Origin of the sequence: Lentzea roselyniae (genome assembly GCF_039537795.1) — a bacterium.
In the GTDB taxonomy this organism is placed as follows: domain Bacteria; phylum Actinomycetota; class Actinomycetes; order Mycobacteriales; family Pseudonocardiaceae; genus Lentzea; species Lentzea atacamensis.
Genome location: NZ_BAABBE010000001.1, coordinates 1 through 113,202, shown reverse-complemented (window position 1 = coordinate 113,202; position 113,202 = coordinate 1). Strand labels below are relative to the sequence as shown.

General features: G+C 67.9%; 111 protein-coding genes, 1 tRNA gene and 3 pseudogenes (1 of these 115 only partly in view). 65 read left to right on the top strand and 50 right to left on the bottom strand.

All coding sequences use genetic code 11. The features are described from left to right. Positions 1-138, bottom strand: partial view of an SDR family NAD(P)-dependent oxidoreductase gene (locus tag ABFX45_RS00575; protein ID WP_346126809.1) — the beginning only. 597 nt of this gene lie to the left of the window's left edge; the window shows 138 of its 735 coding nt (coding positions 1-138); the start codon lies at positions 136-138; its stop codon lies beyond the left edge, outside the window. A gap of 95 nt (positions 139-233) precedes the next feature. Between ABFX45_RS00575 and ABFX45_RS00570 the strand changes: the two genes are divergently transcribed. Further along, entirely contained in the window at positions 234-815 is a 582-nt protein-coding gene (locus tag ABFX45_RS00570; protein WP_346126807.1) for a hypothetical protein, read from the top strand. Here the strand turns inward: ABFX45_RS00570 and ABFX45_RS00565 are convergent. Further along, positions 764-1,393 carry an HAD family hydrolase gene (locus ABFX45_RS00565; protein WP_346126805.1) on the bottom strand — a complete coding sequence of 210 codons (630 nt, stop codon included), beginning with the start codon at positions 1,391-1,393 and terminating at the stop codon, positions 764-766. The genes ABFX45_RS00570 and ABFX45_RS00565 overlap by 52 nt on opposite strands. A gap of 66 nt (positions 1,394-1,459) precedes the next feature. On the opposite strand from ABFX45_RS00565, the gene ABFX45_RS00560 reads away from it, so the two are divergent. From ABFX45_RS00560 to ABFX45_RS00545, 4 genes are all read left to right on the top strand, one after another. Further along, positions 1,460-2,626 carry an MFS transporter gene (locus tag ABFX45_RS00560; RefSeq protein ID WP_346126803.1) on the top strand — a complete coding sequence of 389 codons (1,167 nt, stop codon included), beginning with the start codon at positions 1,460-1,462 and terminating at the stop codon, positions 2,624-2,626. Between the two features lie 64 nt (positions 2,627-2,690). Next, positions 2,691-4,712: a PhoX family protein gene (locus tag ABFX45_RS00555; RefSeq protein ID WP_211337117.1), complete on the top strand. Its 2,022-nt coding sequence runs from the start codon at positions 2,691-2,693 to the stop codon at positions 4,710-4,712. 129 nt (positions 4,713-4,841) lie between these two features. Then, complete coding sequence (locus ABFX45_RS00550; RefSeq protein ID WP_346126801.1) at positions 4,842-6,935, top strand: PhoX family protein; 2,094 nt, start codon at positions 4,842-4,844, stop codon at positions 6,933-6,935. A 124-nt stretch (positions 6,936-7,059) separates the two neighbouring features. After that, positions 7,060-7,599, top strand: a complete 540-nt coding sequence (locus tag ABFX45_RS00545) for a DUF3455 domain-containing protein (RefSeq protein WP_112226458.1) — start codon at positions 7,060-7,062, stop codon at positions 7,597-7,599. Here the strand turns inward: ABFX45_RS00545 and ABFX45_RS00540 are convergent. After that, positions 7,572-8,745: pseudogene (locus ABFX45_RS00540) on the bottom strand (MFS transporter). The gene ABFX45_RS00545 and the pseudogene ABFX45_RS00540 overlap by 28 nt on opposite strands. 14 nt (positions 8,746-8,759) lie before the next feature. Here ABFX45_RS00540 and ABFX45_RS00535 point away from each other — a divergent pair. Beyond that, positions 8,760-9,437 (top strand): SDR family oxidoreductase, encoded by a 678-nt coding sequence (locus tag ABFX45_RS00535; protein WP_346126798.1) that lies wholly within the window; start codon positions 8,760-8,762, stop codon positions 9,435-9,437. Here the strand turns inward: ABFX45_RS00535 and ABFX45_RS00530 are convergent, their stop codons facing one another. From ABFX45_RS00530 to ABFX45_RS00510, 5 genes are all read right to left on the bottom strand, one after another. Next, positions 9,438-10,742 carry an amidohydrolase family protein gene (locus tag ABFX45_RS00530; protein WP_346126796.1) on the bottom strand — a complete coding sequence of 435 codons (1,305 nt, stop codon included), beginning with the start codon at positions 10,740-10,742 and terminating at the stop codon, positions 9,438-9,440. A gap of 430 nt (positions 10,743-11,172) precedes the next feature. Then, positions 11,173-12,333: a sensor histidine kinase gene (locus ABFX45_RS00525; protein ID WP_346126794.1), complete on the bottom strand. Its 1,161-nt coding sequence runs from the start codon at positions 12,331-12,333 to the stop codon at positions 11,173-11,175. A 298-nt stretch (positions 12,334-12,631) separates the two neighbouring features. Further along, positions 12,632-13,738: a nitric oxide synthase oxygenase gene (locus tag ABFX45_RS00520; RefSeq protein ID WP_267900041.1), complete on the bottom strand. Its 1,107-nt coding sequence runs from the start codon at positions 13,736-13,738 to the stop codon at positions 12,632-12,634. Positions 13,739-13,870: 132 nt separating this feature from the next. Continuing rightward, the gene (trmB, locus tag ABFX45_RS00515; protein WP_215732301.1) at positions 13,871-14,515 is read right to left on the bottom strand and encodes a tRNA (guanosine(46)-N7)-methyltransferase TrmB; all 645 of its coding nucleotides are present in this window, start codon (positions 14,513-14,515) and stop codon (positions 13,871-13,873) included. A 152-nt stretch (positions 14,516-14,667) separates the two neighbouring features. Further along, on the bottom strand, positions 14,668-15,177 hold the full coding sequence (locus ABFX45_RS00510; protein ID WP_211337116.1) for a hypothetical protein: 510 nt from the start codon (positions 15,175-15,177) through the stop codon (positions 14,668-14,670). A gap of 155 nt (positions 15,178-15,332) precedes the next feature. Between ABFX45_RS00510 and mycP the strand changes: the two genes are divergently transcribed. After that, complete coding sequence (gene mycP, locus ABFX45_RS00505) at positions 15,333-16,478, top strand: type VII secretion-associated serine protease mycosin (protein WP_233442015.1); 1,146 nt, start codon at positions 15,333-15,335, stop codon at positions 16,476-16,478. Here mycP and ABFX45_RS00500 read toward each other — a convergent pair. The 3 genes from ABFX45_RS00500 to ABFX45_RS00490 form a co-directional block, all read right to left on the bottom strand. Continuing rightward, positions 16,444-17,346, bottom strand: a complete 903-nt coding sequence (locus ABFX45_RS00500; RefSeq protein WP_112226463.1) for an ABC transporter ATP-binding protein — start codon at positions 17,344-17,346, stop codon at positions 16,444-16,446. The genes mycP and ABFX45_RS00500 overlap by 35 nt on opposite strands. Before the next feature lie 91 nt (positions 17,347-17,437). Further along, entirely contained in the window at positions 17,438-18,193 is a 756-nt protein-coding gene (locus ABFX45_RS00495; RefSeq protein ID WP_109629837.1) for a hypothetical protein, read from the bottom strand. A 5-nt stretch (positions 18,194-18,198) separates the two neighbouring features. Beyond that, positions 18,199-19,110: an ABC transporter ATP-binding protein gene (locus tag ABFX45_RS00490; RefSeq protein ID WP_109629833.1), complete on the bottom strand. Its 912-nt coding sequence runs from the start codon at positions 19,108-19,110 to the stop codon at positions 18,199-18,201. A gap of 132 nt (positions 19,111-19,242) precedes the next feature. Between ABFX45_RS00490 and ABFX45_RS00485 the strand changes: the two genes are divergently transcribed. Next, the gene (locus ABFX45_RS00485; RefSeq protein ID WP_109629830.1) at positions 19,243-19,677 is read left to right on the top strand and encodes a PPOX class F420-dependent oxidoreductase; all 435 of its coding nucleotides are present in this window, start codon (positions 19,243-19,245) and stop codon (positions 19,675-19,677) included. A gap of 91 nt (positions 19,678-19,768) precedes the next feature. Here the strand turns inward: ABFX45_RS00485 and ABFX45_RS00480 are convergent, their stop codons facing one another. Further along, positions 19,769-20,557 carry an HAD family hydrolase gene (locus tag ABFX45_RS00480; RefSeq protein ID WP_346126788.1) on the bottom strand — a complete coding sequence of 263 codons (789 nt, stop codon included), beginning with the start codon at positions 20,555-20,557 and terminating at the stop codon, positions 19,769-19,771. Positions 20,558-20,605: 48 nt separating this feature from the next. On the opposite strand from ABFX45_RS00480, the gene ABFX45_RS00475 reads away from it, so the two are divergent. Genes ABFX45_RS00475 through ABFX45_RS00465 form a run of 3 tightly spaced genes read left to right on the top strand, consistent with a single transcriptional unit; the run spans position 20,606 to position 22,516 of the window. Next, positions 20,606-21,133 carry a TetR/AcrR family transcriptional regulator gene (locus tag ABFX45_RS00475; protein ID WP_109629823.1) on the top strand — a complete coding sequence of 176 codons (528 nt, stop codon included), beginning with the start codon at positions 20,606-20,608 and terminating at the stop codon, positions 21,131-21,133. Next, on the top strand, positions 21,133-21,612 hold the full coding sequence (locus ABFX45_RS00470; RefSeq protein ID WP_346126786.1) for a pyridoxamine 5'-phosphate oxidase family protein: 480 nt from the start codon (positions 21,133-21,135) through the stop codon (positions 21,610-21,612). Before ABFX45_RS00475 ends, ABFX45_RS00470 begins: the two co-directional genes overlap by 1 nt. Continuing rightward, a complete protein-coding gene (locus tag ABFX45_RS00465) occupies positions 21,596-22,516 on the top strand; it encodes an SDR family oxidoreductase (protein ID WP_233442016.1) in 921 nt (306 codons plus the stop codon). The genes ABFX45_RS00470 and ABFX45_RS00465 overlap by 17 nt, the downstream gene beginning before the upstream one ends. On the opposite strand, the gene ABFX45_RS00460 is transcribed toward ABFX45_RS00465, so the two are convergent. Both ABFX45_RS00460 and ABFX45_RS00455 read right to left on the bottom strand, forming a co-directional pair. Beyond that, positions 22,513-23,169 (bottom strand): response regulator, encoded by a 657-nt coding sequence (locus ABFX45_RS00460; RefSeq protein ID WP_109629817.1) that lies wholly within the window; start codon positions 23,167-23,169, stop codon positions 22,513-22,515. The genes ABFX45_RS00465 and ABFX45_RS00460 overlap by 4 nt on opposite strands. Positions 23,170-23,178: 9 nt before the next feature. Further along, positions 23,179-24,357, bottom strand: a complete 1,179-nt coding sequence (locus ABFX45_RS00455) for a sensor histidine kinase (RefSeq protein ID WP_325051012.1) — start codon at positions 24,355-24,357, stop codon at positions 23,179-23,181. A 115-nt stretch (positions 24,358-24,472) separates the two neighbouring features. Here ABFX45_RS00455 and ABFX45_RS00450 point away from each other — a divergent pair, with 115 nt between their 5' ends. Together ABFX45_RS00450 and ABFX45_RS00445 are read left to right on the top strand one after the other, a co-directional pair. Further along, positions 24,473-25,147, top strand: coding sequence for a hypothetical protein (locus tag ABFX45_RS00450; protein ID WP_346126782.1), 675 nt, complete (start codon positions 24,473-24,475; stop codon positions 25,145-25,147). After that, positions 25,144-25,512 carry a GntR family transcriptional regulator gene (locus tag ABFX45_RS00445; RefSeq protein WP_346126780.1) on the top strand — a complete coding sequence of 123 codons (369 nt, stop codon included), beginning with the start codon at positions 25,144-25,146 and terminating at the stop codon, positions 25,510-25,512. The genes ABFX45_RS00450 and ABFX45_RS00445 overlap by 4 nt, the downstream gene beginning before the upstream one ends. On the opposite strand, the gene ABFX45_RS00440 is transcribed toward ABFX45_RS00445, so the two are convergent. After that, positions 25,497-25,931 (bottom strand): hypothetical protein, encoded by a 435-nt coding sequence (locus ABFX45_RS00440; protein ID WP_109629808.1) that lies wholly within the window; start codon positions 25,929-25,931, stop codon positions 25,497-25,499. The two genes, ABFX45_RS00445 and ABFX45_RS00440, sit on opposite strands and share 16 nt — an antisense overlap. A 54-nt stretch (positions 25,932-25,985) precedes the next feature. Here ABFX45_RS00440 and ABFX45_RS00435 point away from each other — a divergent pair, with 54 nt between their 5' ends. The 7 genes from ABFX45_RS00435 (at position 25,986) to ABFX45_RS00405 (ending at position 33,622) form a co-directional block, all read left to right on the top strand. Further along, entirely contained in the window at positions 25,986-27,488 is a 1,503-nt protein-coding gene (locus tag ABFX45_RS00435) for a dynamin family protein (RefSeq protein ID WP_346127313.1), read from the top strand. After that, the gene (gene grpE, locus ABFX45_RS00430; RefSeq protein WP_109629805.1) at positions 27,485-27,850 is read left to right on the top strand and encodes a nucleotide exchange factor GrpE; all 366 of its coding nucleotides are present in this window, start codon (positions 27,485-27,487) and stop codon (positions 27,848-27,850) included. The genes ABFX45_RS00435 and grpE (ABFX45_RS00430) overlap by 4 nt, the downstream gene beginning before the upstream one ends. Further along, positions 27,847-29,667 (top strand): dynamin family protein, encoded by a 1,821-nt coding sequence (locus ABFX45_RS00425; RefSeq protein ID WP_346126777.1) that lies wholly within the window; start codon positions 27,847-27,849, stop codon positions 29,665-29,667. The genes grpE (ABFX45_RS00430) and ABFX45_RS00425 overlap by 4 nt, the downstream gene beginning before the upstream one ends. 464 nt (positions 29,668-30,131) lie before the next feature. Continuing rightward, a complete protein-coding gene (locus tag ABFX45_RS00420) occupies positions 30,132-30,473 on the top strand; it encodes a cupredoxin domain-containing protein (RefSeq protein ID WP_146231364.1) in 342 nt (113 codons plus the stop codon). A gap of 43 nt (positions 30,474-30,516) precedes the next feature. Further along, positions 30,517-31,203 carry a hypothetical protein gene (locus ABFX45_RS00415; RefSeq protein ID WP_109629796.1) on the top strand — a complete coding sequence of 229 codons (687 nt, stop codon included), beginning with the start codon at positions 30,517-30,519 and terminating at the stop codon, positions 31,201-31,203. 305 nt (positions 31,204-31,508) lie between these two features. Next, positions 31,509-33,335, top strand: coding sequence for a phosphoenolpyruvate carboxykinase (GTP) (locus tag ABFX45_RS00410; RefSeq protein ID WP_112226469.1), 1,827 nt, complete (start codon positions 31,509-31,511; stop codon positions 33,333-33,335). Positions 33,336-33,409: 74 nt separating this feature from the next. Beyond that, positions 33,410-33,622: a hypothetical protein gene (locus tag ABFX45_RS00405; protein WP_109629790.1), complete on the top strand. Its 213-nt coding sequence runs from the start codon at positions 33,410-33,412 to the stop codon at positions 33,620-33,622. 283 nt (positions 33,623-33,905) lie between these two features. Here ABFX45_RS00405 and ABFX45_RS00400 read toward each other — a convergent pair whose 3' ends face one another. The 5 genes from ABFX45_RS00400 to ABFX45_RS00380 all read right to left on the bottom strand — a co-directional run bounded on the left by ABFX45_RS00400 (position 33,906) and on the right by ABFX45_RS00380 (position 38,750). Beyond that, positions 33,906-34,748: a septum formation family protein gene (locus tag ABFX45_RS00400; RefSeq protein ID WP_170154697.1), complete on the bottom strand. Its 843-nt coding sequence runs from the start codon at positions 34,746-34,748 to the stop codon at positions 33,906-33,908. After that, positions 34,745-35,986 (bottom strand): pyroglutamyl-peptidase I, encoded by a 1,242-nt coding sequence (locus tag ABFX45_RS00395; RefSeq protein WP_346126773.1) that lies wholly within the window; start codon positions 35,984-35,986, stop codon positions 34,745-34,747. The genes ABFX45_RS00400 and ABFX45_RS00395 overlap by 4 nt, the downstream gene beginning before the upstream one ends. Before the next feature lie 70 nt (positions 35,987-36,056). Next, complete coding sequence (gene mctP / locus ABFX45_RS00390) at positions 36,057-37,691, bottom strand: monocarboxylate uptake permease MctP (RefSeq protein ID WP_109632941.1); 1,635 nt, start codon at positions 37,689-37,691, stop codon at positions 36,057-36,059. Next, positions 37,691-37,957, bottom strand: coding sequence for a DUF3311 domain-containing protein (locus ABFX45_RS00385; RefSeq protein WP_109629787.1), 267 nt, complete (start codon positions 37,955-37,957; stop codon positions 37,691-37,693). Before ABFX45_RS00385 ends, mctP begins: the two co-directional genes overlap by 1 nt. A 106-nt stretch (positions 37,958-38,063) precedes the next feature. Further along, a complete protein-coding gene (locus ABFX45_RS00380; protein WP_211337115.1) occupies positions 38,064-38,750 on the bottom strand; it encodes a GntR family transcriptional regulator in 687 nt (228 codons plus the stop codon). A 95-nt stretch (positions 38,751-38,845) separates the two neighbouring features. Between ABFX45_RS00380 and ABFX45_RS00375 the strand changes: the two genes are divergently transcribed. Then, entirely contained in the window at positions 38,846-39,625 is a 780-nt protein-coding gene (locus ABFX45_RS00375) for a LamB/YcsF family protein (protein WP_109629784.1), read from the top strand. Here ABFX45_RS00375 and ABFX45_RS00370 read toward each other — a convergent pair. The 8 genes from ABFX45_RS00370 to ABFX45_RS00335 form a co-directional block, all read right to left on the bottom strand. Further along, entirely contained in the window at positions 39,622-40,512 is an 891-nt protein-coding gene (locus ABFX45_RS00370) for an ROK family protein (RefSeq protein WP_109629781.1), read from the bottom strand. The two genes, ABFX45_RS00375 and ABFX45_RS00370, sit on opposite strands and share 4 nt — an antisense overlap. An 11-nt stretch (positions 40,513-40,523) precedes the next feature. Then, positions 40,524-42,692 carry an NEW3 domain-containing protein gene (locus tag ABFX45_RS00365; protein WP_109629776.1) on the bottom strand — a complete coding sequence of 723 codons (2,169 nt, stop codon included), beginning with the start codon at positions 42,690-42,692 and terminating at the stop codon, positions 40,524-40,526. A 51-nt stretch (positions 42,693-42,743) separates the two neighbouring features. Continuing rightward, a complete protein-coding gene (locus ABFX45_RS00360) occupies positions 42,744-44,852 on the bottom strand; it encodes a hypothetical protein (protein ID WP_109629773.1) in 2,109 nt (702 codons plus the stop codon). 4 nt (positions 44,853-44,856) lie between these two features. Beyond that, a complete protein-coding gene (locus tag ABFX45_RS00355) occupies positions 44,857-45,624 on the bottom strand; it encodes an amino acid ABC transporter ATP-binding protein (RefSeq protein WP_109629770.1) in 768 nt (255 codons plus the stop codon). Then, positions 45,621-46,418, bottom strand: coding sequence for an amino acid ABC transporter permease (locus ABFX45_RS00350; RefSeq protein ID WP_109629767.1), 798 nt, complete (start codon positions 46,416-46,418; stop codon positions 45,621-45,623). The genes ABFX45_RS00355 and ABFX45_RS00350 overlap by 4 nt, the downstream gene beginning before the upstream one ends. 76 nt (positions 46,419-46,494) lie before the next feature. Continuing rightward, positions 46,495-47,307, bottom strand: coding sequence for a basic amino acid ABC transporter substrate-binding protein (locus ABFX45_RS00345; RefSeq protein ID WP_346126767.1), 813 nt, complete (start codon positions 47,305-47,307; stop codon positions 46,495-46,497). Between the two features lie 241 nt (positions 47,308-47,548). Further along, positions 47,549-50,203 (bottom strand): MGH1-like glycoside hydrolase domain-containing protein, encoded by a 2,655-nt coding sequence (locus ABFX45_RS00340; protein WP_109629759.1) that lies wholly within the window; start codon positions 50,201-50,203, stop codon positions 47,549-47,551. A gap of 301 nt (positions 50,204-50,504) precedes the next feature. Next, positions 50,505-51,923 (bottom strand): M20/M25/M40 family metallo-hydrolase, encoded by a 1,419-nt coding sequence (locus tag ABFX45_RS00335; RefSeq protein WP_346126764.1) that lies wholly within the window; start codon positions 51,921-51,923, stop codon positions 50,505-50,507. A 354-nt stretch (positions 51,924-52,277) separates the two neighbouring features. Between ABFX45_RS00335 and pdhA the strand changes: the two genes are divergently transcribed. The 3 genes from pdhA to ABFX45_RS00320 are packed head-to-tail and all read left to right on the top strand — an operon-like array spanning position 52,278 to position 55,887. After that, complete coding sequence (gene pdhA, locus ABFX45_RS00330; protein WP_109629750.1) at positions 52,278-53,474, top strand: pyruvate dehydrogenase (acetyl-transferring) E1 component subunit alpha; 1,197 nt, start codon at positions 52,278-52,280, stop codon at positions 53,472-53,474. Then, positions 53,474-54,499 (top strand): alpha-ketoacid dehydrogenase subunit beta, encoded by a 1,026-nt coding sequence (locus tag ABFX45_RS00325; RefSeq protein WP_109629747.1) that lies wholly within the window; start codon positions 53,474-53,476, stop codon positions 54,497-54,499. Before pdhA ends, ABFX45_RS00325 begins: the two co-directional genes overlap by 1 nt. A gap of 14 nt (positions 54,500-54,513) precedes the next feature. Further along, on the top strand, positions 54,514-55,887 hold the full coding sequence (locus ABFX45_RS00320; protein ID WP_346126761.1) for a dihydrolipoamide acetyltransferase family protein: 1,374 nt from the start codon (positions 54,514-54,516) through the stop codon (positions 55,885-55,887). 191 nt (positions 55,888-56,078) lie between these two features. Here ABFX45_RS00320 and ABFX45_RS00315 read toward each other — a convergent pair whose 3' ends face one another. Continuing rightward, complete coding sequence (locus ABFX45_RS00315; protein WP_346126759.1) at positions 56,079-56,231, bottom strand: hypothetical protein; 153 nt, start codon at positions 56,229-56,231, stop codon at positions 56,079-56,081. A gap of 175 nt (positions 56,232-56,406) precedes the next feature. Between ABFX45_RS00315 and ABFX45_RS00310 the strand changes: the two genes are divergently transcribed. After that, entirely contained in the window at positions 56,407-57,327 is a 921-nt protein-coding gene (locus ABFX45_RS00310) for a MerR family transcriptional regulator (RefSeq protein ID WP_346126757.1), read from the top strand. Positions 57,328-57,391: 64 nt separating this feature from the next. Then, on the top strand, positions 57,392-57,715 hold the full coding sequence (locus tag ABFX45_RS00305) for a hypothetical protein (protein WP_146231361.1): 324 nt from the start codon (positions 57,392-57,394) through the stop codon (positions 57,713-57,715). Here ABFX45_RS00305 and ABFX45_RS00300 read toward each other — a convergent pair. From ABFX45_RS00300 to ABFX45_RS00290, 3 genes are all read right to left on the bottom strand, one after another. After that, on the bottom strand, positions 57,712-58,215 hold the full coding sequence (locus tag ABFX45_RS00300) for a hypothetical protein (protein ID WP_346126755.1): 504 nt from the start codon (positions 58,213-58,215) through the stop codon (positions 57,712-57,714). The genes ABFX45_RS00305 and ABFX45_RS00300 overlap by 4 nt on opposite strands. A gap of 6 nt (positions 58,216-58,221) precedes the next feature. Continuing rightward, positions 58,222-59,376 (bottom strand): acyltransferase family protein, encoded by a 1,155-nt coding sequence (locus ABFX45_RS00295; RefSeq protein ID WP_346126753.1) that lies wholly within the window; start codon positions 59,374-59,376, stop codon positions 58,222-58,224. Positions 59,377-59,463: 87 nt separating this feature from the next. Further along, entirely contained in the window at positions 59,464-60,171 is a 708-nt protein-coding gene (locus ABFX45_RS00290; protein ID WP_346126751.1) for a thermonuclease family protein, read from the bottom strand. A gap of 135 nt (positions 60,172-60,306) precedes the next feature. Between ABFX45_RS00290 and ABFX45_RS00285 the strand changes: the two genes are divergently transcribed. Beyond that, positions 60,307-60,714, top strand: a complete 408-nt coding sequence (locus ABFX45_RS00285) for a hypothetical protein (protein ID WP_109629728.1) — start codon at positions 60,307-60,309, stop codon at positions 60,712-60,714. A gap of 39 nt (positions 60,715-60,753) precedes the next feature. On the opposite strand, the gene ABFX45_RS00280 is transcribed toward ABFX45_RS00285, so the two are convergent. Beyond that, complete coding sequence (locus ABFX45_RS00280) at positions 60,754-61,968, bottom strand: acyl-CoA dehydrogenase family protein (RefSeq protein WP_109629725.1); 1,215 nt, start codon at positions 61,966-61,968, stop codon at positions 60,754-60,756. A gap of 11 nt (positions 61,969-61,979) precedes the next feature. Beyond that, the gene (locus ABFX45_RS00275; RefSeq protein WP_109629722.1) at positions 61,980-62,609 is read right to left on the bottom strand and encodes an SCP2 sterol-binding domain-containing protein; all 630 of its coding nucleotides are present in this window, start codon (positions 62,607-62,609) and stop codon (positions 61,980-61,982) included. A 101-nt stretch (positions 62,610-62,710) separates the two neighbouring features. On the opposite strand from ABFX45_RS00275, the gene ABFX45_RS00270 reads away from it, so the two are divergent. After that, positions 62,711-63,346: a TetR/AcrR family transcriptional regulator gene (locus ABFX45_RS00270; RefSeq protein ID WP_109632935.1), complete on the top strand. Its 636-nt coding sequence runs from the start codon at positions 62,711-62,713 to the stop codon at positions 63,344-63,346. Here the strand turns inward: ABFX45_RS00270 and ABFX45_RS00265 are convergent. Further along, positions 63,335-64,105, bottom strand: a complete 771-nt coding sequence (locus ABFX45_RS00265) for a MaoC family dehydratase (protein ID WP_109629719.1) — start codon at positions 64,103-64,105, stop codon at positions 63,335-63,337. The genes ABFX45_RS00270 and ABFX45_RS00265 overlap by 12 nt on opposite strands. After that, positions 64,105-65,340: a 3-oxoacyl-ACP reductase gene (locus ABFX45_RS00260; RefSeq protein ID WP_346126747.1), complete on the bottom strand. Its 1,236-nt coding sequence runs from the start codon at positions 65,338-65,340 to the stop codon at positions 64,105-64,107. The genes ABFX45_RS00265 and ABFX45_RS00260 overlap by 1 nt, the downstream gene beginning before the upstream one ends. A 53-nt stretch (positions 65,341-65,393) precedes the next feature. On the opposite strand from ABFX45_RS00260, the gene ABFX45_RS00255 reads away from it, so the two are divergent. Genes ABFX45_RS00255 through ABFX45_RS00245 form a run of 3 tightly spaced genes read left to right on the top strand, consistent with a single transcriptional unit; the run spans position 65,394 to position 67,890 of the window. After that, on the top strand, positions 65,394-66,599 hold the full coding sequence (locus ABFX45_RS00255) for an acetyl-CoA C-acetyltransferase (protein WP_109629715.1): 1,206 nt from the start codon (positions 65,394-65,396) through the stop codon (positions 66,597-66,599). Between the two features lie 30 nt (positions 66,600-66,629). Continuing rightward, a complete protein-coding gene (locus ABFX45_RS00250; protein WP_109629714.1) occupies positions 66,630-67,598 on the top strand; it encodes a serine hydrolase domain-containing protein in 969 nt (322 codons plus the stop codon). Between the two features lie 31 nt (positions 67,599-67,629). Next, positions 67,630-67,890 carry a hypothetical protein gene (locus ABFX45_RS00245; RefSeq protein WP_346126744.1) on the top strand — a complete coding sequence of 87 codons (261 nt, stop codon included), beginning with the start codon at positions 67,630-67,632 and terminating at the stop codon, positions 67,888-67,890. Here ABFX45_RS00245 and ABFX45_RS00240 read toward each other — a convergent pair. After that, positions 67,887-68,492, bottom strand: coding sequence for an SIMPL domain-containing protein (locus ABFX45_RS00240; protein ID WP_346126742.1), 606 nt, complete (start codon positions 68,490-68,492; stop codon positions 67,887-67,889). The two genes, ABFX45_RS00245 and ABFX45_RS00240, sit on opposite strands and share 4 nt — an antisense overlap. A gap of 143 nt (positions 68,493-68,635) precedes the next feature. Here ABFX45_RS00240 and ABFX45_RS00235 point away from each other — a divergent pair, with 143 nt between their 5' ends. From ABFX45_RS00235 to ABFX45_RS00215, 5 genes are all read left to right on the top strand, one after another. Further along, complete coding sequence (locus tag ABFX45_RS00235; RefSeq protein WP_109629709.1) at positions 68,636-69,829, top strand: ATP-binding protein; 1,194 nt, start codon at positions 68,636-68,638, stop codon at positions 69,827-69,829. A gap of 148 nt (positions 69,830-69,977) precedes the next feature. Continuing rightward, positions 69,978-70,124: a hypothetical protein gene (locus ABFX45_RS00230; protein ID WP_167969512.1), complete on the top strand. Its 147-nt coding sequence runs from the start codon at positions 69,978-69,980 to the stop codon at positions 70,122-70,124. 228 nt (positions 70,125-70,352) lie between these two features. Then, the gene (locus tag ABFX45_RS00225; protein ID WP_346126739.1) at positions 70,353-71,204 is read left to right on the top strand and encodes an NAD(P)-dependent oxidoreductase; all 852 of its coding nucleotides are present in this window, start codon (positions 70,353-70,355) and stop codon (positions 71,202-71,204) included. Positions 71,205-71,254: 50 nt separating this feature from the next. Then, on the top strand, positions 71,255-72,622 hold the full coding sequence (locus tag ABFX45_RS00220) for a S28 family serine protease (RefSeq protein WP_346126736.1): 1,368 nt from the start codon (positions 71,255-71,257) through the stop codon (positions 72,620-72,622). Between the two features lie 15 nt (positions 72,623-72,637). Then, positions 72,638-72,982, top strand: a complete 345-nt coding sequence (locus tag ABFX45_RS00215) for a PIN domain-containing protein (protein WP_211337113.1) — start codon at positions 72,638-72,640, stop codon at positions 72,980-72,982. Here ABFX45_RS00215 and ABFX45_RS00210 read toward each other — a convergent pair. Beyond that, entirely contained in the window at positions 72,979-73,752 is a 774-nt protein-coding gene (locus tag ABFX45_RS00210) for an HAD family hydrolase (protein WP_346126733.1), read from the bottom strand. The genes ABFX45_RS00215 and ABFX45_RS00210 overlap by 4 nt on opposite strands. A 397-nt stretch (positions 73,753-74,149) precedes the next feature. On the opposite strand from ABFX45_RS00210, the gene ABFX45_RS00205 reads away from it, so the two are divergent. Together ABFX45_RS00205 and ABFX45_RS00200 are read left to right on the top strand one after the other, a co-directional pair. Further along, positions 74,150-74,482 (top strand): hypothetical protein, encoded by a 333-nt coding sequence (locus ABFX45_RS00205; protein ID WP_346126731.1) that lies wholly within the window; start codon positions 74,150-74,152, stop codon positions 74,480-74,482. Positions 74,483-74,955: 473 nt separating this feature from the next. After that, a complete protein-coding gene (locus ABFX45_RS00200; protein ID WP_346126729.1) occupies positions 74,956-75,624 on the top strand; it encodes a dienelactone hydrolase family protein in 669 nt (222 codons plus the stop codon). On the opposite strand, the gene ABFX45_RS00195 is transcribed toward ABFX45_RS00200, so the two are convergent. After that, the gene (locus tag ABFX45_RS00195; RefSeq protein ID WP_346126727.1) at positions 75,621-76,640 is read right to left on the bottom strand and encodes an NAD(P)-binding domain-containing protein; all 1,020 of its coding nucleotides are present in this window, start codon (positions 76,638-76,640) and stop codon (positions 75,621-75,623) included. The genes ABFX45_RS00200 and ABFX45_RS00195 overlap by 4 nt on opposite strands. A 405-nt stretch (positions 76,641-77,045) precedes the next feature. On the opposite strand from ABFX45_RS00195, the gene ABFX45_RS00190 reads away from it, so the two are divergent. The 6 genes and pseudogenes from ABFX45_RS00190 to ABFX45_RS00165 all read left to right on the top strand — a co-directional run. After that, entirely contained in the window at positions 77,046-77,396 is a 351-nt protein-coding gene (locus ABFX45_RS00190) for an SCO4402 family protein (protein WP_146231359.1), read from the top strand. Continuing rightward, positions 77,396-79,261, top strand: coding sequence for an NHL domain-containing thioredoxin family protein (locus ABFX45_RS00185; protein ID WP_346127310.1), 1,866 nt, complete (start codon positions 77,396-77,398; stop codon positions 79,259-79,261). The genes ABFX45_RS00190 and ABFX45_RS00185 overlap by 1 nt, the downstream gene beginning before the upstream one ends. Positions 79,262-79,297: 36 nt before the next feature. After that, entirely contained in the window at positions 79,298-79,591 is a 294-nt protein-coding gene (locus ABFX45_RS00180) for a GroES family chaperonin (protein WP_109632928.1), read from the top strand. A 287-nt stretch (positions 79,592-79,878) separates the two neighbouring features. Continuing rightward, on the top strand, positions 79,879-81,654 hold the full coding sequence (locus ABFX45_RS00175) for a VanW family protein (protein ID WP_428834063.1): 1,776 nt from the start codon (positions 79,879-79,881) through the stop codon (positions 81,652-81,654). Next, positions 81,632-82,504, top strand: a complete 873-nt coding sequence (locus ABFX45_RS00170) for a DUF1206 domain-containing protein (protein ID WP_346126725.1) — start codon at positions 81,632-81,634, stop codon at positions 82,502-82,504. The genes ABFX45_RS00175 and ABFX45_RS00170 overlap by 23 nt, the downstream gene beginning before the upstream one ends. Before the next feature lie 125 nt (positions 82,505-82,629). Continuing rightward, positions 82,630-83,664, top strand: a pseudogene (locus tag ABFX45_RS00165) (Cmx/CmrA family chloramphenicol efflux MFS transporter); the annotation flags it as partial. A 77-nt stretch (positions 83,665-83,741) separates the two neighbouring features. Here the strand turns inward: ABFX45_RS00165 and ABFX45_RS00160 are convergent. Both ABFX45_RS00160 and ABFX45_RS00155 read right to left on the bottom strand, forming a co-directional pair. After that, entirely contained in the window at positions 83,742-85,577 is a 1,836-nt protein-coding gene (locus ABFX45_RS00160; RefSeq protein ID WP_109629678.1) for an acyl-CoA dehydrogenase, read from the bottom strand. A gap of 151 nt (positions 85,578-85,728) precedes the next feature. Then, positions 85,729-86,763, bottom strand: coding sequence for an FAD-dependent oxidoreductase (locus ABFX45_RS00155; protein WP_346126722.1), 1,035 nt, complete (start codon positions 86,761-86,763; stop codon positions 85,729-85,731). Positions 86,764-86,845: 82 nt separating this feature from the next. Here ABFX45_RS00155 and ABFX45_RS00150 point away from each other — a divergent pair, with 82 nt between their 5' ends. After that, positions 86,846-87,424, top strand: a complete 579-nt coding sequence (locus ABFX45_RS00150) for a TetR/AcrR family transcriptional regulator (protein ID WP_346126720.1) — start codon at positions 86,846-86,848, stop codon at positions 87,422-87,424. On the opposite strand, the gene ABFX45_RS00145 is transcribed toward ABFX45_RS00150, so the two are convergent. Beyond that, positions 87,386-88,024, bottom strand: a complete 639-nt coding sequence (locus ABFX45_RS00145; RefSeq protein WP_109632924.1) for a LuxR C-terminal-related transcriptional regulator — start codon at positions 88,022-88,024, stop codon at positions 87,386-87,388. The genes ABFX45_RS00150 and ABFX45_RS00145 overlap by 39 nt on opposite strands. A gap of 243 nt (positions 88,025-88,267) precedes the next feature. Between ABFX45_RS00145 and ABFX45_RS00140 the strand changes: the two genes are divergently transcribed. Further along, positions 88,268-89,779 carry a sodium:solute symporter family protein gene (locus ABFX45_RS00140; protein WP_109629672.1) on the top strand — a complete coding sequence of 504 codons (1,512 nt, stop codon included), beginning with the start codon at positions 88,268-88,270 and terminating at the stop codon, positions 89,777-89,779. On the opposite strand, the gene ABFX45_RS00135 is transcribed toward ABFX45_RS00140, so the two are convergent. Beyond that, positions 89,769-90,104 carry a hypothetical protein gene (locus tag ABFX45_RS00135; RefSeq protein ID WP_112226500.1) on the bottom strand — a complete coding sequence of 112 codons (336 nt, stop codon included), beginning with the start codon at positions 90,102-90,104 and terminating at the stop codon, positions 89,769-89,771. The genes ABFX45_RS00140 and ABFX45_RS00135 overlap by 11 nt on opposite strands. 119 nt (positions 90,105-90,223) lie before the next feature. Between ABFX45_RS00135 and ABFX45_RS00130 the strand changes: the two genes are divergently transcribed. Then, on the top strand, positions 90,224-90,640 hold the full coding sequence (locus ABFX45_RS00130) for a hypothetical protein (RefSeq protein ID WP_109629665.1): 417 nt from the start codon (positions 90,224-90,226) through the stop codon (positions 90,638-90,640). Between the two features lie 228 nt (positions 90,641-90,868). Here ABFX45_RS00130 and ABFX45_RS00125 read toward each other — a convergent pair whose 3' ends face one another. Both ABFX45_RS00125 and ABFX45_RS00120 read right to left on the bottom strand, forming a co-directional pair. Further along, entirely contained in the window at positions 90,869-91,555 is a 687-nt protein-coding gene (locus ABFX45_RS00125; protein WP_346126716.1) for a very short patch repair endonuclease, read from the bottom strand. An 84-nt stretch (positions 91,556-91,639) separates the two neighbouring features. Next, positions 91,640-92,992, bottom strand: a complete 1,353-nt coding sequence (locus ABFX45_RS00120) for a DNA cytosine methyltransferase (RefSeq protein ID WP_346126714.1) — start codon at positions 92,990-92,992, stop codon at positions 91,640-91,642. A 117-nt stretch (positions 92,993-93,109) separates the two neighbouring features. Between ABFX45_RS00120 and ABFX45_RS00115 the strand changes: the two genes are divergently transcribed. Both ABFX45_RS00115 and ABFX45_RS00110 read left to right on the top strand, forming a co-directional pair. Beyond that, a complete protein-coding gene (locus ABFX45_RS00115; RefSeq protein WP_346126712.1) occupies positions 93,110-93,949 on the top strand; it encodes a GIY-YIG nuclease family protein in 840 nt (279 codons plus the stop codon). 32 nt (positions 93,950-93,981) lie between these two features. After that, the gene (locus ABFX45_RS00110) at positions 93,982-94,638 is read left to right on the top strand and encodes an Eco29kI family restriction endonuclease (protein WP_346126710.1); all 657 of its coding nucleotides are present in this window, start codon (positions 93,982-93,984) and stop codon (positions 94,636-94,638) included. A 199-nt stretch (positions 94,639-94,837) separates the two neighbouring features. Here the strand turns inward: ABFX45_RS00110 and ABFX45_RS00105 are convergent. Then, positions 94,838-94,911 (bottom strand) — tRNA-Gly (locus tag ABFX45_RS00105). A gap of 72 nt (positions 94,912-94,983) precedes the next feature. Here ABFX45_RS00105 and dcd point away from each other — a divergent pair. Further along, on the top strand, positions 94,984-95,565 hold the full coding sequence (gene dcd, locus ABFX45_RS00100) for a dCTP deaminase (protein ID WP_109629662.1): 582 nt from the start codon (positions 94,984-94,986) through the stop codon (positions 95,563-95,565). Here dcd and ABFX45_RS00095 read toward each other — a convergent pair. Continuing rightward, entirely contained in the window at positions 95,562-96,536 is a 975-nt protein-coding gene (locus tag ABFX45_RS00095; protein WP_109632920.1) for a cation diffusion facilitator family transporter, read from the bottom strand. The genes dcd and ABFX45_RS00095 overlap by 4 nt on opposite strands. 627 nt (positions 96,537-97,163) lie before the next feature. Between ABFX45_RS00095 and ABFX45_RS00090 the strand changes: the two genes are divergently transcribed. The 5 genes from ABFX45_RS00090 (at position 97,164) to ABFX45_RS00070 (ending at position 101,817) form a co-directional block, all read left to right on the top strand. Beyond that, a complete protein-coding gene (locus tag ABFX45_RS00090; protein ID WP_346126707.1) occupies positions 97,164-97,925 on the top strand; it encodes an SdrD B-like domain-containing protein in 762 nt (253 codons plus the stop codon). Between the two features lie 73 nt (positions 97,926-97,998). Next, positions 97,999-98,550 (top strand): MarR family winged helix-turn-helix transcriptional regulator, encoded by a 552-nt coding sequence (locus tag ABFX45_RS00085; RefSeq protein ID WP_109629655.1) that lies wholly within the window; start codon positions 97,999-98,001, stop codon positions 98,548-98,550. A 159-nt stretch (positions 98,551-98,709) separates the two neighbouring features. After that, positions 98,710-100,011 (top strand): LPXTG cell wall anchor domain-containing protein, encoded by a 1,302-nt coding sequence (locus ABFX45_RS00080; RefSeq protein WP_346126705.1) that lies wholly within the window; start codon positions 98,710-98,712, stop codon positions 100,009-100,011. Between the two features lie 25 nt (positions 100,012-100,036). Further along, positions 100,037-101,299: an LPXTG cell wall anchor domain-containing protein gene (locus tag ABFX45_RS00075; protein ID WP_346126703.1), complete on the top strand. Its 1,263-nt coding sequence runs from the start codon at positions 100,037-100,039 to the stop codon at positions 101,297-101,299. Positions 101,300-101,436: 137 nt separating this feature from the next. Then, complete coding sequence (locus ABFX45_RS00070; protein ID WP_109629646.1) at positions 101,437-101,817, top strand: phage holin family protein; 381 nt, start codon at positions 101,437-101,439, stop codon at positions 101,815-101,817. A 53-nt stretch (positions 101,818-101,870) separates the two neighbouring features. Here the strand turns inward: ABFX45_RS00070 and ABFX45_RS00065 are convergent, their stop codons facing one another. After that, positions 101,871-104,132 (bottom strand): (Fe-S)-binding protein, encoded by a 2,262-nt coding sequence (locus ABFX45_RS00065; protein WP_109629642.1) that lies wholly within the window; start codon positions 104,130-104,132, stop codon positions 101,871-101,873. A gap of 156 nt (positions 104,133-104,288) precedes the next feature. Between ABFX45_RS00065 and ABFX45_RS00060 the strand changes: the two genes are divergently transcribed. The 9 genes from ABFX45_RS00060 to ABFX45_RS00020 all read left to right on the top strand — a co-directional run bounded on the left by ABFX45_RS00060 (position 104,289) and on the right by ABFX45_RS00020 (position 111,533). Then, a complete protein-coding gene (locus tag ABFX45_RS00060; RefSeq protein ID WP_109629639.1) occupies positions 104,289-104,612 on the top strand; it encodes a DMT family transporter in 324 nt (107 codons plus the stop codon). Next, a complete protein-coding gene (locus tag ABFX45_RS00055; RefSeq protein ID WP_109632919.1) occupies positions 104,609-105,184 on the top strand; it encodes a TetR/AcrR family transcriptional regulator in 576 nt (191 codons plus the stop codon). Before ABFX45_RS00060 ends, ABFX45_RS00055 begins: the two co-directional genes overlap by 4 nt. 4 nt (positions 105,185-105,188) lie before the next feature. After that, complete coding sequence (locus tag ABFX45_RS00050; RefSeq protein ID WP_109629636.1) at positions 105,189-105,743, top strand: hypothetical protein; 555 nt, start codon at positions 105,189-105,191, stop codon at positions 105,741-105,743. Positions 105,744-105,837: 94 nt separating this feature from the next. Further along, on the top strand, positions 105,838-106,725 hold the full coding sequence (locus tag ABFX45_RS00045; protein WP_146231358.1) for a DUF4097 family beta strand repeat-containing protein: 888 nt from the start codon (positions 105,838-105,840) through the stop codon (positions 106,723-106,725). 192 nt (positions 106,726-106,917) lie between these two features. Beyond that, the gene (gene dnaK, locus ABFX45_RS00040; protein ID WP_346126699.1) at positions 106,918-108,780 is read left to right on the top strand and encodes a molecular chaperone DnaK; all 1,863 of its coding nucleotides are present in this window, start codon (positions 106,918-106,920) and stop codon (positions 108,778-108,780) included. Beyond that, positions 108,777-109,415 carry a nucleotide exchange factor GrpE gene (grpE, locus tag ABFX45_RS00035; protein WP_346126697.1) on the top strand — a complete coding sequence of 213 codons (639 nt, stop codon included), beginning with the start codon at positions 108,777-108,779 and terminating at the stop codon, positions 109,413-109,415. The genes dnaK and grpE (ABFX45_RS00035) overlap by 4 nt, the downstream gene beginning before the upstream one ends. Before the next feature lie 20 nt (positions 109,416-109,435). Then, complete coding sequence (dnaJ, locus tag ABFX45_RS00030; protein ID WP_346126695.1) at positions 109,436-110,596, top strand: molecular chaperone DnaJ; 1,161 nt, start codon at positions 109,436-109,438, stop codon at positions 110,594-110,596. A 5-nt stretch (positions 110,597-110,601) separates the two neighbouring features. Then, on the top strand, positions 110,602-111,030 hold the full coding sequence (locus tag ABFX45_RS00025) for a heat shock protein transcriptional repressor HspR (RefSeq protein ID WP_109632918.1): 429 nt from the start codon (positions 110,602-110,604) through the stop codon (positions 111,028-111,030). Next, on the top strand, positions 111,027-111,533 hold the full coding sequence (locus ABFX45_RS00020) for a hypothetical protein (protein ID WP_109629620.1): 507 nt from the start codon (positions 111,027-111,029) through the stop codon (positions 111,531-111,533). The genes ABFX45_RS00025 and ABFX45_RS00020 overlap by 4 nt, the downstream gene beginning before the upstream one ends. 1 nt (position 111,534) lies before the next feature. Here ABFX45_RS00020 and ABFX45_RS00015 read toward each other — a convergent pair whose 3' ends face one another. Then, positions 111,535-112,434, bottom strand: a complete 900-nt coding sequence (locus tag ABFX45_RS00015) for an SDR family oxidoreductase (RefSeq protein WP_346126692.1) — start codon at positions 112,432-112,434, stop codon at positions 111,535-111,537. An 83-nt stretch (positions 112,435-112,517) separates the two neighbouring features. Here ABFX45_RS00015 and ABFX45_RS00010 point away from each other — a divergent pair, with 83 nt between their 5' ends. Further along, entirely contained in the window at positions 112,518-113,087 is a 570-nt protein-coding gene (locus ABFX45_RS00010; protein ID WP_346126690.1) for a TetR/AcrR family transcriptional regulator, read from the top strand. 16 nt (positions 113,088-113,103) lie between these two features. Here the strand turns inward: ABFX45_RS00010 and ABFX45_RS00005 are convergent. Further along, a pseudogene (locus ABFX45_RS00005) lies at positions 113,104-113,202 on the bottom strand (IS982 family transposase); the annotation flags it as partial.

The window sequence follows — 113,202 nt, the reverse complement described above, 5'->3', positions numbered from 1 at the left end:
GACGTTGCCGACGATCCCGTCCTTGCTCTCCTGCAGGTCGAACCCGACGACGGCGAACCCGTCCTCACGCAGCACGTCGGCGATCCGCAGGCCCATGCCCTGCGCCGTGCCGGTGACCACAGCAACTCGTTGCGTCATGAGCGCGAGGCTAGGTAAGTGCCGCTGTTCAGCGACAGACACGTTCGTGTGTTCGGAGTCTCAGCGAAAGGCCTGCTTCCGCTAACTTCAGCGCGGTGCGCACACTGCTCATCGCCCTCCCCGGCCTGCTCCTCGCCGGCATCGGCCTGACCCACCCGCACCACCTCGACGCGACCACCGCCCAGTGGTGGCGCGACATGCACATCATCCTGGCTGTGGTCTTCCCGCTCCTCGGCGCCGCGCAATGGGTTCTGCTCGCGGACACCCCGAAGCTCGTGCGCTACCCGGCCCGCATCGCCGCGTTCGGCTACGTCGTCTTCTACGGCGCACTGGACGCGCTGGCCGGCATCGGTGGCGGCGCGCTGGCCATGGCGAACGGCGGCCGCTCGCCCGCCGACGCCCCGATCTTCAAGATCGGCAACCAGCTCGGAACCGTCGGCGCCTGGTGCTTCTTCGCGGCCAGCGTGGCGATCGCGGTGTGCGCGCTGATCAACAGCAAGGTCAAGGCAATCCCGGGAGCGGTCTTCCTGGTGTTCGGCAGCTACCTGTTCCTCAGCAGCCACATCTACTGGCCGAAGGGCGTTCTCGCCTGCACCTGCCTCGCGATCGGCATGGCCGCGACCAGCTACGTCAGCGCACCCGGCAGGTCGGTGATCGAGGACAGCACCCGCACCTGAGCGAGCACGTCCGCGGCGGGCGGGAAGTGCGGGTTCGGCACGGCCAGCACGGTCATCCCCGCGGCAAGCGCGGCCTTCAACCCGTTCGTCGAGTCCTCGACGGCGTAGCAAGAGGTGGCCGCGAACCCGAGCCGTGACGCTGCCAGCAGGTAGACGTCCGGCGCCGGCTTGCCGGCGGCGCACTCCTCCGACGACACCGCGACGGGCACCGGCAGTCCGGTCACGTCCAGGAACACCTTGATCAGCACGGCGGGTGCTGACGAAGCGATGGCCACGGGGAACCGCGACGCCACCTCCCGGACAGCCTCGACCGCGCCCGGAATCACCGGCAGGTGCGCCGCGTACGCCTTCTCCATCTCGGCGATCACACCGGCGGAAGCCTCCTCGGGCGTCAACGCCACACCAACGGCAGACACCAGGTACGCGCCCCACTCGGGCGTCGACATCCCCTGCATGTCCCGTGTGGCGGTGGGGGTCCAGACGCCGCCGTGGCGCGCCGCGAAGTCCTGGCGCACCTCGTCCCACACCTGCTCGGAGTCGATCAGCACGCCGTCGAGGTCGAAGATCACCGCTTCCACACCGGAACCGTACCTTGTGACCCATAGTACTTCGTCATGCTAACCAAAATCTGTTAGGTTAGCTAAGTGAATTTCCAGGCTCAGCCCAAGCAGGTGTGGATCACGGCGTTCGCCGCGGTCATCGCCTTCATGGGGATCGGGCTCGTGGACCCGATCCTGTTGTCCATCGCGGAGGGTCTGCACGCGACACCCGCGCAGGTCACCCTCCTCTTCTCCTCCTACCTCGGCGTCCAGGTCGTGGCGATGCTCTTCACCGGTGCCGCGACGGCGCGGTTCGGGGCCAAGCGCACGCTCGTCGGCGGGCTCGCGCTGATCGTCATCGCCACGCTGGCGTGCTCGGCGGCGGGGAGCATCGGCCAGCTCGTGGGACTGCGGGCCGTGTGGGGGCTCGGCAACGCCTTCTTCATCGCCACCGCGCTCAGCGTCATCGTCGGCGCGGCGAGTGGTGGGCAGAAGGGCGCGATCCTGCTCTACGAGGCCGCGCTCGGGCTCGGGCTGAGCGTCGGGCCGCTGCTCGGGGCCCTGCTCGGCAGCATCTCGTGGCGCGGTCCGTTCCTCGGCACCGCGATCCTCATGGCCCTCGCACTGATACTTTGCGCAAAGTTCCTGGCCAGGGACTCCCACCAGGGGCGCTCGAAGATCGGCCTGCTCGATCCGCTCAAGGCGCTCAAGCATCCGGTTCTGCTGCGGACGTCGATCGGTGCCGCGCTCTACACGGCCGCGTTCTTCACGGTGCTCGCGTGGTCGCCGTTCGTCCTGCGGTGGGGTGCCGTCGAGATCGGGCTGATCTTCTTCGGCTGGGGTGTGTGCGTCGCCGTCTCCAGCGTCTTCCTCGCGCCTCGGCTCGCGGACCGCGTCGGCGAGAAGAACGCGATCATCGGGTCGGTTCTCGCGTTCGCGCTGCTCATGTTGGTGATGGCGGTGCCGAGCAAGCCGTTGCTGGTGGTCGCGGTGATCGTGAGCGGGCTGGTCAGCGGTCTGCTGAACACGCTGTTCACCGGTGCCGCCATGAGCGTCAGCGACGCGCCCCGGCCCGTCGCGAGCGCGGGCTACAACTTCCTGCGCTGGCTCGGCGGTGCGCTGGCCGCGACGTTCGTGAGCCACTTGGCGCAACCGTTCGTCGTCGCAGCGGCCCTCTGTCTCGTGGCGGCCGGACTGCTGACGCTCAACCGAACGGACACAAGGGACGTTCCGTCAGAGGCTGTCCTGGCAGGTGAACAACTTGTGGGTTAACAAAGCATGAACGGCCGCATACGGTCTGTCGTGGTTCCCGCACCGACCGTAGGAGGCCACCACCATGATCCCTCTGCCGCTCGTCAACCACCGCGTCGGCAGAGCAGCGGTGACATGCGAGTACCGCTGCGGGGACGCGTGCTTCCACGACGTCCCGAACACCTCTGACAACCCCTACTTCGGCGACCTGGTGAGCCGTCGCACCGCGCTCAAAGCCGGTGCTGTGGTCGCCGCCGCCGCGACGGTCGCACTGCCCACGACCGCCGCGGCCGCTGAGCCCGAGGCCAAGGGTCACCGGCCGCCGAAGGGGCTCGACTTCAAGCCCGTCGAGGTCAACACCAAGGACGAGGTCGTCGTCCCCGAGGGGTACGAGCAGGGGATCGTGATCCGCTGGGGTGACCCGCTCTTCCCCGGCGTCCCCGAGTTCGACTTCGACAACCAGACCGCCGCGAAGCAGGCCAAGCAGTTTGGCTTCAACTGCGACTTCGCCGCGATCCTGCCGCTGGACCCGCTGGAACTGACCGGAATCATGGTCACGAACCACGAGTACACCAGCGAGACGTTCATGTTCCGCGGCTACGACCCGAACAACCCCACCGAGGAGCAGGTGAAGATCGGCTGGGCCGCGCACGGCCTGTCGGTGTTCATGATCAAACGCTCGTTGTTCTCCGGCCACTACAAGGCGAAGTTCAGCAAGTACAACCGCCGCATCACCCTGCACACGCCGTTCGAGGTGCGCGGTCCGGCCGCGGGCAGCGACCTGCTGAAGACGTCCGCCGACCCCACGGGCAAGAAGGTCCTCGGCACGATCAACAACTGCGCGGGCGGCGTCACGCCGTGGGGCACGATCCTGTCCGGCGAGGAGAACTTCAACCAGTACTTCGCCAACGCCGCCGGCCGCAACGACCCGAAGCTCACGAGGTACGGCGTCACCGGCAACGCGACCACGCGCAAGTGGGAGCGCTTCGACAAGCGCTGGGACCTCGCCCAGGAACCCAACGAGGTCAACAGGTTCGGCTGGATCATCGAGCTCGACCCCCACGACCCGGACTCCACTCCGATCAAGCACACCGCGCTCGGCCGGTTCAAGCACGAGACCGCCAACGTGCGCGTCGCCGACGACGGCCGGGTGGTCGCGTACTCCGGTGACGACGAGCGGTTCGAGTACATCTACAAGTTCATCTCGAACGGGAAGATGAAGCGCGGCAACAGCAAGGCCGCACGCCGTCACAACATGACGCTGCTCGACGACGGCACGCTCTACGTCGCGCGGTTCAAGGGCGACAGCCCGGCGAGCGAGATCGACGGCACCGGAAAGCTGCCCAGCGACGGGAAGTTCGACGGCACCGGCGAGTGGATCCCGTTGGCAGCGGGCAACAAGTCGTTCGTGCCGGGCATGACCGCGGAAGAGGTGTACGTCTTCACGCGGATCGCGGCCGACAAGGTCGGTGCGACCAAAATGGACCGTCCCGAGGACATCCAGTGCCACCCGCGCACCGGCACGGTCTACTGCGCGCTCAGCAACAACGTCGAGCGCGGCGTCACCCCTGGCAAGGAAGGCCCGACCGAGCCGAACCCGCGGATCAACAACCGCCACGGCCAGGTCCTGGAGCTCACCGAACGACGGGGCGACGCGCTCGCGCTGACGTTCAACTGGGGCCTGTTCATGGTGTGCGGGTTCCCCGACGACCCGAACACCTACTTCGGCGGCTACGACAAGTCGCAGGTCAGCCCGATCTCCAGTCCGGACAACGTGGCGTTCGACCGGTACGGCAACCTGTGGATCTCCACGGACGCCGACGGCAAGCTGGACGGGCTGAACGACGGCCTCTACGGCGTGCCGCTGGAAGGGCCGGAACGCGGTCACCTCAAGCTGTTCCTCACGGTGCCGCGCGGTGGCGAGACCTGCGGTCCCGTGATCGGCGAGCGGGTGATCACCGTGTGCGTCCAGCACCCCGGCGAGGTGGACGGCGCGAGTGCCGACAAGCCCGTCTCCAACTGGCCGGACCGGGGCACCTCCCGACCCCGTCCGTCGGTCGTCGCGGTGTGGCGCAAGGGCCGCCGTCAGCTGGGTGAAATCGGTTGATCACCCTGCGTGCTGTGATCGTTCGGGTGTAGCGGGTGTTCGCCTGCCGTTCATCTCGTGGACGGCGGGCGATCTCGTTCGGCTCTTAGTTTCGGCCAGTTCCCACACTGACCGATCTCGGAGGCCTGCGTGTCCTCACCCACCGATCGGGGCCGCCGCCTGCTGCCCCTGCTCCCGACGAACCACCCGCTCGGGCGTCAGGCAGTCACCTGCCAGTACCGCTGCGGCAATGCCTGCTCGCACGACGCTCCCAACACCTCGGACAACGCGTACTTCGGTGACGTCGTCAAGGAGGTCGTGAGCCGCCGCGGCATGCTGAAGGCCGGTGCGGTCGTCGCCGCCGCCGGCGCCGGTGCGCTCGCCTTCTCCGGAGCGGCCGCCGCTGCCCCGGCGCACGCCGACCTCGACCTCGACCTGGACCTGAAGTTCGGTCACGACCGCGACGGACTCAACTTCGAGCCGGTGCAGCCCAACACCCTCGATGCGCTCGTGGTGCCGAAGGGCTACCAGTCCGACGTCGTGATCCGCTGGGGCGACCCGGTGCTGCCGGACGCGCCCGCGTTCGACTTCGACAAGCAGACCGCTGCCGCCCAGGCGAAGCAGTTCGGCTTCAACAACGACTTCTGCGGCCTCGTGCCACTGCCGGGCTGGGACCGCTGGCTCATGGTGAGCAACCACGAGTACACGTCCGAAGAGTTCATGTTCAGGAACTGGGACGCGAACAACCCGACCGAGGAGCAGGTCAAGATCGCCTGGGCCGCGCACGGCCTGTCGGTCGTGCAGGTCGAGCGCGACCACCGCACCGGCAAGCTCGTGCCGTCCAAGGACCGCCGCAAGTACAACCGCCGCATCACGCTGACCACGAAGTTCGAGATGCGTGGCCCGGCTGCCGGTTCGAAGCACCTCAAGACGTCGGCCGACGCGTCCGGCAAGGTCGTGCTGGGCACGCAGAACAACTGCGCCGGTGGCGTCACGCCGTGGGGCACGATCCTGTCCGGCGAGGAGAACTTCAACCAGTACTTCGCCAACGGCGGCCAGGTCGCCGACGCCACCACGAAGGCGCGCCTCGCCCGCTACGGCATGTCCGGTGGTGCCACCACGCGCAAGTGGGAGCGGTTCGACAAGCGCTTCGACCTCGCGCAGGAGCCCAACGAGGCCAACCGCTTCGGCTGGATCGTCGAGATCGACCCGCTCGACCCGACGTCGACGCCGGTCAAGCACACCGCGCTCGGCCGCTTCAAGCACGAGGGTGCGAACGTCATCGTCGCCCGCGACGGCCGCGTCGTCGCGTACATGGGTGACGACGAGCGCTTCGACTACATGTACAAGTTCGTCACCGACGGCTGCTACCAGAAGGGCGACTCGAAGCGCGCCCGCGAGCACAACAAGCGCCTGCTCGACTCCGGCACGCTCTACGTCGCGAAGTTCACCGGTGACAGCCCGGCCGCCGAGATCGACGGCACCGGCAAGCTGCCGTCCGACGGTGAGTTCGACGGCTCCGGTCAGTGGATTCCGCTGGCGCACAACGACAAGTCGTTCGTCGAGGGCTTCACCGCCGACGAGGTCTACATCTTCACGCGCCTCGCGGCCGACAAGGTCGGTGCCACGAAGATGGACCGCCCCGAGGACGTCGAGCCGAACCCGCGCAACCGCCGGGTCTACGCCGCGCTCACCAACAACACCGACCGCGGCAAGCCCGGCAAGGAAGGCGCCACCGAGGTCGCGCCGCGGCTCGGCAACAAGCACGGTCAGGTGCTCGAGCTCGAGGAGCGCCGTGGTGACAACACGGCGACCACGTTCTCGTGGAAGCTGCTGCTGGTCTGCGGTGACCCCAACGACCCGAGCACGTACTTCGGCGGTTTCGACAAGAAGCAGGTCAGCCCGATCTCCTGCCCGGACAACGTCGCGTTCGACCCGCGCGGCAACCTGTGGATCTCCACCGACGGCAACGCCCTGAAGTCCAACGACGGCCTGTTCGCGGTGCCGGTCGAGGGCAAGCGCCGCGGCCAGGTGAAGCAGTTCCTCACCGTGCCGCTCGGTGCGGAGACGTGCGGCCCGGTCATCACCGACGACTTCGTCCTGGTGTCCGTGCAGCACCCCGGTGAGATCGACGGCGCCTCGGCGAGCAACCCGGCGTCGCACTGGCCGGACGGTGGCACCTCGCAGCCGCGTCCGTCCGTTGCGGTCGTGTGGCGCAAGGACCGTCGCCGCATCTGCGGCTGAGGGTGCTCGCCCGCTCACTCCTCGAAGTCGTTTGAACCGGTGCGGCCGTCGGGCCGTATGCCCTGACGGCTGCACCGCGGACAACGAAGACACGTCGCACTGTCTGTCCACATAGGAGTGAGTCATGAAACGAGCTCGGCTCGTGTTCGTCACAACAGCCCTACTCGGCGTCGTGGCAGGCGGCGCCGCCTCCACCGCCGCGCCGACCCCGGCGGCCATCAACGGACCTGACGCGCAGGTCGCACCCGCCGTGCAAGTTCCCGCAGGCAACAAGCTCGTCGCCAAGTTCTACGCCAAGGGCGTGCAGACCTACACCTGCACGACGGGAGCGTGGAAGCTCCTGGAACCCGCCGCCACCCTGGCGGACCGGCTGGGCAGGGCAGTCGGCCTGCACTCGCGCGGTCCGATCTGGGTGTCCACAACAGACGGAAGCGCCGTAGAGGCCGCCCCGGTCGACGGCGCCAGGAACGAGGTTCCCGGAGCGGTTCCGGAGCTCCTGCTGAAGGCCAAGACGACCAGGGGCGCGGGCGTGTTCGCCGGCGTCAGCTACGTGCAGCGCCTCGCGACCAAGGGCGGCCTCGCGCCGTCGGGTGGTTGCGCTGAAGGTGCCCAGACTTCCGTGCGCTACGAGGCGCTCTACACCTTTTCCGCACCCGCCCGCTGAACCAGCGCCACCACGGCCGCGCTGATCATCGTGACGCCGACGACCCAGAGACCGGTTTTCTGGGTTCCGGTGAGCGTGCAGCCACCCGGTGACGTAGGGCGCGGCGAACCCGCTCACGTTGCCCAGCGAGTTGATCAACGCAATACCGCCCGCAGCAGCCGTACCGCCCAGAAAACTCGTGGGAAGCGCCCAGAACGTGGGCAGGGCGGCACACACACCGATCGCGCAGACCGAGACCGCGACCATCGCCGCGATGGGGTTGTCCAGGTAGAGCGCGACCGGGATGGCCGCTCCACCGAGCAGCATCGGCGCGGCAACGTGCCACTTCCGTTCTCCGGTGCGGTCGCCGTGCCTGGCCCACAGGATCATGGCGACCGCGCCGAGCGCGTACGGAATCGCGTTGATCAGCCCGCGCTCGACGATGCCCGCTCCCGGCGCGAGCCCCTTGATGATCGTCGGCAGGAAGAACCCCAGCGTGTACAACCCGTACACGATCCCGAAGTACACGAAGCTCAACGCCAGGATCCGCGGGTGCGTGAGCGCTTTCCTGAGCGGCCAGTGCTCCTTCTGCGGCTCTTCGATCACCTGTTCCGGCTTGTCCGGCAACCAGAACCACGTCACGAACGCCAGCGCGATCGCGGGCAACCCCTCGATCAGGAACATGGTGCGCCAGTCGGTCCACTGGATCAGCAACCCGCTGAGCGTTGCCCCGAGCGCGGTGGAGATCGGCACCGCGACCATGAACAGCGCGACGATCCGCGCCCGGTCCTTCTCCGGGAACCAGTACGTCAGGTAGAGGATGATGCCGGGAAAGAACCCGGCCTCCGCCACACCCAGCAGGAACCGCAGGACGATCAGCACCGTCCCGTTGGGCACGAACGCCATGGCCGTGGCGACGATCCCCCAGCTGACCATGATCCGCGCGATCCACCTGCGCGCCCCGAACCTGTGCAGTGCCAGGTTGCTCGGCACCTCCAGGATCAGGTACCCGATGAAGAAGACCCCGGAGGCGAACCCGAACACCGTCGCCGAGAGCTTGAGCTCCTCCGACATCCCGTTCGGCCCGGCGAACCCGATGTTGACCCGGTCCAGGTAGTTGATGAAGTACAGCAGGCAGAGATAGGGAAGGATCAACTTCCGCGGCACGTTACGGTTCCCCCATGAGTGATCGTCCGGTCGCCCTCGTCACCGGGGCATCCAGTGGAATCGGCTCGGCCATCGCCCGCAGTCTGGCCCCAACTCACGATCTCCTGCTAGGCGGACGCGACGAAACGTCCCTGTCCCTGCTCAATGCGGAACTTCCCGGCGCGGAGGCCTGGCCCTTCGACCTGACGAACCTCGCCTCGGCGGACACGGCCCACATCGCGCGCCTCGACGTGGTGGTGCACAGCGCCGGCGTGGCCCTGCTCGGCCCGTTGTCCGAGGCCTCTGTGGACGTGTGGCGCCAGACCCTCGAGGTCAACGTCGTGGCGGTCGCCGAGCTGACCCGTCTGCTGCTGCCCCAGCTCCGCGCCGCGTCCGGTCAGGTGGTGCTGATCAACTCAGGTGCCGGCCTGCGCGCCAACCCGGGTTGGGGCGTGTACGCGGCCTCGAAGTTCGCTCTCCGCGCCTACGCCGACGCCCTCCGCGCCGACGAGCCGTCGTTGCGCGTGACCTCGGTGTTTCCCGGACGGACGGACACGCCGATGCAGCGCGAGGTGCGCCGCCAGGAGGGTGGCGAGTACGACGCCACGCAGTACCTCGACCCGGCCTCGGTGGGGCGCGCCGTGGCGTCGGCCGTGCTGGCGACGCCGGACGCGCACATCACCGAGATCGTGGTGCGGCCGCAACCGCGTTGATCAGGTGTTCCGCAGCCGCTGAGCCACCGCGGTCACGCCTGCCTGGGCTTCCTGCCGATCCACCCGGGTGGACTCCCCGCCGGCGACGACGTGCTCGCCGCCCACCCACACGTCGGTGATCCGCCGAGCTCCGGAAGCCCAGACCAGGTTCGCCAGCAGCTGCGAGTCCGGCGCGTCCAACCCGGTGGCGAACGCCGGGTCGTCAGCGTCGACGTGCACGACATCGCCCCAACGCCCAGCTTCCAGCGCCCCGATGTCGTCCCGGCCGAGAGCCGCGGCTCCACCCCGAGTCGCCATCAACAACGCCTGCGCCGCACCGAGCACCGTGGCGTCCATCTTGGAAACGCGAGCGAACAGCCCGGCCAGCCGCGCCTCCTCGAACAGGTCCAGGTCGTCGTTGGACGCCGGCCCGTCCGTTCCCAACCCGACCGGGACTCCGGCAGCCAGCATTTCCGGCACCCGCGCGATCCCGGACGCGAGCTTCGCGTTGGACCCGGGGCAGTGCGCCACACCAACACCGAACGACGCGTACAAAGCAATGTCGTCATCGGACAGATGCACGGAGTGCGCGGACAGAACCCGCCCACCCAGCACGTCCGAAGCCTTCAGCAGGGCGGGCACCGACCCGAACTCCGCCCGCTGCGCCTCGTCCTCGAACGGCGACTCGGCGACGTGCACCATGAGCAGCGCCCCGCGGGCCCGCGCCTCACCGGCGATCGAGGTCAGCTGAGCAGGAGAAAGCGTGTAGGCGGAGTGCGGCCCGTAGGCGAGCTCGACCCGGCCGTCCGCGAACTGCAGCCCGTCCGCGTCGATCCACGCCGAGATCTCGTCGGTCATCGACCGCCACGACATCCCCGGCACGTCGAGGATCGCCGCGCCGAACACCACGCGCGACCCGGCGGCCAGCACGGAAGACACCAGCTCGGGGCCGTGGAAGTACATCTCGGCCGAGGTGGTGACGCCGTGCCGCAACATCTCCACCGCGCCCAGCAGCATGCCCGTGCCGACGTCGACCGCGGTCATCCGTGCCTCGTTGGGCCACATCTGCTCCTGCAGCCACCGCAGCAGCGGCAGGTCCGAACCCAGGCCGCGCAGCACCGTCATCGGGCTGTGCGCGTGGGTGTTCACCAGGCCGGGCAGCAGGATCCCCGACAGCCGCCGGACCTCGCCGTCGAACGCGGGAGCCTCGGCAGCACCACCCACGTAGGTGATTCGACCGTCGACCACGTCCACGACCGCGTCGCGCAACACGGAGCAGGACGAGTCGCAGGGCAGGACCACCGGGGCGTGCAAGCGCATTGACATGCGAAGAATCCTGCCACTGTGACGCCAGTCACAAGCATGCATAGGTCAGGGGCAACTGGGAATCCTGGCTCCGTCGGGTGCGGGCCGACCCCCAGGGTCCGCCCCGACCAGAACTTCTCCCCAACCAGGGGGCCCGTCGAGCACTATCCGGCGGGCCCTTTGTGCATTCGAGGCAACCTGACCGACGGGGACGACGTCACATGATCATGTCGAAGAAGCCGTGCACGTCCAGTGGAGACTTCCGGCGCGCGCAGAAGCCCGCCACCCCCAAACCGCCGACTCGGCGCTGAGTTGGCATGATCACGACTGCACGGGTACGGGCGTGATCATGCGGAGGCATCAGTGGCCGACATCGACCCTCAGAACGACGACCAGTTCAGCGATGTCGAGATGACGCAGGAGTTCGACGTCATCCGCGACGACCGCTGACTTACGCCAGCGGCAGTTCGGCGCGGACCGTCCATCCAGTCGGTTCGCGTCGGCCTGCGGAGAACGTGCCACCCAGCAGTTCGACGCGCTCGCGCATGCCCACGAGCCCGTAACCACCCGAGCCACCAACGGGAACGCCCGACGCGACGCCGTCGTCGGTGATCGACAGTCGCAGCGCGCCCTCGCTCGAGGTCAGTGCGACGTCCACTGAGGACACGGCGGAAGCGTGTTTCTGGGTGTTCGTCAGAGATTCCTGGACCAAGCGCAGCACGGAGCGCGCCAGCTCCTGCGGCACCGCGTCCTGCAGGTCGAACGAAAGCCGCACCGGCAGACCGGATTCCGTTGCCAACGCGCGCACGTCGTCCACCAAGGACGAAGACGCGGCCGGCCCGGACGACTCGCCATCGCGCAACGTCCCGACCAGACGGCGCATCGCGGTCAGCGCCTCGTAGCCGGACGCCTCGATGGTCGGCAGCACCTGCTCGGCGGTCTCGCGACTCAGCTGACCTGCCTGAGCGTGCACGACGATCGCGGTGACGTAGTGCGCGACCACGTCGTGCAGCTCGCGAGCCAACGCCATCCGCTCGGCGTTCTGGGCCGCGGCAACGGAAGCCGCGAGCTGAGACGCACGTTCGTTGTCCCTCGCCCGGAAGTGCAGTCCACTGCCCACCGACAGGATGAGCAGCAGTGTCGCGCCGAACAGGTAGGACGTGGGATCCGGGGCCCAGTCGCGGTACTCGACCGGGGCGACGATCGGCCACCCCAGGACCTCGGTGGTCGCCATCGCGGCCATCACCAGCGCCGTGCCGACCACCGCGCGCCAGCGGGAGTCTTCTCGCACGAGAACCGAGATGGTCGCCATCGCCGCGCCGGTCATCGACACGTTGGCACCGCTGATGAAGAAGTGCGGCTCGATCGCAACGCCGAGAAACCGCAGGGAAAGCGCCACGCAGACGATCGCGAACGCCAGTGCCAGTGCCGCGTCGAACGGACGGCGGGGTGCGAGCACGGCGATCGCGCAGATCACCAGCACGCCGGGCACCTGCCACCAGCCGAGCCCGCTGAGCGCACCGGCTTCCGCGATGACGATGCCCGTGAGCGAGAGCGCCAGCGGCCATTGGCGTTTGGCGAGCAGCCGCCAGTTCAGATCCGTGCTCTCCACCCGGTACACGGTAAAGCCGGAAGACTGATTCCGCGTCCGACCGCAGGCTAACCCGGCATCAGCCAGAAGGCTGAGTGGGCGACCTGCGGAAATACCCTCACGGCGGATGCCGGATCACGTCCTGGTCACGGACTCTGGAGGAGCGAAAGTCGGGGATACGGAGGACGCCATGTTGTCAGTTGTGTTCACTTGGGCCGCCGCTGTGGTCGGCCTGTTGGTCCTTGCGCTGATGGCCCTGTCGGGCGTGATGATCGACTCTCAGAGGTAAGAACCGCAGAGCCAGCGTGTGATGGGGAAGTCAGACGCTGGTCAGGGAATTCTGCTGGCGGAGCAGCTCCGCCAGCCTGCTCGTCGGTTGGGGACGGGTCTCGTCCAACGCGGCCGTGAAGCGCGCCGGAGTACCGGTCCGTGCGCGCGCCGCGGCTGCGGTGTCCAACCGGAATGCCGGACGCGCAGCAGAAGGACGCTGGCGAGAGCGCAGCCACGCAAGGCGGTGCAAGGCTTCCGCGTGGTGGTCCGTGATGGTGACGGACGCCTTGTCGAACGAGTGCAGCACTGCGGCGTTCAGGTGAACGGTCGCGAAATCCCGCCACAACGTGCGTTCGGACGACGTGTCCAGACCCAACGCCTCGGCGACCTCGCGCGCCACACCGTAAGCGCCTTCTTCGGCCAGTGAACGAGTGCCGATCTCGGCGCCCACGAACCAAGAGTTGAACGGCGCCGCCGGATAGTTCACGCCGCCGATCGACAGCCGCATGTTGGAGATGACCGGAACCGCGTGCCAACGCAGGCCCATTTCGCCGAACCACGGCAGAGTCGGGTGCTCCAGCGGAACCTCGTGCACGATCTCGGACGGCAGCGTGAACAGCCGCGGTCCCTCGTGCTGCGTCTCCACCACCAGCGGCAGCAGGTCGAAGCGCGACCGTCGCGCGGGCGGCCGCCATCCCATGCCCTGCATGGTTTCGGTGAACTGGGTGTAGCGACGGTCCCCCATCCCGTCGGCGTACCCGGCGTACCGGATCAGCTGTTCGTTCCAGATCACCGGCCCAGGCGATCCGGGCGCGTCCGGCGCGAAAACCGTTACCAGCGGCCGAATCTCGCCGCCGTTCGTCGCGAGCCGCAGGTGTTCCACGCATTCGCCGGCGACAGCGGCGGCGTTGCGATAGCCGCGCAGATCGCGGACTTTCAGTCGTCGCCACGGAACACCGGAAGTGCACCAACCGGAATCTCGCAACGCGATCCGCGCGCCGTACGCGAGCTCGTTCGTGGTGTGGCGGTAGGTTCCGGTCTCGGCGATCTCCGCGCGCACCTGGGCGATGCGGGCGGACAGCGAGCCAGCGTCGGAGTGCGCCGCGTGGAACATGCGGATGAACTCCTCCGCGACGGGGAGGACGTCGGGGGTCACGGAGCGAGAACCTAAGGCCGGAACAGCCTCACGCGTCACTGCCACTCGGGGCATTTCGGGTGATCAACACCGGCCACTCCAACGAGTGAACGCTAGACCCTGGGTGTTCACCCGATCGGCTTGAGACCTCGATCAGGTGAGGTCGTTCCGCTTGAACATCAGATCGTGGGAAACACGGCCCTCGTTCACAGCACGCTGCTCGAACTTCGTGACGGGCCGCCAGTCCGGCCGAGGCGCCCAGCCGTCGTAAATGTTCGTGAGCAAACGCTCTCCGGAGCACACTTCGAGCATCTGCTCCGCGTAGTGCTCCCAGTCCGTCGCGAGGTGCAGCACGCCGCCCGGCTCCAGCCGTGACGCGAGCAGCGCCACGAACTCCGGCTGCACGAGCCGGCGCTTGTGGTGCTTCTTCTTCGGCCACGGGTCCGGGAAGAAGATCCGCACACCGTGCAACGACGCGGGCGCGACGTGGTCGGTCAGCAGGTCGACGGCGTCACCGCGCAGCACGCGCAGGTTGTCGAGCCCGCCGAGGTGCTCGGCCCGCAGCAGCAACTGGGCCAGGCCTGGCTTGTAGACCTCGACGGCCACGTAGTTCAGCTCGGGCGCGGCGGCCACGAGCTGCGAGGTCGTCTCGCCCATGCCGGAGCCGATCTCCAGCAGCACGGGCGCGGAACGACCGAACCACGACGTGAAGTCCAGCGGGCCCTCGGGCAAGGACTTCACGTCGTTGCCCATCTTCTCCCAGTACGTGTCCCAGGCACGCTCCTGTCCCACGGTCATGCGCTCGCCGCGCTGGACGAAGCTGACGATGGAACGGTGGAACTCAGGCCTGGTCACGACCGGACAGCCTAGTGCCCCGATCGCAATCCCCACCGGCGGCTCGGGCACCCGTCCGAGCGCGCGAGCCGTCGGCGGGGTTAGCGATCGGGGCACTAGGCGATGAGCTCGATGTCCTCGATTTGTGCACGGAGGTCGGCGACCGTGAAGTCGATGGGCTGGGCGTGGCCGCGCCCGCGGTGTGCCGGAACGAGGTCGACGAAGCCCTTGTGACGATCCGTGAACTGCACGGTTGTCGGGGTGGCGGGTCCGTAGACACCGCTCTCGGACGGCACGTACTCCCAGTACCCGACCTCGCCGAGGTCGACCCAGGGGACGAACACCCAGCCAGGACGTGACGAGAGCAACTCGGTCACCGCGTCCTCGACGGCGTGACCTTCGGCACGGGACCGCAGCCGGCCGCGGTCCAAAGCCCGCAACCACCAGGGCGCGGGTGCGTCCTCCACGGCGCGCACGGTGCGGTACATCGCGAGCACTTCGTTCTCGTTCGCGCGGTTCACCCAGGAACGACGCGCTTCTGCAGGGGTGAGGGCGATTTCGGCGGGGTTGGGAGCTTCGAGCGCACTTGCCCACTCGAGGCCGAGCATTGCTTCGACACGGACCACTGGCCACCTCCGCAGCGGGGATAGCCCAATTGAACGCGAATCCAAACGCCGGTGTTGTCCAGAAAGCGGCTTTTCACGGCTTGTTAACAGCGCTCTTACTCAACGTGTGACCCCAGGCACGTTGCGCCTTGGCGTGGAAACACGATGTAGGGGACGTGCCTCTGCTCTCCGCGCTCGCCGTCGCGCTGCCGTTGCTGCTCGCCGCGCAGTCGATCGAGGAGCAGGAGTGGCATCTCGACGCGCTCGACATCTACTCGGCGCAGGAGCAGGCGCGCGGTGACGGCGTGATCGTCGCGGTGATCGACTCCGGAGTGGACGCCAAGCACCCCGACCTCGCCGGACGGGTCTTGCCCGGCACCGGCTTCGGCAGCTCCAAGGGCACCGACGGCACGACCGACACCGACGGTCACGGCACGGGCATGGCCGCGATCATCGCCGCGACCGGCCGCGACGGCGGAGCGCTCGGCATCGCGCCCGGTGCCAAGATCCTCCCGATCGCGAGCGCCGAGAAGGAGCAGTTCACGCTCGACGTCGTCGCGGAGAGCATCAGGTGGGCCGCCGACCACGGCGCCAAGGTCGTCAACCTGTCGCTGGGTTTCTCCAGCTCGATGACGCCGAGCCTGGTCAGGGCCGTGAACTACGCGATCGAGAAGGACGTCGTCCTCGTCGCCGCGACCGGCAACGAGGGCAAGGAGGTCTCCGCGCCCGCCAACATCGGCGGCGTGATCGCGGTCGCGGGCACCAACCGCGAGGGCAAGCCGTGGAAGTCGTCCAACGTCGGTGCGGACACCGTGCTCGCGGCCCCGGCGGAGGGCATCGTCACCGCGGCGCCGACCAGCGTCTACTCCAGCGGGTACGCCGAGATGGACGGCACGAGCGCGGCGTCGGCGATCGTGGCCGGCGTGGCGGCGCTGGTGCGCGCGAAGCACCCGCAGCTGCCGGCCAAGGACGTCGTCAACGTGTTGATCAAGACCGCGAAGGACCTGGCGGAACCCGGCAGGGACGAGGCGACCGGGTTCGGCCTGATCGACCCGATGGGCGCGCTCACCGCGCAGTTGCCGCCGGTGGAACGGAATCCGCTGCTGCCGCCGCCGAAACCGTCGACCGCGCAACCGACTCCGACGCTCGCCGCCCAGCCCTCCGCGCAGCCGGCCGACGAGATCTCCGACCGGCTGCCGTTCATCGCCGCCGTCGCGGGTGGAACCGCGGTGATGACGGCGCTGCTGATCGCCTTGCCCGCCATCAGGTCACGACGACCGGAACCGGTCAGTGCGCGTGATACTCCACCGATTCCTTGGTGAGCTGCATGAAGGCGTCCTCCAGCGAACCGCGCTGAGGGCTGAGCTCGTGCAGCACGATTTGGTTGTCCGCGGCGATCTCACCGATGCGGGCCGCCGGAAGCCCGTGCACCACAAGGGCTCCGTCCACCGCGTCCTCGGTGACCGTCGCGTCGGCCACGAGAATCTCGCGCAGCTTCACGGCGTGGGGTGAGCGCACCCGGACGTGGTCCTGGGTGGCGTCGCTGATGAACTGCTCCGTGGTGGTCTGGGCGATCAGCTGGCCCTTGCCGATCACGATGAGGTCCTGGGCGGTCTGCGCCATCTCCGAGAGCAGGTGGCTCGACACGAACACCGTCCGGCCCTCGTCCGCGAGCCGGTGCATGAACTGCCGGATCCAGAGGATGCCCTCGGGGTCGAGGCCGTTGACCGGCTCGTCGAACAGCAGCACCTCGGGGTCGCCGAGCAGCGCGCCCGCGATGCCGAGCCGCTGGGACATGCCGAGCGAGAACCCGCCCGCCTTCTTGTTCGCGACCTCGGTGAGCCCGACGATCTCCAGCACCTCGTCGACGCGGCTGACCGGGATCTTGTTCGACACCGCCATCCACTTGAGGTGCGAGCGCGCGGAACGGTTCGGGTGCACCCACTTCGCGTCGAGCAGCGCGCCGACCTTGCGCAACGGCTGCTTGAGCTCGGTGTAGTGCTTCCCGTCGATCGTGACGTCCCCGCTGGTGGGGGTGTCGAGGCCGAGGATCATCCGCATGGTCGTGGACTTGCCGGCGCCGTTCGGGCCGAGGAAGCCCGTGACGCGACCCGGCTTGACGATGAACGACAGGTCGTCCACGGCCTTCGTCCGGCCGTAATGCTTGCGCAACCGCACTGCTTCGATCATGGCCTCTCCCGTTCGCTCGAAGAACTGATCGGGACGTGGGTCATCCCCCCGATGGATGACCCACGTCCCGCTCCCCCTTATTCGGAACCGGTCACGCGTCGCGGCGCTTCGCGACGACCAGCGCGACCACCAGCAGAGCGATCGCGATGCCGGCGAAGTAGGCCAGCGATCCCCACTGGCTCAGCTTGAAGTCGATGCCCGCTCCCGGTTGCTCCGCGGGGTTGCCGCCGCCGAGCGCCAGGAAGTTGTTGGCGTTCTGGAACGGCAGCCACGCCTGGATCTTCACGCCGACCTTCGGGATGATCCCGATCAGGCCTTCGAGCAGCATGTTCCACACGAGCAGGATGGCCACGGCACCGGCGGTCTGGCGGACCAGGATGCCCACCGCGATCGCGAGCACCGCGCCGATCCCGTACAGCAGGCCGACACCCGCGATGTGCCGCCACTCGGCGCCCGTGTTGATCGCCAGGTCCGAGGCGGGCGACATCACCTTCGCGAGGCCCCACGACCCGAACGCGATGATCTCGCCGAGGACAGCGGCGATGAACGCGACCACGGCGGTCTTCGCGACCAGCGCGGACGTGCGGCTCGGTACCGCGAGGAACGTGGCGCGGATGGTGTTGAAGCGGTACTCGGTGGTGACCGCGAGCGCCGACATCACCAGCACGACGGCGAGCGCGAGCTGGCTGCTGCCGAACTGGGTCAGGCCGATGGACATCTGGCCGTTCTCGGTCGTGCCCGCGATGATCGCGGTGAGACCGACACCCAGAACCAGGGCGAGTGCCGTGCACCAGTAGGGCGAACGGGTCGAGAAGAGCTTGATTCTCTCAACTGCCAACAGGGTCATCAGACTCACTTCCCGATCTCTGCGTGGTACTCGACAGCATCGCCGGTCAGCTGCATGAACGCCTCTTCGAGCGAGCCGCGCTGCGGGCTCAGTTCGTGCAGAACGACACCGTTGGCTGCGGCGATGTCCCCGATCTGGTCACTCGTAGCACCCGATACGGACAATGCCCCGTCCGCGCCGTCACGAACCGTGAAGCCCTTGTCCACCAGAAGCGGGCCGAGCTTGAAGAGCTGAGGGCTGCGCACCAGCACGGAGTTCCCCGTCGAGCGGTCGACGAACTCGGCGGTGCTGCTCTGCGAGATCAGCTTCCCCCTGCCGATCACCACGAGCTCGCTCGCCGTCAGCGCCATTTCGGACAGCAGGTGGCTCGACACCAGGACCGTGCGGCCCTCGGCGGCGAGGTTCTGCATGAACGTGCGGATCCAGAGGATGCCCTCGGGGTCCAGGCCGTTGACGGGCTCGTCGAACAGCAGCACCTTCGGATCGCCGAGCAGTGCCGCGGCGATCCCCAGCCGCTGCGACATGCCGAGCGAGAACCCGCCGGCCTTCTTGCCGGCCACCTGCGTGAGGCCGACCGCGTCGAGCACGGCGTCCACGCGCTTGCCCGGCAACCCGTTGGACTTGGCGAGCCAGCGCAGATGCGCTCGTGCCGACCGGTTCGGGTGAACCCACTTGGCGTCGAGCAGCGCGCCCACCGTCTGCAGTGGACGGTGCAGCTGGTCGTAGGGCTTCCCGTCGATCAGCACGCGGCCTGCCGTCGGTCGGTCGAGCCCCAGAATCATCCGCATGGTGGTGGACTTGCCGGCGCCGTTCGGACCGAGGAACCCGGTCACCCGTCCAGGTTGGACGGTGAACGACAGGTCGTCGACCGCGACCGTCCTGCCGTATCTCTTGGTGAGGCCGATTGCCTCGATCATCAGCTGTCCCCTCTCGGTGTTGGGGACAACTCTCCCGCTCCGAGGGGTCCACCCACATCGCCCAGCGGTCTGCGACCACCGTCAACTTCAGTCGTCCTGTGCCGCTACCTCAGTCGTAGTTGAATGCTTCTCATGGGTTACACCGAAGCTCCAGAAGGCTGGTGGCGCGAGTTCGTGCTGGCCAAGCCCGCCCGCACCGGCAAGCTCGCCGTCACCCGCAAGGACGGCAGCCCGCACATCGCCCCGGTGTGGGTGGACCTCGACGGCCCGGACGTCGTCTTCCTGACCTCCCGCGACACCATCAAGGGCAAGTCCATCCTGCGCGACGGCCGCGTCGCCCTCTGCTTCGACGACGAAACCCCGCCCTTCAACTTCGTGACGATCACGGGTCGCGCCCAGGTGGACGAGGACCCCGACCAGCTGAAGTACTGGGCCGGCCGCACCGCCGCCCGGTACATGGGCGACGACCAGGCCGACCACTACGCCGATCGCAACGGCGTGCCCGGCGAGATGGTGGTCCGGGTCAAGGTCGACAAGGTCGTCGCCAAGGTCAACGTCGCCGACTAGTGGTGTGGCCCGGAAGGTTGCCGGGGGAATTCGCGGTCAGACGGCGCCCTGCTGAGCGTGAATCACCTCGCCAACGTTCCGGGACGCGCCACTAGGCGGGGAAGAACCGGGCCAGCGCCTGAGCGGCACCGTCTTCCAGCACGGTGCCGGTCACCGCGTCGGCGGCTGCCTGCACGGTCGCCGGCGCCTGACCCATCGCGATGCCGCACGCGGCCCACCGGAGCATCTCCAGGTCGTTGGTCCCGTCACCGATCGCGAGCGTGTCCTTGGCGCTGATGCCCAACGACACCCTGAGCTCCTCCAGCGCCCAGCCCTTCGTCACGTCGGGCGGCACCGCGGTCAGCCACGCCTCGGTGTGGTCGACGTGCCACGAGACGCCCGGCAGCTCCAGTTCCCGCACCGCGAAGGCGAGTTCGGCCGGTGTGTGGTCGAGCCAGCGCATGACGAGCCTGGCCGTCGGTGTCGCCGCGACCTCGTCGAACGTGGCCTGAGTGGTCACGCCCCAGAGGTCGCCCGGCAGGAACTCGCCGAGCGACAGGCTGCCCACGCCGGTCTGCTCGACCGCGAACACCGCGCCGGGCAGGAGCGCCTGCAGCGTCTTGATCGTCGGGCCGGCGTCGAACGTCGTGTGCTTGATGATCTCGTCGCTGACCGGGTTCCACCACACCGCGCCGTTCGAGCACAACGCCAGCGACGTGGGCAGTTGTGGCGCGATCGGCGTGGTGCCGATGAGGCTGCGGCCGGTGCAGAGCACCACCACTCCACCGTGCTCGGTCACGCGCGTGACGGCCGCCTTCACGGCGGGTGAGATGTCGTGCGAGCCGACTGGGGTCAGGGTTCCGTCGATGTCCAACGCGACCAGGCGCGGTCTCCAGTTCACGTGAAGCCACCCTATGCGAAGGTTAGTGAATTGTGGTTCACTAATGGAGTGGCACGGCCTCGCACCATCACCGACGAGCGGATTCTCAGTGCAACCGCGACGGTCATCGACCGGCGCGGACCGGACTTCACGGTGGCGGACGTGGCAGCGGAGGCCGGGGTCTCGGTCGGCGCGGTGGCGAAGCGGTTCGGGTCGAAGAGCGGTCTGCTGCAGGCGCTGACCCGAGCGGGAACGGAAGAGGTCGCCCGCCGGATGCGGGAGGCCGGCACCGTGCGCGAGGCGTTGCTGACCTGGTTCGACCGGCTGGCCGATCCGGTGGTCGCGACCAACAACCTGGCGCAGCTGGGCGTCGACCTCATCGACCCCGAACTGAGGGCGTTGCTGGCTCGGCACTACGCGGTGATGGAGTCGGAGCTGGAGGTCCTGTGCGCAGCCGAGGGGTTGCCGCCGAACGCGGCTCGCGTGCTGGCCGCGCTGGTGTACGGAATCTCGATGGACTGGTCGGTTCGACCACGCGGGGACCTGCTGGAACGCATGGCGGAGGACATAGATCTGGTGCTGGAGGGGATGCGCTGATGGCTACCTGGGCGGAGTTCGCGGCAGAACAGCCCGACATGGCGGCGTTCGTGCAGAGCAGGTTCGCGGCGGACCGGCACGCGCTGATCGCGACCCTGCGCAAGGACGGCTCACCGCGGATCAGCGGTGTGGAACCGGACTTCACGCGCGGCGAGCTGTGGGCGGGCATGATGCCCGACTCGCTGAAGTCCCGTGACCTGCGCCGGGACCCGAGGTTCGCGCTGCACTGCATGACCACGACTGCCTCGATGACGGAGGCGGGCGACGCGAAGATCAGCGGGACGGCCGAGTTCTGGGCAGACAAGGACGTCTACCTGAAGGATCTGTTCGACCGCACGGGCTGGCAGCCGAAGCCGGAGGAGATCGACCTCTTCCGGATGAACGTCACCGAGGTCGTGCAGCTCACCGTCGAGGGCGACGAGATGGTTGTCCTGTCCTGGCACGAGGGAAGGGGAACTCGCCGTGTCACGAAGAAGTGAGCCGGATCTGAGCGGCAAGGTCGCCGTCGTCACGGGCGCCACGAGGGGTGCCGGCCGGGCGATCGCGGTCGAGCTGGGCGCGGCCGGTGCGACGGTCTTCGTCGGCGGACGCACAACGCGCACGCAGCAGTCGGAGGTCGGTCGTTCCGAGACGATCGAGGAAACCGCCGAGCTGGTGGACGCCGCCGGTGGCAAGGGGATCGCCGTGCGGTGCGACTTCACCGATCCGTCCGATGTGGACGCTTTCGCCGCACGGATCGACCGGCTCGACATCTTCGTCAACGACGTGTGGGGCGGCGAGAACCTCGTCGAGTGGGGCAAGTTCTGGGAGCACGACCTCGAAAAGCAACTTCGCATGTGGCGCAACGGCGTCGAGTCGCACCTCGTGGCGATCCACAAGCTGATGCCGCTCGTGATTCAGTCCGACGACGGGCTCGTGGTCGAGGTGACCGACGGCGAGGACGGCGAGGCGTACTTCGTGAACCTCACCTACGACGCGGTGAAGAGCTCCGTGCGGCGGTTCGGTGAGGTGCTCGCGAAGGACCTCAAGGATCACCCGAACGTGACTGCGCTCGCGGCCACGCCGGGTTTCCTGCGGTCCGAGCAGATGCTGGAGGGCTTCGGCGTCACCGAGGAGAACTGGCGGGACGCGATCGAGAAGGTGCCGGACTACGCGTTGTCCGAGACGCCGCACTACCTCGGGCGCGGTCTCGCGCACCTCGCCGCGGACTCCGACCGCAGGAGGTTCTCCGGGCAGTGCCTGTCGTCGTGGCGGCTCATGCGCGAGTACGGGTTCACCGACCTCGACGGCTCGAAACCGGACTGGGGCCGGTGGTACGACGAGGTGGTGAAGCCGAGGATGGCCGGCATCACCGTGGACGCCGACCCCGAGCAGTACCGCTAGGCGTCGCCGGGGCGGACGAGACCGGTCTCGTAGGCGAGCACCACGGCCTGCACCCGGTCTCGCAGCTCCAGCTTCGCAAGGATCCGTCCGACGTGCGTCTTCACGGTCGCCTCCGACAGGAAGAGCTTCCGGGCGATCTCGGTGTTCGAGAGCCCCTTCGCGATCAGCACGAGCACCTCGCGCTCGCGTTCGGTCAGCACGTCCAGCACGGTGGCGTCGCGCAGCTCACCGCCGCCGTCGCCGAGGAACCGCCCCAGCAGCCGCTTGGTGACCGACGGCGAGACCACCGCGTCGCCCGACGCGACCGCGCGCAGTGCCGACACCAGATCGGATGGCGGCGTGTCCTTCAGCAGGAACCCGCTGGCGCCGTTGCGCAACGCCGACAGGGCGTACTCGTCCATGTCGAACGTGGTCATGACCAGCACCTTGGCCGTGTTGGCCTCGGTGATGCGCTTGGTCGCCTCCACGCCGTCCAGCACCGGCATGCGGACGTCCATCAGCACGACGTCGGGGCGCAGTTTGTCGGCCATCTGCACCGCGTCGAGACCGTCGGCGGCCTCGCCGATGACGTCGATGTCCTCCTGCGCTCCCAGCACCATGCGGAAGCCCATGCGCATGAGTTCCTGGTCGTCGACCAGCAGCACTCGAATCACGTGATCACCCTATGCGGCGAGCGGGAAGCTCGCGCGCACGCGCCAGCCACCGCCGGGGTTGGGGCCCGCCTCGAACTCGCCACCCAGCACCGCGGCCCTTTCCCTCATGCCGATCAGTCCGTTGCCACCGGACACCTTGACCACGTCGTGCGGCGTGCCGAAGCCGTTGTCGATCACCTCGAGCCGCAGCTCTTCCGGTGTGCGGGCCAGGCGCACCAACGCGGTCGAGCCCGCGCCGGCGTGCTTGATGGTGTTCGTCAGCGCTTCCTGCACGATCCGGTAGATGCTCAGGCCGACACCGGCGGGCAGGTCGTCCACGTCACCGGTGATCTCCAGGCGGACCGGCACCCCGGCCGCGCGGGCGTTCTCGGCGAGCTCGACCACGCCTCTCGCGTCGGGCTGCGGAGCCCACTGCGTCTCGGCGTCCTCGCTGCGCAGCACGCCCAGCAGCCGCCGCATCTCGGTCAGCGCGAGCCGGCCGGTCTCCGCGATCGTGCGGACCGCGTTCTCCGCGACCTCGGGCTGTGACCTGATCGTGTAAGCGGCACCGTCCGCGTGGACGATCATCACGCTGACCGCGTGCGCGACCACGTCGTGCAGCTCACGGGCGATCCGGGAGCGCTCCTCGCCGACCGCGATCTTGGCCTGCTGGTCGCGTTCGGTCTCCAGCAGCTTGAGGCGTTGCTCCAGCTCGCTCTGGTACGCGCGGCGGGCGCCGACGAACTCGCCCATCGCCCAGCTGAAGCCGAAGATCACGAAGACCATGAACACCAGGAACACGGCCTGGAGGTCGCCGATCTGGAAGATCGCCCACAGCATCGTGCCGGCGAACAGCCAGCACGAGTAGATCAACGCGGACTTGCGGCCGATGTACGCCACCAGCGTGTACAGCGCGATGGCCAGCGCGAAGTCCGACATCCGCACCGGTATGCCGCCGGTCTCGCCGCCGTGCGTGAAGAGCTGCAGGAACGCGCCCGCGAGGATCAGGTAGCTGGAACCGGCCGGGTGGTAGCGGCGGAACGGCAGCGGTCCGAGCATCAGCAACGTGACGGCGAGGAACGCCGAGAACGACACCCCGAGATCCACCGTGGTGACCCCGATACCGAGGTCGAAGATCAGCAAAAGCCCGGCGATCAGGGAGTCCCCGAACGCCGGGTGAGCCTTCATCCACAGGCTGAACCGCCGCACCGGACAAGGTTAGGTGCGGGCCGAACTTCTGCGCGTCGCGCCACGGAATGACGCTGCGTACGACTCCAGTGTGAGTTATTGTGTCAAGGGGTCGATACAAAGTCGGGGGTGTGCGGTGAGTGATCGCTGGGCAGCAGTGGTCGTCTTCGTGTTCGTCGGGTTGATGCTGCTCGTGCTGCTGTGGCCGACCGCGGCGAACGGCAAGCGCCTGCTGAAGAAGTGGGAGGTGCCTGATCCCACGGACGCGCAGGTGGAGGACGCCGTTCGGTACCTCAAGCGCCGCCGCCTGCTCTACCCGTGGCTCTACCCGGCGATCGGGTACTTCACCCCGTTGGGCGAGGGGCACGGCGACATCGTGGTCACCGTGCTCGCGGGCACGTTGCTCGCCGAGCTGCTGGCACTGCGACCTCCGCGGTCGGCTCGCCGGGTGGCGACGCTCACCCCACGAGGGTTGTTCGACATCGCCTCGAAGTGGGTGCTGATCTCCTACGTGGTGATCGTGCTGGCCGCGGCGGTTTACCTCGGCGTCGGCCAGCGGTGGGGTCTGGCCGGGTGGCTGGGGTTGTCGGCTGCGGTGGTCGGCGTGATCATCTGGGCTGCCGTGACCCGCCCTGCGACCGGCGACGAGGTCGTCGACATGGCATTGCGCACCCGCAGCGTGCATGTGTCGGCAGGGCTGGGTGCCGGAGTGGCCGGAGTGCTGATCCTCGGCCTGTGGGGGTTCATCGGCATTCTTGCGTGGATCGCGATGGCCAACACCAAGCCCGCACCAGCGAAGATCGCGAAGTGAGTGCTCCACGAATCGTCGTCGACGTCGAGAACGGCGTCGCGCCCTGGCGTCAGGTCCGCGACCAGCTCGCGCGGCTGATCAGCGGTGGCGTGCTGCCCGTCGGCTCGCGGTTGCCGACCATCCGGCAGCTCGCCGCCGACCTCGGCCTCGCGGCCGGCACGGTCGCGCGGGCGTACCGCGAGCTGGAGACCGAGGGCGTGCTCACGACAGGACGAAGGCAGGGCACCGTGGTGGCCGCCCTGCCCTCGCATGCACCGGACCCGCTCTCCGCCGCCGCGGCGGAGTTCGTCGCCGTCGCTCGGTCACTCGGCGCCAGCGAGGGGGAGGCGCTGGACGCCGTGCGTGCCCACTACGTGGCTGAGTAAGGCGACTCGATCTTGGGCGCGGGTCGCGGTTCGCCGATGTGTGCGTGGCGTTCCTCGTAGATGCGGTGCTCCTCGGCCATCTGGTCGGCGAGCTGCTGCTGGATCTGGCGGTCCCGAATCCTGGACAGGATCGCCATCGTGACGCCGTGAGCCAGTGCCAGCAGCAACAGCACCACACCCAGCTTCACGACCACGTTCTTCACCGGGTCGCCGGTCTCGACGTTGATGATCGACACCAGCGCCAGGAGCCCGAGCACGACGAGGTGGAACAGCACAGCCGTCAGCCGCATCATGGCTCCGGCCTGCTCGTCGTCGTACGCGCGCCTCAGGTATCCCTTGCCGCTGTGGTAGATCAGCTGGCCGTCAACGACGACCAGGACGATCCCCAGCACTAGGAACGTCACGTAGCTGTCTTCCATGGGCTGTGGCTACCCGCGCACGCACACCTACAAACCGTGGCACGATCAGTGCTCGTGACGGCGTTGCAGGGACAACAGCTGGCCGGACCGCTGTGCGCGGCGGTGGCCAACTTGTGTGTTGCTTTGCAACCACAGGTTTCCCAGCAGACCGCTCGTGGATTCCAGGAAGTGTTGCGGCGTCTGCACGCGCCGTTGCAGGTGGCGGTGGCGGGACGGATCAAGTCCGGAAAGTCGACGTTGGTCAACGCGCTGATCGGACGCCGGGTCGCGCCCACCGACGTCGGCGAGTGCACACGGCTCGTGACGCGCTATCAGTACGGAACGGTCGACCGCATCGAAGTGGTGTTGCGAGACGGCCGACGGCAGGTACTGCCGTTCGACGCCAACGGCATGATCCCCGCGTCTCTTGGCGTGGAAGGCATTTCGCACATCGAGGCGTACCTGACGAACGCGGTGCTGCGCGACTTCACCGTCATCGACACGCCAGGTCTCGGGTCGCTGGACGCGGCTTCGGTCGCCCGCACCGAGGAACTGCTGGATCCCGTGTCCCGCAACGCCGTCGCGGGTGCGGAGGCAGTTCTCTACGTCGTGACGCAGGGCGTGCGCGCGGACGACCACTCGACGCTGGCCGCCTTCACCGCCGCGACAGCTTCTCGCGAGGCGGGGCCGGTCAACGCCATCGCCGCGTTGAACAAGGTCGACGCCGTGGCGCCGGAAACCGTGGAGGGGTCGGACGGCGACGTCTGGCGGGCCGCGGAGATCCTCGCGGGCAAGCAGGCCGCGCTGCTGAAGCCGCGGGTCGCCGACGTGCTGCCCGTGATCAGCCTGCTCGCCGAGTCCGCGGAGACCGGCGAGTTCACGTCCGCGGACGCGGAGGCGTTGCGTCAGCTCGCGGCGCTGGACGCGGACACCCGCACGATGATGCTGATGTCCGGCGACCTCTTCACCTCGTGGGACTGCGACGTCGCGGCGGGCGTGCGGTCGAGGCTGCTCGAGAAGCTCGACCTCTACGGCATCGGCCGCGCTCTGGAGGCGTTGGACGCCGAGCCCGCGCTGACCGCCGGCGCGTTGCGTCGCGTTCTGTTCGACGCCTCCGGGTTCGCCGCGGTGCGCGGACGGCTGGACGCGGTGTTCCGGGCGCGGGCCGACGGCATCAAGGCGGCGGCCGCGCTGGCGTCGGTCACCTCGCTGGCCTCGGGCGACCCCGGTGAACGGCAGCGGGTGCACGACGCGATCGAAGTGCTGCTGGCCCGGCCGGAGGCGCACCAGCTGCGGCTCCTGGAGGCGCTGACGCTGGTGTCGTCCGGCGCGGTGACGCTGGCACCGGACCTGACGGAGGAGGTTCTGCGTGTCGGCAGCACTCCGGACGTGGCCGGTCAGCTGGGCCTGACCGGCCGGCCCCTGCCTGAACTGGTCGCACACGCACTGGAACGCGCCGGTTGGTGGCGTTCGTTCGCCTCGTTCGGCGCGACGCCGGCGCAGGCTCGGGTGGCGCACGTCGTCCACAGGGCGTATTTCCTCATCTGGCAGCAACTGCGTGCTGGGGGGCACCGATGAGCGTGAGTGGAACCGATCCCACCGGTCTGGCGTCGGACGACGGTGTGGAGACCATTGCCGACGAGCTGCTCGACCAGGCGCTGGCCGAACGCCGCGCGCTGGTCCAGCTGTGCCTGTACGCGCTGGACCGCGCCAGTGCGGGTGTGGTCCAGCGCATCGAGGAAGGCCTGTCGACCATAGGGGTCGTGGCCGTGCGTGCCGACGGAGAGCGCTTCGACCCGTCGTTGCACGAGGCGGGCGGCACGGTGCCGACCGACGACGCCTCGTTGCAGGGCCTGGTCGCCGAGACCGAGGTGCCGGGCTTCTGCGACCGCGGGCGTGTCCTGCGGGCTCCGATCGTGACGGTCTACACGGCCCGATGAGCACACTTCCCCAGACCGTCCGGCAGACGCGCGAACGTCTCACCTCTCTCGTGCGCGAGCTCGACCCGTCCATGGCCGACTGGGTCACCAGGCGTTCCGCGCCGGAGGTGTCGTCCGTCGTGATCGTCGGCGAGACCAACCGCGGCAAGTCGTCACTCGTCAACGCCCTGCTGGCCACTCCTGGCCTGTCTCCGGTGGACGCAGACGTGGCCACGTCGACCTACCTGGTCTTCCAGCACGGACCCGACTGGGCCGCCCGCGCCTGCTACCCGGGCCTGCTCGCACCGGTGACGTTCCCGCTGCCCGCGCTGATCAACTGGGTCTCCGCCGCCCACGAACTGCCGGAGGGCGAGCTGCCCCCGCGCTACGTCGAGGTGGACGCGCCGATCCCGCTGCTGGAACGCATGTCCGTTGTGGACACTCCGGGCGTCGGCGGACTCGAGTCGGTGCACGGCGAGCTGGCGCTGGAAGCCGTCACCTCGGCCACCGCCCTCGTCTTCGTGGTCGACGCCTCGTCCCCCTTCACCCGAGGCGAGCTGGACTTCCTCAAGCGGGTCGGCGACCGCGTCGAGACCGTCGTCTTCGCCCTGACCAAGACCGACCAGTACCGCGGCTGGCGCCAGGTCCTCGACGCCGACCGCGCCCTGCTGGCCGAGCACGCCCCGCGCTTCGCCGACGCCCCTTTCCACCCCGTGTCGTCCCGCATGTTCGACCTGGCGGCCCAGGCCCCGAACCCGGACGCCGCCGCCATGCTCCGCGAACGCTCCGGCATCGCCTCTCTGCAGACCTTCCTGCAGGAGCTGGTGGCCGGTCGCTCCGGAATGCTGGCCGAGGCCAACGCTCTGCGCGCTCTCTCGACGGTTCTGGACGAGCTCGTGGTTCGCCTTGAGCACGAGAAGCGCGCTCTGTCCGTGGGTGAGGACGAGGCAGTTGTCCTGCGCGCCCGCCGCGAGGAACTGCAGACCGAACGCCGTTCGTCCACCCGAGGCTGGCAGGTCCGCCTGCGCGGCGAGATCCAGCGCGCCCGAGTGGAGAACTCCCACGAGATCTCCCGCCAGATGCGTGACCTCCAGACCTGGTACCGGCAGGCCATCGACACCGCCGACCGCGCCGCCCTGGCCGTGCTGCCCCAACAGGTCGACACGGCCCTGCAGGTGGTGTCGCGCCGCATCTCCACCGCCCTGTCGGTGCGCCTCTCCCAGGTGACCGACGTGGTGCTGGCGACGATGTTCAGCGCCGACGAACTGACGTTGATCCGCGGCCAGTTCGCCCGCGGCGAGCAGCCCCCGGTCGTGTTGCGCCCCAAGGAGAAGCGCCCACCGACAGCCGAGGACAAGCTCCTCGTCTTCATGGGCGTGTCCGGTGGCCTGGGCGCCGGCAAGCTCGCCGTGATGCCCCTGGCCGGCCTCGGCATCGCGGTGCTGAACCCGATCGTCCTGCCGGTGACCATCGCCCTGGGACTCGGCGCCGGCTGGTGGATGGCCCGCACCCGGACCCACACGGCCGAGAAGCAGCACGTCAAGCAATGGCTGTCCGACGCCATCACCGACGCACGCTCCACGGTGGACCAGATCGCCGCCGAGCAGCTGATCGAGGCCGAGCAGGCCTTGTCACTGGCCTTGGACGAGGCCCTCGCCAAGCGCATCGAGGCCATCGAGGTGGAACTCCGCGAGGTCGACAAGGCGCTGCGGATGGAGGCCGGTGAACGTGGGCGCGAGCTGCAGTCGGTGACCCGGCAACTGGCCGAGGTGGAGTCGGGCCGATCGAAGGCGGAAGAGTTGCTGGCACGAATTCGATCGGTTCGCGACAGGGCCTGAAAGGCCATCAACGAGCGGCCCGCACACGGGTTACGGTTCACCGGTGAGATCGTGCAAGCTTAATCGAGCAATGCTCATTTTGGCTGCTCAGAGCGATGTCGCCGGGGTAACTTAAATGCATGTGTCCGGACGTGCGCGGTGCAAAACATTTGTGGCAGATATGAGTTCACCGATCCGTCACGAATCGGGAATGCCGGTTAATTCGACGCTGATTCGCTTGTGAAGCATGCAGCTGCAGCGAGACCAGGTGGTGGCGGCGACCCTGGTGGGCACCGTGGTCGTCGTGCTCGGGTTCGCGTCCGCGCCGCCGAGAACCACCAGATCCCGATCGCGCGCTACGCCTACGCCCCCGTCACGATGACCGTGCGTGTGGGCGATGTCGTGACCTGGACGAACCAGGACGAGGCGGCACACGACGTCGCGGGCGGCACGTTCCGGTCGCCGATGCTCGCCAAAGGGCAGTCGTGGTCGTTCACCTTCACCCAGCGGGCACGTTCGACTACATCTGCTCGGTCCACCCGGACATGCGGGCGCAGATCGTCGTGCTTGCCCAGGAGACGACAGCGCAGGCTCCGCCACCGCCGCCCGTCCGGCAGCCGGTCGCGCAGCAACCCGTGCCCACCACCTCCGCGCCCACCACGACGACCAGTTCCGCGGTCGTCGCGGCACCTCCGCCCACCTCGCCGACGTTGCCACCCATGTTGCTGCTGGCGGGCCTCGTCGCCGCCGTGACCACGCTGTGCCTGCTGATGATCGGTTCCCACCCGGACCGGCACGAGGTTGGCGAGGGAACCAAACCGGCATAACGTGGGTCATACCGGTACGCAAGAGCGCAGGAGGTGTGTCCCGGTGTACATCGACGAGAACGGTGCGGCCGACGCCGAGCTGAAGGTGACCGTCGAGGACGAGGAGTACACCGCCGACGTCACCTTCGACCTCGACGACGACGGCGTGAACGACTCCGCCGTGGTCGAGACGGACGACGGTGGCCACCTCGCGTTCACCGACACGAACGGTGACGGCGACGCGGATCTGATGAGCACGTTCGACAAGGACGGCAAACTTCTCAGCCAGGCTCGGTTCGAGGAGAATTCGGGTGAGTGGGTTGCCGTCGACCCGAACGACACTCAGCAACAGAAAACAAATTCCGCGCCTCAGCAGACCATTGTCGTGCACACCGACGAAGGCGATCGAAACGTCGGTCAGGCGACCGAGGACACCGATGGCGACGGCAAGGCCGACACCGCGGTGGTTCGCGACGACGACGGCGACACCTGGCTGTTCACCGACAAGAACGGCGACGGGCGGGCCGACGTGGCGACCGAGATCACACGATCGGGCGAGGTCACCATGTCCGAGCACCGCGGTGACGACTGGGTCGAGGTCGAGCACGGGCACATCGAGGCCGACGGCCGGTACGTGACGGACTCCAAGAGCGGCATTCTGGACGAGTCGGACGACTGGTTCGAGGAAGAACGGTTCGAGGGCGTCGTCCGAATCGATTCCACCACCGGGCAGTGGATCAGCCCGAACTGAAGCGCAGGTCACAGGCCCCGGTGTGGTGAGAACCGCACCGGGGCCTCTTGTGTTTTTCCTACCTCAAGCGCGCCTTAACCGCCGTCCGAGTGCTGAATCGATTCCAGAATCGGTTTTGTGAGAGAAGCGACAGGCTGGGGGTGCGTTACCTGCCATTCACCGGGCTAACCTCGATCCATCCCCTTCCACGCACGCCCGGCCCCACCGGGCGTCTGGAGCTATTCCCGAGGACGACGAAGTCCCCACACCGGACGGCCCACCGCGTCCTCGGGCAGCCGAGGCGTTCAGTCAGGAGACGAGACGAGATGACGGCAGTGACCATTCCCGGTCTCGAACACGCACCTACCAACCACGCGCGCTTGCTCGCATGGGTTCAGGAAGTCGCTGAGCTGACCTGCCCCGACGAGGTTGTTTGGGCTGACGGGTCCCAGGGCGAATGGGACCGTCTCACGCAGAAGCTCGTCGACGCCGGCACGTTCGTGCCGCTGAAGAAGAAGCAGAACTCGTTCTGGGCTGCCTCGGACCCGAGCGACGTCGCACGCGTCGAAGAGCGCACGTACATCTGTTCGGTGCGCGAAGTGGACGCGGGCCCGACGAACAACTGGATGGACCCTTCCGAGATGAAGGCCATCATGACCGAGCTGTACCGCGGTTGCATGCGTGGCCGCACGATGTACGTGATCCCGTTCTGCATGGGCCCGCTGGACGCGGAGAAGCCGATGCTCGGTGTGGAGATCACCGACTCGGAGTACGTCGTCGTCTCGATGCACATCATGACCCGCATGGGCACCAAGGCACTCGCGCTCTTCGGTGAGGACGCGGACTTCGTCCCGGCACTGCACTCGCTCGGCGCGCCGCTCGAGGCGGGCCAGCAGGACGTCGCCTGGCCGTGCAACGACACCAAGTACATCTCGCACTTCCCGGAGACCCGCGAGATCTGGAGCTTCGGCTCCGGCTACGGCGGCAACGCCCTGCTCGGCAAGAAGTGCTACTCGCTGCGCATCGCGTCCGTGATGGCGCGCGACGAGGGCTGGCTCGCCGAGCACATGCTGATCCTCAAGCTCACCTCGCCGGAGAACAAGGCGTACTACATCGCCGCCGCGTTCCCGTCGGCCTGCGGCAAGACCAACCTCGCGATGCTCGAGCCGACCATCCCCGGTTGGAAGGTCGAGACGCTCGGTGATGACATCGCGTGGATGCGCTTCGGCGAGGACGGCCGCCTCTACGCGGTGAACCCGGAGAACGGCTTCTTCGGCGTCGCGCCCGGCACCGACTACCACACGAACCCGAACGCGATGCGCACCATCGCCAAGGGCAACTCGCTCTTCACCAACGTCGCGCTGACCGACGACGGCGACATCTGGTGGGAGGGCATGGGCGAGCCCCCGGCCCACCTGACCTCGTGGAAGCACCAGGACTGGACGCCGGACAGCGACGAGCTGTCGTCGCACCCGAACTCGCGCTACTGCACGCCGATCGAGCAGTGCGACATCAAGGCGCCGGAGTGGGACGACCCCAAGGGCGTGCCGATCTCGGCGATCTTCTTCGGTGGCCGCCGCGCCACGACGATCCCGCTGGTCACCGAGTCGCGCGACTGGCAGCACGGCACCTACATGGGCGCCACGCTGTCGTCGGAGACCACGGCCGCCGCGGTCGGCAAGACCGGCATCGTGCGCCGCGACCCGATGGCGATGCTGCCGTTCATCGGCTACAACGCCGGTGACTACTTCCAGCACTGGGTCGACCTGGGCAAGCGCGCCGACGCCGACAAGCTGCCGAAGATCTTCTACGTCAACTGGTTCCGCCGCGGCGACACTGTGTCTGACAAGCCTGGGCGCTTCCTGTGGCCCGGGTTCGGCGAGAACTCGCGCGTCCTGAAGTGGGCGATCGAGCGCATCGAGGGCAAGGCCGCCGCCCAGGAGACGCCGATCGGCTACGTGCCGACGGCGGACGACCTGGACCTCGAGGGCCTGGACGCGCCGCGCGAGGACATCGAGGCCGCGCTCGCGGTCGACGCCGACGAGTGGCGTGCCGAGATCCCGCTGGTCGAGGAGTGGTTCGAGAAGATCGGCGAGAAGGTGCCCACCACGCTCCGCGACGAGCTGGCGGCCCTGAAGCAGCGCCTGGGCTGATCGTTCTCAGGTGTTTGGTGACCCAGCGGTCAACGGCGACCGCTGGGTCACCTTTTTGAGGTACTACTAGTGGTGTGACGCAGGACGAGGACCTCCTCGGCGGGCTCCACTACGACGGCACCAGTCGCGACGTCGAGGTGGGACCGGCCAAGGGCATCGTGCGCTACTACCCGGTGCCGCCCGCACCGCCGGCCCGCACGCCGTGGTGGCGCTACACGCTCGTGTTCGTCCTCGGTTTAGCGATCGGTACCGCCGCTGGCGTGGTCCTGTGCAGCAATTTTCTCTGAATCAGTGCAGCTCACCGTCCATTTGAGACGAAGTTGTCCACAGGTGTGGACGGCTCTGTGCACATGTTGTGGATAGCTGTGGACAGCCCTGGGGACTTCTCCACAGGTTCTGCAAATGGTCTTGCTCCAGGAATGAACCCGGCCCCTTCCGGGAACGTCTTAGTTACGTGATGACGGTCACAAAGATCGTCACCGGAGGAAGGGGAGGTGTGCCGTGGGGATCGCAGGAATCGCGATGCTGGTGCTGTCCCTGGCCGCCGTGCTGATGGTCGTGATCGCCGGATCAGTTCGGGAGCGGGTTGTCGCGGAGGCCGAGGAGAGTGCCGTTGAAGGTCTTGGTGGCCTCCGCGTAGCAGATAGCGTAGGTCCAACCCTCTGACCAGCCCTGGGATCCGGGCATGCGCCACGCCGGGAACACGTCGGTGCGCTTGTCCGAACCGACGTAGTCGTGCACGGCCTTGGTGCACTTGTCCTTGGCGATGGCGCTCATCTGATCCTTGGACGGCGTGGGGTCGTTGTACTTGCCCAGCGGCACGATGCCGGCGGGCACGGCTTCTGCCATGTGCGGCCCGTTGCAGGCCGTCGGCTTCACGTCCGAGTCCTTCGACGGCGAGCCGGCGAGGCAGATCTGGTACGTGTTGAAGCTCGACCCCTTGAGGACGCCCTTCAGGGAACCCTTGCGTGCCAGGGCTTTTCCTTCGGGGGCGAGCTCGACGACGGTGCACAGCCGCCAGCGCTCGCCCTTCTTCCAGCTCGCCTCGTTCGGCCAGAACGCCCAGACCTGCAGCCTGGTCGCGCCCGCGTCCTGGCTGCCGAGGTAGTCGTTGATCGCCGCGTAGCACGGGGGCAGCGCGGCTTTGCGCAGCGCCTGGGTGTCCGGGTAGGCCGAGGGCATGCCGGACATCTCGCCGACCGCCATCACCTCGGCGTCGTGGCTCGCGGCGCAGTCGATCGCCTTGAGCTCCGAGGAGTTCATGCACTGCCCCACCTTGGGCAGCGTCGGCGTGTCCGCGGCGGCGGTGGACGGCATCGGGCCCGGGACGGCCTGGCCTCCGACCTGGATGGCGCAGGCACTCAGCCCCACCGCGCTCAGGATGATTGCCACCGCCAGCCGCACACGAGTCACACCACAGAGACTAGGGCCTTGACCTGATCGGCGATGTCCCGACGCTGTTTTTCGAACGCCGAGTCCGTCAGCGCGGCCGGGTCTGCGGGCTGGCCCAGCACCGGCGTGTGGAGGTGTCCGCCGAGGACACTCGTTGCGCCGTAACCGATTCGCACGCGGTTGGCCCGGTACATGCTCTCGTTGGAGAGGTAGTTGCCTCCACCGCCGACGGCCGCGACACGGCCCGGCGTCGGCGAGTCCGTCCGGCAGTCCTGCGTGGCGCCGACGACGACCCACTCGCAGAAGCTCCGGTTCAGCACCACGGGGAACGGGCCGGTGCCCGCGTCGATCATCTTCTGGGACGGCAGCGAGGTCTCGATGAACTCGTGAGGCGGCTGCGGCCAGCCCGCGGCGTTGGGGACGCTGCCGTACGAACCGACGTTGTTGTTGTCCGGCGAACCGCCACGCCAGCGCGCCGCCCACCGCTCGATGTCGAAGCGGCCGGGCCGGCCCTGGCTGACCGTCACGAACGCGTCGGGCTTCTGCTCCAGCGCGGATCCGTAGAACTGCTCGACGATCCCCTCGTCGAACCCGCCCCACAGCACCGGCAGCACGGCCGCCTGCAGCACGACCTTGCCGGACGGAGTGCTGATCTCACGGCCGTCGAGCTGCAGCGCCGCCGCACCGGCCGGGTTGGCGCGCCGCACGTTGGTTTCGGTGAGCTGGAACGGGTCGAAGCCGGTCACCGCGACCTTGCGTACGCCGGGCCTGGCGGGGAACGCGGAGTCGCTCAACCCGCGCGAGGCCCAGTCGAACCGCTGGACCAGCTTCGCGCGGTCGTGCACCGAAAGGGAGAACCGCGGCTTCCACTGGCGCAGCGCGGTGGTGAGCTGCAGGCGTGCCCAGTACAGCGGGCGGTCGTCGTAAGCGTCGTGCCGCAACGGCTGGGCGCTCTGGGCGCGGGCGACAGCGGCCTTCCACAGCGCGTTGCCCTCGCGTTCCACGAACTGCTGAGCCTGCTTCTGCACGACCTGCCGGCAGAGCTTGGAGGTGAAGTCCGTGACGCGGCCGTCGAACCCGGCGAGCTTCACGAGAGAGGGCCCGACGGCGGGGCCGCCGGGAACGAGTGTGTCGTCGAGCCGCTGTTCCTCGACGGTCAACGGGACGGTGGTGTCGTAGCAGGGGGCGTCCTGGGCGTGGGCGACGCCCGGCACGACCGTGAGGCCTGCCGCGATGACGAGTCCGGCGATGATTTTCACGTCACTGATCTCAACGGAAAGGGCCACCCGTCGAAACCGGCGGGTGGCCCATACCGTTAACTGCTGCGTCTCAGTGGGCGGCGACGGGCTTGACCCGCGGGCTGTCCTCGTCGACGTGGTAGTCGGACGGATCGGTCTGGTCCGTGCCGTTGAAGACGCGCATCTTCTTGGCGATCAGCGTGACGACCACGGCGACCAGCAGGTTCGCCGCCAGCGCCGGCACACCGACGTAGATCGTCAGCGTGGAGCCGCCGAACGGGTGCCAGCCGAAGAGCGACAGCTGGCCCATCGGCAGTGCCGAACCGGCGAAGTGCGCCTTGCCGATGGCCGGGTTGCCGATGTTGTAGAGCAGCCACATGCCGTAGCCCATACCCGCGACCCAACCCGCGACCAGGCCGTAGATGTGGAACCAGCGGGTGTAGAGCGCGATCGCGACCGCCGGCAGCGTCTGCAGGATCATCACGCCGCCGATGAGCTGCAGGTCGATGGAGAACTGCGGGTCGACGAACACGATGAACGCCACGGCGCCGAACTTCACGACCAGCGAGGCGAGCTTGGCCTGCTTGGCCTCCTGCGCCGGGGTGGCGCGCTTGTGGATGTACTCCTTGTAGACGTTGCGCGTCCACAGGTTCGCCGCCGCGATCGACATGATCGCCGCCGGCACCAGCGCGCCGATGCCGATGGCCGCGAACGCGATGCCCGCGAACCACGACGGGAAGTTCGCGCCGAAGAGTTCGGGCACGATCGTGTTGGTGTCGGGCCGGCCGGTCGCCTGGTTGACGATCGGCTTGGTGCCCGCGCTGATCGCGACGTAGCCCAGCAGCGCCAGCAGGCCCAGCACCAGCGAGTACGCCGGCAGCGCGACCATGTTGCGCTTGATGACGTTGCGGCCGCGGCTGGCCAGGATGCCGGTCAGCGAGTGCGGGTAGAGGAACAGCGCGAGCGCGCTGCCCAGCGCCAGCGTGGCGTACTGCAGCTGGTTGTTGCTGTTGAGCAGGATGCCGTCGGTCTTGGCCGGCGTCGCGTCGAACTTGGCCTGCGCGTCGTTGAAGATCTCGCCCCAGCCGCCGAACTTGGACGGCAGGTAGATGATCGCGACGAGGATGACCAGGTAGATCAGGATGTCCTTGACGAACGCGATGAGCGCCGGCGCCCGCAGACCCGACTGGTAGGTGTACAGCGCCAGGATCACGAACGCGATGAACAGCGGCAGGTGGCCGAGGATGCCGGAGCCGTTCAGGCCCATGCTGCGCAGCACGGCCTCGAGACCGACCAGCTGCAGCGCGATGTACGGCATGGTCGCGACGATGCCGGTGATCGCGATGAGCAGCGCCAGCCAGTGCGAGCCGTAGCGGCCCTTCACGAAGTCCGCCGGCGTGACGTACCCGTGCACGCGGCTGACCGACCACATGCGCACCAGCGGCAGGAACACGATCGGGTAGAGGATGACCGTGTACGGCAACGCGAAGAACCCGGTCGCGCCCGCGCCGAACATCAGCGCCGGCACCGCCACGAACGTGTAGGCCGTGTAGAGGTCGCCACCGACCAGGAACCACGTGATCCAGCTGCCGAACTTGCGGCCGCCGAGGCCCCACTCGTCGAGGTGGTCGAGGGTGTCGCCCTTCTGCCACCGCGCCGCCACGAAGCCCATGACCGTGACGAGCAGGAAGAGGGCGCTGAAAACGATCAGCTCAGTCCACTGCATCACTTCGCTCCCTCGTCGAGGTCGTCAACGCCCAGCTTGTCCGGCTTGCCGGTGACGACGGGCGCGTCCTTGGTCTTGATGTAGACCAGGGCGACGCACAGCACGCCGAGAGGCACGAACGCGAACTGGTACCAGTAGAAGAACGGCATCCCGAACAGCCGGGGCTGGTCGAAGTTGAACCACGGCGTGATGAGCATGAGCAGCGGAACTATCAGCAGCAGGTTCCAGTTGCTCCAGCGCAAGCCGGTCTTGGGATCCGACGGCATGGTGGGCCCTCCGTGTACGCGGTGTTGCGCGGATGTTAGGCCTGATGAGACGTGCCGTCAGCTCCGTGATCGGAATCGTTGCACTCGTCTTAACGTTCTCTTTGGACTAATTCGCGTCGAGACGCTGGACAAGGTCCTCTTCCGCGGCGTCGAAGTACTCGTTGAGCTGGTCGACCGCCTCGTCGATCTCGCTGTTGTTCAACAATTCGACAATCCGACGATTCCACGGCACGTACGTCTGGTAGAAGTCGTTGATCTCCTGAGCCACCCGGAAGGCGAGCATGAGCTCGGCGAAGAGGCGGTCGGACTCGTCGCTCAGCCGCGTGCTGCCCGCCAGCCCGACGATGCCGCGGTGGAACTGGATGTTCGCCGACCCGGCCTTCGTCCAGTCGTTCTTCTCGGCCCTGGCGACGGCCTGGCGGACGGGAGCCCGGACGGCCTCGCGCTGCGCCTCCGTCACGCCGTTCCACAGCCGCAGGGCGCCGCACTCGATCACCCTGCGCGCCGCGTAGAGGTCACGCACGTCGTCACCGGTGGGCCTGCGGACGAACACGCCCCGGCTGTGCTCGTGCACCAGCAGCCGGTCGCGGGTGAGCAGCCGGAACGCCTCCCGCAGCGTGTTGCGGCTGACCCCCAGCGCGCCGCCGATGGCTTCCTCGCTGAGTCGCAGGCCAGGTGCGAGCTCGCCGTCGAGCACCCGCTCGCGCAGCATGTCCGCGACCTTCTGCGCGGTACTGGCCCGCTCCAGGCCGGCTTTTCCCTGCGCCAGCGTCGACACCCACGTCTCCGTCACCTGCCAAGTCTATTGCAGGATCGTTCTATTGCAGTATCGTAGAATCGTTCAACAATCCAACGATCCAACAAACCTGCAAGCGTTGGAGGACCGCCATGGACCTGAACGCAGATCTCGGCGAGGGCTTCGGCCACTGGACGCTGGGCGATGATCGAGCGCTCCTGTCCGTGGTGACCAGCGCAAACGTCGCCTGCGGCTACCACGCCGGCGACGCCGACACGATGCGCGAGGTGTGCGCCCAGGCCGCGGAGGCCGGTGTCGCGGTGGGAGCGCACGTCGGCTACCGGGACCTGGCGGGCTTCGGTCGCCGGTTCATCGACGTAGCACCGGACACCCTGACCAACGAGGTGCTGGCCCAGCTGGGCGCCCTGTCGGTCTTCGCCCGCGCAGCCGGCACCCGTGTGTCCTACGTGAAGCCGCACGGCGCGCTCTACAACGCCTTGGTCCGCCACGAGGCCCAGGCGGATGCCGTGGTGGACGCCGTCCGGCTGTTCGATCCGGCACTGGCGGTGCTGGGCCCACCAGGCGCCGTGTGGTTGAAGCGCGCCTCGGTGGCCGGCCTGCGGGTGTGGCACGAGGCGTTCGCCGACCGCGCCTACACCTCGGCGGGAACGCTCGTACCGCGCGGCGAGCCGGGCGCCGTCCTGCGGAACCCGGCGGAGATCGCGGCGAGGTGCGTCCAGCTGGCGACGGAGGGCTGGGTGCGCAGCGTCAGCGGACGTCCGGTGCGCATCGCGGCCGACTCGATCTGCGTGCACGGCGACACCCCCAACGCCGTGGAGATCGCCCGCACGGTACGCGCGGCCCTGGACGCGGCAGGCGTCGCGGTGGCTCGGGTGGAGTCCCCGCTCCGCCACACGCGCCAGGTCAGCTAACGAACGAGGGCGGCCGCCCCCACCAGCCCTGCCTCCCCGCCCAGCTGCGCGGCCCGCACCTCGAGCCCGGCCAGGTAGGACAACCCGGCGTGCGTCTTCAACGCCCGCCGCACCGGCTCGAACAGCAACTCCCCGGCCTGGGCCACGCCACCGCCGATCACGGCCAGGTCCAGGTCGCACACGGCGGCAGCCCCGGCGATCGCCATCCCGACCGCCAGCCCGGCCCGGTCGAACGCCTCCAGCGGAATCTCCTCTCCTGCCAGCGCCGCCGCGGCCAGCACAGCCGCGTCCGCGTCATCAGGAGCCTGCCACCCGGCACGCCGGGCCCAGGCCACCATCCGAGGCCCACCGGCCACGGTCTCGACGCACCCGCGCCCACCGCACGTGCACGGTTCGCCGTCCGGCTCGACGACGATGTGACCGATGTGCCCGGCGTTCCCGGTCCGGCCTCCGAACGGCCGTCCGTCCAGCACCAGCCCGCCACCGACACCGGTCGACACGACCAGCCCGACCATGAACGTGCTGCCCTGCCCGGCCCCGCGCCAGTGCTCGCCCAGCGCCATGCACACCCCGTCGCCGGCGAGCTCGACCCGGACACCGGGGAACAACGACGACACCGCGGCGCGCAGCGGGAAGGCCTGCCACGAGGGCACGTTGATCGGTGAAACGGTGCCGGCGACGGTGTCCACGGGCCCGGCAGAGGCGATCCCCACGCCCGAAACGGCAGAGCCCGCCACCACCGACGACACCACGGACACGACAGCGTCCCAGGGATCGGAGGCGGGCGTGGGCACCCGCGACGACCGCACCACGGAGCCCGAGGGATCAACCAGAGCGGCAGCGATCTTGGTGCCGCCGAAGTCCAGTGCCAGCACCAGATCAGTCACGGTGATCCATGCTAACCAGCGACTTCGAGGCGGATCACCGCGGTGGCCCTGACCAGCTCACCGGCCGCCACCTTCACCACCGCCGGCCACGACCCGGCAGACGCCCACGCCGGTGCCGAGACCGTGAAGTCGAGCGCCACCCGTCCCCGAGCGGGCAGAAGACCGGAAACGCAGAACGGCCCGACCAACTCCCACGTCTCTCGCGGCGACAGAATCCGTGCTTGCACCGGCAGGTCACCGTGCGCGCTGGAAGCCAGCACGACCCGCAGCACCGCGGACGAGCCGGGCGCGACGGACACCACCGAAGGCGCCGACGCCACCCACAGCACCTCGACCGGATCCTCGAAGTCCCACTCCGGCACGGTCAGCAGCACCACGTCGTAGACCTCGAACGGCAGCCCTTCCAACGTGGCCCGCACCGGGTGGCAGCCGGGAGTCCGCGGCGGGACCAGTCGCACCTCGGCCGAGGTGTGGCCACCGGCGGGCAGCGACACCGGCAGCGTGTCCCAGGAAGCCGACCAGCCGTCCGGCAGCGACAACCGGACCACGCCCTCGAACGGATCACCGTCGGACACCGCGACCACCCGCAGCCGGGTCGGGCTGAGCACCTCCAGGTGCACGTTCGCGGCAAGCCCTCCCAACGGAGCGGGCTCGTGCAACCAGTACCGCGCGAACACCGGCGTGACGGCGGGCGACACGGGACCGAGCGGCGGCCCTGCCATCGACAGCCGCGGCGCCACGGAAGGCAACGAGCCCTGCTCCGGCGAGCGCGATCCCAGGACGCCCACGAGCGGGGAAGGTCCGAGGTGGTCGACCTCGTGCCACAACGTGAAGGTCGAGGACCCGACCATCTTCTCCCCGACCTCGCTGTGCCAGACCGTCACCGGTCCGGTCAGCTGGGGAGGCTCCAACGCTGGGCCGTCAACCGCGACCAACGAAGCGATCGGGTCGTAGGAGAGCACGTGGTGAGTGGACGCGATCTCGTTGCCGAAGCCGCGCTTCCACCCGTGGTCGACGTCGTCCTCGACGAGCGAACACGTTCGCCACCCGTGTGCCGGTACGTCTCTGGCCAGGAACGTCACGGTGGTCCCGTCCACCAACGTCGGCAGCACTTCATCGCCGTGCGCCACGTGCACGTTCCGAGGGGACGGCAGATGTACGGACACGACATCGGTGCACGGCACGTCCAGCGGGTTCCAGACGACCACCGACGAGTCCACTGTGGACGTCAATGCCGAAAGCGACCGCGCGATGATGTCCGAGTGCAGGTCGAAGGCCTCACGAGGATGCGCCACAGCAGCACGCTCAAGAGCGGCGGTCGGATAGTTCGCCCCGGTGAGCCGGGCGGCATGCGATGCGAACACCGCTGCCGGTGAGTCGTCGAGCGGAGCAGGCGGCACCGGCACGGACCCGCGCACGTAGTAGTCGCGCGGCAACGAGCAGATGATCCGCGGCCACGTGTAGCGCGCGCTCCAGTCGTGGTGGATCGCGGTCATCCACGGCGAGGGCATCGAACGCGGCGGTCCGATCGGCAGCATCACGTGCGGCGACGACGCCGAGGACCGCAGCGCCAGGAACGACGAGTAGACCGACCGCTCGGCCTCACCCAGTGAAGACGCCTCCAACGCCGTCCCGGACGGCAGCGAGGACAGCAACGGCGACACACCGACCACATTGGACTGAGAGCCGACGACCTCGACCCGGCCCTCGGAGATCAGCCGCAACAGCAGCGAGCGGTGCTGCGGGAACGTGTCCCAGTACGGCTGCAGCAACTCCACGGACGTCACGGCGAATCGGTAGGCGGGATCGGTCAGCGCCAGGTCCAGATGCGCCCGCAGCACCGGGAAGGGCGCGTCCGCCGCCACGTGCCCGACCAGGTGCACTGTCCACCCGGGCGAGCCGACGACCAGCGAAAACGAGCACGAGTCCTCGCCAGAGGCCGACCGCACGACGGCCTGGGCGGGCACCACGGAGCCGGGGGCGTGCTCGGAGACGTCGACCGCGATCTCGTAACCGAACGGTCCTGGCACGAGCGAACCGCCGTGCCGCGCCGAGTGCAGGCCCGGACCGGAGACGTGCGCGTGCACCGGTCCTGCCAACGCAGGCGACGTCACGCGCACCACCTGCAGCAGCGCGGTCCGAGGCCCGACGAACAGCTCGGTGGACTCGGCGGAGATCACCGAACGATCGCACCATCGTTCAGCACCAGATGAAATAACCCGATGGTGGCGTTATCTCTTGAGCATCCGCGTGAGGCCCGCAGCCACCGTGGTCGCCAGAATCCAGCCCGTCACGATGAGCCCGGACGCGATCCACTGCGACGCACCGGGGGTCTGCCAGCGGTTCTTGTTGCCGAAGTCGACGATCGGCACCACCAGGTCGATCGTGTAGAGCCACGCGTTCCACGGCAGGTGGTCGTCGTCGTTGATCACCACCAGCGGTCCCTTGAACTGGAACCACATGCTGCCCACGACCCACGCCGCGATCAGCCACCCGAGTGCGCGCGCCGGGCGGTAGCCGTAACCGACCATCGAGCGCTGCAGGAAGCTCCACACCAGCACCAGCGGTCCAAGGAACCGCATGCCCTCGGCGACCGCGCGGTACCGCAGGCGTTGCTTCTCGATCAGCACGGTCGAGGCGTGCTCCTCGTTGCCGGACGCGGTCAGCATCTCGGCGAACTGGTCGTACGGGCGCGGGTGGTAGCTGCGGCGCATGGCCTGCCGGAGCCAGCGCAGCCGTTGCTCGACCTGGGCGTCGTCGCGCAGGTGGATCGGGTGGGCGAGCGAGTCGTAGCGGAAGTCGTCGAGGTCGATGAAACCGGTGGCGTTCCAGAAGTTCTCGTTGTCGTCCAACGAGGTGCAGCGCGCCTGCCGCAGTGTCACGAGGCCTTTCGGGGGCGACACGACGTTGACCATCAGCTCCTGGACCTGCATGCCCATGGCGTTCAACGCGTGGCTGTCGAGCTTGTAGCCGAGCACGGCGCCGTTGAAGTTCGCCATGCGGCCGATGGTCGCGCGACGGCACCGCACGCCGCCGTGCGCGACGAACTCCCTCTCGCCGCGCGCGCAGATGAGGTCGCGGCCGATCGTGGCGCCGCCGATGTCGAGCGACGGCTTCTCGCGCGGCTGGTGGCGGTACGTGCCCGGCTTGATCAGGCGGCTGCCGCGCAGGTCGAGGTTCGCGCCCACGGTGATGCCGCGCAGCTCCAGACCACCGGAGATCTCCGACTCGCGCACCACGAAGTTGCTGCCGATCTGCGAGCGGTTGGTCAGCAGGGCGTCCGCGGCCGGATTGTCCACAACGGCCCGTTCGATCGTGATGCTGCCGCGCACGTGCGTGTCGACCATGCGCAGCTGGCCCTTGATCCGCACACCGCGCCCGACGATGTCGCCGCCGATCTCGGCACCGTCGACGTGCAGCGCGCGGCCCGATCCGGTCGGGTCGGTGCCCACCGCCGGTGGCGACACGGCGTCCAGCACAGCGTCTGCCAGCGACAACGTGCCGCCGACGCGGGCGTTCACGGCGCGGACCGTGCCGAGGCTCGTGAAGTCGCGGTCGAGCTCCAGGTCGCCGGACACGTCGACGCGGTCGAGGATCAGCGTCGCCGAGGGGTCGGCGTGCGGGTCGGTGGTCTCCTCGAACACGTCACCGCGCGAGAGCTTGGCGCGGCTCAGCGACAGCGTGGAGCTGATCCGGGCGTTGGAGAGGAACACCACGCCGTGCGAGGTGAACGCGCCGAGCAGGTTGCCGCCGACCTGCATGCCGTTGCCGTTCAACGTGAAGCCGTTGGCGTTCTGCAGGATCGCGCTGCCGAGGTTGACGTTGCCGCCGATGCGCGCGCCCGCGAGCCGCATCTCGCCCTCGGTGTGGATGCCGAACGCGAGCAGCGCGCCCGCCACGGTCAGCCGGTCGCCGTGCACGCACAGCCCGCCCGGCACGCTGAACCTGCTGTCGCGCAACAGAACCGAGCCCGCGATCTCGGCATCGGTCAGGTCGACCAGATCGGAGACCCGGCAGCCGAGCAACGAGACGTCGTTGCTGCTGCTGAGGTTGCGCGCTTCGAGACCCGGCAGATCGCAGTCGCTGAACGAGATGCCGGCGAGGTTCGCCTGCCGCAGGTCGGGTGCCGACTCGAACTGGCAGCGCTCGAACTCGAGCACGTACGGCACCTCGACCGCGCGCAGGTCGAGCACATCGGTGACCACGCGGTCCACCACGCGGATGACGGGCGGGGTGCTCGGCTTGCGCCGAGGTAACCGCCACCCGCCACCACCTGAGTTGTCGTTCTCCCCCAACAGTCCCCGCAACACCTCCGCCGCGGTGACCCTCCCCCTGGCCACGTGGCTAGTCCGGGTCGCTCGGACCGTGGTGCGTCGGGTCGAGCACGCGAGCCAGGAACGACTTGGTGCGCTCCTCCTGCGGGTTGCCGATCACCTCGGCAGCCGGACCCTCCTCGACGATGTAGCCACCGTCCATGAAGATCACCTTGTCGGCGACCTCGCGGGCGAACTGCATCTCGTGCGTCACGACCAGCATCGTCATGCCCTCGTCGGCGAGCTGGCGCATCACGCCGAGCACGTCACCGACGAGCTCGGGGTCGAGCGCCGAGGTCGGCTCGTCGAACAGCATGACCTCGGGGTCCATCGACAGCGCGCGGGCGATCGCCGCACGCTGCTGCTGGCCACCGGAGAGCTGCGCGGGCATCGCGGCGACCTTGTCGCGCAGGCCCACGCGGTCCAGGTTGCGCAGGGCGACCTCGCGGGCTTCGCGCTCCGAGCGCTTGAGCACCTTGCGCTGCGCGACCATGAGGTTGTTCAGCACGTTGAGGTGCGAGAACAGGTTGAAGCCCTGGAAGACCATGCCGATCTTCGTGCGCGCCCGGTCGATGTCGACGTCCGGGTCGGTGAGCTCCGTGCCGTTGACGGTGATCTTGCCGCCGTTCGGCTCCTCCAGCAGGTTCACGCACCGCAGCAACGTCGACTTGCCGGAGCCGGACGGCCCGATGATGCAGACGACGTCCCCGCGGTTGACGCTGAGGTCGATGTTCTTGAGGACTTCCAGCGGGCCGAACGACTTCTTCAGCCCGGAGATCTCCACGCAGATCTCGCTCATACGACGGACACCTTCTTCCCGCCCGTGCGCTTCTCCAGGTACCGCGACAGGTAGCCGAGCGGCAGCGTGATGATCAGGTAACAGAGGCCCGCGATGAGGATCGGCGTCAGCGACGGGCTGCGGCTCAGCGTCTCGCGGCCGAACTTCGTGAGCTCGTACTGCTCGCGGAACAGGCCGAGGATGTAGATGAGCGAGGAGTCCTTGGTCAGCAGGATCAGCTCGTTCGTGAGCGGCGGCAGGATGATCCGGAACGCCTGCGGGATCACGATCGTGATCATGGCGCGGCCACTGGACATGCCGAGCGAACGCGCGGCCTCGACCTGCCCCTTGGGCACCGCCTGGAGGCCGGCGCGGATCGTCTCCGCCATGTAGGCGGCGCCGACGCCACCGAGCGCCAGCATGACCGTGGTCAGCGGCGGGAACTGCATCTGGAACGCGATCGGCACGCCGTAGTAGATGCCGATGAAGACCAGCAGCGCGGGCACGCCGCGGAAGAACTCGATGTAGACGGTGGCGATCCAGCGGTACGGAGCGACCGACGACAGCTTCATCAGCGCCAGCACGAGCCCGAGCGCGAGACCGAACCCGAATCCGAGCGCGGTGTAGACGATGGTGTTCTTCAACGCCACCGTGATCACGTTCGGGAACATCGACGCGGCGATCTCGGGGTTCAGGAACGCGCGCCGGATCTGGCCCCAGTCGGCGAGGAACGCGACCAGCAGGACTACGACGATCAGCACGCCGTACTGCACATAGCGGATGTACTGGGCCCGCTTGCGCCTGGACAGTGCCATTTGGGCTCCTAGCGATGTGGTTCGGACAAGCGGCGGGGCCGGCGCGTCGTGCGTGCACCGGCCCCGTGGAAAGCCGTTACTTCTTCTCCGGCTTCTTGCCGAACCACTTCTCGTAGATCTTGTCGTACTCGCCGCTCTCCTTGGCCTTCTTCAGCACGTCGTTGATCTTCGCGAGGAGGGCGGTGTTGCCCTTCTTCACGCCGATGCCGTACTGCTCACCGGTGGCGAACTCGGTGGTGACCTCGGTGTCCGGGAACTCCTTGGCGTAGTCGTAGAGCACGCCGTTGTCGTTGATCGCCGCGTCGACCGCGCCGGTGCGCACGGCGGTCTCCATCAGCGGGAGGTCCTCGAACTGGACGACGGTGTAGCCGTTCGCGGCCGCGTTGTCGTTCGCGTACTTCTCACCTGTCGTGTCCTGCTGGACGCCGAGCTTCTTGCCCTTCAACGAGGCGAGGTCCTTGTACCCGGAACCCTTCTTGACCAGCAGTGCCTGCGAGGCCTCGAAGTACGGCTCCGAGAAGTCGATCGCCTGCTTGCGCTCGTCGGTGATCGTCATGCCAGCCGCGGCCAGGTCGCACTGGTTCGCGTTGAACGACGTGCCCGAGGTGATCGTCTCGAACGGGGTGTCGAAGATCTGCTGGGTGACACCCAGGTCCTTGGCGATCAGGTCGACGAGGTCGACGTCGAAGCCGACGGTCTTGTCGCCCTGGCTGAACTGGAAGGGCTTGTAGCTGAGGTGGGTGCAGGTGACGAGCTTGCCGGCCTGCACCAGCGAGATGTTCGAACCGCCCGAACCCTGGTTCACCGGAGTCGCGCAGCCCGAAGCTGCCATCACGGCCAGCCCCAATGCCGGGATCATGGCCATCAACTGCCTGGTTCGACGAGCCACTGCGTCACTCCTCGTAACTGTTGCGGACGAGTGAACGGGATCCTGCCACCCAGGTGCCGTGGTGGACAGCACGTGCGTGTTACAGGCCACTGCCTTGCAACAAGTTTGCGTCAAATGGGCTCGTGAGCCGCAGAATCTTGCGTGAAATAGCCTAGATCACACAACGTCTGCACGTATTGCACCCGAATGGTAACCATCTGCGAGCGCGTCCTTGATCAGGATTTGATCACGATGATGCTGCTCAGCGCGTGCGTTCGGTCAACAGACCAGCCACCAACGCCGTCCAGCCGGTCTGATGGGTCGCGCCGAGGCCTTCGCCCGTGTCACCGTCGAAGTACTCGCTGAACGTGACGTGGTTGCGCCAAAGCGGTGACTCGGAAGCCTCGATCCGCTTGCCGTCCGACGGCCGGCGCCCGTCGTGGTCCGGCAGGAACAACCCGACGAGCCGGTCGCTCAGCTCGTCCGCGACCTGCCCGGCGGTGAGGTGGCGGCCGGAGTGCGTCGGCATCTCGACCTGGAACGTGCCGTCGTGGAACGCGCAGACCGTCCTGAGCGCTTCGACCAGCAGCGCGTTGGTGGGCAACCAGATCGGGCCGCGCCAGTTCGAGTTGCCGCCGAACATCGGCGTGGTCGACTCGCCGGGTTCGTAGCCCATCCGGTGCCCCTGGCCCGCGACGTTGACCTCCAGGCCCTCGCGGTGGGCGGCACTCAGCGAGCGGATCCCGTGCGGCGAGAGGAACTCGTGCTCGTCGAGCATCCGGTGCAGCACGCGGCGCAGCTTGTGCTCGTCCAGCAACGACACGAACGCGCCGCGCTCGTAGTGGAACGTGATGAACTGCCGCAGCTCCGGCCGGCGTTTGAGCAGGTGCTCCAACCGGCTGGTGAACCCGTGCAGCTCGCTGAGCACCCACGGTTCGAGGACCGCTGACGCCAGGAGCGGGATGAGGCCGACCATCGACCGCACCCGCAAGGGCTCCGACTCGACGGTGCCGTCCGGGCGGCGGCGCGAGACCCGGTCGTAGCAGAAGCCGTCCTCCTCGTGCCAGATCCCGCTGCCCGACGACCCGAAGTGCGTGAACGCCTCCGCGATCGACAGGAAGTGCTCGACGAACTTCGTCGCCACGTCCTCGTAGGACTCGTCCTCGCGGGCCAGCTCCAGCGCGATCTGCATCAGGTGCAGGCTGTACGCGGCCATCCACGACGTGGCGTCGGACTGCTCCAGCCGCCACTCGCCCAGCATCGGCTCGGACCTGTTGACCGGCCCGATGTTGTCCATGCCGAGGAAGCCGCCCTCGAACAGGTAGCTGCCGTCGGCGTCCTTGCGGTTCACCCACCACGAGAAGTTGAGCAGCAGCTTGTGGAAGATCTTCGCGAGGAACTGCCGGTCCTGACTCCCGTCCGCCCGGTAGACCTGCAACGCCGCCCAGGCGTGCACAGGCGGGTTGACGTCGCCGAACTCCCACTCGTAGGCGGGAATCTGGCCGTTCGGGTGCATCATCCACTCACGGCAGAACAGCAGCAGCTGCTCCTTCGCGAACGCCGGGTCGACCAGCGTGAACGGAACCGTGTGGAACGCGAGGTCCCACGCCGCGAACCACGGGTACTCCCACTCGTCCGGCATGGAGATGACGTCCGCGACGTCGAGGTGCCGCCAGTGCACGTTGCGCGCCTCGGGCGTCCGCCTGCTCGACGGTGCCTCCGGCTTGGTCGGGTCGCCGTCGAGCCAGTCGCGCGTCCGGAACCGGTAGTGCTGCTTCGTCCACATCAACCCGGCCAGCGCCCGCCGCAGCACGTGCTTCTCTTCTGGGCTCGCTTCCGGCGCGATGGCGTCGTGGAACTCGTCCGCCTCCTGCTTGCGAGCCTGCACGGTCTCGCCGAAGCTCGGCCCGAACGGATCCACGTGCCCGTCACCACCGACGAGCCTCAGCCGGATCGTCACCGTCTCACCCGGCTCCACGGGGTCGAACGAGTACCAGGCCGCGAACTTCGTACCCGCCACCCCCGCGTCGTCCGGCCCGGCCACCTGACACGTGGACGTGCTGCCGTGCACCACGTAGTTGCAGATGCCGTCCTTCGTCCACGGCGACGGGTTGCGCTCGGCCCCGAAGAGCGACATCTCGTTGCTCTCGTTGTCCGTCATCAACATCGACGGTGACCCGTCGAGGTGCAGCGTGTACCGCCCCAGGTTTCCGTGGTCAGCCGTCACCTTGCGCCCGGTGGACGTGCTCGCCACCAGCTGACAGGGCCGCTGATCCCGCCCCCACGCCCACGTGTTGCGAAACCACAGCTGCGGCAACAGGTGCAGCGGCGCGTCATCAGGCCCGTGGTTGGTAGCGCTGATCTCGACGCAGATGTCGTCGGTGTCGGCCTTCGCGTAGGTGACCTGGACGTCGAAGAACCGGTTCTCGTCGAGCACCCCGGTATCGGCCAGCTCGGGCTCGCGGTTCTCCCGCCCGGCATTCCGCGCCATCTCCCGGAGCTGGCCGTACGGAAACTCCTTCTGCGGATACCGGTAGACCACCTGCATCCACGAGTGCGTGGGCGTCCCATCGGTCACCCACCAGTGCTCCTTGACGTCCTCACCGTGGTTGCCCTCGCTGTTGGTGAGGCCGAAGTACCGCTCCTTGAGGATGGGGTCGTTGCCGTTCCACAGCGCGACCGCCAGGTTGAGAAACCCGTGCACGTCGCAAATGCCGGCGATGCCGTCCTCGCCCCACCGGTAGGCGCGGGCACGCGCGTGGTCAAAAGGGAAGGACGCCCACGCATCCCCTTCGGGCGAGTAGTCCTCCCGCACGGTGCCCCACTGGCGACCCGAGAGGTACGGCCCCCACAGCCGCCACGGCGAAGTCGGGTTCTCCGACTCCGCGAGGCGCGCCCGTTCCGCATGTTCGCCCATCGGCCCAGTGTGGGACACGGGGTCGGATGCCTGGTCGGGCCCACGTCTGGTCTGAGTGTTTCCTCACTAAAAGCGGGGTGGAGCGTGACCTGAACGGCCGATTCAGGCCGCCTACGACGGTGAGGACGCCGCCATCAGGAACCTGCGCGACCTCGCAGCCGCGCGGATCGAGTTCCTGGCAGTGGTGCGCGACGACTCACGAACGACCTGGCCGAGGCGGCCCCGCGCAGGTCAACGCGCTGGCGAGAGCGCGAAGGTACGCGGGGCAACCCGGCGACAGGTCTTGCGTTGTTGGAGGATTTCAGCGCTGAGACGACTGCGCGTCCAGCACCAACGCCACGGCCTCAGTGACCCGAGCCGCGTGCGCCAGGTGCAGCCACTCGTCCGGCACGTGGCAGTTCGAGTCAGGCCCAACAGCTCCGGTCACGAGGAACTGCGCCTCGGGGTAAGCCTCGTGCAGCAGCCCCATGAACGGAATCGACCCACCGAGCGACACGGTCCGCCAAGGCGCCCCGAAGACCTCCTTGCCGGCATCGTCCAGAACAGCCGACAACCAGGGCGCCAAAGCAGGAGCGTTCCACCCGTCAGCGGCCTCGACCCGCGAGAGCTCCACGGTCGCGTTGTAAGGCACGTCCGTGGTCAGCCGCTCACGCACAGCCTCCAGGGCCGCCGAGGAGTCAGCGGTCGGCGGCAGCCGGAACGAGAGCACCAGCGTGGTGAACGGCCGCAGCACGTTGCCCGCGTCGTCCGGCGACGGCAGCCCGTCCGCGCCGGTGACCGACAGGGTCGGCCGCCACCCGGTGCCCAGAGCCTGCTCAACCTCGTCCGAAGACATCGGCTGCAGGTCGCCAACACGCGGCACGGGACCCCACAAGGCGCCGGGCGCGGCCTCCACGGCCTCGCGGACCTCGGCCAGCCGGTGCGCGGGGATCTCGACGTGCATCTCCGGCACCAGGATCTCGCCGGTCGCGGAGTCCTCGAGACGGTCCAGCAGCACTCGCGCGATGCGGAACGACGACGGCACCATGCCGGACGCCATGCCCGAGTGCAGGCCGCCCTCCAGCACCCGCACGGTCATCTTGACCTGCACCAGGCCGCGCAGCGACGTGGTCAGCCACATGCGTTCGTAGTCCGAGCCGCCGGAGTCCAGGCAGACCACCAGAGACACACGGCCCAAACGAGAAGAGAGGTGCGAGAGGTAGGCGGGCAGGTCGGGCGAACCCGACTCCTCGCCGGTCTCCAGCAGCACGACACAACGCGAGTGCGAGCCGCCTGCCGCGCGCACGGCCTCGATCGCGGCGATTGCGGCATATCCGGAGTAACCGTCATCCGCCGCGCCGCGGCCGTAGAGACGTCCGTCACGCAGTACCGGGGTCCACGGGCCGAGTCCGTCGCTCCAGCCGCCCACCGGCGGCTGCTTGTCGAGGTGTCCGTAGAGCAACACCGTGTCGTCGCCCGCGTTACCGAACGCGGGCACGTCGACCACGAGAAGTGGCGTGCGTCCCGCCAGTTGGACGACTTCGAGAGTCACGCCGGGCAGCTCGCGGGCGGAGATCCACGTGCGCACGTGCTCGATCGCGGCGGCCAGTTCGCCGTGTTCGTCCCAGGCCGGGTCGAACGCGGGCGAGATCGCCGGCACGGCGACGAGCTGAGACAGGCTCGGGACGATGTCGTCGTCCCACAGCGTCCGGACGGTGCTGGTCACAACTGAACGGTCCACCTCTCGATCCTGTCACGACTCCGCCTCTGCTCGCGTCCTTAAGCTCATCCCCGGAGGCCTCTGGCAAAGTTAACGATCGGTAACCGGGACAGCTGCGTCCGGTAATCGAACGGCCTAGTCGGAGGGCAAAAAGTCGAACCTCCGACTGTTGTCGCTGATCAGAACGTTGACTCGTGTGTTACGAAGTGGGACGGGTCTCACCAACACGGGTGAGGGCGTGTCAGGATGTGGTCGTAAGCCACCGTCAACGCCGACGGCTGCCTCCGGCCCCACAGGGTTGGCGGTGACCGCCGGCGTCGCCGCACGAGGTCGTCACGAGCGATCGGGCGGTCGGAGAGACAGAGGAGAAGGCGCATGTCGTCCCCTGAGCAATGGACGCACCCTGAGCCGGACGCAGCGCCGGCCGCCACTGCCGCAAAACCGACAGCGGAACAGGTGATCGCAGGCTTGCGAGCAACAGACGAGGGCGGCGCCGACCTGGTGCAGCTCCTCACCCCCGAGGGTGAGCGAGTCACGCACCCCGACTTCGACATCGACATCTCGGCGGAGGAGCTGCGCGGCCTGTACCGCGACATGGTCCTGATCCGCCGGGTCGACCGCGAGGCGAACGCGTTGCAGCGCAAGGGCCAGCTCGGCATCTGGGTGCCGCTGCTCGGCCAGGAGGCGGCGCAGATCGGCGCCGGCCGCGCGATGCGTCCGACCGACATGGCGTTCCCGAGCTACCGCGAGCACGGCATCGCGTGGACCCGCGGCGTGCACCCGACGGAGCTGCTCGGCATCTTCCGCGGCACCGACCAGGGCACGTGGGACCCGGTCGAGAAGCGCTTCCACCCGTACACGATCGTCATCGGCAACCAGGTCCTCAACGCGGCCGGGTACGCGATGGGGCAGAAGTTCGACGGCAAGGTCGGCGACGACGACGGCGAAGCCACCATGGTGTTCTTCGGCGACGGCGCGACCTCGCAGGGTGACGTGCACGAGGGCTTCGTGTGGGCCGCGGTCTACGACGCTCCGCTCGTCTTCTTCTGCCAGAACAACCAGTGGGCCATCTCCGAGCCCACCGAGCGCCAGTCGCGCCTGCCGCTGTACCAGCGCGCCCGCGGCTACGGCTTCCCCGGCATCCGCGTCGACGGCAACGACGTGCTCGCCACGCTCGCGGTCACGCGCTGGGCGTTGGACGAGTGCCGCCACGGCAACGGCCCGATCCTGATCGAGGCGTTCACCTACCGGATGGACGCGCACACCACCTCCGACGACCCGACGCGCTACCGGCTGTCGGACGAGCTGGAGCTGTGGAAGCTCAAGGACCCGATCGAGCGGGTCAAGGTCTACCTGGTCCGGCAGCAGTGGGCTGACCAGGAGTTCTTCGCGAGCGTCGAGGCCGAGGCGGACGAGCTCGCCGAGAACCTGCGCGAGTTCTGCGTCAACATGCCGGATCCGCCCGCCGAACGGATCTTCAGCAACGTCTACGCCGAGGGCAACCCCAACCTCGAAGCGCAGCGCGACGAATTCCTCGACTACGTCTCGGGTTTTGCTGGAGGTGAGCACTGATGGCTGCTCCGACCATGGACCGATCCACGACCGCTGCCCCGGCGACCCCGGTGCAGACGCTCACGATCTCCAAGGCGCTCAACATGGGCCTGCGGGCCTCCATGGAGGCCAACCCCAAGGTCATCATGATGGGCGAGGACATCGGCAAGCTCGGCGGTGTCTTCCGGATCACCGACGGTCTGCAGAAGGACTTCGGTGAGCAGCGCGTGCTCGACACGCCGCTCGCGGAGTCCGGCATCATCGGCACCGCAGTCGGCCTCGCGATCCGCGGCTACCGCCCGGTGTGCGAGATCCAGTTCGACGGCTTCATCTTCCCCGGCTTCGACCAGATCGTGTCGCAGGTCGCGAAGCTGCACTACCGCACGCAGGGCAAGATCAAGCTGCCCATCGTGATCCGCGTGCCGTTCGGCGGTGGCATCGGCGCCGTCGAGCACCACTCGGAATCGCCCGAGTCGTACTTCGCGCACACCGCCGGCCTCAAGGTCGTCTCGTGCTCGAACCCGGCCGACGCGTACTGGATGATCCAGCAGGCGATCGACTGCGACGACCCGGTGCTGTTCTTCGAGCCCAAGCGCCGCTACTACGAGAAGGGCGAGGTCGACACCACGGCCCAGCCCGGCCCGCTGTTCCAGTCGCGGGTTCTGCGCACCGGCGCGGACGCGACGCTCGTCGCGTACGGCCCGATGGTCCGGACTGCTCTCGACGCCGCCACCGCGGCTGCCGAGGACGGCACGTCGCTGGAGGTCATCGACCTGCGCACGTTGTCGCCGCTGGACCTCGCGCCGGTGTTCGAGTCGGTGCGCCGCACCGGCCGGCTGGTCGTCGTGTCCGAGGCGCCGTCCGAGTCCTCGATCGCCAGCGAGATTGCAGCCAAGGTCCAGCAGGAGTGCTTCTACTCGTTGCAGGCACCGGTGCTGCGGGTGACCGGCTTCGACACCCCGTACCCGCCGTCGAAGCTCGAGGAGGAGTTCCTCCCCGACCTCGACCGGGTGCTGCACGCCGTCGACCGCTCTCTCGCCTGGTAAGGGGAACAACGGAAATGCCGCAGTACAAGCAATTCCCCCTGCCTGACACGGCTGAGGGGCTGACCGAGGCCGAGATCCTCACCTGGCACGTCAAGCCCGGTGACACCGTCACGGTCAACCAGATCATCGTCGAGATCGAAACGGCCAAGGCCGCCGTCGAGCTGCCGTGCCCGTGGGCGGGCGTCGTGACCGAGCTGCACGCGGAGCCCGGCCAGACGGTCGAGGTCGGCGTCCCGATCATCACGATCGACACCGACCCCGGTGGTGCCGCCGCACCCGCGTCGGCACCTGCCGCGGCCGAGTCGAACGGCACCTCGTCCGGCAAGATCGGCGAGGAGATGCCGGGCGGGCGCATCGCGACGCTCGTCGGCTACGGCCCGAAGTCCGGCACGGCCAAGCGCCGCGCGCGCAAGGACAGCGCGCCGGCTCCGGCAGCCGCCGTTGCCGCCGCACCTGCTCCTGCGCCTGTCGTGGTGCCGGAACCCGTTGCGGTACCTGCTCCGGTGCGGGCTCCCGGTGGCTACGTGCCGCTGGCCAAGCCGCCGGTCCGCAAGCTGGCCAAGGACCTCGGCGTCGACCTGTACGCGCTCACGGGCTCCGGCCCTGACGGCGTGATCACGCGTGAGGACGTCGAAAGCGCTGTCTCCGCACCGGCTCCCGTCGCCACGCAGTCCTTTGTGGACAACGGCTCGCGCGAACGTCGCGTGCCGATCAAGGGCGTCCGCAAGGCGACCGCGCAGGCGATGGTGGACAGTGCGTTCACCGCACCGCACGTCACCGAGTTCCTGACGGTCGACGTGACGCCGATGATGGAACTGCGCGCGCGGCTGAAGAACCACCCGGAGTTCCGCGGCGTGAAGCTGACGCCGCTCGCGTTCTGCGCCAAGGCCGTCGTACTGGCCACGCGCCGCACGCCGGACGTCAACGCGACGTGGGACAGCGCGGCGAACGAGATCGTCTACAAGGACTACGTCCACCTGGGCATCGCGGCCGCAACGCCGCGCGGCCTGGTGGTGCCGAAGGTCCGCGACGCCGACCGGATGTCGTTGAAGGAGCTCGCGGTCGCACTGGACGAGCTCGCGACGGTCGCCCGTGACGGCAAGACGTCACCGGCCGACATGATGAACGGCACGATCACGATCACCAACGTCGGCGTCTTCGGCGTCGACACCGGCACGCCGATCCTCAACCCCGGTGAGTCCGCGATCCTCGCCCTCGGCGCGATCCGCGACATGCCGTGGGTGGTCGACGGCGAGATCAAGATCCGCAAGATCTGCCAGCTCGCGCTGTCGTTCGACCACCGCGTGGTCGACGGCCAGCAGGGCTCGCAGTTCCTGGCCGACGTCGGCGCGTTGCTGGCCGACCCCGGCTTCGCGATGACCTACTGAGAACAGGTCGTGGGTGTTTCCTTCCTGGTGGAGGAAACACCCACGACCTCGTTTCCGGCCTCTAGTCGACCTGCCCTGGACGGCTTCCATTCGCAGGCTCAGGCTCGCGATGCCGACGACGGTGGTCTCGCCGGCCGGCTCACACTTTTCGCCCATCCAGCTCTCGTTCTGAACGTGTGCCTGTACGCAGGTCACACCGCCCGTGCCCGTAGCGACGACCCGGAGCGCCTCGAGCCGGAGCCGGACGCCTCGGCGTTCGTCGGCGCGGCCACAGCACCGAGCAGCGCGGCGACGAGCCCGACACAGCCAACAGCAGCCTTCAGCGCATGCGAAACAGAACGCATTGATTCCCCCAGAACCCGTCGTTGACGGCACCAGGGCGATACCGATGCGATCAACGTTTTCGCAGGTCACGCGGCTGCGTCACCAGGTCGTTCAGCCCAACTGGAGCGTGTTCGCGCCACCCGTCCGGTTATTCGGTTTGACCCTCCAGCTACTGGAGACTGCAGAGTTGTCCCCGTGACGCGCTACCAGATCGGCGAGCTGGCCAAGATGACCGGACTCACCGTCCGGGCCATCAGGTTCTACTCCGACTCGGGCCTCATCCCGCCCACGGACAGAACCGCCGGCGGCTACCGCACCTACGACGCAGAAGCGGTGGCCAGGCTGAAGCTCGTCCGCACCCTGAGGGATCTGGGCGTGGACCTGCCGACCGCCGGCCGCGTGCTGGCCCGCGAGGTGTCGGTCACCGACGTGGCGCGTGCACATGCGGAAGCGATCGACGCGCAGATGAAGACGTTGCGGCTGCGCCGTGCCGTCCTGCGCGCCGTCGCCAAAGGAGGGGAGATGGAACTGATGAACGAGTTGGCACGGATGTCGGACGAGGAACGCCAGCGCATCCTCGACGACTTCTTCGAGGAGGTGTTCGGGCCCTACGAGCTGGATCCGCAGTTCGAGCAGCGCATGCGATCCGTGCGGGTCGAGCTGCCGGACGACCCGTCGACCGAGCAGCTGGAGGCGTGGGTCGAGCTCGCGAAGCTCCTGCAGGACCCGGACTTCCGCGCGTCGGTCAAGCGGATGTCCCAGCAGCACGAGGAGTTCCGCCGCAACGGTGAGGACATGGGGCCGCGGTCGGAAGGCCAGATGGAGGCGTTCAACTTCGCGATCGCCCAGGCCCGTGAGGCTCTCGATGCCGGTGTCGCGCCGGAGTCGGACGCCGCTCGCGAGGTCGTGGAGCGCGTGAACGCCAAGTGGGCGGAGGCGATGGGCCTGCCGAACGACGAGAACCTCGTCGAGCGGCTGCGCACGTTCTCCGACTTCGCCGACCCGCGTGCCGAGCGGTACTGGGTGTTGATCGCGAAGATCAACGGGTGGCCCGCCATGCCGGACCACTCGCGTGAGCGCGCCTGGCTGCGCGCCGCAGGCCAGCCGTTCGGCTAGACCACCTCGCAACGGGAACCAGCTGGGCGCCCAGCTCGTTCCTGTAGCAACGAAGGGGGTCGTGGTGTCTGCGTTGTTCGAGGTGCTCGGGGGCGTTCTCGGGGAGATGTTCGGCCCGTCCGGTGACGACAGCCGCGGCGACGGGGACGTCTTCCTGGACGGCCGCTGGGAAGAGGGCGAGCTGTTCTTCGGCCCCACGAAGATCGTCTGGGCCGAGCGGATCGTGTTCAGCCCCGAGGACGGCCGGGTCGAGCTGATCACCGACCACGAGCCGCCGCATCCGAACTTCGTGGTGCTGCACTTCCGCCGTGCCGATGACACGGTCCTGCTCGCCGTGCACCGCCGCGAGCTCAAGCGCGTGGGCGCGATCCTGCCGCTGCCGGACTAGCCGGACTCCCTGATGCGCTCAGCCACGCCGCTGAGCGCGAACACACCACCGGACATCGCGAGGCAGATCGCGCTGACCAGCCGCTGGTTCGCCGCCTGAGCGTCCTCGTACTGCTCCTTGGTGAGCACGGTGACGGTCTTGCGGTGTGTGGTCGTGTACTGGCCGTTCTCGTACTTGAGGTTGCCCGCCGTGCTGCCGCTCACCATGGTGACGAGCGCGATGAGCCAGCCTCCGTAGAACGCGAGGGCGGCCAGCACGATCGCGAACGCCGGCATCGCCGCGCGCAGCGTCCGGAACAGTCCTTTGAGGCCGTCGGTCCGCAGTCGCGTGCGCCGGAAGCGCGCCACCATCAACACGATGAGCCCGACGGTCGCCACGATGAGCGCGAAGTTGGCCCACTCCGGCAACAGCGCCGCTCCCAGCACGACCGTCGCGGTGAGGACGATCGCGCTGACCGCACCCACGACCGCGGCGGCGGCCTGCACCGGCAACAGCTTCATGGCAGGTCAGGCGCCGACCGGGACCGGCTGCATCTCCTTCGCGGGAGGGTTGGCCGCGGGCTTCTTCGCGCGGCGGGCGATGATGCGGCGGCCGAGCTCGATCGCCGGGTGCTCGACCCAGCGGAACACCACGTCGGCGAGCAACAGCGACACCAGGGTGACCACCACGGCCGTGAGCGTGCCGTAGACCTGGAAACGAGGCAGCAGCGCGCCGACCATGAAGGCGGCGATGCCCTGGAACAGGTACAGCGAGTAGGAGCGGTCGCCGACGAAGCGCATCGGCCTGGTCGACAGCAGCCACGTCATCGGGTTGCGGCCCATCAGCGACACGATCAGCATCGCCGTCAGCACCGCGTAGGCCAGCAGCAGCACCACGGCGTTGCTGGTGGAGTGCCAGAGGGTCTCCATGTTCACGTGCAGTGCGGTGAAGCCGATGATCGCCACCAGCGCGAACAACGGGTGGGTCAGCGGCTGGACGAACCTGTACAGGCGCTTGCTGTTCATGACGATCGCCAGCAGCGCGCCCACCAGCAGCACCACGTAGTGCACGGTCGAGGTGTAGAGCGCGGTGATCGAGTAGGCGGTGTACCAGCCGGCGGTCAGCGGGATGCAGGCGATCAGCACGGCCATCGCACCCAGTGCGATGTAGACACGGCGCCGGGCCGCGGCCACTCCCGCGAAGACCATCAGCGCGGGCCACACCAGGTAGAACTTCTGTTCGATGCCGAGCGTCCACGAGCCGGAGAAGTAGTCGTTCGGAGCGCCCTTCATGCCCTCGGGCAGGAACTCGTTCATGAACGTCAGGTAGTACTTCAGCGTCTCCGGGTACCGGATCGTGAAGAAGTCGCCGCGCAGGTAGAAGAACGCCATGATGAACGCGAAGATCACGAAGTACGGCGGCATGATCCGGAACACGCGCCGGATGTAGAAGTTCTTCAACGAGATCCGGCCCTTGGTGTCCTGCTCACGCAGCAGCAGCGTGGTGATCAGGAAGCCGGACAGCACGAAGAAGAGGTAGACGCCGACCCACCCGGAGAGCCACTTCCACTCGGCGCCTCCGAAGTGGAAGAACACCACGATGACGGCCGCGAACGCGCGCAGGCCGTCCAGCGCGGGAAAGCGCCGCATCGCCATGAACTCGGCATGGGTCAACGTGCGCACGACGCTCCTCCAAGATGGGATCGCCCAGACCGCGGGGCGCCCCGGAGGCTATCAAACGCCCCAAACCGCCAGCTGCGAACGTGACGGCTACCTGAGTCCTTTGACGACGTTCCGCAGCTCGGCCTCCTTGCGGTACAGCGTCGGCACCGCCTTGGTGACCTTCGCCAGCAACACCGTCTGGTCCACCGGCGCCACCGCGTCCCACGTCAACCCGCCGGGCTTGCTCAGCTGGTCGACCAGCCCGATGGCGGTCTTGGCCGTGTCCGCCGCCACCGTCAGCTCGGCCTTGCTGGCCTTGAGCGGCTGTGCCTCGACCACGGCCGCCGCCTCGGTGATCGCCCTGACCTGCCCCGGCAACGTGCACGGCACCTCAGGCGAATGCAACCCCTTCCGCTGCGCGGCGGCCGAGGTGTTCGCCTCCTTCGCCCTGCCCAGATAACGCGTGCCGTTGACCACCGGCACTGCCAGCCCGTCCGCGATGAGCGCGGCGTTGACGAACGTTCCGTCCTGCTTGGACAGCGCCGCGAACTGTCCTTCCCCGACCACGGTGACCGGAGTCCCCTCGGGCAGCAGCTCGGTCAGCCGCTTCCGGGACTCCAGATGCAGACACTCGCCCGCACCGGGCGCGTCGACGTTCACGAGCCGCACCACCGCGACGCGATCGCCCTCGCGCACTTCGACCGTCTCCGCGTCGACCACCCGCACGACGTGACTGACCACAACGGGCTTCGGGCGGTCCACGACCGTCACGACGTAGGCACTGCCCGCGGCACCGGCCAGAACCGCGGCAGCCATGAGGTACACATTCGGGAGCATCTCGATTCCCCCTAACGCCGATCTACTGGGCTGATCGGAGCAGTGGAACCCGGTGTTACTCCACGCGTTCGCGGATTTACCGTCGGCTAACCAACGCGACTTACGTTCACGTACGTGCTGATCAAACTGGGAATCGTCACGACCGGCGTAGCCCTGTTCCTCGGGGGCACCGCACAAGCAGCGGAGGTACCAGTGGTGCCGAAGCCGCCGAACTGCTCGAGCGCGGTGAAAATCGGCTCGGCCGGCGTCCTGAAGCGAGGCGCCACGACCGTCGCCACGATCACGCAGTACGAGGGCTGTGGCGGCAAGTACGGCCACGTCCGCGTGCAGGCCACGACCCCGTTCCGCGCGGCGGTCCGGCTGAGGGCGGACACCGTGTCCACCGTGCCGACGATCGGCGAGCCGAACCAGCGCGACGTGTGGACGTTCAGCAGGACGATGAACGACATGTGCACGATGGCCGTGGCCACCGTGACTTACGACGGCGCCTCCCTTGAGGGGCGCAGCGGTCGGTCCTGCTGACGAAACGAGAGCGGGCGGCCCGAAAACCGCCCGCCCACGTCACCTGATCTGCATCCCGGAGATCGCCCGCGACACCACGAGCCGCTGGATCTCCGACGTCCCCTCGAAGATGGTGAAGATCTTCGAGTCGCGGTGCATCCGCTCCACCGGGTGCTCCCGCGTGTACCCGGCTCCACCCAGCACGTGGATCGCCCGCTCCGTCGCCCACACCGACACCTCGGACGCCTTGAGCTTCGACATCGAGCCCTCGCCAGCGGTGAACGGCACGTTGTTGCGCCCCATCCACGCCGCGCGCCACACCAGCAGCCGCGCCGCGTCGATCTCCATCCGCATGTTCGCCAGGTCGAACGCGATCGACTGGTTCTCGATGATCTTCCGCCCGAACGCCTCGCGGTCCTTGGCGTAGTCCAGCGCGTACTCGTAGGCGGCGCGTGCGACACCGACGGCCATGGCGCCCACGGTCGGGCGCGTGGTCTCGAACGTCGCCATCGCGGCCTGCCCGCCGGCCTTCTGGCCTTCGCGGGCGCGAGCCAGGCGGGCCTCCAGGCGTTCGCGACCGCCCAGCACGCAACGGCCTGGCACCCGGACGTCGTCGAGGAACACGTCGGCGGTGTGCGAGGCGCGCATGCCGTGCTTCTTGATCTTGCCCGGCGACGACAGGCCCGGCGTGCCCGGCGGGATGATGAAGCCGGCCTGGCCGCGCGAGCCCAGTTCGGGGTCGACGACGGCCGTCACGACGTGCACGTTCGCGATGCCGCCGTTGGTGGCCCACGCCTTCTGGCCGTTGATCACCCACTCGTCGGTGGCCTCGTCGTAGCGCGCCCGCGTGCGGTACCCGGCGACGTCCGAACCGGCCTGGGGCTCGGAGGCGCAGAACGCGGCCAGTTTCGGCTCGTTCTCGTCGCCGAAGCACTCGGGCACCCACTCGGCCAGCTGCTCGGGCTCGCCGGACGCGAAGATGCCTGCGACGGCCAGACCGGTGCCCATCAGCGACAACGCGATGCCGGCGTCACCCCAGAACAGCTCCTCGGTCGCGATGGGCAGCGACAGGCCGATCGGGTCCGCGAACCAGGTCGCGAGGGCCTCGAAGCCGTAGAGGCCGATCTTCGCGGCTTCCTGGATCACCGGCCACGGCGTCTCCTCGCGCTCGTCCCACTCGGAGGCCGCTGGCCTGATCACGTCCTTCGCGAAGCCGTGCACCCAGTCGCGCAGGTCCGTCTGGTCTTCGTTCAGCTCGAGCGAGAAGCCACCCACTGTGTTTTCTCCTAGGCCTTCGGGATGTTGAACAGGCTCATGAACCCGGCCGCGAACCCCAGGTCGCCCTTCACCTTCAGCTTGCCCGTCATGAACAGCACGGGGGCGGAGGCGTTGCCGGTCGCGAGCTTCAGGAAGTCGGCGGGCGTCAGCGTGACGATGGCACGGGCCTCGCGCGTCACGCCCTTGTTGATCGTGCAGGTCGCGTCTTCGATGATGGCCTCGTAGACGTCTTCCAGCACGTGGAAGTGCACGACGGCACGGGTGGCGCCGGCCCGGTCCGCGCGGAAGTGGGCCTCCATGCGGCGGAACACCTCGTCGAGCACCCGGACGCGAAGAGCGGGATCGGAAACGACACCCTCGATCTGGTCCTTCGAGGCGCGCGAGATGATCCTCGCGAAGTTGGACGGGTCCATCTTCGACAGATCGAGGTCCGCGCCGCCGTCGGCGAGCTTGCCCAACGCGGTCAGCAGTGCCGCGAAGTCGTCCTTGCCCAGCTTCTTGGGGTCGATGCCGCGGGCGATGACGTCGATGTTCACATCGGCGAGCGCCGGATCGTCCGGTGAGATCTGCTGCAGCGTGCTGATCAGCTCAGCCGGGCTGAGCTTCGCGATCGCCTCGGTGGTGAGGTCGAGCGTCATTGACACACCTCCTGGTACCTACTCGCGAGTAAGACTACTGGTGAGTAGATAGTGCGGCAAGCCGATCGGATAATCTTGTTCCTCCGAACTGAGGGGTAGTGATGCGCACAGAAGGTCGAGCCAAGCGCTTGCCACGCGCGGTGCGTGAGCGGCAGATCATGGATGCTGCCGTCGACGTGTTCTCGCGGCTCGGCTTCCACGCGGCTTCGATGGACGAGATCTCCGAGGTCGCGGGCATCTCCAAGCCGATGCTCTACGCCTATCTCGGTTCGAAGGAGGAGCTCTTCGCGACCTGCATCCGGCGCGAGGCCACCCGGATGATGGAGGCCATCGCGACCGGCGTCGAGCCCGAACAGGAACCCGACGTGCAGCTGTGGAGCGGCCTCAGAGCCTTCTTCGGCTTCGTCGGTGAGAACCGGGCGAGCTGGCAGGTGCTGCACCGGCAGGCGTCGACCCAGGGCGGACCGTTCGCCGCCGAGCTCGCGGACATGCGCGGCAGGGCGGTGTCGCTGGTCGCGGCGCTGCTCACCCAGTCGACGAAGGCTCCTGCGACCAAGCTCGAGGCGGAGTCGCTGGCGGCCGCGCTGGTCGGAGCCGGCGAGTCACTGGCGGAGTGGTGGCTCGACCACCCCGAGGAACCCGCCGGTGTCGTCGCCGCGCGCCTCATGAACCTCGTCTGGATGGGCTTCGGCGACCTCGTCGAGGGCAACGTCTGGCACCCGCCGTCACGGCGTTAGGTCGTGGGCGGAACCCAGCAGGTGGGGTCCTTTGCCCCACACCGCGAACTCCCAGCCGTCCTTCTCCGCCGCCGAGAACTCGACGCGACCGGGGATCAGCAGCGGCTTCTTGAAGCGGACGTCCACGGTCACCGCCTCTGGCAGCCGGCCTTCGAGCGCGGCCAGGCAGCGCGCCTTCGTCCACATCCCGTGCGCGATCGTCCGCTTGAACCCGAACAGCTTGGCGCTCAACGGGTACAGGTGAATCGGGTTCCGGTCACCTGACACGGCCGCGTACCGCCGCCCGACGTCCGCGGGCACCCGCCACACCGCCGACCCGATCGGCCGTTGCAGCTCCTCACCGGACGACGACCCGGAGCCGGTTCGCCGCAGGTAGGTCGAAACCCCTTCCCAGACACCGGAAACCGACGTCACGACGTCGACCTGCGTCCCCTGCGGATGGGGACGGAGATCGCGTGCGGACACCGTGATCTCCAGCGGTTCGCACAGCGCCAGCGGCCGCGACTGCGCGATCCGGTTCGCGACGTGCACCAGGCCCGGCAACGGGAACGGGAACCCCGAGCCGGTCATCAGCTTCATCTGCAACGGAAAGCCCAGCACGTGCGGATAGGTCAGCGGCAACGCGTCCCGCAGCCCGAACCCGCACACCGCGTTGTAGGCCGTCAGGTGCTTCAGCGAGACGTCGAACGTGGCCGAGACCGGCTCGGCGGCCAGGGTTTCCCCACGCCGGAACGACGTCAGGGCGGCACGCAGCAACATCACGCCCCCAGCAGCATCTGGCCGCACACGCGCACGACGTTGCCGTTCACGCCGCCAGAACCCGGTGAGGCGAACCAGGCCACCGTCTCCGCCACGTCGACCGGCAGCCCGCCCTGCGAAAGGCTGTTCATCCGCCGCCCGACCTCACGTGTCATCAACGGCACGGCCGCGGTCATCTTCGTCTCGATGAAACCGGGCGCGACGGCGTTGATCGTGGCCCCGCGAGCAGCCAGGACCGGCGCCAGCGAGTTGACCATCCCGATCACGCCCGCCTTCGAGGTGGCGTAGTTGGTCTGGCCGACGTTGCCCGCGATGCCCGCGATCGACGACACCCCGACGATCCGCCCGCCCGCGCGCAGCACGTCGCCTTCGAGCAGCGCGGCGTTGATCCGCTCCTGACAGGCGAGGTTGACCTCCAGCACCGCGTCCCACAGTGAGGAGTCCATGCGTGCCAACGTCTTGTCGCGCGTGATGCCCGCGTTGTGCACGACGATGTCCACACCGCCGTGCCGTTCGAGCAGGTACGAGGTCAGCCGGGCGGGGTCTCCTGTGATGTCGAGCTGCAACGCCGACCCGCCGACGGCGTTCGCGACCTTCGACAGCTCGTCGCCGGCAGCGGGAACGTCCAGGCAGATCACGTGCGCGCCGTCGCGTCCCAGCGTCGTGGCGATCGCTTCACCGATGCCCCGCGAAGCACCCGTGACCAGCGCGACCTTGCCCTCGAGCGACCCGGGAGAAGCATTCCCGGAAACGTGGATGACCTGTCCGGACACGTACGCCGACCGCCCGGACAACAGGAATCGCAGCGTGGACTCGACACCGTCCTCGGCGCCGTCCGCCACGTGGACCAGGTTTGCCGTGCCACCCCGCCGCAGCTCCTTGCCGACCGAGCGGACGAAGCCTTCGAGAGCCCGCTGCGCCACGGAGTCCGGCGACCGTCCGATGACGATCACCCGCCCGCACGGCCCGAGCTGTGTGATCACCGGGTGGAAGAAGTCGTGCAGCTGCCGCAGATCAGCGACAGAAGCGATGTCGGACGCGTCGAACACCAACGCGCCATAAGGAGCGGAACCTGTTTCGAGCTGCTTCAGGAAGGGCAGCCGACCGGCGCCACCGACCAGCACCGGCGTGGCCACGGCGGCGTCGCGGCGCAGTGGATACGGGTTCGGCAGGCCGAGCCTGCGCACGAGCTGGCGACCGAGTCCCGACGATGCGAACTTCTGGTACCTGTCCACGGCACACAACCTACCCGCTAGTAAGTCTACTCGCTAGTAGGTAGTATGCCGGTATGCGAGTAGCGATCATCGGCGGCAACCGCATCCCGTTCGCCCGCTCGAACGGTCCGTACGCGACCGCGTCGAACCAGGACATGTTCACCGCGGTCCTCGACGGGCTGGTCAGCCGCTTCAACCTGCAGGGAGAACGCCTCGGCGAGGTGGTCGCGGGCGCCGTGCTCAAGCACTCGCGCGACTTCAACCTCGTCCGCGAGTCGGTGCTGGGCAGCAAGCTCAGTCCCGCAACGCCCGCGTACGACCTGCAGCAGGCGTGCGGCACCGGCCTCCAGGCGATCATCGCGGTGGCCAACAAGATCGCGCTCGGCCAGATCGAGGCGGGCATCGCGGGCGGCGTCGACACCACCAGCGACGCCCCGATCGGCGTGAACGAGAACTTCCGCAAGCTCCTGCTGGAGTTCAACCGCACCCGCAAGGTCAGCCTGCTGACCAAGCTGCGCCCCAGCCACGTCGTGCCGCACCTGCCCCGCAACGGCGAGCCGCGCACCGGCATGTCGATGGGCGAGCACGCGGCCGTCACCGCCGCCAAGTACGGCATCACGCGTGAGGACCAGGACGAGCTCACCGCGCGCAGCCACCACAACCTCGCCCGCGCCTACGACGAGGGCTTCTTCGACGACCTCGTCACGCCGTACCTCGGCCTGACCCGCGACCAGAACCTCCGCCCGGACAGCAGCGTCGAGAAGCTCGCCAAGCTCAAGCCGGTCTTCGGCGACACGATGACCGCCGGCAACTCGACCCCGCTCTCCGACGGCGCCTCCGCGGTCCTGCTGGCCACCGAGGAGTGGGCGAAACAACGCAACCTGCCCGTGCTCGCCTACCTGACCTTCGCCGAGACCGCCGCCGTCGACTACGTGCACGGCGACGAGGGCCTGCTCATGGCCCCGGTGCACGCCGCGCCGCGCATGCTCGACAAGGCGGGCCTGAAGCTGCAGGAGTTCGACTTCTACGAGGTGCACGAGGCGTTCGCATCGCAGGTGCTGGCGACGCTGAAGGCCTGGGAGACCGACCTCGGCGAGATCGACCGCGCGAAGCTCAACGTCAACGGATCCTCGCTGGCCGCGGGGCACCCGTTCGCCGCCACCGGCGCCCGGATCGTCGCGACGCTGGCCAAGCTGCTGCACCAGAAGGGCAGCGGGCGCGGGTTCGTGTCGATCTGCGCCGCCGGCGGTCAGGGCATCACCGCGATCCTGGAGCGATGAGTTTCGCAGACTCCTGAAGTCGAACCATTCATGACGCTGCAGGAAGTTCTGGAGGCGCACCAGGAGTCCACGCCGTCCGCGGTCGCGCTGGTCGCCAGAGGTGACGACGTCGAGTACGCGGCGATCGCCGAGGACACCCGCGAGTCGGTCTTCCCGATCGCCTCGGTCACCAAGCCGATCGTGGCCACCGCCGCGATGCTCCTGGTGCGGGACGGCCGGATCGGGCTCGACGACCCGATCGCGACCTGGCTGCCGGAGCTTGCGAAACCGGTGGTGGTGCGCACGCCGGGCAGCCCGGTCGACGACGTCGTCCCCGTGACGAACGCGATCACCGTCCGACATCTGCTGACGTCCCGCTGCGGCTGGGGCTTCACGGCGGACTTCTCGTTGCCCGTCACGCAGAAGCTCCTCGAAGACGTGCCCCCGCACGACCCGCCGCCGCCGGACGAGTGGCTGAAACAGCTCGCCGGGGTGCCGCTGCTGCACCAGCCGGGCGACGGCTGGCTCTACAACACGTCCTACGACGTGCTCGGACTGCTGGTCCACCGCGTCACGGGCTCACTCCCGGACTTCCTGGCCGAACGCTTCTACGTGCCTCTGGGCATGACGAACACGGGCTTCACCAGCGAGACCTTCCCGTCCGGCGCCGGTGGCCTGCGGTCCACCGCGGACGACCTGCTGGCGTTCAACAGGTTCTTGCTGGAGGGTGACCTGCTCGCGGAGCTGGCGGTCGACACGATGACGGCAGCGGAGCGCGAAGCCGCGCGGATCTTCCTGGAGGGTCAGGGCTGGGGCATCGGCGGCAGCGTCGACGTCGCGGAGATCGACCCGTGGAACGTCGCGGGCCGCTACGGCTGGGTCGGTGGTTCCGGCACAGCGGCCCACGTGATCCCGTCGCAGGGCCTGATCACGATCCTGCTCACCCGAACCGCGATGACGAGCCCCACCTCGCCGCCCGTCATGCGTGATTTCTGGCTGAGCGCCATGCAGACTCTCTGAACCGCGATGATGCGGACCTGGGGGTAGGCGCATGCTGGAGTCGTACGTTGATCCCGCGCAGGATCCGGTGCTGGCCCGCGCGCTCAGCGGCACCCTCCGCGACGAGTGGAGACCGGCCGCCGACGCGATGGCGTCGGCACGCAGCTGGGACCGCCGCGCCTACGTCGTGCTGACACTGGCCGCCGCGGCCGCACGCCGTGACGTGTGGCTGACGAACTGGCGCGAGGCCAAGCCGGGCGACCGCGACGCGGCGGCCGTTCACGCCGCGATGGTGGCTCTGCAGGCCAGTTAGTCGAGCAGCGACCAAGCTGCTGTGCACGTGGCGGTCACGGTGATCTGCTGCGCCTTGAGGTTCAGCTGGTCCACCATCCCCGCGGCCCCGGCCATCTCGAAGCTCGCCGAACGGGCCATCGGCGAGTAGTGCCCGCCTTCGGTGTCGCCGATGCGCAACAACGGCCCGAGCCGCCGCCCCAGCGCCGTCGCATAGCCCTCGGCCCGGCGGAGCGCGTCCGCGACGGCTTCCCTCTGCGCCTCCCGGATGGCCTCGGTGTCGTCGACGAGCGTCCACGACGGTCCGTTGATCCACGACGGTTCGGCCTGCACGAGCTCGGCCAGCAGCCCGTCGAGCCGGTCCAGGTCGCTCACCCAGATCACGTACTGCTGCGACGCGCGGCTGCCGACGCGCTGGTTGTTGTCCCAGTTGTCGTGCACGGACAGCTGCCGCGACCGCACCTCGAAGTTCTCGAGCAGCGGTTCGACGGTGGAAATGCGCTGGTTGAGCGTGCTCACCGCCTCGGAGCGTTCGGCACCGACAGCCTCGAACGTCACGTCCACCTGGGCGCGGTCAGCGGTTCGCTCGACCTCACCGGTCCCCTTCGTCACGACTTCAGCCACGTCGCCCAGCCAACCCGTGCCCAGGTCCATCCGCAACTATTCAGCAGTATTGCTCAATCACTATAAAGCCGAATACAGATCCAGTCGTGGTTCGTCTGCGCGTCTCTACTTCGGGCGCTAGAAACGCCGATACGGTGCGAGGCATGGACCCGGTGCGCAATCCGTTCGCTCCCGGTGCAGGCCAGCGGCCTCCTGAGCTCGCCGGCCGGGACAAGGAGGTCTCCGCCTTCGAGGTGGTGCTCGAACGCGTGGCCCGCGGCCGTCCCGAACGCAGCCTCGTGCTGACGGGCCTGCGAGGTGTCGGCAAGACGGTGCTGCTCGGCGAGCTGCGGTCCATGGCCGTCAAACGCGGGTGGGGTGCCGGCAAGGTCGAGGCACGGCCGGACGCCGACCTCCGCCGGCCGCTCTCCGCCGCGCTGCACCGGGCGATCCGCGACCTCGCGGTCCGGCACCGCGCGCCGGACCGGGTCGAGGCGATCCTCGGCATCCTCAAGGCGTTCGCGCTGAGAGCGGCACCCGACGGCGCCAAGCTGCGCGATCGCTGGCAGCCGGGAATCGACGTGCCGGCCGCGCAGGGGCGTGCGGACTCCGGTGACATCGAGATCGACCTGGTCGAGCTGTTCACCGACGTCGCCGAGCTCGCCCAGGACGTGGGCACGGGCGTCGCGCTGCTCATCGACGAGATGCAGGACCTCAAGCCGGACGACATCAGCGCGTTGTGCGCGGCGTGCCACGAGTTGTCGCAGCTCGGCGCGCCTCTTGTGGTCGTCGGAGCGGGTCTGCCGCACCTTCCCGCGGTGCTGTCGGCCAGCAAGTCGTACTCGGAACGGCTCTTCCGCTACGTCCGCATCGACCGGCTCAGCCGGGAGGACGCCGACCGCGCGGTGCTCGCGCCGGTCGAGCGGGAGGACGCGGGCATCACGGACGAGGCGTTGGACGCGTTGTTCGACGCGTCGGGTGGTTATCCGTACTTCATCCAGGCCTACGGCAAGGCCGCCTGGGACGCCGCGCCGGCCGATCCGATCTCCGCGCTGGACGTCTCCGTGGCCGCTCCCGAGGCCGACGCGGAGCTGGCCGTGGGCTTCTTCGGCTCCCGATACGAGCGTGCGACGCCCGCTGAACGCGAGTATCTCCGGGCGATGGCCGAGTTGACCGACGGAAAGGATGCGGGAGTCAACACGGCCCAGGTGGCCGACCACCTGGGCCGCAAGCCCTCGTCGCTGTCGCCCGCGCGGGACTCGCTCATCAAGAAAGGCCTGGTCTACAGCGCCGAACGTGGACAGATCGCCTTCACCGTGCCGCACTTCGGGAGGTTCCTGCTGGGCCGAGAGGACTAGTGATGTTGTCCGGCCGTTCACGTTGTCAGCCGATGATTCATCGGCGTGTGCCCCAACTCACCGGACAATCGCGTGCGTTCACAGGTCTGAGGGTGCATACTTAAGTCACCAACCGAACAGACCTCCGAGTAGGGAAGTGCAGACCCCGATGAACTTCGCAGCGAAGCTCCGCGCCCGTCGTGCCGAGGCGCGCAACCGGAAGGCCGTGGCTCGCGCGATCGACATGGCCACCACCCCGGCCATGCGTCACGAGCTGATGGCCATCGCCCAGGCTCAGGTCACCACCCTGCGCTGACTCGACCCGGCACTCGCTCGACGGCGCCCCGTCGCGAGTGCCTCCCCAAACGGAAGCCCCTGGAGCACCTCCCGCGCTCCAGGGGCTTCAATCTGTTAAACGTGATCCGTGCCACAGTATGATGGCTCTGTAACAGTGCACGTCGGTCCGCCGATGTCACGGTTGACCTCGCGGTGCTGTCGGACCCCCGACCTGGCAGCACCGCGAGGTTTCTTGTTTGCTGGGAACATGAAGATCGCCGTGCTCGGCACCGGCCTCATGGGTGCCCCCATCGCAGCCAACCTCGCCGCTGCCGGACACGACGTCCGGGTCTGGAACCGCACGCGCGCCAAAGCCGAACCGCTCGCCGAGAAGGGCGCCACGGTCGCCGACACGCCTGCTCAGGCCGTCGAGGGCGTGGAGATCGTGCTGACGATGCTCAACGACGGCACCACGGTCACCGCGGCCATGCAGGACGCCGCTCCTTCGCTGCCGCACGACGCGGTGTGGATCCAGGCGTCCACTGTCGGAATCTCGGCCACCGAGGACCACATCGCGCTCGCCCGCTCCCTCGGGCTGGAGTTCGTCGACGCACCGGTGCTGGGCAGCGTGAAACCGGCGGCCGAAGGCAATCTCGTCGTGCTCGCCTCCGGTGCTCCCGAACTGCGCGAGCGCGTCCAGCCGATCTTCGACGTCATCGGTGCTCGCACGATGTGGGTCGGTGAGGCCGGTGCGTCGTCCCGGTTGAAGCTCGTCGCGAACAGCTGGGTGCTCGCGCTGACCGCCGCGGTGGGTGAGGCCGTGTCGCTGGCCGAGGCATCCGGGCTGGACCCGAAGCTGTTCCTGGAAGCCGTTTCCGGCGGTGCGACGGACTGCGCGTACCTGCAGATGAAGGGCAACGCGATCATCGAGCGGTCCTTCCCGCCGTCGTTCACCGTGCAGAACGCGTTGAAGGACGCCTTGCTGGTGAACGAGGCCGCGGTGCGCGCCAACGTTCACCTCGACGTGGCGCAGGCGTCGAGTGCGCGGCTCAACCGCGCTGTCACGAAGGGCCACGGCGACGAGGACATGGCCGCGTCGTACTACGCCAGCTTCGAATAGGCGACGATCGGCCGGTCCTTCTGGGCGTGCGGGCTCAATAGCTTGGCCTGGTGAACAGACTCGTACGCTCCCTGCTGGCGTTCGGCCTGGCATCTACACAGGTCATGGGCGTCGCCTCGGTCGCATCCGCCGCTCCCGACATCAAGGACCGCATCGCCGCCATCCCCGGTGTGCGGATCATCAGCGAGGGGACGTCCGGCACCGCGCGGACGTTCGTCCTCGGCATGCAGCAGCCCGCGGACCACCGCAAGCCGCGCGGCGTCCGGTTCGAGCAGCGGTTCTCGTTGCTGCACAAGGCGGAGACCAAGCCGATGGTGCTGCACACCTCCGGCTACCACCTGTCCGGCACGATCAGCGCGTCCGAGCCGGCCCGGCTCGTCGACGGCAACCAGATCAGCGTGGAGCAGCGGTTCTTCACGCCGTCCCGCCCGTCGCCGGCGGACTGGGACGACCTGAACATCTGGCAGGCGGCAAGCGACCACCACCGGATCGTCGCCGCGTTCAAGAAGATCTACGGCGCCCGCTGGCTCTCGACGGGTGCCAGCAAGGGTGGCATGACGTCGGTCTACCACCGCCGGTTCTTCCCGCGCGACGTCGACGCGACCATCGCGTACGTGGCGCCGAACGACGTGGTGAACGACCGCGACGTCTACGGCGAGTTCATCCGCAACGTCGGCAACGACCCGACGTGCAACCGGCGGCTGGAAGGTGTGCAGAGGCAGATCCTGCAGCACCGCGACGCGATCGTTTCTCGCCTCGAGGCCAAGGGCTACACCTACAAGCAGTTCGGCGGCGCGCACCGGGCGCTGGAGGTCCTCGTCCTGGACACACCGTTCACGTTCTGGCAATACGGACCCCAGGACCAGTGCGTTCTGGTTCCCGGTTCGGGTGCTTCGGTCGACGACCTCTGGACGTTCGTCGACAAGACCGTTGGCTGGGACTTCTACACCGATGCCGGCGTCGCGCCTTACGAGACCTACTACTACCAGGCGGGCACGCAGCTCGGCTGGCCGGAAGCCGACGAGTCTGCGGTGCGCGACCTGTTGCGCCACCCCGGCGTCAGCGTGCCGCGCACGATGGTGCCCGCCTCGATCGAGTTCCCCCGCTTCGACCGCCACGCGATGAAGGACATCGACCGCTGGGTGCGCCACCAGGGCTCGCGGCTGCTGTTCGTGAACGGCCAGAACGACCCGTGGAGCGCGGAACCGTTCCGCCTCGGTCCGGGTACGCGCGACTCGTTGTCGTTGGTGGTGCCAGGAGGCAACCACGGCGCAAACATCGCGAAGCTGCCGGAGAGGGAACGTGCTGCTGCGACAGCGGCCGTGCTGCGTTGGGCCGGAGTCTCCGCGTCCGTCGCGCTGTCCGACGCTGACGAAGGCCCGGACTCGCTCGACGCGCTGCGGGCGCGCCGGGGCTGAGGCAGTCTGAGAGGCGTGAAGCCGTTGCTCGTGGTCGACGCAGCCAACGTCGTGGGTTCGGTGCCCGACGGGTGGTGGCGCGACAGAGCGGGCGCGGCCGAACGCCTCCGCGACGCCCTGCAGGGTCGCGACGAGGAGGTGGTCCTCGTCGTGGAAGGCAAGGCGCGCAACATCTCCAGCGTCGACGGCGTCCGGGTGGTCGCCGCTGACGGCTCCGGCGACGACAAGATCGTCGAGGTCGTGCGGTCGGAAGGCACCGACCGGCCGGTGACCGTGGTGACCGCGGATCGCGAGCTGCGGCGGCGCGTGACAGCTCTGGGTGCCGAGGTGGCCGGACCCACCTCGGTGCCGCGCCGTTAGAGCCGGAAGAGCTGCTCGATGATCTGGGCGACGCCGTCCTCGGTGTTCGGCGGCGCGTGGTTGCTGCAGGCCTGCTTGACGCGCGGATGCGCGTTGCCCATCGCGTACGCCGTGCCGGCCCATCCGAGCACCGACAGGTCGTTCGGCATGTCACCGAACGCGATGACTTCCTCTTTGCTGATTCCCCTTGCTCTGCACAGGGATTCGAGCGCCGACGCCTTCGAGACGCCGGGCGGGCTGATGTCCAGGAGGCCGATACCGCCGGAGTGCGTGACCGTCACGTGCTGCCCGACCGCCTCCGCGGCGATCTCCATCAGATGATCGGCCTCGGCATCCGGCGCCCACGCGAGCATCTGCACGACCTGGTGCGCTTCGTCGAAGACGTGGTCGAGCAGCTCCAGTGTCCTGTGTGGATTGTTCGGTCCGAAGCCCTGGAAGCGCGGCTCTCCCAGCACTTCCAGGCCGGTCTCGACCGCGATGCCGACGTCGGGGATCACCTCGGCCAGCGCCTCGGCCACCTTCCGCACGATGTCGAGCGGCACCGTCTGCGCCTCCAGGACCTGCCGGTTCGCCAGGTCGTAGATCATCGCCCCGTTGGCGCAGATCGCCGTGCCGGTGAGCGCCAGGTCCTCCACGTATCGCGGCGGCCGGGCGGTGACGACCACGACATCGGCGTCGACGGCCTCGAGCGTGGCGCGGGTGCGGTCGCTCAGCACCCCGCCGGGATGGAGCAGCGTGCCGTCGAGGTCGGTCGCGATCAGCCTGATCATCGCCCGATTATCGGGCAGCATCGTCTTGCACACGAACGTGTTTCGCCACGTCGAGCCGGTCGAAGGCTCCTGCCGGTGGCGCCGCCTGTTGCGACGTTACGACTGTCCTGACGTGCCGCCGTGGGAGACCCTGCGGTTTCGAATATCGGGTTGGTGGCTTACCAATGGGATCGTGTGATTTTTTCGGGGAACCTCGGGGCGTGTCCATTCAGGGTGTGTCCAACTGTGGAACCAGAACACTTTGGGTGAAGTAGGAGCACGAAGTGCGTGTGTCCACTGCGACGGCCGGAGTCGGAACTGATGTGACGGCACTCGATTCACCGCGTGCATTCCTGCCCGGTCCTGGGCAGGACGCAATCTGAGCGGTCCCCATCTTGCAGGGAACGGAGAAGCATCCATGTTCAATTTGGACGCCCTGCGTCGGACGGTCCTCGGGACTGTGGCGGCCACCCTCGCGGTCGGTTCCGTTCTGGCATCGTCGGCTGTCGCCTCGGCAGGCGAGGACGACGTGAAGGCGTCTGACTTCAGCCAGGTCGCCGCTGCCCCGGTGTACGCCAACGCGCCGATCAACCAGCTTGTCGGCACCGTCGGTGCGCCGCTGGTCAACGTGAACATCCCGTGCCCCGCTCCGTGGCAGCAGGGTGGTCTGCTGGGTTCGGACTACAACGCCTGCAGCACCGCTCCGGTCTTCCAGCAGGACGCGGGTGTCAAGGGCAGCCTGATCGGCTGATGAGGCCCGGTCTGGTCAAGACCGAAGCCACACTCCGAAAGTGACGGGGTGGATGTCGCCACCGAGGGTTCGGGCGACATCCACCCCGTCCAGGCCGGACATTCTTGCTTGCGCTTGCAAGAAACGTCGGGAAGGTTTCTCCTTCTTTGTTGACCGCTGAGTTGGCCGGATCTTCGGGGCCGGCTGCCTGAGCCTTGTTCTGTCCTGGCCGGACAGACGCATGGTGTCGACGAGCGGAATGTCGAAGCCCTGTTCGCCGCCACGGCGAACAGGGCTTCTTTTCGGCCGGAGAAGGAATCCGGGCCTGCCGGAATGAACTGAACGAACAGACATGGTCCTCTGGAGGGGCAGATCCCGTACGCATCGTCTCCGTGCGCGGCGCACTTGGCATCCCAACGCCTCGACGGTGTCGACCGGCTCACAGGCCTGCCCACGGCGAAGGTGCTGCCACGATCCTCGGGCAGGATCGTCTTATGACCCATCGAGTTGACGACATGCCGTTGCCCGTCTGGCTCCCCGAGTCCGGGTCCGGCCCCGGCATCGTCCTGATCCAGGAGATCTTCGGCCTGGACGGTTACCTGCGCGGCGTCGCCGAGAAGCTGGCCGCGCTCGGTTACGTCGTGGCCGTGCCCGAGCTGTTCCACCGCTTCCAGCCGGGCTGGGTGGGTGAGCACGACGAGGCCGGCATCCAGAAGTCGATGGAGGTCGTCGGCAATCTCGACTTCCTGCTGGCCGTCCAGGACGTCGTCGCGTCGGTCAAGTACCTGCGCGACCTGCCGGAGGTCACCGGCGGCGTCGGCGTGCTCGGCTTCTGCCTCGGCGGCACCCTGGCGTACGCGGCGGCCGTCGCCTCCGACCCGGACACCGCCGTGTCGTTCTACGGCTCCGGCGTACCCGACCAGATCAGCACGCTGGACCAGGTGTCCTGTCCCATCCTGTTCCACTTCGGCACCGAGGACGCGTTCATCACCGAGTACCAGAAGGTCGTGGACGCGGTGGCCGCGCACGACGGCGCCGAGATCCACCTCGAGGCCGCGGGCCACGCGTACCTCAACCACCTCGGCCCCTGGTACGACAAGGACGCCGCCGACCGCGCCTGGGACCTGACCGCTGCATTCCTCGCGCGCACGTTGCCGGCCTAGGAGATGCAGGGCACCGCGAGCTGCTGCGAGAAGAACCTCTCCAGCGGCTTGCGGTGCAACCGGCACTCGACCGCGATCAGCTCGTTGCGCCGGTAGTGCCGGACCTGAGTGCGCGTGACCACGAACCCGTTGCGTTCGGTCGTGGGCATCTCGTCGTAGATCAGCGCGTGCCCGCCTTGGGGCACAACGACATCCGCCAGTCCCTCGGGAATCTGCCTCGCCCGGACGGCGACGGTGGCAGCCAGCGAGTCGGGCCGGTTGCGCATCTTCCGGTGCGGCCAGGGCACCCCGTGGTGCTCGGCCTCCAACGTCCGGTGCAACGCCCGTGCGGCATGCCGGATCGCCTTGATCGAGTCGCCCGTGACGACGTGCGCGTGCGGCACGTCGAGACTGGTGTCCCTGCGGAAGCCCGTGCACACGACGACCTTGTCGTACCGCAGCTCCCCGCTGCCGTCGATCGTTGCGACGAACCCGTTGCCGTCCTTGACGATCCGCTGCACCGTCCGCCCGACGGTGTGCGTGAGCCGAGCCGTGGCCGCGATGTGGTCGGCCGTCTCGAACGCGCTGTGCCCGCGCCCGACGATCAGCACCCGCTTCCCCGCGTACTCGGTCGGATCGGTGCTGGCGCTGGCATACGTCTCGGCGTGCTCGATCCCCGGAATGCCCGGCACGTGAGGCTTCTGGCCGGTGGCGAGGATGACGTGCCGCGCCTCGTACTGGTCCGCGTGCGTGAGCCGCGTGTTGTACCGGATGTTCAACGGCCGCGCGAAGTCCTCCAGATACCGCACCAGATCGTCCGCGCCGGGAAACGCCCGCTTGCTGTACCGCGCGAACGGCACCCCCTCGAACAGCGAGTTGTCGTCCGTCGCCAGCACCCGGTGCCGGGGAAACCTGCGGAAGAAACTCGCCGGCCCCGGCTCGGCCTCCAGAATCACGTAGTCGCGGCCCGCCTGGTGCAGGAAACGCCCCATCTGCAGCCCCGCAGGACCCGCACCGACCACCAGGTACTCCACCATCGCGCACCTCCCGGGATCCTCTACGCCAAACACGGCGCAAAGGTTCAGGTGGGCGGTTACCTCCCATCATCGTGGAATCCGGGCTTCTCTGGTCAATCAGAAAGCACATCAGCCTGGTTGTGCTGATCGGTCCAACCGTCTTTGCGGCGGCCGCCGTGCTTCTGTGGGCAGCGCTCGGCTTTCCGACGGCACCGACGGCCCGGCTCGACCTCGCTGGAATCGGAGTGGTACCACGACACCGAGTCCGAAATCCGGCTGTCGATCACCAACGTGATCGCCCGGCATCTCCGCGACGGCGCACCGGTGAGCTGGCAGGGGCACGACTTCGACCTCGTGCGCGCGGTCCTGAGTTCGCGGACTTCTCCGGCATCCACCTCCCGAAGCGCAGGCTTGAGAGCGGTGACCATGACAGAGCTCAGATCGCCCGGAATGCGTGCCGACGTCATCGCCGCCCTCGAAGTGCTCGCGACTCTCGTTCCGGAAGCGGTCGAGCGGTGGCCAGGCCTCACCGAGGCCGTTCACCGGCTGGTCGACGACACCGTCCGGGGCCGGCGGGACGTGGCCGAGTCGGTCGGTTGGACGCTGAGGGACGAGCACGAGGTCGCGGCGATCAGAGCGGTGCCGGTTCCGCTGCTGGGCGTTCTGGACCAGCTCGACCCCGTCGCGCCCGACCCCGCTCACCTGCGTCACCCGCGCTGGCCGCACGTGCGCACCGCCGCGGAAAACGCTCGCGAGGTGTTGACCCCGTCCACATGATGGACGCCGGAACAGCCCGACCGTCCACAGTGTTGGATACGGCCGTGACGACTGCGAAGCGCCGCGCCCGTGTCCGCGCCCCCGAACTGGTCGGACGCGGCTGGCTCAACACGGGTGACACCACGGTCAGCCTCAAGGACCTGCGCGGCAAGATCGTGCTGCTCGACTTCTGGACGTTCTGCTGCATCAACTGCCTGCACGTCCTCGACGAGCTGCGCCCCCTCGAGAAGGAGCACGAGGACGTCCTGGTCACCATCGGCGTCCACTCGCCGAAGTTCGTCCACGAGGCCGACGCCGACGCGCTGAAGGCCGCCGTCGAGCGCTACGAGGTGCACCACCCCGTCCTCGACGACCCGGAGCTGACCACCTGGCAGAACTACGCCGTCAAGGCGTGGCCCACCCTCGTCCTGATCGACCCCGAGGGCTACATCGTCCACGTCGCCGCTGGTGAAGGCCACGTCGAAGCCCTCAAAACGATCATCAGGGAACTCAAGGAAGAGCATCAGCAGAAGGGCACGCTGCACCGCGGCAACGGCCCGTACGTCGCACCGGAGCCCCAGGACACCACGCTGCGGTTCCCCGCCAAGGCGATCGTCACCCCGAGCAACACGATCCTGGTCAGCGACTCCGCGCACCACAGCATCGTCGAGCTCGAGGCCGACGGCGAGACCGTCATCCGCCGCATCGGCACCGGCGAGCGGGGCAGGCGGGACGGCACGAGCCCCACCTTCTCCGAGCCCGCGGGCCTCACCCTCGTCCCCAACACCCACGGCTACGACGTCGTCATCGCGGACACCGTCAACCACCTGCTGCGCGGCCTCAACCTCGAAACCGGCGAGGTCACGACCCTCGCCGGCACCGGAGAGCAGTGGCGTGACGGCGAGACCGACGGACCCGCCGACAAGATCGACCTGACCAGTCCGTGGGACGTCGCGTGGTGGAACGGCGGCGTGGCCATCGCCATGGCCGGCAACCACACGCTGGGCTTCTTCGACCCCGAGACCAACACCACGAGCCGGCTCGCGGGCACCACGGTCGAAGGCATCAACGACGGTCCCAAAGAAGAAGCTTTCTTTGCCCAAACCTCCGGTCTGGCCGCGGACGGCGACCGGCTGTGGATGGTCGACTCCGAGACCAGCGCACTGCGCTACCTCGAGAACGGCGAGGTCCGCACCGTCGTCGGCAAGGGCCTGTTCGCGTTCGGCCACAAGGACGGCGACGCTGAAGAAGCTCTCCTTCAGCACCCGCTCGGCGTCACCGTCCTCAAAGACCACTCGATCGCCATTTCGGACACCTACAACAACGCGATCAGGCGCTACGACCCCGAGACCAACGCGCTCACCACCATCGCGACGGACATCGCCGAGCCGTCCGACGCTCTCCTGGTCGACGACGAGCTCGTGGTGGTGGCCAGCGCCGCCCACCGGCTCGAGCGGTTCACCAAGGAAGCCACGAAGATCGACGGTGAAGCCCACGAGGTGAAGCGTCCGAGCACCGACATCGCGGCCGGGGAGATCGAACTGGCTGTCATCTTCACCCCGCCGACGGGCACCAAGCTCGACGACAGGTACGGCCCCTCGACGCGGCTGGAGATCACCAGCTCGCCGCCGGAGCTGATCTTGGAGGGTGCCGGCGTCGGCACCGAACTGGTACGGGCGTTGCGGATCAACGATCAGGTCACGAACGGCGTGTTGCACGTGGTGGCGCAGGCGGCCAGTTGCAGCAACGATCCTGCCGACGAACACCCGGTCTGCCGTCTGACCAGGCAGGATTGGGGGGTGCCGGTTCAAGTGGTTGCCGATGCACCTACCCGGCTGCCGCTGCTCATGGGCGGCATGGACGAGGCACCTCAGCAGGCCACGTAGACTCTGCTGGTGCCTGATGTCAAGCTCGAGATCCAGATGCTGTACGACCGTGTCATGGTGCGAATCTCGCCGGAGGACGGCGAGCGGCGTTCCAGCGGAGGCATCGTGATCCCCGCTACCGCCCAGATGGCGAAGCGGTTGGCGTGGGGTGATGTGTTCGGGGTCGGTACCAGCGTGCGTCACGTGAAGGTGGGCGACCGGGTTCTGTTCAACCCGGAAGATCAGCTTGAGGTCGAGGTGCAGGGCACCACGTATCTCGTGATGAGGGAACGTGATCTGCACGCTGTGGCCAGCGAACTCACCGAGCACGGTACTGGTTTGTACCTATGAGCCGCCGGTTAGTGATCTGCGCCTGATAGCTACACACATTTGCCGCCTCAGGAGACAGGGCAACGGGGAGAGCTGTGCCGTACGACGCTGACAAGACGAGAGCGATGCCGCCGGTCAACCCTGGAGGCACGGCCTCCGAGCAGACGACGAAGATTTCGCCCGTGAACGCGAACGCGTCCACGGATGCGTGGCCGTCCGAGGAACCGGACAACGAGCCGACCGTCACCGCGGCCGTGCCAGGCGTCGGCTTTCCCGCCGGTGAGGACGCCACGGAGTTCATGCAGCCGGTGCCGCCGCCGCCGCAGCAGCCAGAGGACTCCGGCGTCTACGGGCCGGTGATGATCGAGCCGGGCGAGGACGAGGAACAGCCGCGCAACGGCAAGAAGAAGGCCCTGATCGTGGCCGCGGCCGTCGTCGGCGCGTTCGGCCTGCTCTACGGCCTCGACATCCTCGTCTCCAGCGGCAACGTGCCGCGCGGAGTCACGGTGGCCGGCGTCGACGTCGGCGGCATGGGTCACGGCGAGGCCGAGAAGAAGCTGCGCGACGAGATCGGCCCGCGCCTGAGCAAGCCGGTCGCGCTGAAGGCGGGCGACGTCACCGCGGAGCTCGACCCCAAGACGGCGGGTCTGGAGCTCGACTGGAACGCGACGGTCGATCGTGCCGGCAGCCAGCCGCTCAGCCCGATCACGCGCGTCACCTCGTTCTTCACCAGCCGCGAGGTCGGTGTCGCGACGAAGGCGGACGACGCGAAGGTCGGCAGCGCGCTGGAGGCCATGCGGCCGAAGCTCGACCACGAGCCGACCGAGGGCACCATCAAGTTCGAGGGCGGCAACGCTGTCGCCGTCGAGCCGCACAACGGTCAGAAGCTGAAGGCCGAGGAGGCCGTCAACGTCATCGTCTCGAACTGGGCCTCCGGCAACCCCGTCGAGGTCCCGATGGACTTCACCCCGGTCAAGACGACCAAGGAGGGCGTCGAGCAGGCGCTCAACGACATCGTCAAGACCGCGGTGTCCGGGCCGGTCAAGATCAAGGGTGAGGGCAAGGACGCGAACCTCACGCCGGAGCAGATCTTCAACACGCTGGTGTTCGAGCCCGGCGACGGCGGCGCTCTCAACGTCAAGCCGAACAAGGACAAGCTGGTCGAGGCGGCCCTCCCGCAGCTCAAGGACACGGTCCGAGAGGGCAAGGACGCCCAGATCGTCTTCGAGGGCGGCAAGCCGACCGTCAAGGAGTCGGTGGACGGCCTCGACCTCGACTGGGACAAGAACCTCCAGCCGTACTTCGACACGCTGAAGAAGACCGACGCGCGCGAGATCAAGTTCGAGTACAAGCACACGCCCGCGAAGGTCACCACCGAGCAGGCGAACAAGATGGGCATCAAGGAGGTCATCGGCGAGTTCCAGACCGGTGGCTTCGCTCCCGCCTCGGGTGTCAACATCCGGGTCGTGGCCGAAAAGGTCAACGGCGCGATCGTGAAGCCCAAGGAGACGTTCAGCCTCAACAAGTACACGGGCCCCCGCGGCACCGCGCAGGGCTACGTCGAGGCGGGCATCATCGAGAACGGCATCCCCGGCAAAGCGGTCGGTGGCGGCATCTCGCAGTTCGCGACCACGCTCTACAACGCGTACTACTACGCGGGCATGAAGGACGCGGGCCACAAGGAGCACAGCTACTGGATCACGCGGTACCCGAAGGGCCGTGAGGCCACCGTGTTCATGGACGGCGCGGGCAACAGCCTGATCGACATCGCGTTCACGAACCCGGACGACACGGGCGTCGCCATCCAGACGATCTGGACCCCGTCCTCGATCACCATCAGGCTGTGGGGCACGAAGAACTACGACGTCACCGGTTCCACCAGCGGTGAGTTCAACCCCACCCAGCCGCAGGAGAAGAAGATCAACAAGGAGGGGTGCACGCCGAGCAACGGCGCCCCCGGCTTCTCCGTGACGGACACCCGCACGATAAAGGACCGCCGCACCGGCCAGTCTCGCACCGAGTCGCGCACCGTCCGCTACGACCCGCAGTTCAAGATCATCTGTGAGCCGCCACCCGGCGGCTGAGCCCTCTTCCGGCTCCCGGAGAGATTTGCAGTGGCCACGCGCGGGTATTCACCCGTTCGTGGCCACTGTTGCGCATGAGGCGCGAAGACATCCCATCGTCCAGACGCTGGGGCGGGTGGGGATGGTTGTGTACGGAGCGGTCCACGTGCTGATTGCGTGGCTGGCGCTCCAGGTCGCGTTCGGCGGAGGCGCCGAGCGGACGGATTCGAAGGGCGCGCTGAGCGAGCTCGCCGAGAACGGTGCCTGGCTGCTGTGGACAGTGGGCATCGGTTTGGTCTTCTTCGCCATCTGGCAGCTGATTCTGGCCTTCGTCGGCTACTCCTACGTCGCCAAGAAGCGCAAGCGGATCTCCAAGCGCATCGGCTCCGCCGCCCGTGCCATCACCGCGAGCGCGATCGCGTTGGGCGCCTTCAAGTACGCGACGAGCGGCGCCGCCGAGGACACCACGCAGCAGCAACAGGAACTGACCGCGCAGGTGCTCGCGTGGCCGGGCGGTCAGTGGCTCGTCGGCGCGGTCGCGATCGGCGTGCTGATCACTGCGGGTGTGATCGCCTACAAGGGATTCAAGAAGTCCTTCGAGAAGGATCTGGACATGAGCCGGGCGCCGTCGTGGATCGAACCGGTCGGCCGGATCGGCTGGATCGGCAAGGGTTTCGCGTACGGCGTGATCGGTGTCCTCATCGGCCTGGCGGCGATCACTGCGGACCCGCAGCAGTCAGGCGGCATGGACAAGGCGCTGAAAACCGTCGCCGCACAACCGTTCGGTCCGTATCTCCTCGCTGCCGTCGCGATCGGCATCGCCGCGTTCGGCGTCTATTGCTTCGTCGCTGCGCGCGCTTTCAAGGGCTGAAAACCGGATGCGTGCCGCGGTGCGGGCGCGCTAGCGTGCCGGTCATGTCGACTCCGGAGGCATCCAGGGCCGGGGCTGCGGTCTAACCGTCAGCCCCGACAACCCTTTGCCTCCGGAGTACTTCTGTGCCTCTTTCGCTGTACCTGCTCGCCCTGGCCGTGTTCGCCATGGGCACCTCCGAGTTCATGCTCGCCGGTCTGCTGCCCGCCATCGCGGGCGACGTCGGCGTGCCGGTCGGCACCGCCGGCCTGCTCACCTCCGCCTTCGCCGCCGGCATGGTCGTCGGCGCCCCGTTGATGGCGGTGATCGCCCGCAACTGGTCGCCACGCTCAAGCTTGTTCGCGTTCGTCGTCGTCTTCCTGATCGCACATCTGGTCGGCGCCGCCACCGCGGACTTCGCTGTGCTGCTGATGTCGAGGTTGGTCGCAGCACTGGCGAACGCCGGGTTTCTCGCCGTGGCACTCACAACGGCGGCCGCGCTGGTCTCACCGCAACGGCGTGGACAGGCGCTTGCCGTGCTGCTGTCGGGCACGACGGTGGCGACGATCGCCGGTGTGCCAGGAGGCTCGCTCCTCGGCACAGCACTGGGCTGGCGCGCCACGTTCGTCGCGGTCGCCGTCCTCTGCGTGCCCGCGGCGATCGGCGTTCTGGCCGGGACTCCGGTGCGCCGGGTTCGCACCGCACCGCCGGCGCTGCGACCTGAGCTGGCCGAGCTCGGCAAACCGCGGCTGGTGCTGGTGATCCTGCTCGCGGTGCTGGTGAACGCCGTGACGTTCGGCCACTTCACGTTCCTCGCTCCGGTCGTGACGGATGTCGCCGGGTTGAGCGAGTGGTGGGTACCGGTCGTGCTGGTGCTTTTCGGCGTGGGCGCGTTCCTCGGCGTCACCCTCGGCGGCAGACTGGCCGACTCGTCACCGCGGCCGGTCGTGGTGCTCGGCGGACCTCTGCTGCTCGCCGGCTGGTCGAGTCTCGACGTCCTCGGCAGGGAGCCGATCGCGTTGCTGGTACTGGTCTTTTTGCTGGGTGTCCTGTCGTTCGCGGTGGGCAGCACCCTGATCGCGCGCGTCCTGCACCACGCGGCAGGCGCACCCACCATGGCCGGCTCCTACGCGACCGCCGCCCTCAACATCGGCGCCGTCATCGGCCCGCTGGCGATGGCGCTCTCCTTCTGACGCAATGAAAACGGGTCCTCGCACCTCGGGCAGGAGGTGGGAGGACCCGTTGTCCGCGGAGTGTCTTAGAAGACGCTCTCGTCGATGTCCATCAGCGCGTTGTCGGTCGACTCGGCGATCTTGCGGCGGGCGGTGAGCTCCGGCAGCACGCTCTTCGCGAAGAACGACGCCACGGCGACCTTGCCCTCGTAGAACGCCTTGTCCTTGGCCGACGGCGTGCCGCCCAGCTTCTCCAGCGCGACCTCGGCCTGACGCAGCAGCAGCCAGCCGACGAGCACGTCACCCGCGGTCATCAGCAGGCGGACCGAGTTCTGTCCGACCTTGTAGAGGTTGCGGACGTCCTCCTGCGACGAGGTCAGGAAGCCGACCAGCGCGCCGAGCATGCCCTGCAGGTCCTCGAGACCCTGCTTCAGGAGCGCGCGCTCCTCCTTCAGGCGGCCGTTGCCACCCTCGTTGTCGAGGAACTTCTGGATCTCGCCGTTGATGAACGCGAGCGCCTGGCCCTTGTCGCGGATGATCTTCCGGAAGAAGAAGTCCAGCGACTGGATGGCCGTGGTGCCCTCGTACAGGGAGTCGATCTTCGAGTCCCGGATGTACTGCTCGATCGGGTACTCCTGCAGGAAGCCCGAGCCGCCCAGCGTCTGCAGCGACTGTGCCAGCTGCTCGTACGCACGCTCCGAGCCGACGCCCTTGACGATCGGCAGCAGCAGGTCGTTGACCTTCGTCGCGAGCTCCGCGTCCTCGCCGCCGAGCATCACCTTGTCCTGGAACGTCGCGGTGTACAGGTACACGGCGCGCAGGCCCTCGGCGTACGCCTTCTGCAGCATCAGGCTGCGGCGGACGTCCGGGTGGTTGGTGATGGTGACGCGCGGGGCGGTCTTGTCCGTCATGCGGGTCAGGTCGGCGGACTGGACGCGCTCCTTGGCGTAGGACAGCGCGTTCAGGTAGCCGGTCGACAGCGTCGCGATGGCCTTGGTGCCGACCATCATGCGGGCGTACTCGATGACGTCGAACATCTGCGCGATACCGTCGTGCACCTCGCCCAGCAGCCAGCCCTTGGCCGGGACGCCGTGCTGGCCGAACGTCAGCTCGCACGTGGTGGACGCCTTGATGCCCATCTTGTGCTCGACGTTGGTCACGAAGGCGCCGTTGCGCTCGCCCAGGTCACCGGTCTGCGGGTCGAAGTGGAACTTCGGCACGAGGAACAGCGACAGGCCCTTGGTGCCCGGCTTGGCCTCGATGCCTTCACCCTCGGGGCGCGCCAGCACCAGGTGCATGATGTTCTCGGTCAGGTCCTGGTCCGCGGACGTGATGAAGCGCTTCACGCCCTCGATGTGCCAAGAACCATCGTCCTGCTTGATCGCCTTGGTGCGGCCGGCACCGACGTCGGAACCGGCGTCCGGCTCGGTCAGCACCATCGTGGCGCCCCAGCCGCGGTCGATCATGATCTGCGCCCAGTGCTTGTCGCGCTCGGTGCCGTTGTTGTAGACGACCGTCGCGAAGCTCGGGCCCGCCAGGTACATGTAGATCGGCGGGTTGGCACCGAGGATCAGCTCGGACGCGGCCCAGGCGACCGACGGAGGGGTGCCGAAGCCGCCCAGCTCCTCCGGCAGGAACATGCGGTACCACTCGCCGTCCCACACGGCCTGGTACGACTTCTTCAGCGACTCCGGCAGGGTGGCCGAGTGCGTCGCCGGGTCGAACACCGGCGGGTTGCGGTCGGCGTCGGCGAACGAGTCCGCGAGCGGACCCTCCGCCAGGGTCTTCATCTCGGCCAGAACGCCGCGCGCGGTGTCCTCGTCGGACTGCTCGAACGGCCCCTTGCCGAGGTGGTCCTGCACGTTGAAGACCTCGAACAGGTTGAATTCGAGATCCCGGACGTTGCTCTTGTAGTGGCCCATCTCGTCAGCTCACTCCTCAGGGTCGCGGCGGGGTCGCCTACTGACCGGTAACAACAGAGTATTACCCGACAGTAACCCCGGCAAGAGCGACCACCCACTGGTGGCGAAGTAGACAGTCCCGCAACCCGCCTGAATCGGGCATGAGAGCCGGTCAGACGCGTATGGGGCGCTCGGGGACCATGTCGTGCAGTCCCGCGTTCGTGAGCTTCTGGGCCTCGATCGCGCGCGGCAACATGACAGATTCGTAGGTCTGGGCACCTTGACGGACACCGTGCGCGGCGATCGCGAGCGCCAGATCGGCCGCGTCCTGCATGGCGAGGTTCGCGCCGACGCCCAGCGGGGGCATCAGGTGGGCCGCGTCGCCGAGCAGCGTCACACCGGGCGTGTGCTCCCACGTGTGGGGCACGGGCAGCGCGTACAGCGGCCGGTGGATCAGCTCGCCGGCGAGGAACGCCTGCAGCGACGGGTGCCAGCCGGTGTACAACTCCAACAGGTCGGCGTTGGAGGGCTTCCAATCTTCACGCGCGCGCATGCACGCGTACGCGCGGATGTGATCGCCGCTGTTGCGCTGAGCCCACAGCATCAGCCCTTCGTGGTGGGCGACCATCGTGCCCTGGCCGGTGAGGTCGAGGAGCAGCTCGTCGTTGTCGTGCCTGGTCTCGACGAACATCACGCCGGTGTACTCGGGCTGGGCGGGCGAGACGGCCCGGCGCACCCGTGACCAGGCGCCGTCCGCGCCGATGACCAGGTCGAACGGCCCGGTGGAGCCGTCCAGGAAGGTGACTTCACCTGGTGTTGCGGAGCCGATGCCGAGCCCCCACGTGACGGTTCCCGGTGTGAGTGAGTCGAGCAGCAGCTTCCTGAGCTGGCCGCGGTCGATCTCCGGGCGGAAGTCGCCTTCTGGTGGCTCGTGTTCGACCAACGCGGCCGTGGCGTGGTCGACCTTGCGCTGCTCCTGACCCTCGAAGCGGGCGAGAGCGCGCCACTCGTCGAACAGGCCGGCGGCGCGGATGGCCTCCTGGCCGCTGTCGGCGTGCAGGTCGATGGTGCCGCCCTGCTGGCGGGCCTCCGGCGAGCTCTCGCGCTCGAAGACCGTGACGTTCTCGAAGCCGTGCAGCTGGAGAACACGGGCACAGGTCAGGCCGCCGAGTCCGGCCCCTGCGATGGCGATGCGTGGTGTGGTCATGCCGTCGATGAAAGTCTATCGAGTACAAAAGTGCAACCACTACACTTTTGAAGTGGCTCAACTCGCACGGTACGATCGAGTGGTGACCGAACTCGGCCGCCGTGAGCGCAAGAAACGGCAGACCCGCCAGTCGATCGCCGACGCGGCGCTGGACCTGTTCCTGGCGCGCGGGTTCGACGCCGTGGGCGTGAAGGAGATCGCCGACCGGGCGGACGTGTCGGTGACGACGCTGTTCAAGCACTTCCCGAGCAAGGAGGCGCTGCTCTTCGACGAGGACGCGGAGATGGAGTCCGCGCTGGTCGCGGCCGTGCGCGACCGGCCGGCCGGGCAGTCGATCCCGCAGGCGCTGAAGAACCACTTCGTGGGTGCCGCGGCGGGTCACGCCGACCATCCGCTGTTCGGGCCGTTCCTCCGGCTGGTCGAGAGCACACCGTCGTTGCGCGCGTATCAGCGCACCATGTGGATCCGGCACGAGACCGCGCTGGCGCACGCCATTGCCGAGGACATCGGCGCGCCGCTGGACGACGTGAGGTGCGCGGGACTGGCCCGGTTCGCGCTGGAGGCACGTGACGTGATCTTCGGGCGCCAGGACCGGGAGAAGGCGGCGGAGGAGTTGTTCGGGCTACTCGAGCACGGCTGGGCGGCCGATCAGCAGCCCTGACCGGTAGGCGAGCGAGACCGCGTGCGTCCGGTCGCGCGCGCTCAGCTTGCGCAGGATGCCCTTCACGTGGGTCCGCACGGTCTCCACGGACACGATGAGTTCGTTCGCGACCTGCTGGTTCTCCAGGCCGTCCGCGATGAGCGTGAGCACCTCGTACTCGCGCCGCGTCAGCGTCGGCCGTTCGTTGGGGCGCAGGTCGGGATGTATGTAACCGCGTGAACGGAACGTCTCCGCGATGACCCGCACGATCTGCTCGGGCTGTGCCGAGCGCGGCACGACGCCACGCACCCCTGCTTCCAGCGCGCTCGTCACGTAGTTCGCGTGCGAGTGCGCGTCGCGGACCAGACCGATGACCAGCAGCGTGGGATCACGTTCGACCAGCAGCCTGGCCAGGTGGCCGACGGGGTCGAGCACGGAGTCGACGAGCAGCACGTCGGGCCGCAGTCGTTCGTGCAGCCGAACGGCGGCGTGCAGATCGCCCGTCGAGCCGAGCCAGCGCAGGCCGGGCGTCCGCCTGATCAGGCCGGACAGGCCCTCGCGGTAGAGCGGTACGGGGTCGATCAGCGCGACGCCGGGAGCAGGCCGGCCTGGCGGGAGCATCAGCACCTCCGTTCGTACGTCCGGAGGTGAGACGTCGTTCCCTCGGAGTCATGACGCGGAACAGTCGGTTCACGTGTATGAACAAGGGTCACGAATGTGATTCAAGACTGCTGAAGGTCTTCCGTCCCACGGCAACAGTCTCGTAAGACCTACGTCACATATCCCGTGCGGATGTGCCAGGTTCCCGCCGCCATGAGGCCTGGTGCTCTCGCGGGCACACGTGTGTGCACGCAAGGAGGTCACATGGGCACCCTCGATTGGATCGTGGTCGCCGGTTACTTCGTGGTGATGGTCGGCATCGGGCTCTGGTCCCGAGGGCGGATCAACAACATCGCCGACTTCTTCACCGCCGGCGGCAAGATGCCCTGGTGGTTGTCGGGAATCTCCCACCACATGTCCGGTTACAGCGCCGTCATGTTCGTCGCGTTCGCGGCGGAGGCGTACCGGCTCGGCCTCACGGTCTACATCTGGTGGTCGCTGACGATCGGTATCGGTGTCGGCATCGGCGCGTTCCTGTGGGCGCCCGCGTGGAACCGGCTGCGGTCCAAGCACGACGTGAAGTCACCGCTCGAGTACCTGGCCATCCGCTACAACGTGCCGACCCAGCAGGTCATGGCGTGGGCGGGTGCGGGCCTGAAGGTCGTCGACATCGCGGCCAAGTGGGTCGCCGTCGCGCTGCTGCTGCAGGGCTTCGCCGGCGTGCCGATCTTCTGGGGCATCGCCCTCGTCGGCGTCGTCACGATGATCTACTCGGTGCTCGGCGGCCTCTGGGCGGACGCCTTGACGGACTTCGGCCAGTTCATCATCCAGGGCCTCGCGGGCTTCGCGATGTTCTTCGCGGTCGCGTCGCACTTCGGTGGCATCAACTTCATGTGGACGATCTGGGACAAGCTCCCCGCGAGCCACAGCGAACCGCTGACCGGCCCCTACACCCTGACGTTCTTCATGGCGCTCTTCCTGATCAAGACGCTCGAGTACAACGGCGGCATGTGGAACCTGGCCCAGCGCTACATGGCCGCCCCGTCGGGCTTCGCCGCCAAGCGCTCGGCCCTGCTGTCCGCGTTCCTGTGGCTGGTGTGGCCGCTCGTGCTGTTCTTCCCGATGTGGGCCGCCCCTCTGATCGTGCCGGGCATGGGGGCCAACGCCGAACAGGCCTACGTCGAGATGGGCAAGGCCATGCTCCCCGCGGGCATGGTGGGCCTCGTCCTCGCCGGCTTCTTCTCGCACACGATGGCGATGGTCTCCTCCGACGCCAACGTCATCACCGCCGTCATCACCCGTGACATCCTTCCGCGCATCTGGAAGGGCGCCCTGCGGATGACGGCCGAGGCGCAGCTGAAACTGGCGCGCATCACGACGTTCGCGTTCATCGGCCTGTCGATGACCATCGCACTGACCGCGGACACCAAGGGCTTCGTGCTCAAGGTGGTGATCGCCCTCGTGGCAGCCACAATGGGCCCGATCGCGATCCCGCTGATGCTCGGCCTGCTCCCGTGGTTCCGCAAGGTCGGCCCGACGGCCGCGCTGACGTCGACCATCGGCGGCCTCTCGACCTGGGTGTTCCTCTACGTCGAACAGCAGTTCCTGAAGGACTTCGCCGTCTCGCAGGCACTGATCGTCTCGACGCCGCTGCTGGTCTCCCTGTTCCTCTACCTGGTGATCGGCTTCGCGAAGCCCGAACCGTCGGCCGAGCGCGACGCGCTGATCGACTCGCTCAGGTCCGACGCTCCCGACGTGGAGCCGGTCAAGGCGTAGCGCGTTCGTTCTTCATGATCCTCGCGGCGGCGCACCCGAACAGGGTCGCCGCCGCGAGCCAGATGTAGGGCATCGGCGTGCCGGTGTACGACTCGGCCGTCGTAGCCAGCACCACCGTGGCCCCCACGACGAGCCCGGTCGTGTGCGTGACCGGGAAGGGGCTCTTCAGGACGGTGAAGACCGCGATGGGCACGAGCAGGAAGCCGTAGGCCAGCACCCTCGTCAGGAGGTTGGCGTGCTCGACGACCTCGTACTTGAGCGCCGGCACCGCGAGCAACGTCAGCAGCACGCCCGTCGCGAGCCCGATCGTGAGACTGAGCAGCACGGTTCGCCCTTGCCACACACGCGTCATGCGCTTCAAGACGCACACATCACTCGATGGTTGCCGTGGCGTGCGTCATCGTCACGAGACTCGTGCGCCGTGGCGCATGCACAGTGGATGCCATGGGTGCGTGGTTTCCTGCAGATGACGCGGAACTGACCGCGGGTTGGCGGCTCTGGCTGGAGCTGAGCGACCGCGTCTACCCGGACCCGTCGTGGGACGGCACTCCGGCCGACGCCATCCGCCAGGTCCGCGAGCTCCTGGCGGCCTGCGAGTCGATCCGGCTGGACTACCTCGCCGAGACCTCCCAGCCCTCAGCCGGCCTGCTGCAGCTCCTGCAGTCCATGCCGTTCGTGGCGTCGTTCCCGGTCGACCTGTGGCACGACGACACCCACCCGCTGGACGTCGAACGCGCCGAACTGCTGCACGGCGACCTCGCGTCGTTCGCCCAGCACGTTGCGGGTGTGCGCGCCGCACTGGCTCGTGGCGGTGGCTGGGTGGAGCTGGACCGCCGCCCGTGGGGCCTACCGGTCGATTAGGCACTGCAACGGTCGCTGTCAGCCGCGTGGCCTTGGCGTCCGGGCCCAAGCTGCCGAGCATCGAAAGCTACTCGTTGTCCAGTTCGCATCGCTAGCCGATCGGTCTCCTGATTGCGAAGACGGTGAGGCTCTTCGGCTCAGGACGACGATCGGTTCCTTTGGTAAATCGAGTTCGTAGATGGGCGGTGATCACGTCAGGAGGACCAGAATCCCTTCTGACGGACGGTGTCAAGCACGGGTCTCCCGGAGGATTTGCTCGATGCGTTCTGCTGCCTGCCTCACATCTTCGTGCTCCCACACGCGGATTACTGCCCAACCTGCGGCCTGCAGCATCTTGTTGGTGTCAGCGTCTCTTGCCTTGTTCCCGTTGATCTTCTCGCGCCAGAAATCCGCATTCGTCGTCGCTGGACGGTGGTGATCGGGACATCCGTGCCAGAAGCAGCCGTCCACGAACACTGCGACCCGGTCACCGGGAAAGACGACATCCGCTTTTCGTCGCACCTGTGCGATTGGCCGGGTGTCAACCCGGTAGCGCAGCCCGCGCTGGTGAAGAAGACGGCGGAGCATCATCTCTGGACCGGTGTCTTTGCTGCGGTTGCCTCGCATCGAAGCTCGGACCTCGACGGAAGACGCCTTGGACTCCGGCGGTAGCTCCTCCTGTGCGAGGAAGCCCTTCTCCCTCGCCTGCCGCCATGCCTCGGTCAGGTTTTGCCCTCGGGAGCCGAATCCGACCTCGCACACATACTTTTCATGAGTCTTCCCGTCCTGCGACCAACGGAGATACGCCCTGATCCGGCGGGTCCGCCGGTACAGCCGCAACGTGATCGAAGCACGAGCCAAGCGACCATCACCAAGATCGACGTTGCGTCGGTTGCGGCCCTTGGCAGCACGATCCTGTTCGATGGGCGGTGCCACCCCGCCAGTGCGACGCTTGTACGCGCGCTCAGGAGGAAGCTGCTCTTTCCAGTGCTTCCTGGAACTCTCTTGCGACATGGCGTGCTAGTGCCCGGCTGCAGCCAGCGCGTCGGCAACGGCCTTGGCGAAGCACTCGCCGAGGACAACGGGAACCGCGTTGCCCAGTTGGCGCATCTGTTCGCCTCTGGGGCCTGAGCCGAGCCACTCGTCCGGAAAGGTCATAACCCGAGCGGTCTCACGCACGGTCATGTAGCGGTGAAGATATGTCCAGCCGTCTGGAGAAGCCGCGTCTTTCACCCGCTTGTCCAGGAGCATCACCGACTCGCCGCCAGGTACGCCGTGAACGCCGGCCTTGACCGTCTTCGCTGGACGATCTAGCTCGTTGGGAGTGTGCCCCTTGTAGATGCGGGCGCCCGGCCATCCGATGTGATCAACCACGCCGATCTCTTGACCGAAGTCGAATTTCTCTTCCAACCGATCCAGGTCAACCTGAGGAAGGGCGGGAAGCTTCGTGTCGGTTCCGTACCCTTCGATCGCATCGCGCAGCGTACGCCAGGGGCGGCAGTCGTCTTCCTTGATCGCCTTGGGAATCCGGGCCCTCACCCTGTCACGTACGTGACCCGGCACCGTGGGATGCCGTTGCCAGTAAGGCCCGTCCTCGTCGCGCATGGAACGAAGCAGAGCCGCTTCAGAGAACCTCTCGGTCTTGACATCCTTCTCGAAGGCTGCGACGTCCACACCGAGGTCTGCGCGGAAGGCGACGATGACCACACGGTTGCGGATCTGAGGGACACCGTAGTTCGCCGCGTTGACCGGCACCATGACGACTTTGTAATGATCAGGATCCGCATCCTCGTCAGATAGGCCGCCGAGGATGCGCGTCAAGTGAGCATTGTGATCTTGCCAACGGGTGTCATCGTCACGTTTTTCGAAGGGAAGCCGCAGTTCGTTCTGGATGTACTGGAAGTACTCGGCGAAGGACGGCCTAAGCAGCCCGCGCACGTTCTCGCAGATGACCGCCTTCGGGCGCATCTCACGAACTGCCTTGAACACCGCCGGGAACATGTTGCGCTTGTCCTCGTCGCCTTTGGCCACTCCGCCAGCGCTGAACGGCTGACATGGCGGACCTCCCGCGAGGACGTCGACCTTGCCTTGGAGTGAACTCAGGTCGAGGTCTTGTACGTCGCCGGGGTACAAAGGTGCCGGCTGTCCGACAGGAGGCGGCTCGGGCCGGGTTTCGTCGGTGCGCTCCAGGCCATCGACACCGAGGGTCTTGCGCGCGCTCGCCACGAGTGTTTCGCAGGCACGCTTGTTGAACTCGTTGAACAGGAGTGGGCGGAAGCCCGCCTGGTGAACTGCCATGGCAAGGCCTCCACCGCCTGCGAACAACTCGACGCTCGTGCGGGGCTCAATTGCGTCTTTGGCCAGGTCAACCATAGTGGGATCATACCGCGGAGTTGATGATCATGAAAGCCCTTCACTCGATCAGGTCGACCGCACGTGAGCAACACCATAGAGTGAACGGTGATCAACTCTCGGAAGGGACCTGGCGGTATGGCGCAGGAGGCTTCATCGGGCGTCGGCAAGGCGTTCCACGATCACTTTCGGCTGAGCATCACAAAGGCGCTTGGTGATCAGTTGTCGGTGGCGCTGACTCGCCTCGGCCGAGCTCCGTTGTCCGATGAGTACCTGGCCGACTTGGATGAGAGGCCGGGTGTGTACCAGCTCTATCTGTCCGGTGATTTCGTGTACGTCGGCAAGGCTGAGAAGTCTCTCCGGGCTCGCCTTTCCAACCATCTCCGCAAGCTGGGTGGCAGGCAGCGGATCAACCTTGCCGACGTGAGCTTCTCGTGCCTGTACGTGGATGAGGACTTCTCCGCGTTGGCTCCCGAACAGTTGCTCATCAGTCATCACAAGGGCGCGGGAAGCATCCCGTGGAACAACAACGGGTTCGGCAACAAGGATCCTGGCCGAAACCGCGACGCCACAGTGCTCAAGAAGAACCACTTCGACGTCGAGTACCCCATCGATCTTTCGTTACCTGTTGGCGGTCTGAGGGAAGGGCGCACCAACCTGAGCACCTTCCTCAAGGTCCTCAAGAGTGGGCTTCCCTACAACTTCCGGTACAAGGAGCCGCCTGGCTCAGGGGTGGCCGAAATCATGGTGACCCCAGGTGGCCTGTCTGCTGATCAGGCATTTCGTCTGGCGTCCAGAGTACTGCCCGAGAAGTGGCAGATCGTGGCGCTGATGGGATACGTGATCATGTATGACGACTCGCCGAGCGATTACAAGAGCGCTTGGCGGTACTACAGGTCTGGCAACGTTGTGGACGCCGTGCCCGAGGCGTCTCCCGAGGACATGACCGAAGAAGACCTCTTCAGCCTCGATGAGTGACGTGAACGCAGCCAGTCGACGATCAGGAAGCCATGCCTGCCGAGTACATCCCCGCGTCGTTCGATCCACTTTCAACCGAACAGATCTCCAACACGATCTGCGAGACCTTTGAACGGCAGCCCCTCGTGGCGATGACCCGCGAACTTCCGAGGTTCGAGGGTGCTGGGCTCTACGCCATCTACTACCGAGGTCGAAGTGTTGACCTGTACGCCCCACTCGCTGACCTTCAAGTGCCGGTGTATGTGGGGCGAGCCCGGTCCAGCAACAGCGCTACCGGCGAAACGGTCCGAGAACCGTACCCCCTCTACAAGAGGGTGCGGCAGCATCGCATCTCGATCATCGAAGGTGGTCTGCCGATTGCCGAGTTCCGGTTCCGAGCTCTGCTGCTGCCTGATGTGCACATCGACCTCGGCGAAAACGGTCTGCGTGTCGGCTACCAGCCCATCTGGAACAGCACCATCAAGGGCTTTGGGGGCCACGAGCAAGGAGCGACAACCCGCCAGAGCAAGAAGAGTAAGTGGGACACGGTCCATGATGGTCGTCGCCGCACTCATGGGGGCGTGATCCACGATGCGAGAGCCCTGATCGAACAGGTAAAGGCGCATATCCAGTGGCAAGTTGCGGACTACGACCACATGCCTTGGCCTCATCCCGCAGCCGAGACGTACCTTGATCTTGATGTCGTTTAGACCTGCACCAATGCGCCGAACTGCTGCACGGCGACCTCGCGTCGTTCGCCCAGCACGTTGCGGGTGTGCGCGCCGCACTGGCTCGTGGCGGTGGCTGGGTGGAGCTGGACCGCCGCCCGTGGGGCCTACCGGTTGACTGATTCCAGGCCGAAAGCGAAGGCCCAGGCGAGTCGGTGGTGACTCGCCTGGGCCTTCGACGTGGAGCGGGTGACGGGAATCGAACCCGCCTCTACAGCTTGGGAAGCTGTCGTTCTACCAATGAACTACACCCGCACGAGCAAGCTCGTCGCCGATCATACACAGCGCGGCAACGCCCCGTCCCGGAGTCTCGGTTAGCCTGTCCCGGTGCTGCTGAGTGACCAGGATCTGCGCAAAGAGGTCGAGTCGGGCCGTCTGCTGCTCGACCCGTTCGACGTCGAGATGGTTCAGCCGTCGAGCATCGACGTACGGCTGGACCGGTTCTTCCGGGTCTTCAACAACACCCGCTACACCCACATCGACCCGGCGCAGCAGCAGGACGACCTGACGAGCCTGGTCGAGGCGCCGGAGAACGAGCCGTTCGTGCTGCACCCCGGTGAGTTCGTCCTGGGCTCGACGTACGAGATGGTGACGCTGCCGGACGACCTCGCCGGTCGTCTCGAGGGCAAGTCCAGTCTCGGGCGGCTAGGGTTGCTCACGCACTCGACGGCCGGCTTCATCGACCCCGGCTTCTCCGGCCACATCACGCTGGAGCTGTCCAACGTCGCGAACCTGCCGATCACGTTGCACCCCGGCATGAAGATCGGGCAGCTCTGCCTGTTCAAGCTGTCGAGCCCGGCGGAGCACCCGTACGGCTCGAAGCAGGCCGGCAGCCGGTACCAGGGGCAGCGCGGGCCCACGCCGAGCCGGGCCTACCTCAACTTCCACCGCACCGACACGCGCCGCTAGAAGCCGTAGCGGTCGAGCACCCGGCGCCGTAGATCGGGATCGGTACGAGGCACCGGCTCCAGGAAGATCTCGTCGAGGTCGGGGAACTCCGCACGCAGTTCGGCGGAGATGCGCACGCAGGCGTTCTCCAGTTCGAAGGCCGTCAGCGAGTCGGTGAAGTCGAGCCGGGCGCACAGCAGGACGCGGTCGGTGCCGATCAGCATCGTCAGCACGTCCACGACGGCGTCGACCTCGGGCACCTCGGACAGGCGGCGCCAGATCGCCTTCACCATCACCGGGTCGGCCTGCCTGCCGATCAACAGGCCGCGGTTGGTGCGCGCCAGGACGTAGGCGACCAGCGCCAGCAGCAGGCCGATCGCCAGCGACGCCAGGCCGTCCCACAGGGACGAGCCGGTCAGCTGGTGCAGGCCGAGGCCGGAGAACGCCAGCACCAGGCCGATCAGGGCCGCGGAGTCCTCCAGGAACACGGTCTTCACGGTCGGGTCGTCGGACATGCGCAGGAAGTCCCAGAACCCGTGGCCGTGCGTGGCGGCCTCGGAGCGCACCTGCCGGAACGCCTGGGTCCACGACACGGACTCCAGGACGAACGCCAGGCCGAGCACGACGTAGCCGACCAGCGGCCGGGTCTGTTCCTCGGGCTCGCCGAAGACCGTGCGGAAGCCCTCGTAGAACGCGAACATCGCGCCCGAGGCGAAGATCGAGACGGCTGCCAGCAGCGACCAGAAGTAGCGCTCCTTGCCGTAGCCGAACGGGTGGCGGCGGTCAGCTGGGCGGTCCGACCGGCGCAGTGCGGTCAGCAGCAGCGCTTCGGTGAACGTGTCGGCGACCGAGTGCGCGGCTTCGGAGAGGATTGCGGCGGAACCGGTCAAAACGCCTGCAATGGCCTTGGTGATCGCGATCGCCAGATTCACCAGCAAAGCCAGAACTACGGTGAGAGTGCTTTCGCCCGAACCCGACGGCTTCTCGCTCATGACGATCACTCTAGGCCTCGAGGCGTTCGCTCGCGGTGCTGACACGAGGCGTTGACCGGCGAAAATCACGGTTCCATCTCGGGGTGGCGACCAGACGCCCCTCTCGAACGACTCGATAGCGACCGGAGCTGGAGCGCGCCGGGAAATTCACGGAAAATGTGCGGCTGTATTTGTGCTGAACAAAAGTCCTGGGGGCAGGAAAATGGGCTTCAAAATTCGCGCTGCAGCCGTCACGGTCGCGCCGTCCCTGATCGCCGGCTCATCAAGCGCGCGCCAGGCAAGTACGAGGTCGGCTACGTCGACCCGAACCTTGCCAACACGTGGTCGAGGTCGGCAAGGGTGCGTGATCGTTAGTGCATTCGAGTGACATTCGCGGGCGAGGGCAACATCCTGGAGCCCTGCGGTGTCTTAAGGCTGGGATCTGCTCCGGGGGGACGCTGATCACCAGGGGGTAAGACGGAACGGCCCGCGTCCGGGAGAGACGCGGGCCGTTCCGCTTTTCCTTGCAGGGCAAGGAAAACATCACAACCTGATCACCGGCTGCAACCGTCGGCACGCTCGTGCGACCTAGTCTTCGGAAGCCCTGGGGAGGGCTTCCGGACATCACAAAGTTCCTGGGGGATGAAAATGCGCAAGTTCACCGTGGGGCTCGTCGCGGCCGCGGCCGCCCTGCTCGCAGTGTCGCCGGCCATCGCCGAGCGGCCGAACACCATCAACGGCGAGATCTGGCTCGACGTCAACGAGGACGGCGTCCGCCAGGCCGAGGAGCCGCCGCTGGCCGGCGTCGTGGTCGGCCTGCCGGGCAAGCCCGCCAACGCCACCACCGACGAGCGCGGCCGCTACCGCTTCACCGGGCTCGCCGACGGCACGTACGAGATCGAGTTCAACCAGCCGGTGGGCCACGGCCTCACCGTGCCCGGCCGTGACTCCGACGTCGACTGGCTGAGGAGCGGCAGGCACACCGTCACCGTCCAGCACGGTTCCCGGCAGCGTGTGGACGCCGGTTACCGCAAGGCGAACCACGACCGGAGCGTCGGCATCGTCGAGGCGGACCGCGCCACGATCGCCGTCGGCGAGCGGGTCACGTTCAAGGTGTTCTACGGCAACGTCGGCAACGTCGCGGACCAGATCCAGCTCGACGCCCGCTGGGGGACCGGGCTGAAGCTGGAGAGCATCACCGGCAACGTCCACCACGTCTGGGACAACGAGGCCACCACGTTGCTCGGCGCGGTCGCACCGAGCTCGGCCGAGCCGAACTTCGTGCTCGCCACGTTCGTCGCGACGGCTCCCGGTGAGCTGAGCGTCGACTTCAGCTCCCCGGCCGGCATCGAGGGCGACTCCAACCCCGCGAACAACGCCCACCGCGGGCACGCCACCGTCCTCGGCTGACGAAAACCGCAGCGCCGCCCGTGTCCTGGATGGACACGGGCGGTTCTGTTCCCGACGCAACTACCATCGTGGGATGGGCAAGCGTGGTGCGGACGACACCGATGCCGAGGTCGAGTCGTGGAGGGCCATGGTTCCGGCGATTGATCCGGTGGTCGAAGGCGTGGTCGACCGCGTCCACCAGATCAGCAAGTACCTCGACTTCCTCGCCACGGAGATCGCCGCGCCGCACGGGCTGAACCGCGCCGACTACGAGATCCTCGCCAGGCTGTTCTGGATCGGGCCGCCGCACCGCCTCACGCCCAAGCAGCTCGCGAACGGCACGCTGAGTCCGGCCACCACGATCACGAGCCGCCTCGACCGGCTGGAGAAGGCGGGTCTCGTGGTCCGCGAGCTCGACCCGAGCGACCGCCGGTCGTTGCCCGCGACGCTGACCGACGCGGGCCGCGCGATCTTCCTGGAGATCGTCGCCGGCCAGGCGCAACGGGAGAAGGACCTCTTCACCGCGTTGCCGGGCAGCGACCTGGAGAACCTGCGTGACCTGTTGCGGCAGGTCATGGAGGTGCTCGCGGGCGAACTGGGGCCTGCCCACCGCCGCACGAGGCTCGCGCTCGACGGCAAGGAGTAATTGCTACGAACTCGTACTATCCGATATCGTGCTAACTGGCGCGAGAGGGAGGGGTGCGACATGGGTGGCTATCCGCTGTCGGAGTGATTGAGATCACGCAACACGCGGACCCCGGGATTCCGATTACCCATATGGAGTAATTGGAATCCTGGGGGACAAGTGAAGAAGCAGCTCGCCGTCGCCACGACGGCAGCTCTCGTGCTGACCACGATGGGCGCTCCCGCTCTCGCGCAGGACGAGAAGATCACCGTTGAAGGCCTGTTCTACTTCGACCGCAACGGCAACAAGGTCCACGACGAGGGTGACGCCGTCCGGAAGAACGGGCCTGGCGTCCGCATCGTCAACGCGGACACCCGCGAGACCGTCGGCGAGTTCCGCACCGGTGCGGACGGCCGGTACCGCGCGGAGCTGCCCAAGGGCCCGAAGTACGAGATCCACAACTGGGACCTGTTCAACTACACGTCCACCGTGACCGGGTACAACACCAGCGAGACGCTGGCCAACGGCGACTTCCCGCTGCGTGGCAACCGGGTCTTCGGCTACTCCTTCGTGGACTCGAACGGCGACCGCGTGTTCGGGCCGGGAGAGCAGAAGCTGCCCTTCACCAACGGCAACATCAGCGGACGGGCGTGGGTGACGGGCACCACGGCCGACGGGCAGCCGGTCAACGTCCTCGCGGGACCCACCGCGGCCGACGGCACCTACAGCATCGAAGACCTGCCCATCAACAGCGACCTCACGCTGCACGCGTCGGACTGGGCCTGGCGCGGTTTCCTGGTCGACCCCAACGGCGCCGACATCGACCCGGCGACCCGCACGCGGAAGCTCGACGCCTTCCAGGACGGGCAGGTGCGGGTCGACCTGCGCTACTTCGCGGCGAAGTCCGACCCGGCGCTGACCGGTCTGACCCTCGTGCCGGCGAAGGACACGTACCGCAGCGGCGAGAAGGCGAAGGCCGTCATCGAGGTCGCGAACAAGGGCAACTTCGCCGAGAAGATCAAGTTCATCCTCGACGGGCGCAACACCAACGTCGACTCCGTCGGCGACAACGCCGTCCGGGTCGAGGGCAACATCATGTCGCTCAAGGAGCCGCTCGCTCCGGGTGCGACCGCCAAGGTCGACGTGAACTTCACGTTCAGCTGGGACTCGCCGGAGTTCGTGCGCGCCTTCGTCCAGCGCGGCGACCAGTTCGCGGACGCCGACGAGAAGAACAACGAGGTGCAGGTCGACATCACCCTCGACCCGCCCGTCGTGGGTCAGCCGTCGACCCCGCCGTCGGAGAGCACGACCACGCCCGCGCCGAGCAGCAGCTCGACCCCGGCCCCGGCTCCTGCCGGTGCCTCCACGAACGATGGGCTGGCGTCCACCGGCGCCTCGCCGCTGGGCTTCCTGGCCCTCGGCGGGCTGCTGCTCGCCGCCGGTACCGGTGCGTTCTTCGTGGCGCGCCGCCGTCGTTCCTGAACAACATCTATCCCTGGGGGAACAAGTGAAGAAGCAGTGCGCTGTCGCGATGACGGCCGCCTTCCTGCTGGCCGGGGCGGCTGTGCCCGCCTCGGCCCAGGACGAGACGATCACGGTCGAGGGCGTCATCTTCCTCGACCGCAACGGCAATGAGGCCTACGACGCGGGTGAGACGGTCCGCGCGAACGGCCCCGGCGTGTGGGTGACGAACCTCGACACCAACGAGAAGGTCGCCGAGTTCCGCACCGACGCGAACGGCCGGTACCGCGCCGTGCTGCCCAAGGGCCCGCGGTACATGGTGATCAACCAGGACAAGGACGGGTTCGAGCTCCCTTGGGGCGCCCGGCCCACCGACAAGGACCTGACCCTCGACTTCCCGCTGTGGGGTCGTTTCATCGACGGCTTCAGCTTCGTCGACACCAACGGTGACGGCGTGAAGCAGGCCGAGGAGAAGGCCACCACCGGTGAGATCAAGGTCAGCGGAAAGACCCAGGGCGGTGCCCAGGTCGACGTGGCCGCCACGCCGGGTGCCGACGGTTCGTTCCGCTTCGAGCTGCCGGTCGGCGCCTACACGGTCACCGCTCCGGATCTCGTGCGGCAGGGTCTCGCGCTGGCCAAGCCGCTGGGCGCGAACGACATCGACTGGCTGACGGGCCAGGCGAAGGCCGACCAGAGGAACACGCGGATCGACGCGCGCTACTTCGAGCCCAAGGCCGACTCCGCCGTCGAGGACCTCGCGGTCGCGCCGGCCAAGGACACCTACACCGTCGGCGAGCAGATCGACGTCAGGTTCAAGCTCGCGAACAAGGGCGACGTTCCCGGTGGGCTCAGGTTCGTCATGTTCGGCCCGGACGCGAAGCTCCTGTCGCACAGCGGCAACGTCACCGGGGCCAACGGTGACTTCGCGACGGTGGCGAAGGTGCTGCCGGGTGAGTCGGTCACGGTCGAGCTGAAGTTCGAGCTCACCAAGGCCGGTGCCATCGAGATCTGGCCGTTCGCGGACCCGTTCGTCGGCGGTCACAAGGACGTCGACCGCACCAACCAGGGTACGGCGATCAAGAAGACGATCAACGTCGTGGAGAAGAGCACCACCACGCCGCCGACGTCGGCCTCTCCGTCCGAGACCACTGCACCGACCACCACGACCACGCCGGCCGTGGCGAAGGCGGGCAACAAGACCGGTCTCGCGTCGACGGGTGCGTCGCCGCTGGGTTTCCTGGCTCTCGGTGGGGTGCTGCTCGCGGCCGGTCTGAGCGTGTTCTTCGTGGCGCGCCGCCGACGCTCCTGACCACATAGGACCCGTCACGGTTAGTGCGTCGACCACAGTCGTCGTCGCGCGCGTTCGATGGTCAGACGGGTGCGAGGTGCCCTGCTGATCACCGGAGGCGACCGGCGAGGGCTGTGGTCGACGCACTATCCTGCGGCATGGGCATCTTGGTGCATGTGCTGCTGACTGCCGTGGCGGTCTGGGTGTCGACCGCTCTTCCGGGCATCGACCTGGGCGAGGGCACCACCGGCTCGAGAATCCTCACGCTGCTCGGCGTCGCGGTGATCTTCGGCCTGGTGAACGCGGTCGTGAAGCCGCTCGTGAAGTTCTTCGGCTGCTTGTTCTACCTGCTCACGCTCGGCCTGATCGGGCTCGTGGTGAACGCGCTGCTGTTCATGCTCACCGGCTGGCTGGCCGAGCAGCTGGACCTGCCGTTCCGCGTCGACGGCTTCTGGCCCGCGTTCTGGGGCGCGATCATCGTCGCCCTGACCGGCTGGGTGCTGAACGTCATCTACGACAAGATCACCGACAAGGACTGACCCCAGCGACGAAAGATGCCCCGGTCCACATCGGACCGGGGCATCTTCGCGTGTCAGACCTTCGACTTGTCCTGATCTGGCAGCGGTGTGCCGGTCGGAACCTCGTCGGTCGGGGTGTCCTTTTTCTCCGTGCCGCGCCGTACCGACTCGAGCAGCATCTGCGCCACGTCCACGACCTCGACGTGCGCGCCCGCCAGGCCGTCGGACTGACGTGCCGTCACACCGTCGGTGAGCATCACGCGGCAGAACGGGCAGCCGGTCGCGATCTTCGACGGCGCGGTGGACAGCGCCTCGTCGACGCGGTCGACGTTGATGCGCTTGCCGATCCGCTCCTCCATCCACATGCGGGCGCCACCGGCACCGCAGCACATGGAGCGCTCTTCGTGGCGCGGCATCTCGCGCAGCTTCGCGCCGGACGCACCGATGAGCTCACGCGGTGCCTCGTAGACCTTGTTGTGGCGGCCCAGGTAGCACGGGTCGTGGTAGGTGACGTCCTCGGTGACCGGCGCGACCGGCACCAGGCGACGCTCACGCACCAGCTTGTTCAGCAGCTGCGTGTGGTGCACGACCTCGTACGTGCCACCGACCTGCGGGTACTCGTTCGCGAGCGTGTTGAAGCAGTGCGCACACGTCACGACGATCTTGCGCTGGCCGACCGGCCGGTCCTCGAAGACCGAGTTGAGGACCTCGACGTTCTGCTGCGCGAGCATCTGGAAGAGGAACTCGTTGCCGGCGCGGCGGGCCGGGTCACCGGTGCAGGTCTCCTCCGGGCCGAGCACCGTGTACTTGACGCCCGCGGTGTGCAGCAGCTCGGCCACGGCGCGGGTGGTCTTCTTCGCGCGGTCCTCGAAGGCGCCGGCGCAGCCGACCCAGAACAGGTACTCGGCGTCGCCCAGCTCGCCGTCGAACACCGGCACCTCGAACTCCAGGCCCTCGGTCCACGCCAGGCGGTCCTTGGCGTTCTGGCCCCAGGGGTTGCCCTTGTTCTCGAGGTTCTTGAACATGCCGCCGAGCTCGGTCGGGAAGTTCGACTCGATCAGCACCTGGTAGCGGCGCATGTCGACGATGTGGTCGACGTGCTCGATGTCGACCGGGCACTGCTCGACGCACGCGCCGCAGGTCGTGCAGGACCACAGCACCTCGGGGTCGATGACGCCCAGCTCGTCGGGGCCGCCGACCAGCGGGCGCTCCGACTCGGCCATCGCCAGCACGTCGATGGACTCGAGGCGCTTCTTGTAGTCCTCGTACTTGTCCTCGACCAGGCCGACCTCGTCACCGGCCATGTCGCGCGAGCCGCCGGCCAGCAGGTACGGCGCCTTGGCGAAGGCGTGGTCGCGCAGCTGCGTGATGACCAGCTTGGGGGACAACGGCTTGCCGGTGTTCCAGGCGGGGCACTGCGACTGGCAGCGGCCGCACTCGGTGCAGGTGGAGAAGTCGAGCCAGCCCTTCCAGCTGAAGTCCTCGACCTTGCCGACGCCGAACACGTCCTTGTCCGGGTCGGCCTCCTCCAGGTCCAGGACCTTGCCGCCGGACATCATCGGCTTCAGCGCGCCCAGTGCGACGCCACCGTCGTCCTCGCGCTTGAAGTAGATGTTGAAGAACGCCGAGAACCGGTGCCAGGCAACACCCATCGTCAGCTTGCGGCCGACCACGACCAGCCAGATCATGCCGGACAGCAGCTTGATCAGCGCCATCACGGAGACCCAGATCGGCGCGGCGGGCAGGATCTGCGCCAGCGGCTGCGTCACGAACGACGTCCACAGCGGCGCGACCTCCAGGCCGCTCGACTGCTTGAACGCCTTCACCATGAGGATGCCGACACCCTCGATGATCACGACGGCCTCGACGAAGTACGCGGCCTTGAAGTCCGAGCCCGCGAAGCGGGAGACCCGGTCGGCGCGGCGCGGGTGGTTGCGCTGGCGGATGATCGCGAGCGCCACACCGCCGACGACGGTGCCGAGGCCGAGCAGCTCGATGAGCAGCAGCCAGATCGACCACGTGCCGATGATCGGCCAGTGGAAGTGCGGGTCGAACACCTCGCCGTAGGCCTCGAACAGCACCGCGGAGCCGATGAGGAAGCCCCACATCACCATCCAGTGCCACGGGGCGACCGAGCGGAACTTGGCCATTCTGGTGTGCGCGACGAACTCGACGATCAGCGTCTTCAGTCGCGGCCAGAACGGCCCGTTGCGCGTCGCGTCCGGCTGGCCGAGCCGGATGATCTTGATCATCTTCCACACGCCAGCGACGAACACGCCCCAGGCGACGACGCTCACCGCTACGGCGACGAGTCCGAGAACCAGCTGGAGGGTCATGGCGGGAGTCTAGGCCACGTTACTGGTGAGTAACCACTTGGACGTGGCCGGTGTCTCCTCACGGACCGGTCAAGTACCCGGAAATTGATCAAAAACTTATGGAACAATCGTTCAAGTAGTTCCATTGTGTCTCCTTCTGGGCACCCGGAGGTCGCCGTGCTTTACCTGTATCTCGCTGCGGCGATCGTGGGCGAGATCGCCGCCACCGTGTCGTTGAAGCTGTCCGAGGGCTTCAGCAGACCGTGGCCGTCAGCTGTGGTCGTCGTCGGTTATGCGATCGCCTTCACAGCTCTTTCGCGCGCGTTGAAGTTGGGTATGCCCGTGGGCGTCGCCTACGCCGTGTGGTCCGCCATCGGCGTCGCAGCCGTCGCGTTGATCGGATGGAAGTTCCTGGGCGAGACCCTCAACCCCACGATGGTCGTCGGGCTGGTTTTGATCATCGGGGGCGTGGTGACACTCGAACTCGGGAGGACGCACTGACCGCGGTGATTGACGGGCGCAAGGCGCGCGGCGAGAAGAAGCGGCGCGCCATCGTCGAGGCCACGCTGCGAGTGATCGAGCGCGACGGGGTTGCCGGCGTGACGCATCGCAGTGTCGCCCGTGAAGCCGGCGTGCCCACCACAGCGTCCACCTACTACTTCGCGACGCTCGACGACCTGTTGATCGCCACGCTGCTGTGGGTCGCCGAGGAGGTGTGCGACGACATGCTGCAGATCGTCGCGAGCGGCGGCACACCGCGCGAGATCGCCCGCTCGCTCGCGCGTGCGGTCAACGAGAACCGTGCGCGCACACTCGCCGAATACGAGCTGTACCTGTTGGCGGGTCGTCGTCCCGAGCTGAAGGCCGCCGCACACCGGTGGCTCGACCTCGCCGTGGAAACGGCGCGGCCGGCGGACCCGGTGGCGTTCCGCGCGTTCCTCGCGGCCGTCGACGGGCTGCTCATCCAGGGTCTGACCGCCGATGTTGCTCCGAACGAGGACGACCTGGAGCCAATCGTGTCCTTCTTGATCTGCGGCCGCGACGATTCCACCCCCGCGACGCGGGAACAATGAAGCCATGAAGTTCGCGCGAGAGGTGTCCGGCATCAGCCACGGGGTGAGCCTGGGGCTGCTGGCAGCGCTCTACGTCCGCGACTCACTGGCGTTGTCCGTCGACGTCGAGCCGCACGTGGCAGGCCTGGAGCCGTCGCTGCCGGTGCAGGTGCCCGCGGGCGTCGACCGTGCCGCCGTGACCCGCGAGTGGCCGGGCTGGTGGGCCGACGCGCTGGACGCGTGCATCCGAGGCGCGGAGCCGATCGCACCGGAGAACGCCGAGGCGTTGCTGACGAGGCCGGCCTGCCTCGACGCGGTGCTGGCGCTGAAGTCCGGCATCGAACAGCTGCACCGGGTGCAGGCGCCGGTGGCGTTGCCGATCGGCGACGTGCTGCGCGGCATCGAGTCGCGGATCGGCCGGTGGGCCCAGAGCGTGGAGCTGCACATCGCCGAGGTGCCCGTCGAAGGCCTGCTGTGGGAGCGGATCGGACCCGCGCACGTGCTGGCCTCGACCAGGTTCCTGAACGACCCGGCCCGCACCGCGCCGGCGTTGCGTGCGGTGCTGGAAGACCTCGTCTGACAGTGTTGGATCATTTGGGGTAGGGACAACCCCACCCCGCCTTAGGGGGCTGACTGCCGTGTAGCCGAGCACGGCCACCTCTAGTTTTGTGCTCATGATGAGGACAGCGCTGGTGGCGTTGCTGGTGGGGGCGGTGCTCACGGCCTGTGGCATCCGCATCGTGAAGTACGAGTTCAGCGACGACCACACGGTCGCGGAGAAGTACACGTCGGTGCGGGTGCGCACCAGCGGCGGCGAAGTCTCGATCCGGCACGTGCCGGGACTGTCCGAGACGAAGATCCACCGCAAGGTGGAGCACAACAAGGACAACAGGCCGACGGGAATCGCGCACCGCGTCGAGGGCGACACCCTGGTGCTGGACGACTGCGGCCGGGACTGCGACATCAACTACGACGTCCAGGTGCCCTCTGCGGAGATCACCGTGCAGGGCGACGTGGGGTCGGGGAACGCCACGATCGAGGGCCTCGCGTCGGTGGACTACAAGACGGGCTCCGGCGACTTCAACGCCAGGAACATCGCGGGCAACGTCCAGATCACCAGCGGTTCCGGCGACGTCGACGTTCGTGACATCACCGGCGACGTCAAGGCCATCACGAGCTCCGGCAAGTTCGGGGCCTCCAAGGTCAAGGGCAGCGTCACCGCCGACCTGGGCTCCGGCAACATCACGCTGGACCAGCTGCAGGGCAAGGTCCTGGCCAACACGGGCTCGGGCAACATCAGCGGCACCGCGCTGGACAACGACGTGACCGCGGACGCCGACTCCGGCAACGTGGAGCTGAACTTCGTCTCGGCACGCACGGTCCGCGTCGTCACGGGCTCGGGCAACCTGACGGTGCGGGTGCCGAGTTCCGCCGGCCCGTACCGGGTCACCGCCGAGTCCGGCAGAGGGGATCGCAGGGTCGACGTGCCGACCGACCCGGCGGCGAAGTACGAGCTCAAGCTGACGGCCGACTCGGGGAACGTGAAGGTGCTGGCCGTGTGAGGCCTGCCGAACCAGGGCGAATGTGTCGAGGGCCACTCCACAAGGGGTGGTCCTCGGCGCGTTCTGAGGGAACAACCAGATCTGGCCAGCCGTTGGTTCAGTCAGAAAGCTTGAGTCGAGTAGGCTCAACGTTGGGCAAGATGGCAAACTTGAGCCAGCAACGCTCAACAAGTACTAGCGGAAGGAACTCCAATGGCGCGTGCAGTCGGCATCGACCTCGGGACGACCAACTCCGTCGTCGCCGTCCTCGAAGGCGGTGAGCCGACGGTCATCGCCAACTCGGAGGGCTCGAGGACGACCCCGTCCATCGTCGCGTTCGCCAAGAACGGCGAGGTTCTCGTGGGTCAGCCCGCGAAGAACCAGGCTGTCACGAACGTCGACCGCACCATCCGCTCGGTGAAGCGGCACATCGGCACCAACTGGAAGACCGATGAGATCGACGGCAAGCAGTACACCTCGCAGGAGATCAGCGCGCGCGTGCTGATGAAGCTCAAGCGCGACGCCGAGGCGTACCTGGGCGAGGAGATCACCGACGCCGTCATCACCGTCCCCGCCTACTTCGAGGACGCGCAGCGCCAGGCCACCAAGGAGGCCGGCCAGATCGCGGGCCTCAACGTGCTCCGCATCGTCAACGAGCCGACGTCGGCCGCGCTGGCCTACGGCCTCGACAAGGGCGAGAAGGAGCAGACCATCCTGGTCTTCGACCTCGGTGGCGGCACGTTCGACGTCTCGCTGCTCGAGCTCGGTGACGGCGTGGTCGAGGTTCGTGCCACGAGTGGTGACAACCACCTCGGTGGCGACGACTGGGACCAGCGCGTCGTCGACTGGCTGGTGGACCGCTTCAAGCAGGCCAACGGCATCGACCTGACCAAGGACAAGATGGCCCTGCAGCGCATCCGTGAGGCTGCGGAGAAGGCCAAGATCGAGCTGTCCAGCTCCAGCACCGCGAGCATCAACCTGCCGTACATCACGGTCGACGCGGACAAGAACCCGCTGTTCCTCGACGAGACGCTGTCGCGCGCCGAGTTCCAGCGGATCACGTCCGACCTGCTCGACCGCACCCGTGCGCCGTTCAACAACGTGATCAAGGACGCCGGCATCTCCGTCGGCGACATCGACCACGTCGTGCTCGTCGGTGGCTCGACCCGCATGCCCGCCGTCGCGGAGCTCGTGAAGGAGCTGACCGGCGGCCGCGAGCCCAACAAGGGCGTGAACCCGGACGAGGTCGTCGCCGTCGGCGCCGCCCTGCAGGCCGGTGTCCTCAAGGGCGAGGTCAAGGACGTCCTGCTGCTCGACGTCACCCCGCTGTCCCTCGGCATCGAGACCAAGGGCGGCATCATGACCAAGCTGATCGAGCGCAACACCACGATCCCGACCAAGCGCTCGGAGACCTTCACGACGGCCGACGACAACCAGCCGTCCGTGCAGATCCAGGTCTTCCAGGGCGAGCGCGAGATCGCGGCGCACAACAAGAAGCTCGGCATGTTCGAGCTGACCGGCCTGCCCCCGGCCCCGCGCGGCGTGCCGCAGATCGAGGTCACCTTCGACATCGACGCGAACGGCATCGTGCACGTCTTCGCGAAGGACCTGGGCACTGGCAAGGAACAGTCGATGACCATCACCGGTGGCTCCGCGCTGCCGAAGGAGGACATCGACCGCATGGTCAAGGACGCTGAGGCCCACGCGGAGGAGGACAAGCGCCGCCGCGAGGAGGCCGAGGTCCGCAACCAGGCCGAGACGCTCGTGTACCAGACGGAGAAGGTCGTCAAGGAGAACGACGACAAGCTCCCGTCCGACATCAAGGAGAAGGTCACCGCCGCGATCGCCGAGGCGAACGAGGCGCTCAAGGGCACCGACATCAACGCCATCAAGGCCGCGGTGGAGAAGCTCGCGACCGAGTCCCAGGCCATCGGTCAGGCGATCTACGCCAACGCTCCGGGTGCCGCCGGTGCCGAGGCTCCTGGTACGGACGCGCCGGGTGCCGGTGCGGGTGCCAAGGCCGGCCAGGACGACGTCGTCGACGCCGAGATCGTGGACGAGGACGAGAAGAAGTGACCGAGCCGAGGCACGCCGCCCCTGACGAGGAGCAGCCTCAGGTAGTCGTGAACGACCGGCGCCGGATCGACCCCGAAACGGGGGAGGTCCGGGCGCCGGCCGACGCGACCACCGAGGAAGAAGGCGCTGCTCCGGTGGAAGACGCTCCGGTCGTTGCGGAGATCGTGGACGAGGTGGCCGCCGAGCTGAAGACCCAGCTCGACGAGCGCACCGCCGACCTGCAACGGCTCACCGCCGAGTACGCGAACTACCGCAAGCGGGTGGAACGCGATCGCGAAGCGGTGATCAACAACGCGAAGGCGTCCGTGGCCGCGGAGCTGCTCTCCGTGCTGGACGACGTCGAACGGGCCGCCGCGCACGGCGACCTGACCGGCGCGTTCAAGGCGGTGGCGGACAAGCTCGTGTCCACTCTGCAGAAGACCGGCCTGGAGCCGTTCGCGCACGAGGGTGAGGCGTTCGACCCGTCGGTGCACGAGGCCGTGCAGCACAGCACGTCCCCGGACGTCGACGGCCCGACCGTCACGGCAGTCCTGCGCCGTGGCTACCGGTTCGGCGACAAGCTCGTCCGGCCCGCGCTCGTCGCGGTGACCGACCACGAGCCCGCCGCCGCCGCACCGCAGGCCGAAGAGAGCTGACGGAAGGGAGGAGACGTCCGGTGAGTGCTAGGGACTGGATCGAAAAGGACTTCTACCGCGAGTTGGGCGTCTCCTCCGACGCGTCGGCGGACGAGATCAAGAAGTCGTACCGCAAGCTCGCCCGCGAGCTGCACCCCGACGCGAACCCCGGCGACGCCAAGGCCGAGGCCCGCTTCAAGGCGGTCTCCGAGGCTTATGGCGTGCTGTCGGACCCGGCCAAGCGCAAGCAGTACGACGAGGCCCGGCGCCTGTTCGCGGGCGGCGGTGGCTTTCCCGGCGGCTTCGGCGGCGGGGGTGGCTTCGACGTCAACGACCTGTTCGGCCGTGCCGCGCAGGGCACCGGTGGCGGCGGCCTGGGCGACCTGCTCGGCGGCCTGTTCAACCGGCGCGGTGGTGGCGGGACGGCCTCCGCCACGCGCCCGCGCCGTGGCGAGGACGTCGAGACCGACGTCCGCATCGACTTCACCGAGGCGGTGAAGGGAGCGACGGTGCCGCTGCGCCTGTCGTCCCCCGCCGCCTGCACGAAGTGTGGCGGCTCCGGCGCCAAGCCGGGCACGACGCCGCACGCCTGTGCGACCTGTTCGGGTTCCGGTCTGGTGACTCGCTCGCAGGGCGCGTTCGCGTTCAGCGAGCCGTGCCGCGACTGCCGCGGCACCGGCCGGATCATCGACGACCCGTGCCCCGAGTGCGGTGGCGACGGCGTCAGCACCCGCACCCGCACGCTGACCGTGCGGATCCCGTCGGGCGTCGACGACGGCCAGCGCATTCGCCTTGCGGGACAAGGCGAACCCGGCCGCAACGGTGGCCCCGCCGGCGACCTGTTCGTGCGCGTGCACGTCAACCCGCACAGCGTCTTCGGGCGCCAGGGCAACGATCTGACGCTCACGGCGCCGATGACCTTCCCGGAGCTGGCTCTGGGCACGACGTTGACCGTCCCGACGCTGGACGGCAAGGTGACCTTGAAGGTGCCCGCCGGCACCGCCTCCGGGCGGGTGCTGCGGGCTCGGGGCAAGGGGATCACCAAGCGCGACGGCACCTCCGGTGATCTCCTGATCACCCTGGAGGTCGCGGTGCCGAACAACCTGTCGTCCGAGGCCCGCAAGGCGCTCGAGGCGTACGCCGACGTCACGAAGGACCACGATCCCCGTGGTGATCTGAACGCACTTCTCGAAGGGCGGTGAGTTCCGTGGGTTTTCCGTTCCCTCCTGGAACTGACGAGGACACACCTTTCTTCGTGATCTCAGTGGCGGCGCAGCTGTCCGGTCTGCACGCCCAGACGCTGCGGTCCTACGACCGGATGGGTCTGGTGTCGCCCGGCCGCACTTCGGGCGGTGGCCGCCGCTACTCGATGCGCGACATCGTGCTGCTGCGCGAGGTCCAGCGGCTCTCCCAGGAGGAGGGCGTGAACCTCGCCGGGATCAAGCGGATCATCGAGCTGGAGAACCAGGTCGACGCACTGCGGGCACGGGTCAACGAGCTGACCCAGGAGCTGGCTCAGGCGTTGGCGGCGGCGGACTCCGCGGCTGCCGCGGTGCACGCCTCCTACCGGCGGGACCTCGTCCCCATCCGGCAGGAGACGTCGCTCGTCGTGTGGAAGCCCAAGCCCCGCAAGTGATCGAGCGTCTCTACGAGGTGTTCGCGGCGCCCCGCCCTGCAGTGGTCGACCATTGCGATCACTGCGTGGACCCGGCGGACGTCGCCCCCTTCACCACCGTGCCGTTGCGCGACCTGCCTGCCGGCCACGTCGAAAAGTACTGGTTGCGCTCGGGCACGATCGGCGACGAGACCTTTGTGCGGTACCTGCTTCCGCGCGTGCTGGAGCTGATCGCCGAGGGCGCGCTCGACGCGGACTTCTTCTGGCTGGGACTCGCGAACTCGGCTCACCAGAATGGTGATCCGCAGGAGCAGCGAGCGATCGAGGAGTACTACGAGGCGACGCCGCGAGCCCTGGCCGGCCTCGTGCGAGAGTGCGCGGATCGCCTCGACCGCGCCGGACGGCTCGCCGAGTGGCTGCGCGGGCCGGAAGCCCTTGCCGTGCTCGAAGAAGCCGCGCTGACCGGCCCCGATCCCGACGGCGAGCTCTCCGAGGCGCACCTGGCGCTCGAAGCCTGGCGCTGACTCACCGCTGCTCGAAGTAGAACCCGGCCTCCAGATCCGCGAGAAGGCCGGGTTCCTTCGTTTCCCAGCCCAGCAGCGCTTTCGTGCGCGCACTGGACGTGGGTGCGTCACGCGCGACCATGTTCGCGAGCGGGCCGAAGTGCTCCACCGCACGTTCGGCGGGGATGCTTTCCACCGGCACGTTCAGCTTTCGTCCGATCACCTCGGCGATCTCCCGCAGCGGCACCGCTTCCTCGGCGACCGCGTGCAGCACCGAGCCGGCGGGAGCCTTCTCCACGGCCAGCCGGTAGAGCCGCGCCACGTCCAGCGTGTGCGTGGCCGACCAGCGGTTGGTGCCGTCGCCGGGGTAGCCGGAGATCCCCGTGGTGCGTGCGACCTTCACCAGCAGCGGGATGAAGCCGGCCGTGTCCAGTTCACTGTGGACGGTCGGTGGCAGCACGGCGACCGCGCCGCGCACGCCGGCCGCGTCGATGATCAGGTTTCGGGCGGTGCCGCGGCTGTGGTCGTCCGGGACCCGTTCCTCTTCGGTGACGGTGCGGCCCAGGCCGGAGTACGACAGCGTGCCGGCGGTGCCGATCAGCGCCTTGCCGGTGCCGGACAGCTCGTCGATGAACGCACGGACCACCGCGAGATCGGCGGCGGACGCACCGGCGTAGTCGCCCGCGAACATCTCCTCGTGCTTGAACGCCAGGTGGATCACCGCGTCGGCCTCGGCCGCGCCCTTGCGCAGGCCGTCCAGGTCGTCGAGGTCGCCGCGCTGGACCGCCGCGCCGAGGTCGGTGAGCTTGGCGGCGGAGGCGTCCGAGCGGGCCAGTCCGACGACCCGATGGCCGGCCTGCAGGAGTTCCGGGACCAGCGCGGAGCCGACATGGCCGCTGGCGCCCGTGACGAAGACCTTCATGAGCACTTCCTCAAGTGATGGGACTTGGTCTTATCAACCGTAGCAGAGTGATGGGACTAAGTCGCATCACTTAGGATGGCGTCATGGGTCGATGGGAACCGGACGCGCGGGATCGGTTGGTGCGCGCCGCACTCGACCTGTTCAGCGAGCAGGGGTACGAGAACACCGCGGTCGCGCAGATCGCCGAACGGGCGGGGCTCACGAAGAGCACGTACTTCCGGCACTTCCGGGACAAGCGCGAGGTGTTGTTCGGCGGCCAGGACGAGATTCTCGAACTGCTCGCCGGCGGGATCGCCGGCGCACCCGCGTCCGCAGGAGCGCTGGTGGCGGTCGAGGCCGCGCTCGTGGCGATCGCCGTCACGTTCACGGAGGAGCGCCGGGCGAACGGGCCGCGGCGGCTGGCGGTGATCGCGAGCAACGACGAGCTGCGCGAGCGGGACGCGTTGAAGATGACCGGGTTCGCCGCCGCGATGGTCGACGCGTTGAAGCGGCGCGGTGTGTCCGAGCTCGGCGCGGAGGTTGCCGCCGAACTGGGTGTGCTGGCGCTGCGCCGCGCTTACAGCCGATGGCTCGAGGCCGGCGGGGACTTCGCGGAAGTCGCCCGCCGGGCGCTCGAGGAGGTCAGTGCGACCGCTGCCGCACTAGATGGTTGATTCCGTGAAGTTGGTGTCAGTGATCGAACGCGGTCAGTGAGCGTTTGCTGGTCACGCCCGCCTCCCAGTTGTGCCAGATGCCGGCGGCCATGGCCAGCAGGCGCTGAGCGACACG

What these genes read in the sequence shown, in the direction of transcription:
- ABFX45_RS00555 (WP_211337117.1), top strand. Translation starts at nt 2,691, where the DNA reads ATGATCCCTCTGCCGCTCGTCAACCACCGCGTCGGCAGAGCAGCGGTG.
- ABFX45_RS00545 (WP_112226458.1), top strand. Translation starts at nt 7,060, where the DNA reads ATGAAACGAGCTCGGCTCGTGTTCGTCACAACAGCCCTACTCGGCGTC.
- ABFX45_RS00535 (WP_346126798.1), top strand. Translation starts at nt 8,760, where the DNA reads ATGAGTGATCGTCCGGTCGCCCTCGTCACCGGGGCATCCAGTGGAATC.
- ABFX45_RS00530 (WP_346126796.1), bottom strand. Translation starts at nt 10,742, where the DNA reads ATGTCAATGCGCTTGCACGCCCCGGTGGTCCTGCCCTGCGACTCGTCC.
- trmB (WP_215732301.1), bottom strand. Translation starts at nt 14,515, where the DNA reads ATGACCGTGGGACAGGAGCGTGCCTGGGACACGTACTGGGAGAAGATG.
- ABFX45_RS00500 (WP_112226463.1), bottom strand. Translation starts at nt 17,346, where the DNA reads ATGATCGAAGCAGTGCGGTTGCGCAAGCATTACGGCCGGACGAAGGCC.
- ABFX45_RS00495 (WP_109629837.1), bottom strand. Translation starts at nt 18,193, where the DNA reads ATGACCCTGTTGGCAGTTGAGAGAATCAAGCTCTTCTCGACCCGTTCG.
- ABFX45_RS00490 (WP_109629833.1), bottom strand. Translation starts at nt 19,110, where the DNA reads ATGATCGAGGCAATCGGCCTCACCAAGAGATACGGCAGGACGGTCGCG.
- ABFX45_RS00485 (WP_109629830.1), top strand. Translation starts at nt 19,243, where the DNA reads ATGGGTTACACCGAAGCTCCAGAAGGCTGGTGGCGCGAGTTCGTGCTG.
- ABFX45_RS00470 (WP_346126786.1), top strand. Translation starts at nt 21,133, where the DNA reads ATGGCTACCTGGGCGGAGTTCGCGGCAGAACAGCCCGACATGGCGGCG.
- ABFX45_RS00440 (WP_109629808.1), bottom strand. Translation starts at nt 25,931, where the DNA reads ATGGAAGACAGCTACGTGACGTTCCTAGTGCTGGGGATCGTCCTGGTC.
- grpE (WP_109629805.1), top strand. Translation starts at nt 27,485, where the DNA reads ATGAGCGTGAGTGGAACCGATCCCACCGGTCTGGCGTCGGACGACGGT.
- ABFX45_RS00425 (WP_346126777.1), top strand. Translation starts at nt 27,847, where the DNA reads ATGAGCACACTTCCCCAGACCGTCCGGCAGACGCGCGAACGTCTCACC.
- ABFX45_RS00410 (WP_112226469.1), top strand. Translation starts at nt 31,509, where the DNA reads ATGACGGCAGTGACCATTCCCGGTCTCGAACACGCACCTACCAACCAC.
- mctP (WP_109632941.1), bottom strand. Translation starts at nt 37,691, where the DNA reads ATGCAGTGGACTGAGCTGATCGTTTTCAGCGCCCTCTTCCTGCTCGTC.
- ABFX45_RS00385 (WP_109629787.1), bottom strand. Translation starts at nt 37,957, where the DNA reads ATGCCGTCGGATCCCAAGACCGGCTTGCGCTGGAGCAACTGGAACCTG.
- ABFX45_RS00375 (WP_109629784.1), top strand. Translation starts at nt 38,846, where the DNA reads ATGGACCTGAACGCAGATCTCGGCGAGGGCTTCGGCCACTGGACGCTG.
- ABFX45_RS00355 (WP_109629770.1), bottom strand. Translation starts at nt 45,624, where the DNA reads ATGAGCGAGATCTGCGTGGAGATCTCCGGGCTGAAGAAGTCGTTCGGC.
- ABFX45_RS00350 (WP_109629767.1), bottom strand. Translation starts at nt 46,418, where the DNA reads ATGGCACTGTCCAGGCGCAAGCGGGCCCAGTACATCCGCTATGTGCAG.
- ABFX45_RS00340 (WP_109629759.1), bottom strand. Translation starts at nt 50,203, where the DNA reads ATGGGCGAACATGCGGAACGGGCGCGCCTCGCGGAGTCGGAGAACCCG.
- pdhA (WP_109629750.1), top strand. Translation starts at nt 52,278, where the DNA reads ATGTCGTCCCCTGAGCAATGGACGCACCCTGAGCCGGACGCAGCGCCG.
- ABFX45_RS00325 (WP_109629747.1), top strand. Translation starts at nt 53,474, where the DNA reads ATGGCTGCTCCGACCATGGACCGATCCACGACCGCTGCCCCGGCGACC.
- ABFX45_RS00320 (WP_346126761.1), top strand. Translation starts at nt 54,514, where the DNA reads ATGCCGCAGTACAAGCAATTCCCCCTGCCTGACACGGCTGAGGGGCTG.
- ABFX45_RS00315 (WP_346126759.1), bottom strand. Translation starts at nt 56,231, where the DNA reads ATGCGTTCTGTTTCGCATGCGCTGAAGGCTGCTGTTGGCTGTGTCGGG.
- ABFX45_RS00300 (WP_346126755.1), bottom strand. Translation starts at nt 58,215, where the DNA reads ATGAAGCTGTTGCCGGTGCAGGCCGCCGCCGCGGTCGTGGGTGCGGTC.
- ABFX45_RS00290 (WP_346126751.1), bottom strand. Translation starts at nt 60,171, where the DNA reads ATGGCTGCCGCGGTTCTGGCCGGTGCCGCGGGCAGTGCCTACGTCGTG.
- ABFX45_RS00275 (WP_109629722.1), bottom strand. Translation starts at nt 62,609, where the DNA reads ATGACGCTCGACCTCACCACCGAGGCGATCGCGAAGCTCAGCCCGGCT.
- ABFX45_RS00270 (WP_109632935.1), top strand. Translation starts at nt 62,711, where the DNA reads ATGCGCACAGAAGGTCGAGCCAAGCGCTTGCCACGCGCGGTGCGTGAG.
- ABFX45_RS00265 (WP_109629719.1), bottom strand. Translation starts at nt 64,105, where the DNA reads ATGTTGCTGCGTGCCGCCCTGACGTCGTTCCGGCGTGGGGAAACCCTG.
- ABFX45_RS00255 (WP_109629715.1), top strand. Translation starts at nt 65,394, where the DNA reads ATGCGAGTAGCGATCATCGGCGGCAACCGCATCCCGTTCGCCCGCTCG.
- ABFX45_RS00250 (WP_109629714.1), top strand. Translation starts at nt 66,630, where the DNA reads ATGACGCTGCAGGAAGTTCTGGAGGCGCACCAGGAGTCCACGCCGTCC.
- ABFX45_RS00245 (WP_346126744.1), top strand. Translation starts at nt 67,630, where the DNA reads ATGCTGGAGTCGTACGTTGATCCCGCGCAGGATCCGGTGCTGGCCCGC.
- ABFX45_RS00235 (WP_109629709.1), top strand. Translation starts at nt 68,636, where the DNA reads ATGGACCCGGTGCGCAATCCGTTCGCTCCCGGTGCAGGCCAGCGGCCT.
- ABFX45_RS00230 (WP_167969512.1), top strand. Translation starts at nt 69,978, where the DNA reads ATGAACTTCGCAGCGAAGCTCCGCGCCCGTCGTGCCGAGGCGCGCAAC.
- ABFX45_RS00225 (WP_346126739.1), top strand. Translation starts at nt 70,353, where the DNA reads ATGAAGATCGCCGTGCTCGGCACCGGCCTCATGGGTGCCCCCATCGCA.
- ABFX45_RS00210 (WP_346126733.1), bottom strand. Translation starts at nt 73,752, where the DNA reads ATGATCAGGCTGATCGCGACCGACCTCGACGGCACGCTGCTCCATCCC.
- ABFX45_RS00205 (WP_346126731.1), top strand. Translation starts at nt 74,150, where the DNA reads ATGTTCAATTTGGACGCCCTGCGTCGGACGGTCCTCGGGACTGTGGCG.
- ABFX45_RS00200 (WP_346126729.1), top strand. Translation starts at nt 74,956, where the DNA reads ATGACCCATCGAGTTGACGACATGCCGTTGCCCGTCTGGCTCCCCGAG.
- ABFX45_RS00195 (WP_346126727.1), bottom strand. Translation starts at nt 76,640, where the DNA reads ATGGTGGAGTACCTGGTGGTCGGTGCGGGTCCTGCGGGGCTGCAGATG.
- ABFX45_RS00190 (WP_146231359.1), top strand. Translation starts at nt 77,046, where the DNA reads ATGACAGAGCTCAGATCGCCCGGAATGCGTGCCGACGTCATCGCCGCC.
- ABFX45_RS00185 (WP_346127310.1), top strand. Translation starts at nt 77,396, where the DNA reads ATGGACGCCGGAACAGCCCGACCGTCCACAGTGTTGGATACGGCCGTG.
- ABFX45_RS00180 (WP_109632928.1), top strand. Translation starts at nt 79,298, where the DNA reads ATGCTGTACGACCGTGTCATGGTGCGAATCTCGCCGGAGGACGGCGAG.
- ABFX45_RS00160 (WP_109629678.1), bottom strand. Translation starts at nt 85,577, where the DNA reads ATGGGCCACTACAAGAGCAACGTCCGGGATCTCGAATTCAACCTGTTC.
- ABFX45_RS00155 (WP_346126722.1), bottom strand. Translation starts at nt 86,763, where the DNA reads ATGACCACACCACGCATCGCCATCGCAGGGGCCGGACTCGGCGGCCTG.
- ABFX45_RS00145 (WP_109632924.1), bottom strand. Translation starts at nt 88,024, where the DNA reads ATGCTCCCGCCAGGCCGGCCTGCTCCCGGCGTCGCGCTGATCGACCCC.
- ABFX45_RS00140 (WP_109629672.1), top strand. Translation starts at nt 88,268, where the DNA reads ATGGGCACCCTCGATTGGATCGTGGTCGCCGGTTACTTCGTGGTGATG.
- ABFX45_RS00130 (WP_109629665.1), top strand. Translation starts at nt 90,224, where the DNA reads ATGGGTGCGTGGTTTCCTGCAGATGACGCGGAACTGACCGCGGGTTGG.
- ABFX45_RS00120 (WP_346126714.1), bottom strand. Translation starts at nt 92,992, where the DNA reads ATGGTTGACCTGGCCAAAGACGCAATTGAGCCCCGCACGAGCGTCGAG.
- ABFX45_RS00115 (WP_346126712.1), top strand. Translation starts at nt 93,110, where the DNA reads ATGGCGCAGGAGGCTTCATCGGGCGTCGGCAAGGCGTTCCACGATCAC.
- ABFX45_RS00110 (WP_346126710.1), top strand. Translation starts at nt 93,982, where the DNA reads ATGCCTGCCGAGTACATCCCCGCGTCGTTCGATCCACTTTCAACCGAA.
- ABFX45_RS00095 (WP_109632920.1), bottom strand. Translation starts at nt 96,536, where the DNA reads ATGAGCGAGAAGCCGTCGGGTTCGGGCGAAAGCACTCTCACCGTAGTT.
- ABFX45_RS00090 (WP_346126707.1), top strand. Translation starts at nt 97,164, where the DNA reads ATGCGCAAGTTCACCGTGGGGCTCGTCGCGGCCGCGGCCGCCCTGCTC.
- ABFX45_RS00085 (WP_109629655.1), top strand. Translation starts at nt 97,999, where the DNA reads ATGGGCAAGCGTGGTGCGGACGACACCGATGCCGAGGTCGAGTCGTGG.
- ABFX45_RS00070 (WP_109629646.1), top strand. Translation starts at nt 101,437, where the DNA reads ATGGGCATCTTGGTGCATGTGCTGCTGACTGCCGTGGCGGTCTGGGTG.
- ABFX45_RS00065 (WP_109629642.1), bottom strand. Translation starts at nt 104,132, where the DNA reads ATGACCCTCCAGCTGGTTCTCGGACTCGTCGCCGTAGCGGTGAGCGTC.
- ABFX45_RS00050 (WP_109629636.1), top strand. Translation starts at nt 105,189, where the DNA reads ATGAAGTTCGCGCGAGAGGTGTCCGGCATCAGCCACGGGGTGAGCCTG.
- ABFX45_RS00045 (WP_146231358.1), top strand. Translation starts at nt 105,838, where the DNA reads ATGATGAGGACAGCGCTGGTGGCGTTGCTGGTGGGGGCGGTGCTCACG.
- dnaK (WP_346126699.1), top strand. Translation starts at nt 106,918, where the DNA reads ATGGCGCGTGCAGTCGGCATCGACCTCGGGACGACCAACTCCGTCGTC.
- ABFX45_RS00015 (WP_346126692.1), bottom strand. Translation starts at nt 112,434, where the DNA reads ATGAAGGTCTTCGTCACGGGCGCCAGCGGCCATGTCGGCTCCGCGCTG.
- ABFX45_RS00010 (WP_346126690.1), top strand. Translation starts at nt 112,518, where the DNA reads ATGGGTCGATGGGAACCGGACGCGCGGGATCGGTTGGTGCGCGCCGCA.